At 58.6% G+C, this 105,376-nt stretch carries 94 protein-coding genes and 1 pseudogene (1 of these 95 only partly in view); 75 read left to right on the top strand and 20 right to left on the bottom strand.

Annotated features, from left to right (window positions below; all coding sequences use genetic code 11):
- Positions 1-385: 385 nt before the first annotated feature.
- The 14 genes from flhA to MA884_RS16405 all read left to right on the top strand — a co-directional run bounded on the left by flhA (position 386) and on the right by MA884_RS16405 (position 14,758).
- Positions 386-2,515, top strand: coding sequence for a flagellar biosynthesis protein FlhA (flhA, locus tag MA884_RS16470; RefSeq protein ID WP_256231499.1), 2,130 nt, complete (start codon positions 386-388; stop codon positions 2,513-2,515).
- Positions 2,516-2,526: 11 nt separating this feature from the next.
- A complete protein-coding gene (gene flhF / locus MA884_RS16465) occupies positions 2,527-3,876 on the top strand; it encodes a flagellar biosynthesis protein FlhF (RefSeq protein WP_256231498.1) in 1,350 nt (449 codons plus the stop codon).
- 117 nt (positions 3,877-3,993) lie between these two features.
- Complete coding sequence (gene fleN / locus MA884_RS16460) at positions 3,994-4,824, top strand: flagellar synthesis regulator FleN (RefSeq protein WP_003184001.1); 831 nt, start codon at positions 3,994-3,996, stop codon at positions 4,822-4,824.
- A complete protein-coding gene (fliA, locus tag MA884_RS16455) occupies positions 4,821-5,564 on the top strand; it encodes an RNA polymerase sigma factor FliA (RefSeq protein WP_003184000.1) in 744 nt (247 codons plus the stop codon). Before fleN ends, fliA begins: the two co-directional genes overlap by 4 nt.
- Positions 5,565-5,731: 167 nt before the next feature.
- Positions 5,732-6,103, top strand: a complete 372-nt coding sequence (locus tag MA884_RS16450) for a chemotaxis response regulator CheY (protein WP_008006721.1) — start codon at positions 5,732-5,734, stop codon at positions 6,101-6,103.
- Between the two features lie 20 nt (positions 6,104-6,123).
- Positions 6,124-6,909, top strand: coding sequence for a protein phosphatase CheZ (locus MA884_RS16445; protein ID WP_256231497.1), 786 nt, complete (start codon positions 6,124-6,126; stop codon positions 6,907-6,909).
- A gap of 27 nt (positions 6,910-6,936) precedes the next feature.
- Positions 6,937-9,195 (top strand): chemotaxis protein CheA, encoded by a 2,259-nt coding sequence (locus tag MA884_RS16440; RefSeq protein WP_256231496.1) that lies wholly within the window; start codon positions 6,937-6,939, stop codon positions 9,193-9,195.
- A 48-nt stretch (positions 9,196-9,243) separates the two neighbouring features.
- A complete protein-coding gene (locus tag MA884_RS16435) occupies positions 9,244-10,353 on the top strand; it encodes a chemotaxis response regulator protein-glutamate methylesterase (protein ID WP_256231495.1) in 1,110 nt (369 codons plus the stop codon).
- Positions 10,353-11,093: a flagellar motor protein gene (locus MA884_RS16430; RefSeq protein WP_256231494.1), complete on the top strand. Its 741-nt coding sequence runs from the start codon at positions 10,353-10,355 to the stop codon at positions 11,091-11,093. Before MA884_RS16435 ends, MA884_RS16430 begins: the two co-directional genes overlap by 1 nt.
- A gap of 15 nt (positions 11,094-11,108) precedes the next feature.
- Positions 11,109-11,993, top strand: coding sequence for a flagellar motor protein MotD (motD, locus tag MA884_RS16425; RefSeq protein WP_256231493.1), 885 nt, complete (start codon positions 11,109-11,111; stop codon positions 11,991-11,993).
- 49 nt (positions 11,994-12,042) lie between these two features.
- Positions 12,043-12,834: a ParA family protein gene (locus MA884_RS16420; protein ID WP_256231492.1), complete on the top strand. Its 792-nt coding sequence runs from the start codon at positions 12,043-12,045 to the stop codon at positions 12,832-12,834.
- 96 nt (positions 12,835-12,930) lie between these two features.
- Positions 12,931-13,803, top strand: a complete 873-nt coding sequence (locus MA884_RS16415; protein WP_256231491.1) for a CheW domain-containing protein — start codon at positions 12,931-12,933, stop codon at positions 13,801-13,803.
- A gap of 72 nt (positions 13,804-13,875) precedes the next feature.
- Positions 13,876-14,361, top strand: coding sequence for a chemotaxis protein CheW (locus MA884_RS16410; protein WP_024778681.1), 486 nt, complete (start codon positions 13,876-13,878; stop codon positions 14,359-14,361).
- 1 nt (position 14,362) lies between these two features.
- Positions 14,363-14,758, top strand: a complete 396-nt coding sequence (locus MA884_RS16405) for a DUF2802 domain-containing protein (RefSeq protein WP_256231490.1) — start codon at positions 14,363-14,365, stop codon at positions 14,756-14,758.
- Between the two features lie 281 nt (positions 14,759-15,039).
- Here MA884_RS16405 and MA884_RS16400 read toward each other — a convergent pair whose 3' ends face one another.
- Together MA884_RS16400 and MA884_RS16395 are read right to left on the bottom strand one after the other, a co-directional pair.
- Complete coding sequence (locus MA884_RS16400; RefSeq protein WP_256231489.1) at positions 15,040-15,369, bottom strand: EscU/YscU/HrcU family type III secretion system export apparatus switch protein; 330 nt, start codon at positions 15,367-15,369, stop codon at positions 15,040-15,042.
- Entirely contained in the window at positions 15,366-16,937 is a 1,572-nt protein-coding gene (locus MA884_RS16395) for a flagellar hook-length control protein FliK (RefSeq protein ID WP_256231488.1), read from the bottom strand. Before MA884_RS16395 ends, MA884_RS16400 begins: the two co-directional genes overlap by 4 nt.
- 199 nt (positions 16,938-17,136) lie before the next feature.
- Here MA884_RS16395 and ccmA point away from each other — a divergent pair, with 199 nt between their 5' ends.
- The 12 genes from ccmA to MA884_RS16335 all read left to right on the top strand — a co-directional run bounded on the left by ccmA (position 17,137) and on the right by MA884_RS16335 (position 28,038).
- Complete coding sequence (gene ccmA / locus MA884_RS16390; protein WP_256231487.1) at positions 17,137-17,772, top strand: cytochrome c biogenesis heme-transporting ATPase CcmA; 636 nt, start codon at positions 17,137-17,139, stop codon at positions 17,770-17,772.
- Positions 17,769-18,437, top strand: a complete 669-nt coding sequence (gene ccmB, locus MA884_RS16385) for a heme exporter protein CcmB (protein ID WP_256231486.1) — start codon at positions 17,769-17,771, stop codon at positions 18,435-18,437. Before ccmA ends, ccmB begins: the two co-directional genes overlap by 4 nt.
- Before the next feature lie 94 nt (positions 18,438-18,531).
- Positions 18,532-19,287 carry a heme ABC transporter permease gene (locus MA884_RS16380; RefSeq protein WP_256231485.1) on the top strand — a complete coding sequence of 252 codons (756 nt, stop codon included), beginning with the start codon at positions 18,532-18,534 and terminating at the stop codon, positions 19,285-19,287.
- Positions 19,284-19,460 (top strand): heme exporter protein CcmD, encoded by a 177-nt coding sequence (gene ccmD / locus MA884_RS16375; protein ID WP_007939192.1) that lies wholly within the window; start codon positions 19,284-19,286, stop codon positions 19,458-19,460. The genes MA884_RS16380 and ccmD overlap by 4 nt, the downstream gene beginning before the upstream one ends.
- Positions 19,457-19,912 carry a cytochrome c maturation protein CcmE gene (gene ccmE, locus MA884_RS16370; RefSeq protein WP_256231484.1) on the top strand — a complete coding sequence of 152 codons (456 nt, stop codon included), beginning with the start codon at positions 19,457-19,459 and terminating at the stop codon, positions 19,910-19,912. Before ccmD ends, ccmE begins: the two co-directional genes overlap by 4 nt.
- A 3-nt stretch (positions 19,913-19,915) precedes the next feature.
- Complete coding sequence (locus tag MA884_RS16365) at positions 19,916-21,901, top strand: heme lyase CcmF/NrfE family subunit (protein WP_256231483.1); 1,986 nt, start codon at positions 19,916-19,918, stop codon at positions 21,899-21,901.
- Positions 21,898-22,434, top strand: coding sequence for a DsbE family thiol:disulfide interchange protein (locus MA884_RS16360; protein WP_047226276.1), 537 nt, complete (start codon positions 21,898-21,900; stop codon positions 22,432-22,434). Before MA884_RS16365 ends, MA884_RS16360 begins: the two co-directional genes overlap by 4 nt.
- Positions 22,431-22,904, top strand: coding sequence for a cytochrome c-type biogenesis protein (locus tag MA884_RS16355; protein WP_256231482.1), 474 nt, complete (start codon positions 22,431-22,433; stop codon positions 22,902-22,904). Before MA884_RS16360 ends, MA884_RS16355 begins: the two co-directional genes overlap by 4 nt.
- On the top strand, positions 22,897-24,099 hold the full coding sequence (ccmI, locus tag MA884_RS16350; protein WP_256231480.1) for a c-type cytochrome biogenesis protein CcmI: 1,203 nt from the start codon (positions 22,897-22,899) through the stop codon (positions 24,097-24,099). Before MA884_RS16355 ends, ccmI begins: the two co-directional genes overlap by 8 nt.
- A gap of 14 nt (positions 24,100-24,113) precedes the next feature.
- Entirely contained in the window at positions 24,114-24,521 is a 408-nt protein-coding gene (locus tag MA884_RS16345) for a hypothetical protein (RefSeq protein ID WP_256231479.1), read from the top strand.
- Positions 24,522-24,775: 254 nt separating this feature from the next.
- Entirely contained in the window at positions 24,776-25,651 is an 876-nt protein-coding gene (gene speE / locus MA884_RS16340; protein WP_256231478.1) for a polyamine aminopropyltransferase, read from the top strand.
- A gap of 293 nt (positions 25,652-25,944) precedes the next feature.
- Positions 25,945-28,038, top strand: coding sequence for an LTA synthase family protein (locus MA884_RS16335; RefSeq protein ID WP_256231477.1), 2,094 nt, complete (start codon positions 25,945-25,947; stop codon positions 28,036-28,038).
- A 60-nt stretch (positions 28,039-28,098) separates the two neighbouring features.
- Here the strand turns inward: MA884_RS16335 and MA884_RS16330 are convergent, their stop codons facing one another.
- Positions 28,099-28,251, bottom strand: coding sequence for a DUF3309 family protein (locus MA884_RS16330; RefSeq protein WP_018606531.1), 153 nt, complete (start codon positions 28,249-28,251; stop codon positions 28,099-28,101).
- Between the two features lie 367 nt (positions 28,252-28,618).
- Between MA884_RS16330 and MA884_RS16325 the strand changes: the two genes are divergently transcribed.
- The 3 genes from MA884_RS16325 to csrA all read left to right on the top strand — a co-directional run bounded on the left by MA884_RS16325 (position 28,619) and on the right by csrA (position 30,176).
- Positions 28,619-29,434 carry an SDR family oxidoreductase gene (locus tag MA884_RS16325; RefSeq protein WP_256231476.1) on the top strand — a complete coding sequence of 272 codons (816 nt, stop codon included), beginning with the start codon at positions 28,619-28,621 and terminating at the stop codon, positions 29,432-29,434.
- 57 nt (positions 29,435-29,491) lie between these two features.
- Complete coding sequence (locus MA884_RS16320; RefSeq protein ID WP_256231475.1) at positions 29,492-29,824, top strand: YnfA family protein; 333 nt, start codon at positions 29,492-29,494, stop codon at positions 29,822-29,824.
- A 151-nt stretch (positions 29,825-29,975) separates the two neighbouring features.
- Positions 29,976-30,176 (top strand): carbon storage regulator CsrA, encoded by a 201-nt coding sequence (csrA, locus tag MA884_RS16315; protein ID WP_256231474.1) that lies wholly within the window; start codon positions 29,976-29,978, stop codon positions 30,174-30,176.
- On the opposite strand, the gene MA884_RS16310 is transcribed toward csrA, so the two are convergent.
- From MA884_RS16310 to mnmC, 5 genes are all read right to left on the bottom strand, one after another.
- Positions 30,165-30,392 (bottom strand): YheU family protein, encoded by a 228-nt coding sequence (locus tag MA884_RS16310; RefSeq protein ID WP_047226285.1) that lies wholly within the window; start codon positions 30,390-30,392, stop codon positions 30,165-30,167. The two genes, csrA and MA884_RS16310, sit on opposite strands and share 12 nt — an antisense overlap.
- Before the next feature lie 223 nt (positions 30,393-30,615).
- Complete coding sequence (locus tag MA884_RS16305; protein WP_047226286.1) at positions 30,616-31,806, bottom strand: osmoprotectant NAGGN system M42 family peptidase; 1,191 nt, start codon at positions 31,804-31,806, stop codon at positions 30,616-30,618.
- 177 nt (positions 31,807-31,983) lie between these two features.
- A complete protein-coding gene (ngg, locus tag MA884_RS16300; protein ID WP_256231473.1) occupies positions 31,984-33,717 on the bottom strand; it encodes an N-acetylglutaminylglutamine synthetase in 1,734 nt (577 codons plus the stop codon).
- 3 nt (positions 33,718-33,720) lie between these two features.
- On the bottom strand, positions 33,721-35,493 hold the full coding sequence (locus MA884_RS16295; RefSeq protein WP_256231472.1) for an N-acetylglutaminylglutamine amidotransferase: 1,773 nt from the start codon (positions 35,491-35,493) through the stop codon (positions 33,721-33,723).
- 313 nt (positions 35,494-35,806) lie between these two features.
- Positions 35,807-37,789 (bottom strand): bifunctional tRNA (5-methylaminomethyl-2-thiouridine)(34)-methyltransferase MnmD/FAD-dependent 5-carboxymethylaminomethyl-2-thiouridine(34) oxidoreductase MnmC, encoded by a 1,983-nt coding sequence (mnmC, locus tag MA884_RS16290; protein ID WP_256231471.1) that lies wholly within the window; start codon positions 37,787-37,789, stop codon positions 35,807-35,809.
- 245 nt (positions 37,790-38,034) lie between these two features.
- Here mnmC and pap point away from each other — a divergent pair, with 245 nt between their 5' ends.
- Both pap and MA884_RS16280 read left to right on the top strand, forming a co-directional pair.
- Positions 38,035-39,555: a polyphosphate:AMP phosphotransferase gene (pap, locus tag MA884_RS16285; protein ID WP_256231470.1), complete on the top strand. Its 1,521-nt coding sequence runs from the start codon at positions 38,035-38,037 to the stop codon at positions 39,553-39,555.
- A 106-nt stretch (positions 39,556-39,661) separates the two neighbouring features.
- Positions 39,662-40,846 carry a thiolase family protein gene (locus tag MA884_RS16280; RefSeq protein WP_256231469.1) on the top strand — a complete coding sequence of 395 codons (1,185 nt, stop codon included), beginning with the start codon at positions 39,662-39,664 and terminating at the stop codon, positions 40,844-40,846.
- A 193-nt stretch (positions 40,847-41,039) separates the two neighbouring features.
- On the opposite strand, the gene MA884_RS16275 is transcribed toward MA884_RS16280, so the two are convergent.
- Positions 41,040-41,279: a DUF6316 family protein gene (locus tag MA884_RS16275; RefSeq protein WP_256231468.1), complete on the bottom strand. Its 240-nt coding sequence runs from the start codon at positions 41,277-41,279 to the stop codon at positions 41,040-41,042.
- Positions 41,280-41,469: 190 nt separating this feature from the next.
- Between MA884_RS16275 and MA884_RS16270 the strand changes: the two genes are divergently transcribed.
- The gene (locus MA884_RS16270; RefSeq protein WP_256231467.1) at positions 41,470-42,432 is read left to right on the top strand and encodes a DMT family transporter; all 963 of its coding nucleotides are present in this window, start codon (positions 41,470-41,472) and stop codon (positions 42,430-42,432) included.
- A gap of 165 nt (positions 42,433-42,597) precedes the next feature.
- On the opposite strand, the gene MA884_RS16265 is transcribed toward MA884_RS16270, so the two are convergent.
- Entirely contained in the window at positions 42,598-43,992 is a 1,395-nt protein-coding gene (locus MA884_RS16265) for a class II fumarate hydratase (protein ID WP_256231466.1), read from the bottom strand.
- 190 nt (positions 43,993-44,182) lie between these two features.
- On the opposite strand from MA884_RS16265, the gene MA884_RS16260 reads away from it, so the two are divergent.
- The 7 genes from MA884_RS16260 to MA884_RS16230 all read left to right on the top strand — a co-directional run bounded on the left by MA884_RS16260 (position 44,183) and on the right by MA884_RS16230 (position 52,136).
- Positions 44,183-44,701 (top strand): DUF2059 domain-containing protein, encoded by a 519-nt coding sequence (locus MA884_RS16260; RefSeq protein ID WP_256231465.1) that lies wholly within the window; start codon positions 44,183-44,185, stop codon positions 44,699-44,701.
- Positions 44,702-44,713: 12 nt separating this feature from the next.
- Complete coding sequence (locus MA884_RS16255) at positions 44,714-45,013, top strand: BolA family transcriptional regulator (RefSeq protein WP_256231464.1); 300 nt, start codon at positions 44,714-44,716, stop codon at positions 45,011-45,013.
- A gap of 171 nt (positions 45,014-45,184) precedes the next feature.
- Positions 45,185-46,126, top strand: coding sequence for a rhodanese-related sulfurtransferase (locus MA884_RS16250; RefSeq protein WP_256231463.1), 942 nt, complete (start codon positions 45,185-45,187; stop codon positions 46,124-46,126).
- A gap of 3 nt (positions 46,127-46,129) precedes the next feature.
- Positions 46,130-46,765, top strand: a complete 636-nt coding sequence (locus MA884_RS16245) for a DsbA family protein (RefSeq protein ID WP_256231462.1) — start codon at positions 46,130-46,132, stop codon at positions 46,763-46,765.
- The gene (locus MA884_RS16240; protein WP_256231461.1) at positions 46,758-48,575 is read left to right on the top strand and encodes an ABC transporter ATP-binding protein; all 1,818 of its coding nucleotides are present in this window, start codon (positions 46,758-46,760) and stop codon (positions 48,573-48,575) included. Before MA884_RS16245 ends, MA884_RS16240 begins: the two co-directional genes overlap by 8 nt.
- A gap of 252 nt (positions 48,576-48,827) precedes the next feature.
- Positions 48,828-51,287, top strand: a complete 2,460-nt coding sequence (locus tag MA884_RS16235; RefSeq protein WP_256231505.1) for an EAL domain-containing protein — start codon at positions 48,828-48,830, stop codon at positions 51,285-51,287.
- Positions 51,288-51,365: 78 nt separating this feature from the next.
- Positions 51,366-52,136 (top strand): TenA family transcriptional regulator, encoded by a 771-nt coding sequence (locus MA884_RS16230; protein WP_305519063.1) that lies wholly within the window; start codon positions 51,366-51,368, stop codon positions 52,134-52,136.
- 205 nt (positions 52,137-52,341) lie between these two features.
- Here the strand turns inward: MA884_RS16230 and MA884_RS16225 are convergent, their stop codons facing one another.
- From MA884_RS16225 to MA884_RS16205, 5 genes are all read right to left on the bottom strand, one after another.
- Positions 52,342-53,268 (bottom strand): GGDEF domain-containing protein, encoded by a 927-nt coding sequence (locus MA884_RS16225; RefSeq protein ID WP_256231459.1) that lies wholly within the window; start codon positions 53,266-53,268, stop codon positions 52,342-52,344.
- Between the two features lie 361 nt (positions 53,269-53,629).
- Complete coding sequence (locus MA884_RS16220; RefSeq protein ID WP_256231458.1) at positions 53,630-54,370, bottom strand: YciK family oxidoreductase; 741 nt, start codon at positions 54,368-54,370, stop codon at positions 53,630-53,632.
- Positions 54,371-54,545: 175 nt separating this feature from the next.
- A complete protein-coding gene (gene mupP, locus MA884_RS16215) occupies positions 54,546-55,217 on the bottom strand; it encodes an N-acetylmuramic acid 6-phosphate phosphatase MupP (protein WP_256231457.1) in 672 nt (223 codons plus the stop codon).
- A 4-nt stretch (positions 55,218-55,221) separates the two neighbouring features.
- Positions 55,222-55,920 carry a bifunctional 2-polyprenyl-6-hydroxyphenol methylase/3-demethylubiquinol 3-O-methyltransferase UbiG gene (gene ubiG / locus MA884_RS16210; RefSeq protein ID WP_135844350.1) on the bottom strand — a complete coding sequence of 233 codons (699 nt, stop codon included), beginning with the start codon at positions 55,918-55,920 and terminating at the stop codon, positions 55,222-55,224.
- A 61-nt stretch (positions 55,921-55,981) separates the two neighbouring features.
- Positions 55,982-57,313, bottom strand: coding sequence for a TRZ/ATZ family hydrolase (locus MA884_RS16205; RefSeq protein ID WP_256231456.1), 1,332 nt, complete (start codon positions 57,311-57,313; stop codon positions 55,982-55,984).
- A 106-nt stretch (positions 57,314-57,419) separates the two neighbouring features.
- On the opposite strand from MA884_RS16205, the gene mtnA reads away from it, so the two are divergent.
- The 27 genes from mtnA to MA884_RS16070 all read left to right on the top strand — a co-directional run bounded on the left by mtnA (position 57,420) and on the right by MA884_RS16070 (position 89,998).
- On the top strand, positions 57,420-58,496 hold the full coding sequence (gene mtnA / locus MA884_RS16200; RefSeq protein ID WP_256231455.1) for an S-methyl-5-thioribose-1-phosphate isomerase: 1,077 nt from the start codon (positions 57,420-57,422) through the stop codon (positions 58,494-58,496).
- A gap of 447 nt (positions 58,497-58,943) precedes the next feature.
- Positions 58,944-61,607, top strand: coding sequence for a DNA gyrase subunit A (gene gyrA, locus MA884_RS16195; RefSeq protein WP_256231454.1), 2,664 nt, complete (start codon positions 58,944-58,946; stop codon positions 61,605-61,607).
- 289 nt (positions 61,608-61,896) lie between these two features.
- Complete coding sequence (gene serC, locus MA884_RS16190) at positions 61,897-62,982, top strand: 3-phosphoserine/phosphohydroxythreonine transaminase (protein ID WP_256231453.1); 1,086 nt, start codon at positions 61,897-61,899, stop codon at positions 62,980-62,982.
- Positions 62,982-64,076 (top strand): prephenate dehydratase, encoded by a 1,095-nt coding sequence (gene pheA, locus MA884_RS16185; RefSeq protein ID WP_003199233.1) that lies wholly within the window; start codon positions 62,982-62,984, stop codon positions 64,074-64,076. Before serC ends, pheA begins: the two co-directional genes overlap by 1 nt.
- Positions 64,077-64,089: 13 nt before the next feature.
- A complete protein-coding gene (gene hisC / locus MA884_RS16180; RefSeq protein ID WP_256231452.1) occupies positions 64,090-65,202 on the top strand; it encodes a histidinol-phosphate transaminase in 1,113 nt (370 codons plus the stop codon).
- A 28-nt stretch (positions 65,203-65,230) separates the two neighbouring features.
- Complete coding sequence (locus MA884_RS16175) at positions 65,231-67,438, top strand: bifunctional prephenate dehydrogenase/3-phosphoshikimate 1-carboxyvinyltransferase (protein ID WP_256231504.1); 2,208 nt, start codon at positions 65,231-65,233, stop codon at positions 67,436-67,438.
- The gene (gene cmk, locus MA884_RS16170) at positions 67,435-68,124 is read left to right on the top strand and encodes a (d)CMP kinase (protein WP_047226311.1); all 690 of its coding nucleotides are present in this window, start codon (positions 67,435-67,437) and stop codon (positions 68,122-68,124) included. Before MA884_RS16175 ends, cmk begins: the two co-directional genes overlap by 4 nt.
- A 120-nt stretch (positions 68,125-68,244) precedes the next feature.
- Positions 68,245-69,939 carry a 30S ribosomal protein S1 gene (gene rpsA, locus MA884_RS16165; RefSeq protein WP_014337228.1) on the top strand — a complete coding sequence of 565 codons (1,695 nt, stop codon included), beginning with the start codon at positions 68,245-68,247 and terminating at the stop codon, positions 69,937-69,939.
- Between the two features lie 277 nt (positions 69,940-70,216).
- A complete protein-coding gene (locus MA884_RS16160; RefSeq protein WP_256231451.1) occupies positions 70,217-70,495 on the top strand; it encodes a hypothetical protein in 279 nt (92 codons plus the stop codon).
- Between the two features lie 146 nt (positions 70,496-70,641).
- On the top strand, positions 70,642-70,938 hold the full coding sequence (ihfB, locus tag MA884_RS16155; RefSeq protein WP_003199243.1) for an integration host factor subunit beta: 297 nt from the start codon (positions 70,642-70,644) through the stop codon (positions 70,936-70,938).
- A 26-nt stretch (positions 70,939-70,964) separates the two neighbouring features.
- Positions 70,965-71,189: a LapA family protein gene (locus MA884_RS16150; RefSeq protein ID WP_256231450.1), complete on the top strand. Its 225-nt coding sequence runs from the start codon at positions 70,965-70,967 to the stop codon at positions 71,187-71,189.
- A gap of 194 nt (positions 71,190-71,383) precedes the next feature.
- Positions 71,384-72,439, top strand: a complete 1,056-nt coding sequence (locus MA884_RS16145; RefSeq protein ID WP_256231449.1) for an LPS O-antigen chain length determinant protein WzzB — start codon at positions 71,384-71,386, stop codon at positions 72,437-72,439.
- A gap of 521 nt (positions 72,440-72,960) precedes the next feature.
- Positions 72,961-74,238: a Vi polysaccharide biosynthesis UDP-N-acetylglucosamine C-6 dehydrogenase TviB gene (gene tviB, locus MA884_RS16140; protein ID WP_256231448.1), complete on the top strand. Its 1,278-nt coding sequence runs from the start codon at positions 72,961-72,963 to the stop codon at positions 74,236-74,238.
- A 56-nt stretch (positions 74,239-74,294) separates the two neighbouring features.
- On the top strand, positions 74,295-75,326 hold the full coding sequence (locus tag MA884_RS16135) for an NAD-dependent epimerase/dehydratase family protein (protein WP_256231447.1): 1,032 nt from the start codon (positions 74,295-74,297) through the stop codon (positions 75,324-75,326).
- Between the two features lie 88 nt (positions 75,327-75,414).
- Positions 75,415-76,611 (top strand): hypothetical protein, encoded by a 1,197-nt coding sequence (locus tag MA884_RS16130; protein WP_256231446.1) that lies wholly within the window; start codon positions 75,415-75,417, stop codon positions 76,609-76,611.
- A gap of 1 nt (position 76,612) precedes the next feature.
- Complete coding sequence (locus MA884_RS16125) at positions 76,613-77,149, top strand: acyltransferase (protein ID WP_256231445.1); 537 nt, start codon at positions 76,613-76,615, stop codon at positions 77,147-77,149.
- Between the two features lie 98 nt (positions 77,150-77,247).
- Positions 77,248-78,486: a hypothetical protein gene (locus tag MA884_RS16120; RefSeq protein ID WP_256231444.1), complete on the top strand. Its 1,239-nt coding sequence runs from the start codon at positions 77,248-77,250 to the stop codon at positions 78,484-78,486.
- A complete protein-coding gene (gene murJ / locus MA884_RS16115; protein ID WP_256231443.1) occupies positions 78,483-79,991 on the top strand; it encodes a murein biosynthesis integral membrane protein MurJ in 1,509 nt (502 codons plus the stop codon). The genes MA884_RS16120 and murJ overlap by 4 nt, the downstream gene beginning before the upstream one ends.
- Positions 79,992-80,072: 81 nt before the next feature.
- Positions 80,073-80,945: an SDR family oxidoreductase gene (locus MA884_RS16110; protein ID WP_256231442.1), complete on the top strand. Its 873-nt coding sequence runs from the start codon at positions 80,073-80,075 to the stop codon at positions 80,943-80,945.
- Positions 80,946-81,049: 104 nt separating this feature from the next.
- Entirely contained in the window at positions 81,050-82,060 is a 1,011-nt protein-coding gene (locus tag MA884_RS16105) for a nucleoside-diphosphate sugar epimerase/dehydratase (RefSeq protein ID WP_256231441.1), read from the top strand.
- Positions 82,053-83,180 (top strand): non-hydrolyzing UDP-N-acetylglucosamine 2-epimerase, encoded by a 1,128-nt coding sequence (gene wecB / locus MA884_RS16100; RefSeq protein ID WP_256231440.1) that lies wholly within the window; start codon positions 82,053-82,055, stop codon positions 83,178-83,180. The genes MA884_RS16105 and wecB overlap by 8 nt, the downstream gene beginning before the upstream one ends.
- 89 nt (positions 83,181-83,269) lie before the next feature.
- Positions 83,270-84,412 carry a glycosyltransferase family 4 protein gene (locus MA884_RS16095; RefSeq protein ID WP_256231439.1) on the top strand — a complete coding sequence of 381 codons (1,143 nt, stop codon included), beginning with the start codon at positions 83,270-83,272 and terminating at the stop codon, positions 84,410-84,412.
- Positions 84,405-85,364, top strand: coding sequence for an SDR family oxidoreductase (locus tag MA884_RS16090; protein ID WP_256231438.1), 960 nt, complete (start codon positions 84,405-84,407; stop codon positions 85,362-85,364). Before MA884_RS16095 ends, MA884_RS16090 begins: the two co-directional genes overlap by 8 nt.
- Positions 85,365-85,409: 45 nt before the next feature.
- Positions 85,410-86,429 carry a glycosyltransferase family 4 protein gene (locus tag MA884_RS16085; RefSeq protein ID WP_256231437.1) on the top strand — a complete coding sequence of 340 codons (1,020 nt, stop codon included), beginning with the start codon at positions 85,410-85,412 and terminating at the stop codon, positions 86,427-86,429.
- 112 nt (positions 86,430-86,541) lie between these two features.
- Complete coding sequence (locus MA884_RS16080; protein WP_256231503.1) at positions 86,542-88,536, top strand: nucleoside-diphosphate sugar epimerase/dehydratase; 1,995 nt, start codon at positions 86,542-86,544, stop codon at positions 88,534-88,536.
- A gap of 114 nt (positions 88,537-88,650) precedes the next feature.
- Positions 88,651-88,986, top strand: a complete 336-nt coding sequence (locus tag MA884_RS16075; RefSeq protein ID WP_256231436.1) for a helix-hairpin-helix domain-containing protein — start codon at positions 88,651-88,653, stop codon at positions 88,984-88,986.
- A 160-nt stretch (positions 88,987-89,146) separates the two neighbouring features.
- Positions 89,147-89,998 carry a DUF1989 domain-containing protein gene (locus MA884_RS16070; protein WP_256231435.1) on the top strand — a complete coding sequence of 284 codons (852 nt, stop codon included), beginning with the start codon at positions 89,147-89,149 and terminating at the stop codon, positions 89,996-89,998.
- A gap of 183 nt (positions 89,999-90,181) precedes the next feature.
- On the opposite strand, the gene MA884_RS16065 is transcribed toward MA884_RS16070, so the two are convergent.
- Together MA884_RS16065 and eat are read right to left on the bottom strand one after the other, a co-directional pair.
- Positions 90,182-90,349 (bottom strand): DUF2897 family protein, encoded by a 168-nt coding sequence (locus tag MA884_RS16065; protein WP_003183831.1) that lies wholly within the window; start codon positions 90,347-90,349, stop codon positions 90,182-90,184.
- 119 nt (positions 90,350-90,468) lie between these two features.
- Positions 90,469-91,833, bottom strand: coding sequence for an ethanolamine permease (gene eat, locus MA884_RS16060; RefSeq protein WP_256231434.1), 1,365 nt, complete (start codon positions 91,831-91,833; stop codon positions 90,469-90,471).
- Positions 91,834-92,238: 405 nt separating this feature from the next.
- Between eat and kdpF the strand changes: the two genes are divergently transcribed.
- The 6 genes from kdpF to MA884_RS16030 all read left to right on the top strand — a co-directional run bounded on the left by kdpF (position 92,239) and on the right by MA884_RS16030 (position 100,590).
- Positions 92,239-92,328: a K(+)-transporting ATPase subunit F gene (kdpF, locus tag MA884_RS16055; protein ID WP_047226333.1), complete on the top strand. Its 90-nt coding sequence runs from the start codon at positions 92,239-92,241 to the stop codon at positions 92,326-92,328.
- Between the two features lie 8 nt (positions 92,329-92,336).
- On the top strand, positions 92,337-94,031 hold the full coding sequence (gene kdpA / locus MA884_RS16050; RefSeq protein ID WP_256231433.1) for a potassium-transporting ATPase subunit KdpA: 1,695 nt from the start codon (positions 92,337-92,339) through the stop codon (positions 94,029-94,031).
- A 10-nt stretch (positions 94,032-94,041) separates the two neighbouring features.
- Positions 94,042-96,096, top strand: coding sequence for a potassium-transporting ATPase subunit KdpB (gene kdpB / locus MA884_RS16045; protein ID WP_256231432.1), 2,055 nt, complete (start codon positions 94,042-94,044; stop codon positions 96,094-96,096).
- A gap of 162 nt (positions 96,097-96,258) precedes the next feature.
- A complete protein-coding gene (kdpC, locus tag MA884_RS16040; protein ID WP_256231431.1) occupies positions 96,259-96,804 on the top strand; it encodes a potassium-transporting ATPase subunit KdpC in 546 nt (181 codons plus the stop codon).
- 387 nt (positions 96,805-97,191) lie between these two features.
- Positions 97,192-99,843 (top strand): sensor histidine kinase KdpD, encoded by a 2,652-nt coding sequence (locus tag MA884_RS16035; RefSeq protein ID WP_256231430.1) that lies wholly within the window; start codon positions 97,192-97,194, stop codon positions 99,841-99,843.
- Between the two features lie 48 nt (positions 99,844-99,891).
- Complete coding sequence (locus MA884_RS16030; RefSeq protein ID WP_256231429.1) at positions 99,892-100,590, top strand: response regulator; 699 nt, start codon at positions 99,892-99,894, stop codon at positions 100,588-100,590.
- A 132-nt stretch (positions 100,591-100,722) separates the two neighbouring features.
- Here the strand turns inward: MA884_RS16030 and MA884_RS16025 are convergent, their stop codons facing one another.
- A complete protein-coding gene (locus tag MA884_RS16025; RefSeq protein ID WP_256231428.1) occupies positions 100,723-101,760 on the bottom strand; it encodes a patatin-like phospholipase family protein in 1,038 nt (345 codons plus the stop codon).
- A gap of 208 nt (positions 101,761-101,968) precedes the next feature.
- Between MA884_RS16025 and MA884_RS16020 the strand changes: the two genes are divergently transcribed.
- From MA884_RS16020 to MA884_RS16010, 3 genes are all read left to right on the top strand, one after another.
- A complete protein-coding gene (locus MA884_RS16020; RefSeq protein ID WP_256231427.1) occupies positions 101,969-102,259 on the top strand; it encodes a hypothetical protein in 291 nt (96 codons plus the stop codon).
- A gap of 106 nt (positions 102,260-102,365) precedes the next feature.
- On the top strand, positions 102,366-103,127 hold the full coding sequence (locus MA884_RS16015) for a CHAD domain-containing protein (protein WP_256231426.1): 762 nt from the start codon (positions 102,366-102,368) through the stop codon (positions 103,125-103,127).
- 233 nt (positions 103,128-103,360) lie between these two features.
- The gene (locus MA884_RS16010; protein ID WP_256231425.1) at positions 103,361-104,158 is read left to right on the top strand and encodes an acyl-CoA thioesterase II; all 798 of its coding nucleotides are present in this window, start codon (positions 103,361-103,363) and stop codon (positions 104,156-104,158) included.
- Positions 104,159-104,166: 8 nt separating this feature from the next.
- Here the strand turns inward: MA884_RS16010 and MA884_RS16005 are convergent.
- Together MA884_RS16005 and MA884_RS16000 are read right to left on the bottom strand one after the other, a co-directional pair.
- Positions 104,167-104,385, bottom strand: a pseudogene (locus MA884_RS16005) (terminase); the annotation flags it as partial.
- A gap of 288 nt (positions 104,386-104,673) precedes the next feature.
- Positions 104,674-105,376, bottom strand: partial view of a methyl-accepting chemotaxis protein gene (locus tag MA884_RS16000; RefSeq protein WP_256231424.1) — the 3' end only. It continues 779 nt past the right edge of the window; the window shows 703 of its 1,482 coding nt (coding positions 780-1,482); its start codon lies off the right edge, out of view — the gene reads right to left on this strand; its stop codon occupies positions 104,674-104,676.

Genomic DNA, 105,376 nt, shown 5'->3' with positions numbered 1-105,376 from the left:
GCATCCCGGCAAGCTGACCCGCCGCTATCGCGAGCAAGCTTTGCTCCCACAGGGTTTTTGGGCAAATACAACGCCTGCGCACGACTCGGAAAAACTGTGGGAGCGAGCCCGCTCGCGATGACGGCGGCACATTCAACATCTCCTGCAAGCTGACCCGCCGCTATCGCGAGCAAGCTTTGCTCCCACAGGTCTTTTGGGACGAATACAACGCCTGCGCATGACTCGGAAAACGGTGGGGGCGAGCCTGCCCCCACTGGATTGCATTCCGCGCCTTGGTTAGTACCTCTATTTCAGCCTCTGACAAAAGTTGGAAGGCTTCTTGCAATACCCCGTCTGCGCCCGTTCCGGGCGTCAAAAGTTTGCTTCACAGGAACGGGGATTATTGGTGGATCGCTCTCAGTTACTCAGCACCGCGCGCAACAACGTAGCCGACCTCAGCCGGGGTAATCTGGGCGTGCCGTTGCTGCTGCTGGTCATGCTCGCCATGATGATGCTGCCGGTGCCCCCGTTTTTGCTGGACGTGTTCTTCACGTTCAACATTGCGTTGTCCATCGTAGTACTGCTGGTGTGTGTGTACGCATTGCGGCCACTGGATTTTGCAGTGTTCCCGACCATTCTGCTGGTGGCGACGCTGATGCGACTGGCGCTCAACGTGGCGTCCACCCGGGTGGTGATGATCCACGGGCATGAAGGCCACGCCGCTGCCGGTAAGGTGATCCAGGCCTTCGGTGAGGTGGTGATTGGCGGAAACTACGTGGTGGGTATCGTCGTCTTCGCCATTTTGATGATCATCAACTTTGTCGTGGTGACCAAGGGTGCCGGGCGGATCTCCGAAGTGAGCGCGCGTTTCACCCTCGATGCCATGCCCGGCAAGCAAATGGCAATCGACGCCGACCTCAACGCCGGCCTGATCGACCAGGGCCAGGCCAAGGCCCGTCGCCTGGAAGTCGCCCAGGAAGCCGAGTTCTATGGCTCTATGGACGGTGCCAGCAAATTCGTGCGCGGCGACGCCATCGCCGGTCTGCTGATCCTCTTTATCAACCTGATCGGCGGTATGGCTGTCGGTATCTTCCAGCATGGCATGACGTTTGGTGAGTCCGGCAAGGTTTACGCGCTGTTAACCATTGGTGACGGTTTGGTGGCGCAATTGCCATCACTGTTGTTATCCACAGCTGCCGCGATCATGGTGACTCGTGCTTCGGGTTCCGAAGACATGGGCAAGCAGATCGGCCGGCAAATGTTTGCTTCGCCCAAGGCGTTGGCCGTTGCAGCCGGACTGATGGCGGTGATGGGCCTGGTTCCCGGGATGCCCCATTTCTCGTTTCTGAGCATGGCCGCCCTGGCGGCGGGTGCTGCCTACCTGTTCTGGAAGAAGCAGAACGTGCAAAAGGTCCAGGCCCTGCAGGAGGTCAAGCGCCAGCAGGAACTGCTGCCATCGCCGGCTCGGGCCATGGAAACCAAGGAGCTGGGCTGGGACGACGTGACGCCCATTGACATGATCGGCCTGGAAGTCGGCTACCGCCTGATCCCCTTGGTGGACCGCAATCAGGGTGGTCAATTGCTCGCGCGGATCAAGGGTGTGCGCAAGAAGCTGTCCCAGGACCTGGGCTTCCTGATGCCCACCGTACATATTCGAGACAACCTCGACCTGGCGCCAAGTGCCTATCGCTTGACGCTGATGGGGGTGATCCTGGCCGAAGCCGAAATTTACCCGGACCGTGAACTGGCGATCAACCCGGGGCAGGTCTACGGTTCGCTCAACGGCATTACCGCCAAGGATCCGGCTTTTGGTCTGGAAGCGGTGTGGATCGAAATCAGCCAGCGGGCCCAGGCCCAGTCCCTCGGCTATACCGTGGTGGACGCCAGTACCGTGGTCGCGACTCACCTGAACCAGATTCTGTACAAGCACTCCAGCGAGCTGATCGGTCACGAAGAAGTCCAGCAATTGCTGCAAGTACTGGCCAAAGGCTCGCCCAAACTGGCCGAAGAACTGGTGCCCGGCGTGGTTTCGTTGTCGCAATTGCTCAAGGTGTTGCAGGCGCTGTTGGCCGAGCAGGTGCCGGTGCGCGACATTCGCAGCATTGCCGAGGCTATCGCCAACAACGCTTCCAAGAGTCAAGATACCGCCGCTCTGGTCGCTGCGGTACGGGTTGGCGTATCGCGCGCAATCGTCCAAAGCATTGTAGGTACTGAGTCCGAGCTGCCTGTGATCACGCTGGAGCCAAGGTTGGAACAGATATTGCTCAATAGTCTGCAGAAGGCAGGACAAGGCTCGGAAGAGGGTGTTCTGCTGGAGCCAAGCATGGCCGAGAAGCTGCAGCGTTCGCTGATCGATGCAGCCCAGCGGCAGGAGATGCAAGGCCAACCGGTGATCCTGCTGGTGGCCGGTCCGATTCGCGCGATGCTCTCGCGATTCGGGCGCCTCGCGGTCCCGGGGCTGCATGTGCTGGCGTACCAGGAAATACCGGACAACAAGCAAGTGACCATCGTTGCGACAGTAGGGCCCAACGGCTGAGGTAGTGGTTTATGCAAGTGAAGCGTTTTTTCGCCGCCGATATGCGTCAGGCCATGAAGCTGGTTCGTGACGAGCTGGGCGCTGAAGCAGCCATCATCGGCAACCGCCGGATCGCCGGCGGTGTCGAGCTGACGGCGGCTCTGGATTACAAGTTGTCGGCGCTGGCCCCACGCGTTCCCAACATGGAGCTCGAGGATGAGCTGCGCAAGACCCAGTCGCGCATCGCCAGTGCCCAGGCCGAATTGAGCTTGCGCAGCAGCGATGGTGAAGCCAGCGCGGGCACCAATCGTCAATTGTTCGCCGGCCAGCCACTGACCGCCGGACTGCCGTTGACTGCTGCCGAGCCGCTGGTCGAGCAGGCCAAGGCCGAGCCGCGTCGTCCGGCACCAGCCCAGGTAGCGTCAGGCGGTGGCGTCGATCCGCGTGCCCTGGACTCGATGCGCTTCGAACTCAACAGCCTGCGTGAACTGATGGAAGTTCAGCTCGGCTCCCTGGCCTGGAACCAGTTGCAAGGCAACCGTCCGGCCCAGGCTAACCTGTGGCGTCGCCTGCAACGCATCGGCCTGTCCGGCCCGTTGTCCCGCGACCTGCTGGCGCTGATCAACGATATCGAAGAACCTCGCCAGGCCTGGCGCATGCTGCTGGCGCACCTGGCGCGGATGATCGCCACGCCAGAAGTCGAGCCGCTGGAAGAGGGTGGAGTCATTGCCATGGTCGGCCCGGCCGGCATGGGCAAGACCACCACCCTGGCCAAGCTCGCGGCGCGTTATGTACTCAAGTACGGCGCCCAGAGCATCGCCCTGGTGAGCATGGACAGTTTCCGTATCGGTGCCCAGGAACAACTCAAGACCCTGGGTCGGATCCTCAATGTGTCGGTGACCCATGTGGATCCGGGCCAGTCCCTGGCCCAAGCGCTGGAACCGCTGCTGCGCAAGCGCGTCGTGCTGATCGATACCGCCGGCCTGCAAGCCAGTGATCCGGCCTTGCGCATGCAGCTTGAAAGCCTGGCCGGGCGCGGTATCCGGTCAAAAAATTATCTCGTGTTGGCAACCACCAGCCAGAAACAGGTTCTAACCGCCGCATACCACAGCTACAAGCGCTGCGGGCTGGCCGGCTGCATCCTGACTAAACTGGACGAAACGGCAAGCCTGGGCGAGGTGTTGAGCCTGGCGATCGGTCATGATTTACCGGTGGCCTACCTGACCGACGGGCCGCGGATCCCGGATGATTTACATCTGCCGCGCCGTCATCAACTGGTCAGTCGTGCCGTGAGTGTGCAAATGCAGGAAGAACCCAGCGAAGAAGCCATGGCTGATATGTTCGCTGATATCTACCACAGCCCGACCAAACAGGTCGGCTGAGGTAATCATGAATATTTTTTGTACCTACATCGATGGTCTGCCATGCATTGTTCCTTCATGCGAGCGCGCAGCCAGTAATGTGGCCTCCGTCTAAGTAAGACAAGGTAAAGAACGAACATGGGCAGCATGCATCCCGTACAGGTGATCGCGGTGACCGGCGGCAAAGGTGGCGTCGGCAAGACTAACGTGTCAGTGAACTTGTCCCTGGCTCTGGCAGAGCTTGGCCGACGGGTCATGCTGCTGGACGCCGACCTGGGCCTGGCGAACGTCGACGTGCTGCTGGGGCTCACCCCCAAGCGCACGCTGGCGGATGTGATCGAGGGCCGCTGCGAACTGCGCGACGTGCTGTTGCAGGGGCCCGGCGGAATCCGCATCGTGCCCGCGGCGTCCGGCACCCAGAGCATGGTTCACCTGACCCCGGCCCAACACGCCGGTCTGATCCAGGCTTTCAGCGACATCGGTGACAACCTCGATGTGCTGGTGATCGATACTGCTGCCGGTATTGGTGACTCGGTCGTCAGTTTCGTACGCGCTGCCCAGGAAGTGCTCCTGGTGGTCTGCGATGAACCGACGTCCATCACCGACGCCTATGCCCTGATCAAGTTATTGAACCGCGACTACGGCATGAACCGCTTCCGCGTCCTGGCCAACATGGCCCAGAGCCCCCAGGAAGGACGCAACCTGTTCGCCAAGTTGACAAAGGTCACGGATCGTTTCCTGGACGTCGCCCTACAATACGTCGGCGCTGTGCCCTACGACGAAAGCGTACGCAAGGCCGTCCAGAAGCAACGTGCGGTTTATGAAGCCTTTCCCCGTTCCAAATGCGCGCTGGCGTTCAAGGCTATTGCCCAGAAGGTTGATACCTGGCCACTGCCGGCCAACCCGCGCGGGCATCTGGAGTTTTTCGTCGAGCGTCTCGTGCAACAAACAGCAGGGCCCGTGTTATGACAGCCAGCGGTTACAACCATCTCTACAAGAAATCGGCACGGGACGCCCAATACGAACTGATCGAGCGTTACGCGCCTCTGGTCAAGCGTATCGCCTATCACTTGCTGGCGCGTTTGCCGGCCAGTGTCCAGGTCGAAGACCTGATCCAGGCGGGCATGATCGGCCTGCTCGAAGTGTCGAACAAATACGACGCGAGCAAGGGCGCCAGTTTCGAGACCTATGCCGGTATTCGCATTCGCGGGGCGATGCTCGATGAAGTCCGCAAGGGTGATTGGGCACCGCGTTCGGTGCATCGCAATACCCGTATGGTCAGTGACGCAATTCGCGCCATTGAAGCTAAAACCGGGCGTGACGCTAAAGATCACGAGGTTGCGGCCGAACTCCAATTGAGTCTCGATGATTATTACGGGATTTTGAACGATACCTTGGGCAGTCGCCTGTTCAGTTTCGACGACCTGTTGCAGGACGGCGAACACGAAGGGCTGCACGAGGATGGCGCAAGTGCTCACATGGAGCCATCGCGTGATCTGGAAGACGAGCGTTTCCAGAGCGCGCTGGCGGATGCGATTGCCAATTTGCCGGAGCGTGAGCGACTGGTCTTGGCGCTGTACTACGACGAAGAGCTGAACCTCAAGGAAATCGGTGAGGTCCTGGGGGTCAGCGAATCGCGGGTCAGCCAGTTACACAGCCAGTGCGCGGCCCGTTTGCGGGGGCGTTTGGGGGAGTGGCGAGCGCGCTGACAAGCAGTGTGGGGACACTGCGAACGGGATTGGCACGGCTTGCGCCGGGCCAGTCTCCATCCGTTGTGCTCCAGGCCGTTGTCGAGTGTTGTGCCGGATTGATTGAAATGGCGCGTTCAGGTGCTGGGCGCGTTTAAGACTGCTTGGAGGTCGAATTGGACAAGAACATGAAAATCCTCATCGTTGATGACTTCTCAACGATGCGGCGGATCATAAAAAACCTGTTGCGTGACCTTGGGTTCACCAACACGGTCGAGGCCGACGATGGCATCACTGCCATTCCGGTTCTCAACAGCGGAAGCATCGACTTTCTGGTGACTGACTGGAACATGCCCGGCATGACCGGTATCGACTTGCTGCGCCATGTGCGCGCCGACGAAAAACTCAAGCACCTTCCGGTGCTGATGGTCACTGCCGAAGCCAAGCGCGAGCAGATCATCGAAGCGGCCCAGGCCGGTGTGAACGGCTATGTGGTCAAACCCTTCACGGCCCAGGCGTTGAAAGAGAAGATTGAAAAAATCTTCGAACGCATCGGTTAACGGCGCCACGGGGGAGAGCTATGGATAACGAATCTTCAATGGGCGACTTTGAATCGACCCTGAAAAAACATGCCCGCGAACTGGTCGACAGCCTTGAAAAAGGTCGTTTTGGCGATGCGGTTCAAATGATCCATGAGCTCAACCAGACCCGTGACCGCGGTCTGTATCAGGAAGTGGGCAAGCTCACGCGTGAACTGCACAGCGCGATTGTCAATTTTCAGATTGATCCGAATATGCCGCAGGCCGAGGAGGTCTCGCAGATCACCGACGCGACCGAGCGTCTGGGGTATGTGGTCAAGCTGACCGAGGCCGCAGCCAACCGCACCATGGACCTGGTGGAGAGCGCAACGCCGCTGGTCAATGGCCTGAGCGATGAAGCCCAGGCCTTGAGCACCGATTGGGGACGCTTCATGCGGCGCGAAGTCGGAGCTGAGGAGTTTCGGGAACTGGCCCGCCGGGTCGACGGTTTCCTGACGCGCAGCAGTACCGAGAACCGCGCCGTTGCAGGCAACCTCAACGACATTCTGCTGGCTCAGGACTATCAAGACCTGACCGGTCAGGTGATCAAACGGGTGACCCAACTGGTCACCGAAGTGGAAAGCAACCTGCTCAAACTGGTGTTGATGGCCAGCCAGGTCGACCGCTTTGCGGGCATCGAACACGACCGTGAAGCGATGCTCGCTGAAAAAGATCCGCAAAAACATCTCTCTCAGGGTGAAGGTCCGCAAATTCATGCCGATAAAAGAGAAGACGTTGTGTCCGGTCAGGACGATGTGGACGATTTGCTGTCCAGCCTTGGATTTTAGGTTTTAGACCTCTAGGAGCACCCATTAATGAGCTTCGGCGCCGATGAAGAGATCCTTCAGGATTTCCTGGTTGAGGCCGGCGAGATTCTAGAGCAACTGTCCGAACAGCTGGTCGAGCTGGAAAGCCGACCAGATGATGCGGATCTGCTCAATGCAATTTTTCGCGGTTTCCACACTGTAAAAGGAGGCGCCGGCTTCCTCCAGCTCAATGAGCTGGTGGAGTGCTGTCACATTGCCGAGAACGTGTTCGACATCCTGCGCAAGGGTGAGCGTCGCGTTGACTCGGAATTGATGGACGTGGTGCTCGAAGCGCTGGACGCGGTCAACAGCATGTTCAGCGAAGTGCGTGAGCGCTCACCGATCACCGCTGCTACGCCTGAGCTGCTCGCCGCGCTGTCGCGCCTGGCCGAGCCGCAATCGGCTGACGAAGCGGCACCCGCCGCCGAACCGGTCGTTGCCGAGCCGGTCGCCGAGGAGTCGGGTGACATCACCGATAACGAATTCGAACAGCTGCTGGACTCGCTGAATGCCGTCAAGGCCCAAGCCCAGGCCCCGGCAGCGCCTGTTGCTCCGGTTGCCTCGGCGGGTGATGCAGGCAGCGATGAAATCACCGACGCCGAGTTCGAGTCGTTGCTTGATCAGCTTCACGGTAAGGGCCAGTTTGCCGCCGATGCGGTCGTTCCAGCGGCGACCCCGGCCGCCCCGAAAAAAGCGGCGGGCGACAACTCCGATATCACTGACGACGAATTCGAAGCCCTGCTCGATCAGTTGCATGGCAAGGGCACCTTTGCCGTTGATGCACTGGATTCAGCCATCGCTTCGGCGCCGACCCCGGCCAAGCCCGCCGCCGCAGCGGCTGGCAGCGACCTGATCAGCGATCACGAATTCGAATCACTGCTCGACGAGCTGCACGGCAAAGGCAAGTTCAGCGAAGTCGGCACGGCCTCAACTGCCGCGCCTGCCGCAACTGCCGCTGCGCCGGCGCAGACTGCAGCACCCAAACCCGCTGCCAAGGCGCCGGAACCGAAAGCCGAGACACCCAAACCCGCCGCTGCCGCCGCACCGGCGCCAGCCCGTGCGCCGGCGGCTGCACCGGCGGAAAAGCCGGCCAGCGAAGCCGAGACCACCGTTCGGGTCGACACCGCCCGCCTGGACGAGATCATGAACATGGTCGGCGAACTGGTGTTGGTGCGTAACCGCCTGGTGCGCCTGGGCCTTAACAGCCAGGACGAAGCCATGTCCAAGGCCGTGTCGAACCTGGACGTGGTCACGGCCGATTTGCAGACCGCGGTCATGAAGACCCGGATGCAGCCGATCAAGAAAGTTTTCGGGCGCTTCCCACGCCTGGTTCGTGACCTGGCTCGCCAGCTCAAGAAAGAAATCAACCTCGAACTGATGGGCGAAGAGACCGACCTGGACAAGAACCTTGTCGAGGCCTTGGCCGATCCGCTGGTCCACTTGGTGCGCAACGCTGTCGACCACGGCATCGAGTCGCCGCAAGAACGCGAAGAATCAGGCAAGCCCCGTAGCGGCAAGGTCGTGCTGGCCGCCGAGCAGGAGGGCGACCACATCCTGCTGTCGATCTCCGACGATGGCAAAGGCATGGACCCGAATGTGCTGCGCGCCATCGCCGTGAAGCGTGGCGTCATGGACAAGGATGCCGCCGACCGCCTGAGCGACTCCGAGTGCTACAACCTGATCTTTGCTCCGGGCTTCTCGACCAAGACCGAGATTTCCGATGTGTCGGGCCGTGGCGTGGGCATGGACGTGGTGAAAACCAAGATTTCCCAGCTCAACGGTTCGATCAACATCTACTCGACCAAGGGCCAGGGCTCGAAAATCGTCATCAAGGTCCCGCTGACCCTGGCGATCATGCCAACCCTGATGGTGATGCTGGGCAACCAGGCGTTCGCCTTCCCGCTGGTCAATGTCAACGAGATCTTCCACCTCGACCTGTCGCGCACCAACGTGGTGGACGGCCAGGAAGTGGTGATCGTGCGGGACAAGGCACTGCCGCTGTTCTACCTCAAGCGCTGGCTGGTCAGTTCCGCTGCTCATGTCGAGCAGGGCGAAGGCCATGTGGTGATCCTTTCGGTGGGCACTCAGCGGATCGGCTTCGTCGTCGACCAGTTGGTGGGCCAGGAAGAAGTGGTCATCAAGCCGTTGGGCAAGATGCTCCAGGGCACCCCGGGCATGTCCGGCGCCACCATCACCGGTGACGGTCGCATCGCGCTGATCCTCGATGTGCCAAGCATGCTCAAGCGTTACGCCGCACGGCGTATTTGATTCTGGAGGGGCGCGGCCCGCAGCCGCGTCTCGTCTAACGGAGTGTTTATGGTAGTTAAAGTCCTGGTGGTGGACGATTCGGGGTTTTTCCGCCGCCGCGTCTCGGAAATTCTCTCGGCGGACCCGAGTATTCAGGTCGTCGGTACGGCGACCAACGGTAAAGAGGCGATCGATCAGGCACTGGCACTCAAGCCGGACGTGATCACCATGGACTACGAGATGCCAATGATGGATGGCATCACGGCGGTGCGGCATATCATGCAGCGCTGCCCGACCCCTGTATTGATGTTCTCCTCCCTGACCCATGAAGGCGCCCGAGTGACCCTCGATGCGCTGGACGCCGGGGCGGTGGATTTCCTGCCGAAAAATTTCGAAGACATCTCGCGCAACCCCGACAAAGTTCGGCAATTGCTGTGCGAGAAGGTCCACAGCATTTCCCGCAGCAACCGGCGTGTCGGTACCTATAGCGCACCTGCACCTGCACCAGCCCCGGCTTCGTCAGGCAGCTTCAACCCGCCTCCTGCGCGCAGTGCTGCGGCCCCTGTGCCAGCTCGCCCCGCGCCAGCCAGTGCGTCGTCGCCAGCTCCCAAGCGCAAAGCCTACAAACTGGTCGCCATTGGTACGTCCACCGGCGGCCCGGTTGCCTTGCAGCGGGTCTTGACCCAGTTGCCGGCCAACTTTCCGGCTCCGATCGTACTGATCCAGCATATGCCCGCAGCCTTCACCAAGGCGTTCGCTGAACGCCTCGACAAGCTGTGTCGCATCAGCGTCAAGGAGGCCGAGGATGGCGACATCCTGCGTCCGGGCCTGGCGCTGCTGGCGCCGGGCGGCAAGCAGATGATGATCGATGGTCGCGGCGCGGTGAAAATCCTGCCCGGCGATGAGCGCCTCAATTACAAACCGTGCGTGGACATCACTTTCGGTTCCGCGGCTAAATCCTACGGCGACAAAGTTCTGGCGGTGGTGCTTACCGGTATGGGCGCCGACGGTCGCGAAGGCGCGCGCCTGCTCAAGCAGGGCGGCAGCGCCATTTGGGCCCAGGATGAAGCCAGTTGCGTGATCTATGGCATGCCGATGGCGATTGTCAAAGCCGATCTGGCCGACGCGGTGTACGGGCTGGACGACATAGGTAGACACCTGATCGAGGCGTGCCTGTAATGGATGTGCTCAGCCTGATCGGCATCATCATGGCGTTCGTCGCCATTATTGGTGGCAATTACCTGGAAGGCGGTCACCTGGGAGCCTTGGCCAACGGCCCGGCGGCGTTGATCGTGATCGGTGGCACCATCGGCGCTGCGCTGCTGCAGTCGCCCATGAGTGCCTTCAAGCGCGCCATGCAAGTGCTCATCTGGATTCTGTTCCCGCCGCGAGTCGACCTGGCCGGTGGCATCGATCGCGTGGTGAACTGGAGTCTGACCGCTCGCAAGGAAGGCTTGCTGGGGCTGGAAGGGGTGGCCGATGCCGAACCCGACAACTACTCGCGCAAAGGCCTGCAACTGCTGGTGGACGGCGCTGAGCCGGAAGCCATCCGCAGCATCCTGGAAGTGGATTTCTACACTCAGGAAAGCCGTGACATCGAAGCGGCCAAAGTCTTCGAAAGCATGGGTGGCTATGCGCCGACCATCGGCATCATCGGTGCGGTGATGGGCCTGATCCACGTGATGGGCAACCTGGCCGATCCGTCGCAACTGGGCAGCGGCATCGCCGTGGCCTTCGTCGCGACCATTTATGGTGTGGCCAGTGCCAACCTGGTGCTATTGCCGATCGCCGCCAAGCTCAAGTCCATTGCGCTGCGCCAGTCGCGTTATCGCGAGATGTTGCTGGAAGGGATCCTGTCGATCGCCGAAGGTGAAAATCCGCGCTCCATTGAGTTGAAGCTTCAGGGCTTCATGGACTGATGGGAGACATGGAAAATGGCACGTCGCAGGCATCGTGAAGAACACGTCAACCATGAACGCTGGCTCGTTTCTTACGCCGACTTCATCACGCTGCTGTTCGCTTTTTTCGTGGTCATGTATTCGATCTCGTCGGTCAACGAAGGCAAGTACAAGGTTATTTCCGAGGCGCTGATCGGGGTCTTTACCGACTCGGACCGCGCCCTCAAACCCATCCCCATTGGCGATGAGCGACCCAAGACCACCACGCCGGCCAAACCGTTGGTCAGGGACTCCGAGCAGATCGATGCCGGTATCGCCGGCGGCAGTGATCCGTTGAAAAGCATTGCCGATGACATCAGCGCGGCGTTTGGCGACCTGATCAGCTCCAATCAGATGACCGTGCGCGGCAACGAGTTGTGGGTTGAGATCGAACTCAATTCCAGCCTGTTGTTTGGCAGCGGTGATGCCATGCCCAGCGACATGGCGTTCAACATCATCGATAAAGTGGCCGCGATCCTCAGGCCCTTCGACAACCCGATCCACGTCGAAGGCTTCACTGACGACCAGCCGATCCGCACCGCGCAGTACCCGACCAACTGGGAACTGTCATCGGCCCGTTCGGCGAGCATCGTGCGCATGCTCGCCATGCAAGGCGTAAACCCCGGCCGACTGGCGTCGGTGGGCTATGGTGAATTCCAGCCGGTGGCCAACAATGCCACCGCCGAAGGGCGGGCGCGCAACCGGCGGGTGGTGCTGGTGGTGTCGCGCAACCTTGAGGTGCGCCGTAGCCTGACCGGTACCGGCACCGCCCATGCAACACCGGATGCGGCATTGAAGCGCGCTGGCACACAAACTGCACCGACCCAGCCCAAGTCGCCGGGAAGACAGAGCGCCGTCAATTCTCCGTCACCCGCTTTATAACCGAGCTATTTCTCGGCCGAGCCTGTATCGGCCGGGAGGAACAATCCGAATGAGAGTCTGGGCAGTCGCCAATCAAAAAGGTGGTGTGGGTAAAACCACATCTTCCATCGCTTTAGCCGGATTGCTGGCCGAGGCGGGCAAGCGCGTGGTCATGGTCGATCTGGACCCCCACGGCTCGATGACCAGCTACTTTGGTTATGATCCCGATAGCCTGGAGCACAGCAACTACGACCTGTTCCTGCACAAGGGCGGTGTGCCCGAAGGCCTGCCGGGGCAGTTGTTGCAGTCCACCAGTGATGAGCGGATATCCCTGCTGCCATCCAGCACCGCCCTGGCGACCCTGGAACGGCAGTCGCCGGGACAAAGCGGCCTGGGCCTGGTGATCGCCAAGAGTCTGGCGCAACTGTGGCAAGATTTCGATTACGCGATCATCGACAGCCCGCCGCTACTTGGCGTGCTGATGGTCAACGCCCTGGCGGCCAGCCAGCAACTGGTTATCCCGGTGCAGACCGAGCACCTGGCAGTCAAGGGCCTGGAGCGCATGGTCAATACCCTGGCGATGATCAACCGCTCGCGCAAGCAAACGTTGGCTTTCAACATCGTGCCGACCCTGTTTGACCGTCGCACCCAGGCGTCCCTGAGCACCCTGCGCGTCCTGCGGGACATGTACCCGGATGACATCTGGCAAGGCTACATTCCAGTCGACACGCGTTTGCGTGACGCCAGTCGTGCCGGCGTGACCCCTTCGCAATTCGATGGCAAGAGCCGCGGCGTGCTGGCCTACCGGGCGCTGCTCAAGCACCTGCTGGCCCAGCAGCTCGTTTCGCAGCAGGTGGCTTAAGGTGACGAGGCTTACCAAAGGCATTGCGCTCGCTTGTGAGCGCTCAAGTCCTGGCGCATGCATGCCGATAACCTTTTCAAGTGGCGCACTGTTCCTATGAGCCGCCCGATAAAGACAACCTCGCGTCCGCAGTTGGCCCTGCAGTCCTATCTGGATGGGTTGCTGCAGGAAGCAACCGAAGAATTGCCACCGCAAGCGAGCGTGATCGAGGCGTTGCCCGAGCCCGTAGAAGCCGAGGGTGTGCTGGATGAATTTCAAGCGGCCGTGCTCGAAGAGCAGGCTCGTGATGCACAGAAAACAGTGATTGCCGCGGCAGTCGAGGCGCCATTTATCAAGCCTCAGGTGGCAGTGATGGAGGCGCCTGCGCCGATCCTGGCGCCGGTCTCGACCGTTGCACCGTTGCTGCAGGGCCTGGTGACGCCGGTGGTGGAAGTCCATCTGCCACCGAGCAGCCCACCGCCGCCGGTGCCGGCCGACGACCGTCCGGCCTGGGCAGCTGAGCCGTTCGAGTGTTTGTTGTTCGATGTGGCCGGGTTGACCCTGGCGGTGCCGTTGGTATGCCTGGGATCGATTTATTCCCTGGCCGGGCAGGAGCTGACGCCGTTGTTCGGCCAGCCGGAATGGTTTCTGGGGATCCTGCCGAGCCAGGCCGGCAACTTGAAAGTGCTGGATACCGCGCGCTGGGTAATGCCGGACCGTTATCGTGATGACTTTCGCCAAGGCCTGCAGTACGTGATTTCAGTGCAAGGTTATGAATGGGGTTTGGCGGTACATCAGGTCAGTCGCTCGCTGCGCCTGGACCCGAACGAGATCAAGTGGCGCAGCCATCGAGGGCAACGGCCATGGTTGGCCGGTACGGTGATCGAGCATATGTGCGCCTTGCTGGACGTTTCCGAGCTGGCTGAGTTGATCGCCAGCGGCGGGGCAAAACACCTGGGCGGCGCCAAGCCGGTCCAGAAACCGAAATAAGACAACCGGTGACGCACAGCGTCACGGGGCAGAACACACACCGCCACAGGCGGTTTTTCGAGGGGTCAGGGTATGAATGATAAGGCGTCGTCTCTCAAGGGTTCCGAAGATCCGATTTTGCAATGGGTAACCTTCAAGCTCGATAACGAAACCTACGGCATCAACGTGATGCGCGTTCAGGAAGTGCTGCGCTATACCGAGATCGCCCCGGTACCGGGTGCGCCAAGCTACGTGCTGGGCATCATCAACCTGCGCGGTAACGTGGTCACGGTGATCGACACTCGCCAGCGGTTTGGCCTTAATTCCACCGAGGTCAACGACAACACCCGGATCGTGATCATCGAGGCCGACAAGCAAGTGGTCGGCATTCTCGTCGACAGCGTCGCTGAAGTGGTTTACTTGCGTCAGTCGGAGATCGAAACCGCGCCTAACGTCGGTAACGAAGAGTCAGCCAAGTTCATCCAGGGTGTGTGCAACAAGAACAACGAGTTGCTGATCCTGGTCGAGCTGGAGAAGATGATGAGCGAAGAGGAATGGTCGGAACTGGAGAGTATCTGATTTGATTCTTGAGGTAGCAGTCATTGTCCTGTTCCTTTTCTGGGCAGGCACGCTGGCGATGTTTGTCGCGTACATACGCGGCCAGCGGCAGATCGCCGCTCAGCAGGCCCAGGGCGATGCGTTGCGCGATCAACGCATCAGGGACCTGGCCAAACGCGTCGACGATTACCAGAACGGCACCGTGCGCATGGGCGAAGCCCTGCACGAGCTACGCGCCGTGGTTGCCCCGTTGCCGGACAAACTGGCCCAACTGGAACAGCGCGACCCCTCCAGCCTGTCCTTCGCCCAGGCCGCTCGCTTGGTGGGCATGGGCGCCAGCGTCGACGAACTGACCCAAGCCTGCGGCCTGACGCAGGCCGAGGCGGAGTTGATGAGTAAGTTGCATAAGGGCAGTTGATAGCGTTAAGCGGCAAGCTGCAAGAAAGATCAAGAGACCGCAGCCTTTGGCAGTTCCCACAGAGGTTCACATCCCCTGTAGGCGCTGGCGAAGGCTGCGATTTTTTTTGACAAAGGCCCACCCATCTTCAGTGAATACATCACCGTGGCGAGGGAGCTTGCTCCCGCTGGGCTGCGCAGTGGCCCCCACGCTTTTTGCAGTCGCTGCGCCTGGGGCGGCTGCGCCACCCAGCGGGAGCAAGCTCCCTCGCCACAAGAGCGGTCCTTGCAGGATTTTTGAGATCAATAATCGTCGCCGCGCTCTGTCACATCCTTCTCGACACTTGGCGCGTTCGGGTCGTAGCCCTGGGGGAATTTCCCTTTCAAATTCCAGGCAAAGGCGATGATCTCGGCAATCGTGCGGTACAACTCTTCCGGGATGCTGTCGCCCAACTCCATCCGCGCCAACAGCTTCACCAGCTCGGCATTTTCATAGATTGGCACTTCGCTTTCCCGGGCGATCCGCAGGATTTCCTCGGCCAGGGCTTCATCGCCCTTGGCGGTGAGGGTCGGGGCGTGGAGGCCGTCGTACTTGAGGGCGATGGCCTGGCGTGGTGCGGTGTCGGTTGTCATGCGGTTTCGTCCACCCAGCGTTGTTCCAGCCGAGTCTTGGGGCCTTGGGGTGGGGTGCCGAGGTGGCAGTCCAGGTCGCCAACGTTCAAGCCGCAGGTCACCAGGCGCTCACGCAGCGCTATCAGATTGCTTTCGATCAGGCTCGCGGTGTATGGCCGCTCGGCCCACAGCTGGCTCGACAGGCTGCCGCTGAGCAATTGGGCCTGAATCTGCAGCGGCCCAAGCGGCTCCATGTCGAACGCCAGCTCGACCCGCCAGAGCTGTTGTCTCGGCTCGCGTTCTTCACGGCGTTCCTGTGACTCTTCCCGGGGCGGGGTTTCCTCGCGCTGGAATTTGACCTGCAGCGGCACGATGTCCTGCAGGTTGCGCATGGGGATTTCCAACTGCCAGGTACTCATCAGCCGACCGTCGTCGGTCAGGCCGGTTTGTTCCAGGCTCGACAACTGATGGCTTTGCAGGCGCGACACGGCGGCGGCGGCCAGGCGCAGCAGTTGTTCCAGATCGCCTTCGTCGTCCTGGCCTTTCAGCAGGCGCGAGGGCAGGGGGAAACTGGTGGGTTGCGGCTTGACGCTGACCTGGCCGAGGGTTCCCAGAGCATTACGCACGAAGCTGGGCAGCGCCTGGGCCAACGTGTTGGCGGCAATGATGGCGGTGAGGTTGGTTGAGGCGGGCAGGGCCGGTGTCAGTTGGGCGATCAGTTTCAGCAGATCGCCCTTCATGTCTGGTGCCAGGCTCGGTCCTTGCCCGGCCAGCAGTTTGCTTTCCAGGAACGTGCCGCTGGCGGCCATGGCCAGGGCCAGCCCTTTGGGCGTACTCAGTTGCTGGACATCCGGCAGGCCCGCCAACAGACGTGTCACTGCGGCGCGCAGCTCGGCGCCAGTGTCGTCGCCGGTCGGAAGCTTTTGCAGCGCGCTGATCAAACTGTCCAGCGAGCCCTGGCGGTTCATCTGCGTGACCAGTTGCTGGCTCACCGCCAGTTGTTCCTGGCGGTTGCTCAGGGGGACGAATTTCAAGGTCTGGGCATCCTGCACCTGAGCGCTCAACAGCGTGCCGATGCGCAGCGGCTGCGGGCTGTCGATGTCCAGGGTACTGCCGGCCTGGACGGTGTTGAGCAGGCCCACCAGCGAGCGGTAAACCGCCGGTTGCCCCGGCAATTGCGGCAATGCCTGGCTGGTGAGTACCTTGCCTTGCAACAGAGTGCCGACTGGCATCTGTGCCGTGTCGATTCGGGTCAGGGTGGCGACGCTGGAGGCGATGGCCTGCTGCACGGTAATTGCCAGGTTGCTGGCGGACGGCTGAGTCACGGCCAGGCTGGTGCCTTGGGGCAATGGCTGGGTACTGGTGGCTTGCACGGTGGTTTGGCGGCCGCTCTCCAAGGTGACCTTGAGCAACAGCTGGAAGGCCTGTTCCGCTTGCTTGAGCGACAACACCTCGGCCTTGGCGATCTGGCCTGCACCGATCAGGCCTTCGACCGGCGTCAGCAATTTGAGCAGTTCGCCCGTGACCGCCGGCATACGTGTCGTTGCCGGGGCCTGAGGCAGCGGCGGGATGTTCATGTCGCCTGTCATCTGCGGTCTTACCTTGGGAAACTAATTGAGCACGCCCCCTGGGGCATGACATGTATAATGCCGCCGGTCTTTCAGGGAGTGGCGAAAACCTTGCAATTGTTTGACGCAGCTCTGTGGAACCGGCCACCAAAGCATCTATGCTGCACCTCTTTAACGGCCGCTGCATTGCCGACTTGAACCGTATAAGGCCCGCGATCCCTTGACCAGTCCTCTCCTGCAAACCGTCGGCCTCGCCTGTGAGCGAGATTTGCGTCTGCTTTTCGAAAGTCTCGAATTGAGACTCTCGCGTGGCGATATGGTGCAGATCAGCGGTCCCAACGGCAGTGGCAAGACCAGCCTGTTGCGCCTGTTGGCCGGGTTGATGCAGCCGACCGCAGGCCAAGTGCTGCTCAATGGCCAGCCGTTGCACAGCCAGCGCAGCGAACTGGCCCGTAATCTGCTCTGGATTGGCCATGCCGCCGGCATCAAGGATTTGCTGACGCCTGAAGAGAACCTCAGTTGGCTCTGCGCGCTGCATCGACCGGCCGGGCGCGAGGCGATCTGGCAGGCGCTGGCGACGGTGGGCCTGCGCGGCTTCGAAGACGTGCCGTGCCACACCCTCTCCGCCGGCCAACAGCGCCGCGTGGCCCTGGCCCGGTTATATCTGGACAGCCCACCGCTATGGATTCTCGACGAGCCGTTCACCGCCCTGGACAAGCAAGGCGTGGCGCAGCTCGAGGAGCACCTGGCCGGGCACTGCGAGGGTGGCGGCATGGTGCTGTTGACCACCCACCATACATTGGCGCGGATGCCGTCCGGTTATCGCAACATTGATCTGGGGAACTGGGCCGTATGAGTGTGTTTGGCTTGTTGCTTGCCCGCGAGGCGCGCCTGTTGTTCCGCCGTCCGGCCGAACTGGCCAATCCGCTGGTGTTTTTTGCGATCGTCATTGCTTTGTTCCCTTTGGCGGTGGGTCCTGAGACTCAATTGTTGCAAACCTTGTCGCCGGGGTTGGTCTGGGTGGCAGCGCTTTTATCGGTCCTGCTCTCGCTGGACGGGCTTTTCCGCAGTGATTTCGAGGACGGTTCCCTGGAGCAGTGGGTCCTTTCGTCGCACCCCCTGGCCCTTCTGGTTTTGGCCAAGGTACTGGCACACTGGGTTTTTTCCGGCCTGGCGCTGGTGCTGCTCTCGCCGCTGCTGGCGATGATGCTGGGCTTGCCCGCCGCCTGCATACCGGTATTGTTGGCGTCTCTGTTGCTGGGCACGCCGGTGTTGAGCCTGCTCGGTGCAGTCGGTGCAGCATTGACGGTGGGGTTGAAGCGCGGTGGCCTGTTGTTGGCGCTGCTGATCCTGCCGTTGTATATCCCGGTGTTGATCCTGGGCAGTGGCGCTTTGCAAGCCGCACTGCAAGGCATGCCGGCAACCGGTTATCTGCTGTGGCTTGGGAGCCTGACCGCCCTGGCGATAACCCTGACACCCTTTGCAATAGCCGCTGGCCTGAAGATCAGCGTCGGCGAATAATAATGAGGCCTGGTCAAGAACTGACCACTTCTTTTGAAGTAAAGGCTGACCTGGCGGCTCGTGATGGCGAGCCGCCACCGTGATGGAAACAGCAATGAACTGGACCTGGTTTCATAAGCTCGGCTCACCCAAGTGGTTCTACGGCATCAGCGGCAAACTGCTGCCCTGGTTGAGCCTCTTCGCGCTGCTGCTGATCGGCGTCGGCGTGGTCTGGGGCCTGGCATTCGCACCGCCGGACTACCAGCAAGGCAACAGCTTTCGCATCATCTACATTCACGTTCCCACGGCGCTGCTGGCCCAGTCCATCTACGTGATGCTGGCGGTGTGCGGCGTGGTCGGGCTGGTGTGGAAGATGAAGCTGGCGGACGTGGCCCTGCAATGCGCCGCGCCCATCGGTGCCTGGATGACCGCCGTGGCACTGGTCACCGGCGCGATCTGGGGCAAGCCGACCTGGGGCTCGTGGTGGGTCTGGGATGCCCGACTGACGTCGATGCTGATCCTGCTGTTTTTGTACTTCGGTCTTATTGCGCTGGGCAACGCCATCAGCAATCGTGACAGCGCCGCCAAGGCCTGCGCGGTGCTGGCGATTGTCGGCGTGATCAACATCCCGATCATCAAGTACTCGGTGGAGTGGTGGAACACCCTGCACCAGGGCGCGACCTTCACCCTCACGGAAAAACCGGCGATGCCCGTGCAGATGTGGCTGCCGCTGTTGTTGACCGTGCTGGGTTTCTACTGCTTCTTCGGCGCGGTGCTGTTATTGCGCATGCGCCTGGAAGTGCTCAAGCGCGAGTCCCGGGCCAGTTGGGTGAAGGCAGAAGTACAGAACAGCCTGGAGGCCGCTCGATGAGTTTTGCATCATTCGGCGATTTTCTCGCCATGGGCCATCACGGCCTGTATGTCTGGTCCGCCTATGGCATCTGCCTGGCGGTGCTGGCCCTCAACGTGGCGGCGCCGATCCTGGCCCGCAAGCGGTATCTGCAACAAGAGGCGCGTCGTCTGCGCCGGGAGAACGGTCAGTGAATCCGCTGCGCAAAAAACGTCTTGTCATCATTCTTGCCATCCTGGTGGGGGTCGGCGCCGCGGTCGGCCTGGCCCTGAGCGCCCTGCAACAGAACATCAACCTGTTCTACACCCCGACCCAGATTGCCAACGGCGAAGCGCCCAAGGACACGCGCATTCGTGCAGGCGGCATGGTGGAGGAGGGATCCCTGGTGCGTACCGGGGATTCGCTGGACGTGAAATTCAACGTCACCGATTTCAACAAGACGGTGACCATCACCTATCGTGGCATCCTGCCGGACCTGTTTCGCGAAGGGCAGGGCATCGTCGCCCTGGGCAAACTCAACGCCGATGGCGTGGTGGTGGCCGATGAAGTCCTGGCCAAGCACGACGAAAAATACATGCCGCCGGAAGTGACCAAGGCTTTGAAAGACAGCGGCCAGTCGGCGCCCGCTCCCGTGAAGGAGGGTTGATCGATGACCGGTCTTTATATTCCTGAGTTGGGCCACCTGGCGATGATCCTGGCCTTGTGTTTCTCCATCGTTCAGGCGGTGGTGCCTTTGCTCGGTGCCTGGCGTGGTGATCGTTTGTGGATGAGCCTGGCCCAGCCGGCGGCGTGGGGGCAGTTCGCTTTCATGTTGTTCGCCTTCGGGTGCCTGACCTACGCGTTCATGGCCGATGATTTTTCCGTAGCCTACGTTGCCGGCAACTCCAACAGCGCCTTGCCTTGGTATTACAAGTTCAGCGCGGTGTGGGGTGCCCATGAAGGGTCTCTGTTGCTCTGGGCATTGATCCTCGCCGGCTGGACCTTCGCGGTCTCGGTGTTCTCCCGGCAGTTGCCCCAGGTGATGCTGGCCCGGGTGCTGGCGGTGATGGGGATGATCAGCATCGGTTTCCTGTTGTTCCTGATCGTGACCTCCAACCCGTTCGAGCGCATCCTGCCCCAGGTGCCGATGGATGGCCGTGACCTCAACCCGTTGCTGCAGGACATCGGTCTGATCGTTCACCCGCCGATGCTCTACATGGGTTACGTCGGATTTTCCGTGGCCTTCGCCTTCGCCATCGCCGCGCTGCTGGGCGGTCGTCTCGATGCCGCATGGGCGCGCTGGTCGCGCCCCTGGACCATCGTCGCCTGGGCCTTCCTGGGCGTTGGCATCACCCTTGGTTCGTGGTGGGCCTACTACGAACTGGGCTGGGGCGGCTGGTGGTTCTGGGATCCGGTGGAAAACGCCTCCTTCATGCCCTGGCTGGTGGGCACCGCGCTGATTCACTCCCTGGCCGTCACGGAAAAACGTGGCGTGTTCAAGAGCTGGACCGTGCTGTTGGCCATCGCGGCATTCTCCCTGAGCCTGCTGGGAACCTTCCTGGTGCGTTCCGGGGTACTGACTTCGGTGCATGCCTTTGCCTCCGACCCTGAGCGTGGGGTGTTCATCCTGATGTTCCTGCTGTTCGTGGTCGGCGGCTCGTTGACGCTGTTCGCCTTGCGGGCGCCGGTGGTGAAAAGCCAGGTCGGTTTCAACCTCTGGTCCCGGGAAACCCTGTTGCTGGGCAACAACCTGGTGCTGGTGGTCGCGGCGTCGATGATCCTGCTGGGCACGCTGTACCCGCTGGTGCTCGACGCGCTGACCGGCGCCAAGCTGTCGGTCGGACCGCCGTACTTCAATGCCTTGTTCATTCCGCTGATGGCGATCTTGATGGTGGTCATGGCTGTCGGCATGCTGGTGCGCTGGAAAGACACGCCGGTCAAATGGCTGATGAACATGCTGACGCCCGTGCTGTTGGGCACTGCTGCCCTGGCCGTCATCGCCGGGATCGCGTATGGCGATTTCAACTGGGCGGTGCTGGCGACCTTCATGCTGGCGGCCTGGGTGTTGCTGGCCGGCGTCAGGGACATCTTCGACAAGACCCGCCACAAGGGCCTGATCAAGGGCCTGCCAACCCTGACCCGCAGCTACTGGGGCATGCAGCTCGCTCACCTGGGTATCGCGGTCTGCGCCTTGGGCGTGGTGCTGTCCAGCCAGAACAGCGCCGAGCGCGACCTGCGCCTGGCACCCGGGGAGTCCATGGATCTGGGTGGCTACCAGTTCGTGTTCGAGGGTGCCAAGCATTACGAAGGCCCGAACTTTACGTCCGACAAGGGCACCGTGCGGGTGCTGCGCGACGGTCAGCAAGTGACGGTGCTGCATCCTGAAAAACGCCTCTACACCGTGCAGAATTCGGTGATGACCGAAGCCGGGATCGATGCCGGCTTCACCCGCGACCTCTATGTAGCGCTGGGTGAGTCTTTGGGCGATGGCGCGTGGGCGGTGCGGGTCCACGTCAAGCCGTTCGTGCGCTGGATCTGGTTCGGTGGCCTGCTTACCGGCCTGGGTGGCGTGCTGGCGGCACTGGATCGTCGCTATCGGGTCAAGGTAAAAAACCGGGTGCGTGAAACCCTGGGCATGACGGGAGCCCCTGCATGAAACGTTGGTTGATGCTGTTGCCGCTGGCGCTGTTTCTGTTGATGGCGGTGTTTTTGTACCGGGGGCTCTACCTGAACCCGGCCGAATTGCCGTCGGCGATGATCGGCAAGCCGTTCCCTGAATTTTCCCTGCCGTCGGTGCAGGGCGACAAGACACTGACGCGGGCGGACCTGCTGGGCAAACCGGCGCTGGTCAATGTCTGGGGCACCTGGTGCATTTCCTGCCGGGTCGAACATCCGGTATTGAACAAACTGGCCCAGAACGGCGTGGTGATCTACGGCGTCAACTACAAGGACGTCAATGCCGATGCCTTGAAATGGCTGGCCGAGTTCCATAACCCGTATCAACTGGACATTCGCGATGAAGAAGGCTCCCTGGGCCTGAACCTGGGCGTCTACGGGGCGCCGGAAACGTTCTTCATCGACGCCAAGGGGGTCATCCGCGACAAGTTCGTCGGCGTGATCGACGAACAGGTCTGGCGCGAGAAACTGGCCGCCAAGTATCAGGCGCTGGTCGATGAGGCCAAGCCATGAAGCGCTGGTTAGCAGCCGTCATCCTCGGGGTGAGCCTGGCTGGCGTGGCCCACGCCGCCATCGACACCTACGAATTCGCCAACGAGGGCGAGCGCGAGCGGTTTCGTGAACTGACCAAGGAACTGCGCTGCCCCAAGTGCCAGAACCAGGACATCGCCGATTCCAACGCCCCGATTGCCGCCGACCTGCGCAAGGAAATTTTCCGCATGCTCGGCGAGGGCAAGGACAACCAGCAGATCATCGACTTCATGGTGGACCGCTACGGTGAGTTCGTACGCTACAACCCGGCCTTGACCTCCAAGACCGCGCTGCTCTGGTTTGGCCCCGCCGGACTGTTGTTCGGTGGTGTCGTGGTCATCGCGGTGATTGTGCGCCGTCGTCGGGTCCAGCGCACGGCTGCCCCGGACACGCTTTCTGTCGAAGAGCGCCAGCGCCTCGACCAACTGTTGGATAAAACCAAGCATGATTGATTTCTGGCTCGCCGCAGGTCTGCTTCTCCTGGTTGCCCTGAGTTTTCTGTTGATCCCCGTATTGCGCGTTCGCCGCGCCCAGCGTGAAGAGGACCGTACCGCACTCAACGTGGCGCTGTACCAGGAGCGCGTCGCCGAGTTGCAGTCCGAACAGGAAGAGGGCGTGCTGAACGCCGCGCAACTGGACACCGGCCGCGCCGAAGCCGCTCGTGAGCTGCTCGCCGACACCGAAGGCGCCGATGCGCCGCGCGAGTCTCGCTTGGGTAAGCCGTTGCCGTTGCTCGCTGCCGTGCTGGTGCCGGTGCTGGGCCTGGGGCTGTATCTGCATTTCGGCGCCAGCGACAAGGTCGAACTGACCCGTGAATTCGCCCAGGCGCCGCAGTCGATGGAAGAAATGACCCTGCGCCTGGAACGCGCAGTGGCTGCGCAACCGGATAACGCCGAAGGCTTGTATTTCCTCGGCCGCACTTACATGGCGCAGGACCGACCGGCGGATGCGGCGAAGGTCTTCGAGCGCACCGTGGCGGTGGCCGGTCGCCAACCCGAGCTGTTGGGCCAGTGGGCTCAGGCGCAGTATTTCGCCGATGGCAAGAAATGGTCGGACAAGGTCCAGGCCCTGACCGACGAGGCGCTCAAGCTCGATCCCAAGGAAGTCACCAGCCTGGGCCTGTTGGGAATCGCCGCGTTCGAAGGCGAGCGCTATCAGGAGGCCATTGATTACTGGGGCCGTCTGCTCGCGCAATTGCCGGAAGGCGACAAGTCTCGTGAGGCGCTGCAGGGCGGCATCACTCGCGCCACCGAGAAGCTTGAAGCCAGCGGCGGCAAGGTCGCCCAGGCGCCAGTGACCAAGGCTGCGGCATTGCTCAAAGTGCGCGTCGAGCTGGCGCCAGCGCTCAAGGCCAAGGTGCAACCGGGCGACAGCGTGTTCATCTTTGCCCGCGCCGCTTCCGGCCCGCCGGCGCCGCTGGCGGCCAAGCGCCTGACGGTCGCTGACCTGCCTGTTACCGTGGAGCTGGGCGATGCGGACGCCATGATGCCGCAACTGAAACTGTCGAACTTCCCCGAAGTCCAACTGGTGGCGCGCATTTCCCGGGCCGGTCAGCCGACCGCTGGCGAATGGATCGGCCGCAGCAAGCCTCTGGCGAGCAGCACCACGGCGCAGCAACAACTGACTATCGACAGCCCGGACCAATAACAGGAATTCGCACCATGACCGCCATCGCTCGTATCACCCTGCTCACGCTCGTCCTGGGCCTGAGTGCTTGTGCGGTCCAGCGTCCGCCGCAGCCGTCGGCGCCGCTGCCTCCCATCCCGTCTTCCGGCCCGGCCACCAAACCGGGGCCTTCGACCGCCCCAAGCAAGCCTGTCACGCCGAACACACCGGCCAAGCCGTTGCCTCGTACTTCCGCCAGCTTCGCCCCACCACCCGGGGGCAATAGCCACTGGGACGCGAAACTTGGGGTCTATGTGCTGGACAACCACACCAACACCTTCTATCGCCAGCGCACCTATTACCGCTGGAGCAACGGCTGGAGCCGCTCCATCAGCCCGAACGGGCCGTGGGAAGAAACCAACATCGAAGGCGTTCCGGCGGGGTTGGGGCGTCAATTCCACTAAGAGAGACCACCCTGTGGCGAGCCGGCTCGCTCCTGCCTGGGCTCTGTAGGAGCTGTCGAGTGAAGCGAGGCTGCGATCTTTCACCAAGACCCAAGCGTTTGTGAAAAGATCGCAGCCTCGCTTCACTCGACAGCCCCTACGCAGTTTCGCCGGTGATGAGTCTTCAAGGTTCGACCTGTCATGCCCGGCGTCGTAGAATGCGCGCCTTTGCGAGCCTTCACCGGCCAACCGCGTATTTATCGGAGCACCTGACCATGACGACTACCCCGACCGGCGACTACCTGGAAACCCTCTACGAAGGCTACGGCCAGCGTTTTCGGATGGACAAGCTGCTGCACGAGGTGCGCACCGAGCACCAGCACCTGGTGATTTTCGAGAACCCGCGCATGGGCCGGGTGATGGCGCTGGATGGCGTGATCCAGACCACCGAAGCCGACGAATTCATCTACCACGAAATGCTGACCCACGTACCGATCCTTGCCCACGGCGCGGCCAAGCGCGTGTTGATCATCGGCGGTGGCGACGGTGGCATGTTGCGTGAGGTGACCAAGCACCTGGGCGTCGAGCACATCACCATGGTGGAAATCGACGGCACCGTGGTGGACATGTGCAAGGAGTTCCTGCCCAACCACTCCAAAGGCGCCTACGACGACCCGCGGCTGAACCTGGTGATCGACGACGGCATGCGTTTCGTCTCTACCACCCAGGAGAAGTTCGACGTCATCATTTCCGACTCCACCGACCCGATCGGTCCGGGTGAAGTGTTGTTTTCGGAAAACTTCTACCAGGCCTGTCACCGCTGCCTGAACGAAGGCGGCATTCTGGTGACCCAGAATGGCACGCCGTTCATGCAACTGGGCGAAGTACAAACCACCGCCGGGCGTCTGCGTGGACTGTTTGCCGACTGGCATTTCTACCAGGCCGCCGTGCCGACCTACATTGGTGGCGCCATGACTTTCGCCTGGGGCTCGACGAATAGCGCCTTTCGCAAGCTGTCCCGCGAAACCTTGCGCGAGCGTTTCATTGGCAGCGGCATCGTTACCCGCTACTACAACCCCGAAATTCACATCGGCGCGTTCGCCATGCCGCAGTACGTCTTGCAAGCGATCAACAAGCCAAGTAACGACTGATCAGGATTCACACCGACCTGTGGCGGGGGAATGTATCCCCTGACCACAGTGAGGTTCGGCACAGACCCATCGGGCAATCCGCGGCTTTTGTATTTCCGAACATTCATTGAACAAAATTTTCACAGGACCTTGCGGACAATCCCGGCGCTTGTTGCCGTCGGTGAATGAATGGCGATGCCCAGCCATTCATACAACGCACGCGCACTCGCGAGACCCAGGGACCCGGGTGATGGTCGGCATAGGACACGCCGTTGTTCTATTCGCCCTCCCATCCCATTAGGTCCTTACACGACATGGCAATCCCGGACGCCCTGAGTCAGCAACGCACCACGCATCGCTTGCTGCAACCGACCGTCAAATCGCACCTGTCCTACACGTTGCTCTGTGCCCTGGTCTTGATGATCATGTTCAGCCTGTTGCGCGTGGCGTTGCTGGCCTACAACCGCGAAATGATCCTCGACACCCCGGCCTCGACCTTCGTTGAAGCGTTCGTCAATGGTCTGCGTTTTGACCTGCGTCTGGTGATCTACCTGTGTGTCCCACTGCTGCTGGCATTGTTCAGCGCACGGGCGATGGCGGCCCGCGGGTTTTTTCGTTTCTGGCTGACCGTGACCGCCAGCATCGCGCTGTTCCTCGGCCTGATGGAGATGGACTTTTATCGCGAGTTTCACCAGCGTCTCAACGGCCTGGTCTTCCAGTATGTGCAGGAAGACCCGAAAACCGTAATGAGCATGCTCTGGTATGGTTTCCCGGTGGTGCGCTACCTGTTGGCGTGGGCCGTGGGCACGGTGATTCTCAGTATGGCGTTCAAAGGCGCCGACCGCGCCACCCGACCGCGCGGACCGTTCAGTGGCGGCACCATCGGCATACGTCAGGTTGCTCCGTGGTACGGGCGTGTCGCGGTGTTCATGGTCTGTTTGGTCGTGGCCGTGGGAGCCGCCCGGGGCACAATGCGCCAGGGGCCGCCCCTGCGCTGGGGGGACGTCTACACCACCGATTCGAACTTTGCCAATCAGTTGGGCCTTAATGGCACGTTGTCGCTGGTGGCAGCGGCCAAGAGCCGGATGTCCGAACACCGTGACAATATCTGGAAAGCCACCCTCGAGCAGCCCGTGGCACAGCAGACGGTACGTGACATGTTGGTGATGCCCGACGACAAACTGGTCGATGCAGACACCGCTGCCGTACGTCGCGACTACACGCCACCCGCCGACAAGACTTTGCCGATCAAGAACGTGGTCGTGATTCTCATGGAAAGCATGGCGGGTCACTCGGTCGGTGCCCTGGGCGCGCCGGGCAATATCACGCCTTACTTGGACAAGCTGTCCAAGGAAGGTCTGTTGTTTGACCGCTTCTTCTCCAATGGCACCCACACCCACCAGGGCATGTTCGCCACCATGGCGTGCTTCCCGAACCTGCCGGGCTTCGAGTATTTGATGCAGACACCTGAAGGCAGCCACAAGTTTTCGGGGCTGCCACAACTGCTCAGCGCCCGTGACTACGACGACGTGTATGTCTACAACGGCGACTTCGCCTGGGACAACCAGTCGGGTTTCTTCAGCGGCCAGGGCATGACCACTTTCATCGGGCGTAATGATTATGTGAACCCGGTGTTCTCCGACCCGACCTGGGGCGTGTCCGACCAGGATATGTTCGACCGTAGTCTGATCGAACTCAAGGCACGGGAAAACGGCAAGCCGTTCTATGCGTTGCTGCAAACCCTGTCCAACCATACGCCGTATGCGCTGCCGACACCGTTGCCGGTGGAGCCGGTCACCGACCGTGGCAGCCTGAATACGCATCTGACTGCCATGCGTTATTCCGATTGGGCGCTGGGCCAGTTCTTCGAAAAAGCACGCAAGGAGGCTTATTTCAAGGAAACGCTGTTTGTCATCGTCGGTGACCACGGCTTTGGTAACGAGCACCAGATTACCGAAATGGACTTGGGCCGTTTCAACGTACCGATGCTGTTGATCGGGCCGGGTATCCAGGAAAAGTTCGGCCAGCGCAACCACACCGTGGGCACTCAGGTCGATATCGTCCCGACCATCATGGGCCGTATTGGCGGGCCAGTGCGTAACCAGTGTTGGGGCCGCGATCTGTTGAACCTGCCGTCAGGCGACAGTGGATTTGGCGTGATCAAACCGTCGGGCAGCGACCAGACCACCGCGATCATCCGCGACGACAAAATCCTGGTGCTGCCAAAGGAAAAGGAAATGGCGCCGAAGATGTACCGCTACCAACTCGGTGCCAACCCGCGGGCGGATCTCATCCCGAACGCAGCGGACGCGGCCGAAATGAAGTTGAAACTTGAAGCGTTTCTGCAGACCGCCACCAAGAGCCTGCTGGATAACACCGCCGGCGTGGTGGATGGCGTACCGGACTGAGCAGTGCAGCGCATAAAAAAAGAGGCCTTAACGGGCCTCTTTTTTTTGTCACTTAGTGGTTCATATCTTGCCCAGTAATAGCAGAATCAACAGCACTACCAGTACGACACCGATGATTCCGGACGGACCGTAACCCCAACTTCTGGAGTGCGGGAAGACCGGCAGGCCACCGATCAGCAGGAGGATCAGGATAATGATGAGTATTGTGCCCATTGTTGATTTCCTTATTGGTCAGTTCTGGAGTGATGCAACTTTCAACTACCAGCACGCATGCGTTAAATCCGGGCGGCTTAATAAGTACGACCGTAGCGCCCTGTAGAAAATTCAAAGTCTTTTTGGGGCGTGAAAGAACCCGTTTTTTGGGAGTAACGCGTGCTCGCGCTGCAAGCGACACCATCTTCCAGAACTGCCTCGCGCCGATCGCGAGCAAGCTTTGCTCCCACAGGCGGTTCCACTGGGTTGTTCCCTCAAAACCTATCAAGGTTTGCCCCCGCCATTCAGCAATCTGATGGAGCGTGGGTGCGGCGGGGTCCTTCGCTACACTCGGCTCATCTCTCCCGGAACAACAAGGCTGTTTGCTATGCAAAATCGCATGATGATTACCGGTGCCGGTTCTGGCCTGGGTCGCGAAATCGCGCTGCGCTGGGCCCGCGAAGGCTGGCGACTGGCCTTGTCGGATGTCAGTGAACCGGGCGTTCAGGAAACCCTCAGGCTGGTGCGTGATGCCGGCGGCGATGGTTTCGTTCAGCGCTGTGATGTGCGCGACTACAGCCAACTGACGGCGTTTGCCCAGGCCTGCGAAGAGAAATTCGGCGGCATTGACATCATCGTCAACAATGCCGGCGTAGCCTCCGGCGGATTCTTCAGTGAGCTGTCCCTGGAGGATTGGGACTGGCAGATCGCGATCAACCTGATGGGCGTGGTCAAGGGTTGCAAGGCGTTCTTGCCGTTGCTGGAAAAAAGCCACGGCAAGATCATCAACATCGCCTCCATGGCCGCCCTGATGCAGGGCCCGGCCATGAGCAACTACAACGTGGCCAAGGCCGGCGTGGTGGCGCTGTCGGAAAGTTTGTTGATCGAACTGGCGCAGCAGGAAGTCGGTGTGCATGTGGTGTGCCCGTCGTTTTTCCAGACCAATCTGCTGGATTCCTTCCGCGGCCCGACCCCGGCGATGAAAGCCCAGGTTGGCAAGTTGCTGGAAAGCTCGCCGATCAGCGCGGCCGATATTGCCGACTACATCTATGAACAGGTCGCCCAAGGCCAGTTCATGATCCTGCCCCACGAGCAAGGCCGCATGGCCTGGGCCCTCAAGCAGAAGAATCCGCAGTTGCTCTACGACGAAATGACCGTCATGGCCGACAAGATGCGCGCCAAGGCTCGACAGAACCCGAGTTGACCTGGGTGCCCGGCGTCCTCAGGATGGCGGCATTCGGCCCTCCTGATGGACGCTCCCATGCTCAACTACTTTTGGTTTCTTCTCGCTGCGCTGTTTGAAATCGCCGGCTGCTACGCGTTCTGGATGTGGCTGCGCCAGGGCAAGAGCGCCTGGTGGATCGCGCCGGCGCTGCTGAGTCTTACGCTGTTCGCCCTGTTGCTGACCCGCATCGAAGCGACTTACGCCGGGCGTGCCTTCGCCGCCTATGGCGGTATCTATATCATCGCCTCGATCGGCTGGCTGGCCGTGGTGGAGCGAGCGCGGCCGCTGAGCTCCGACTGGGTGGGTGTGGCGCTCTGCGTGCTGGGTGCGAGTGTGATTCTGTTCGGTCCGCGGATTTCGGCCGCTTGAATAAACCCGCTATCTGACAGGGTTTTGCAGGAAGTTTCCTTCAGTTGCCAGAGTGTTGTTTGTAGGGCATTACTGAATTCTTGAGGGTGTCTTGAGAACCTCAAGCGGGCCGGGCATGGTCAAGGTCCAGATATTCTTAAGGACAAGAACCATGCTCGTACTTAGCCGCGCTGTGGGTGAACTGATTTCCATCGGTGATGATATTTCCGTCCGAGTGCTCTCGGTCAACGGCAGCACTGTTCGTTTCGGCGTGGAAGCGCCACGGCATATCGACGTGCATCGCTCCGAGATATACGAAAAGATTCAGAAAAAAAGGGCCCAGGCCAGTCGCAAGGTCTGTTCAGTCGAATAGATGCTTGGGCACGTCGTGCTTGAGCATCAACTGGCACTGTTCGCTTTCCGGGTCGAAGACGATCATCGCCTGGCCTTTGGTCAAGGCCTGCCGGACCCGCAACACGCGGGTCTCCAGCGGCGTGTCATCGCCATTGTCGGTGCCGTCGCGGGTCACGAAATCTTCGATCAGGCGAGTGAGCGTGTCGACTTCGAGTTGGTCGTAAGGGATCAGCATGGGGTACCTCGGCTAGACAATGTCGCGATGCTACGACCAAAGGGCTTTTGCGGCTAGCCTGGCTTGGGGCTTGCGATGTCTGTTGCGGCGCCATCGCGAGCAGGCTCGCTCCCACAGTTGGCCGGCGTCGAGCACCCACTTTATGCTCAACGAAGGTCTCCTTGTGGGAGCGAGCCTGCTCGCGATGGCGTCATGACTGGCACTGAGATTCTGGAATCTTTGCTCAGTTATCCGACCGCTGCCCAATCAAGCTGTCCACCGATGGCACCCGGGTATCGCTTTCCATCTGCGCATCGTGTTCGAGTTGATGGCTGAAGCGGTCCAGTGAACCCTGGGCCGGTTGGGCGTCGCTGGCGAATACCGGTGGGCTGAGGATGTAGGCGCCCAGCAGGCGGCTCAGGGCGGCGAGGCTGTCGATGTGAGTGCGTTCGTAGCCATGGGTGGCGTCGCAGCCGAAGGCGAGCAGGGCGGTGCGGATATCGTGGCCGGCGGTGACGGCGGAATGGGCGTCGCTGAAGTAATAACGGAACAGATCGCGGCGCGCCGGCAGTTCGTTTTCCCTGGCCAGCTTCAGCAAGTGCCGGGACAGGTGATAGTCATAGGGCCCGCCGGAATCCTGCATCGCCACGCTCACCGCGTGTTCGCTCGAGTGCTGGCCCGGTGCGACCGGCGCGATATCGATGCCGACGAACTCGCTGACATCCCAAGGCAGAGCCGCCGCCGCGCCGCTGCCGGTTTCTTCGGTAATGGTGAAGAGCGGGTGGCAGTCGATCAACAGCTCTTCGCCGCTGTCGACAATTGCCTTGAGCGCCGCCAGCAGCGCCGCGACCCCGGCTTTGTCGTCCAGGTGCCGGGCGCTGATATGGCCACTCTCGGTGAATTCCGGCAAAGGGTCGAAAGCCACATAATCGCCAATGCCCACCCCCAGCGTTTCGCAATCGGCGCGGGTGGTGCAGTAGGCGTCCAGGCGCAGTTCGATGTGGTCCCAGCTGATGGGCATTTCATCCACGGCGGTATTGAATGCATGCCCGGACGCCATCAACGGCAGTACGCTGCCGCGGATCACGCCCGTGTCGGTAAACAGGCTGACTCGACTGCCCTCGGCAAACCGGCTGGACCAGCAGCCCACGGGAGCCAGGGTCAGGCGCCCGTTGTCCTTGATGGCGCGCACCGAGGCGCCGATGGTGTCCAGGTGAGCCGACACGGCCCGGTCGGGGCTGCTCTTGCGGCCCTTGAGGGTGGCGCGGATCGTGCCGCGCCGGGTCATTTCAAACTCGATACCCAATTCTTCGAGCCGCTCGGCGACATAGCGCACGATGGTGTCGGTGAAGCCGGTGGGGCTGGGAATGGCGAGCATTTCCAGCAGGACCTTTTGCAGGTATTCGAGATCCGGTTCGGGAATTTTGCTGATCATGGAAACTCCTCCAGGAAGGTTTAAGTAAGGGAAACCTGTGGCGAGGGAGCTTGCTCCCGCTCGACCGCGAAGCGGTCGCCGTTCAGATATCCGGCCTGTCCCACAAACCCGGTAATAGATGGAGGGGGCTGCTTCGCAGCCCAGCGGGAGCAAGCTCCCTCGCCACAGAGAAAAGGCCTAGGCCACCGCCTGACTATGGGGAAACAATAAATCCACAAAGCGTTCGGCAGTGGGTTGCGGTTCGTGGTTGGCCAGGCCAGCGCGTTCGTTGGCTTCGATGAACACGTATTCGGGCTGATCGGCCGCCGGCACTAACAGGTCGAGGCCAACCATGGGGATATCCAGCGCCCGCGCGGCGCGTACTGCGGCTTCGCTCAGGGTCGGATGGAGGATGCCCGTGACATCTTCCAGCACGCCGCCGGTATGAAGGTTCGCCGTACGCCGTACGAACAAATGTTTGCCGGCGGGCAGCACACTGTCGTAGTCATAGCCTGCCGCGCTCAATGTGCGTTGGGTCTCGGCGTCCATCGGAATCTTGCTTTCACCCCCCGTGGCCGCTTGTCGCCGGCGGCTCTGGGCTTCGATCAGCGCACCGATGGTGTGCCGACCGTCGCCGATCACCTCCGCCGGCCGCCGAATCGCCGCTGCCACCACTTCAAAGCCGATCACCAGCACGCGCAGGTCCAGGCCTTCGTGGAAGCTTTCCAGCAGCACCCGAGTGTCGAACTGGCGGGCTGTTTCAATCGCGCCCTGCACCTCTTCAATCGTGCGCAGATCCACCGCTACCCCTTGGCCCTGTTCACCGTCCAGAGGCTTGACCACCACCCGTTCGTGCTCATCGAGAAATGCCAGGTTGTCATCGGCATTGCCTGCCAACTGTTGGGCCGGCAAGTTCAAGCCTGCGTTCTTCAGCACCTTGTGGGTCAGGCTTTTGTTCTGGCACAGGGTCATGCTGATAGCGCTGGTCAGGTCGCTGAGGGATTCACGGCACCGGACCCGGCGACTGCCATGGACCAGGGTAAACAATCCACCTTCGGCGTCGTCCACCTGGACTTCGATGCCCCGGCGGTGAGCTTCTTCGACAATGATGCGCGCATAAGGATTGAACTGCGCCTCGGGGCCTGGCCCGAGGAACAGCGGCTGGTTGATGCAATTCTTGCGTTTGATGGCGAACGTCGAAAGATTTCGAAACCCGAGTTTGGCGTAGAGACTTTTCGCCAGGCGATTGTCGTGCAGCACCGACAGATCCAGGTAACTCAGGCCACGGCTCATGAAGTGCTCGATGAGGTGGCGCACCAGCACTTCACCGACGCCGGGCCGCGAACACTGCGGATCCACGGCCAGGCACCAGAGGCTGCTGCCGTTTTCAGGGTCGTTGAAGGCTTTCTGATGATTCAGGCCCATGACGCTGCCGATCACCGCGCCGGTGTCATCATCTTCGGCCAGCCAGTAGACCGGCCCGCCCTCATGACGCGGCGTGAGCCGTTGCGGATCGATGGGTAGCATGCCCCGGGCCTGATACAGCAGGTTGATCGCTTGCCAGTCGGCATCGCTCTGGGCCCGGCGAATCCGGAACCCGCGAAATACCCGGGTGGCCTGGCGATAGTCGCTGAACCACAGGCGCAAGGTGTCGGATGGATCGAGAAACAGCTGCGCCGGCTCCAGCCCGAGTATTTGCTGGGGCGCGGCGACGTACAAGGCAATGTCGCGCTCGCCGGATTGTTCATTGAGCAGCTCTTGGGCCAGGCTCGCCGGGTCCGGGAAGGTGTGGCCGATCAGCAATCGGCCCCAGCCGCAGTGCACCGCGATCGGGTCGGCGCCCAGTTCGCTGCCGTCTTCGGCCAGGCGTGCCTGCAGACGTTCATAGGAGGGCGCCTGGCCCCGCAGCAGGCGTTGATTGTGGGGTTTCATCGATCAGATTCCTTGCTCGCTGAGCCACAGGTTCAGCGCAGCCAGTTGCCACAGCCTTGAGCCGCGCAACGGGGTGAGCTGGCCGTTGGGGTCGGTCAGCAGTCGATCAAGCATCGCCGGGTTGAACAGGCCGCGATCCTGGCTCGGATCCAGCAGCAGTTCCCGGACCCAGGCCAAGGTGTTGCCTTCCAGATGCTTGAGACCCGGTACAGGGAAATAGCCTTTTTTGCGGTCGATGACCTCGCCGGGGATCACCCGTCGGGCGGCTTCCTTGAGGACTTGTTTGCCACCGTCGGGCAGCTTGAATTTCGCCGGGACCCGCGCCGAGAGCTCCACCAGTCGGTAATCCAGGAATGGCGTGCGCGCTTCCAGGCCCCAGGCCATGGTCATGTTGTCGACGCGCTTGACCGGGTCGTCCACCAGCATCACGGTGCTGTCCAGGCGCAGGGCCTTGTCCACCGCGGCGTCGGCGCCCGGCTGGGCGAAGTGTTCCTTGACGAAGTCGCCGGCCGCGTCGTTGGCCGTCAGCCATTTGGGCTGCACGGTGGCGGCATATTCCTCGTAGCTGCGATCGAAGAATGCGGCGCGATAGGCCGCGTACGGGTCACTGGCGCCGTCCACCTGTGGATACCAGTGGTAACCGGCGAACAGTTCATCGGCGCCCTGACCGCTTTGCACCACTTTGCAATGCTTGGACACTTCCCGCGACAGCAGGTAGAAGGCGATGCAGTCGTGACTGACCATCGGCTCGCTCATGGCACGAAACGCCGCCGGCAGTTGTTCGATGATTTCTTTTTCGTCGATGCGCAACTGGTGGTGGTGAGTGCCGTAGTGCTTGGCGATCAAGTCCGAATACTGGAACTCGTCACCGCGCTCGCCACCGGCATCCTGGAAGCCGATGGAGAATGTGGAAAGGTTTTCTACACCAACCTCGCGCAGCAGGCCCACCAGCATGCTCGAGTCCACACCGCCGGAAAGCAGCACGCCCACATCCACAGCGGCACGCTGACGAATGGCAACCGCTTCGCGGGTGCTGTCGAGTACGCGGTCGATCCAGTCTTGCAGGTTCAGGTTTTGCTCATCGGCCCGTGGGCCGTAGGGCAGGGTCCACCAGGTTTTCTGTTCGGTGGTGCCGTCGGCTTCGACCCGCATCCAGGTGGCGGGTGGGAGCTTTTCAACGCCGGCCAGCAAGGTGCGGGGTGCCGGGACCACGGCATGGAAGTTCAGGTAATGGTTCAGCGCCACCGGGTCGAGCATCGGGCTGATGTCACCGCCCTTGAGCAGCGCCGGCAACGCCGAGGCAAAGCGCAGGCGCTGGCCGGTGCGCGACAGGTACAGCGGCTTGACGCCGAGACGGTCGCGGGCGATGAACAGCCGCTTGGCGTCACGCTCCCAGATGGCGAAGGCAAACATGCCATTGAGCTTGGGTAATAGTGCTTCGCCCCAGGCGTGATAGCCCTTGAGCAGCACTTCGGTGTCGCCACCGGAATAGAAGGCGTAGCCCAGGCCTTCCAGCTCGGCGCGCAATTCAGGGTAGTTGTAGATCGCGCCGTTGAAGGCCAGGGACAGGCCCAGTTGATTGTCGATCATTGGCTGGGCCGAGCCGTCGGACAGGTCCATGATTTTCAGGCGCCGATGGCCCAGGGCAATGGGGCCCTGACTGTGGAAACCCCACGCGTCGGGGCCGCGAGGGGCCAGGTGATGGGTGATTCGCTCTACGGCCGCAAGGTCCGCAGGTTGTTGATCGAAACGTAACTCTCCAGCTAATCCGCACATAGGTCCTTACCGGTTTTTCCGTTGGGGAGGGTCAAACAGCATACGCCAAAATGGCGGGTACTTTGAAACTGACCGATGGGATTGGCGTGAGTTTTAGATCAATGCGTTATAAGCCGATGGGTGGGGCTGCAGGGATTGCCGCGCGATTCAAGCATAAGAGGACCCTGACCCTGTGGGAGCTGAGCTTGCTCGCGATAGCGGCGTATCAGTCTACTAAGATGCTGGCTGATCTACCGCAATCGCGAGCAAGCTCAGCTCCTACAGGGTTTGTGGTGTGTCCCCCACAGGGTTTGTGGTGTGTCTGCGATCTGCGCTAGGCCTTGCCCCGAACCAGCGCCCGCAACGCAAACCGGTTCGGATGGCAGGCCTCGGCCACGCTTCGGGGCAGGGGCAAAGGTTCGTTGTCCAGCCAGGCGGCAATCAACTCGCCCGACAACGGCGCGGTGATCAGGCCCCGGGAACCGTGGCCGCTGTTGATGTACAAGCCATCGAGCCAGGGACATGGACAGTCCGGCACCTGGCGGGCGTCCTTGCTCAGCGCCGAATACGCCTGGGTGAAGGCCTGACTCTCAGCCAAGGGGCCGACAATCGGCAAATAATCCGGGCTGGTGCAACGGAACGCCGCGCGGCCCTGAAGGTGTTCCGGGTCCAGGGTGCTGGCGTCCAGGCGCTCTACCAGATCAGTGGAGATTTGCTCCAGCATCTGCAGGTTACCGGCGTGCTCGGCGGCGGTGGGGGTCAGGTCGTCGTTCTTGAAATCGAAACTGGCACCCAGGGTGTGCTCGCCTAACCGTGCCGGGGCCACGTAGCCTTCGGCGCAGACCACCGTGCGCAATGCCTGGCTGCGTACGGTTTGCGACAGGCGGGTGATTTGTCCGCGAATGCGCTTGAGGGGCAACTCGGCGGCCGCGTCGAAGCGTTTGATCTCGGCGGCGCTGGCAAGGATCACTACCGGTGCGCTGGCCAGGCAACGCCCGCCATCCCAGGCCTGCCACTGACCATCAACGCGCCGCAGCTCCAGGACTTCATGGTGGGCGTGTACCTCAATCTCGGCGGCGGATGCCTGCCAGCGGCACAGTGCGGGCGGATGTACCCAGCCGCCTTGCGGGTAAAACAGACCGCCACAGGCCAGGCCGATACCGGACTGCGCCTCGGCCTGGGGCTGATCCAGGACATGCAGCAAATCCTCGGCAAAGGCCTCGGCCAATTGCGCCTGGCGCTCGGCTTCCTTGTCGCTGAAGGCCAGTTGCAAGACACCGCAGCCGTCCCAGTCAACACCACGCTGCAGATGTTCGAGCAGGCGCCGGGTGTAACCGAAACCGCTGAGGATCATTTGCGACAAGGCGGTGCCATGGGCCGAAAGCTTGAGATACAGCACGCCCTGCGGGTTGCCGGACGCTTCTTCGGCCAACCCGGCATGCCGTTCCAGCAGCGCCACCTGCCAGCCACGGGCCGCGAGGCTGGACGCGCTGGCGCAACCGGCCAGGCCGCCACCGATCACCAGGGCCCGACGCTCGCCGCTGTGCGCAGCGGGGCGGGCGTACCAGGGTTTTACCGGGGGCGGTGTGGGCGTCAGTTGCGGCCAACCGAGAAACATCCCGCGCAGGATTTCCCATTTGTGGCCGATGCCTGGCGTGCGTTTCATCTTGAAGCCTGCCGCATTCAATAACCGTCGCACCCAGCCGGTGCTGGTGAAGGTGCTGAGGGTCGCGCCGGGGGCGGCCAACCGCGCCAGTTCGGCAAACAGCTCGGCGGTCCACATCTCGGGATTTTTCGCCGGCGCGAAACCGTCCAGGAACCACGCATCGATTTGCGCATCCAGTTGCGGCAATTGCTCCAGGGCATCGCCGATCAACAACGTCAGGGTGACCCGGCCACCTGCCAGCGTCAGGCGCTGGAAGCCTTGATGGATTGCGACGTACTGCGCAAGCAATTGATCCGCCTGAAGCTTGAGTGGCGGCCACAAGTCCAGTGCCCGGCGCAGGTCGGGCGGGCTCAAGGGGAATTTTTCGACACTGACAAAATGCAGCCGCGCCCCGGCCGGTGCGCACTGCTCGAACAACTGCCAGGCGCAGAGAAAATTCAGCCCGGTGCCAAACCCGGTCTCGCCGATCACCAGCCGCCCGTCGTCCGGCAGCGCGGCAAAACGCTCGGCCAGGTTGTTTTGTTCAAGGAACACGTAGCGGGTTTCTTCCAGGCCCGACTGGTCGGAAAAATACACATCGTCGAACACCCGGGAGCGCGGGCGACCCTGATCGTCCCAGTCGAGTTGGGCGTGGTGCTGTACGGGTGTCATGGCAGGCTCGGTGAAAACTGGGAGGGTATTCTAGCCGATCGATTACCGATTGCTCCCATGCGTATGCATCTGTAGGAGCTGTCGAGTGCAACGAGGCTGCGATCTTGTCCCAAACAATTGAGTGGAAAGCGAACGATCAAGATCAAAAGATCGCAGCCTCGCTTCGCTCGACAGCTCCTACACACAAACATACGGGGGGGCGTCCAATCCGCTAGTCTTGCCCCATTCCCTGGAAGGAGCTGTCCATGTTCGAATCCGCTGAAATCGGTCACGTCGTTGATAAAGACACGTATGACGCCCAAGTGCCGGCACTGCGTGAGGCGTTGCTCGAAGCCCAGTACGAGCTGCACCAGCAGAGTCGTTTTCCGGTCATTGTGCTGATCAACGGCATCGAAGGGGCGGGCAAGGGCGAGACGGTGAAATTGCTCAACGAATGGATGGATCCGCGGTTGATCGAAGTGCGCACGTTCGATCAACAGACCGACGAGGAACTGGCGCGGCCACCGGCCTGGCGCTATTGGCGGATGCTGCCGGCCAAGGGGCGCATGGGGATTTTCTTTGGCAATTGGTACAGCCAGATGTTGCAGGGGCGCGTTCATGGCCAGATCAAGGACCCACGGCTCGATCAGGCCATCAATGGGGCTGAGCGCTTGGAGAAAATGCTCTGCGACGAAGGCGCGCTGATCTTCAAGTTCTGGTTCCACCTGTCCAAGAAACAGATGAAAGCCCGGCTCAAGGGGCTCAAGGACGACCCGCTGCACAGCTGGCGCATCAGCCCGCTGGACTGGCAGCAATCCCAGACCTACGACAAGTTCGTCAAATACGGTGAGCGTGTACTGCGCCGAACCAGTCGTGACTACGCCCCATGGCATGTGATCGAAGGCATGGACAGCTGTTATCGAAGCCTTACGGTCGGACGGATCTTGCTCGAAGGGATGCGCCAGGCCCTGGACCGATCAAAGATCAAGGCGGAGAAGGTCAACGTGGCGCCACTGCCGCCGCTGGACGACCAAATCACGCTGTTGGACAGCCTGGACATGACCCTGCGCCTGGATAAGGCCGATTACGAAGAACAACTGATCACCGAGCAGGCGCGGTTTTCCGGGCTGCTGCGCGACAAGCGCATGCGCCGCCATGCCCTGGTGGCGGTGTTTGAAGGTAACGATGCGGCGGGCAAGGGGGGAGCCATCCGGCGGGTCGCGGCGGCCCTCGACCCGCGCCAGTACAGCATCGTGCCGATTGCCGCGCCCACCGAGGAAGAGCGCGCCCATCCCTACATGTGGCGGTTCTGGCGGCATATCCCGGCGCGGGGCAAGTTCACCGTGTTCGACCGCTCCTGGTATGGCCGGGTGCTGGTGGAGCGGGTCGAAGGTTTTTGCAGCAAGGCCGACTGGCTGCGGGCCTACGGCGAAATCAACGATTTCGAGGAGCAGATTGCCGATGCCGAAGTCGTGGTCGTCAAATTTTGGCTGGCCATCGACAAGGAGACTCAACTGGAGCGCTTCCAGGAGCGCGAGGAGATCCCCTTCAAACGCTTCAAGATTACCGAAGACGACTGGCGCAACCGTGACAAATGGGATGACTACCGGGCGGCGGTGTGCGACATGGTCGACCGCACCAGTACTGAGATTTCTCCCTGGACGCTGATAGAAGCCAACGACAAACGCTGGGCGCGGGTCAAGGTGTTGCGCACGCTCAATGAAGCGCTGGAGGAGGCGTTCGAGCGCTCTGGGAAGCAGGCCCGCAAGGCGAGGAAGGGCAGGTAGCGGACGATGGGAGCGCATACGCGGGGTGAATGATTGTCGCGCTCGGTTATGCAGTGGATTTATGCTCGATTCACTCCTAACCGACAACAACAATTGAGGTACAGCCATGCGTGAAGTGGTGATCGTCGACAGCGTGCGGACCGGCCTGGCCAAATCCTTTCGCGGCAAGTTCAACATGACCCGTCCGGACGACATGGCGGCCCATTGTGTCGATGCATTGTTGGCGCGCAACGGGATTGATCCAGCCAGCGTCGAGGACTGTATCGTCGGCGCCGGTTCCAACGAGGGCGCCCAGGGCTATAACATCGGTCGTAACGTGGCGGTACTTTCGCAATTGGGCATCGGCACCGCCGGCATGACCCTCAACCGCTTCTGTTCCTCGGGCTTGCAGGCCATCGCCATCGCCGCCAACCAGATTGCCTCCGGTTGCAGCGACATCATCGTTGCCGGTGGCGTGGAATCCATCAGCCTGACGATGAAAAGCGTCAATACCGATCACCTGATCAACCCGCTGCTCAAGGAGCAAGTGCCGGGGATTTATTTCCCCATGGGCCAGACCGCCGAGATCGTCGCCCGCCGTTATCAGGTCAGCCGTGAAGAACAGGACCGCTACGCCTTGCAGAGCCAGCAACGCACTGCCCAGGCCCAGGCGACCGGGCTGTTCAACGACGAGATCGTACCGATGGCGGTCAAGTACAAGGTCGAGGACAAGAACAGCGGTGCGGTGCAGATTCTCGACGGCGTGGTCGATCGCGACGATTGCAACCGCCCCGACACTACCTATGAAAGCCTGGCGGGCTTGAAACCGGTGTTCGCTGAAGACGGTTCGGTGACGGCGGGCAACTCGTCGCAGTTGTCCGACGGGGCCTCGATGACCCTGGTAATGAGCCTGGAAAAAGCCCTGGCCCTGGGGCTCAAGCCCAAGGCTTTTTTCCGTGGCTTTACCGTGGCCGGTTGCGAACCGGACGAAATGGGTATCGGTCCGGTGTTTTCGGTACCAAAATTGCTCAAGGCCAAGGGTTTGCAGATCGCCGATATCGACCTGTGGGAACTCAATGAGGCCTTCGCATCCCAATGCCTCTACAGCCGCAACCGGCTGGAAATCGATAACGAGAAGTACAACGTCAACGGCGGTTCGATTTCCATCGGCCACCCGTTCGGCATGACCGGTTCGCGCCAAGTGGGGCACCTGGTGCGTGAGCTGCAACGGCGCAGCCTGCGCTACGGTATCGTGACCATGTGCGTGGGAGGCGGGATGGGAGCCACGGGGTTGTTTGAGGCGGTTCGTTAATCGCCACGGCGCTGGTTGAATTCAGCTTATGGCGTCACGGGCTTTTGTGGCGAGGGAGCTTGCTCCCGCTCGGCTGCGAAGCAGTCGTCAGCCTTTAGGTACACGGTGTATTGGGGGCATTGGGGCCGCTTTGCGGCCCAGCGGGAGCAAGCTCCCTCGCCACACATAAATCCTCGCGCACAGATGTTGTGATTCAAGCTCCAGGGGGCGGGTTGAGCTCAACTAGGGAAGTGGCGTTCAACTGGCTTGGAACACTGACCTGCATCCGCGCGATATACGCTTTTATCTCCCGTTCTGCCGCCTCGCGGCTGGCGAACGGGCCTTCCTGGGTGCCTTCCCGGGTATTGAAATAAAACTCGCCGTTTACCCGGCAGATCCGGTCACTGCGAAAAATCGTCGTAGGGGCAGGATCCTGGGCGCGTTTGCCAAACATGGCGGGTCTCCAAAAGGGCAGCGAAGTCGGTTTATCTGAGCTTATGTGCAGTCCTTGATTCGCGCCTGGCCAGGCGATCGACGGCAACGACCCGTACAGTCTCATGGACGTCCACGACCTAACTGTCCCTGTGTCCCCGCGCAATCCGCGCCTAGAATGGAGGCTCTTTGTCTTGAGCTTCGAGGATTGCATGCACATATCGTCCGGTCGCTGGGTCTACGGCCTGCTCCTCGCCCTGCTGACCGCCCTGCTGTGGGGCATTCTGCCGATCAAGCTCAAGCAAGTGCTGCAAGTGATGGACCCGGTCACCGTGACCTGGTTTCGCTTGCTGGTGTCTGGCGGCTTGCTGTTCATCTATCTGACGGCCACCGGGCGTTTGCCCAGTCGCAAGGTGCTGGGCCCTCGCGGCGGCTGGCTGGTGGCGATGGCGGTGCTGGGGCTGGTCGGCAACTACGTGTTGTACCTGATGGGCCTCAATCGCTTGAGCCCCGGCACCGCGCAACTGGTGGTGCAGATGGGGCCGATCATGTTGCTGGTCGCCAGCCTGTTTGTGTTCAAGGAGCGTTTCAGCGTGGGGCAGGGCATCGGCCTGCTGGTGTTGTTGATCGGTTTCGCGCTGTTTTTCAACCAGCGCCTCGGCGAACTGCTGACTTCCTTGAGCGATTACACCGCCGGGGTGCTGATGGTGTTGCTGGCGTCGACGGTCTGGACCTTCTATGCCCTGGGCCAGAAGCAACTGTTGACGGTGTGGAACTCGTTGCAGGTCATGATGGTGATCTACCTGTTCTGCGCGCTATTGCTCACGCCCTGGGTGCATCCGCTGGAGGCGCTGCAACTGAGCCCGTTGCAAGGCTGGCTACTGCTTGCTTGTTGCCTCAATACGCTGATCGCCTACGGCGCGTTTGCCGAGGCCCTGGCTCACTGGGAAGCGTCACGGGTCAGCGCGACCCTGGCTATCACCCCGCTGGTGACCTTCGCCGCAGTGGCGTTGGCAGCCTGGTGGTGGCCCGATTACGTGCATGCCGAGCAGATCAATCTGTTGGGGTATGGCGGGGCGGTACTGGTGGTGTTGGGTTCGGCGCTGGTTGCCCTGGGGCCTTCGCTGATTGCCGGGCTCAGGGCCCGGCGCGGGCGACTGGCTGTCGGGCGATAGACCGCGACTGCAAGAAGAACAGCTCTTTTGTGGGAGCGAGCCTGCTCGCGATAGCGGCCTGGTAGTCGACAATGATGTCGAGCCGACCGGCCTCATCGCGAGCAGGCTCGCTCCCACAGGGGGGCTGTGTTGAGCGCACTCTTTGCGCCCAACGAAGCACACATCTCAGCCCTGGCTACCCGCCTCCAGCATATTTTCCGGCCGCACCCAGGCATCGAACTCTTCATCGGTCAGATACCCCAGCTGCAAGGCCGCTTCGCGCAGGGTCAGCCCTTCGCCGTAGGCTTTCTTGGCGATTTCGGCGGATTTGTCGTAGCCGATGTGTGGGTTCAGGGCGGTGACCAACATCAAGCCACGTTCCAGATGCGCCGCCATCTGCTCGGCATCCGGTTCGAGCCCGGCGATGCAGTGCTGCTGGAAATTGCTGCAGCCATCGGCCAGCAGCCGGATCGACTGCAGCAGGTTGTGAATGATCACCGGCTTGAACACGTTCAGTTGCAAATGGCCCTGGCTGGCGGCGAAACCGATGGTCACGTCATTGCCCATGACCTGGCAGGCGAGCATCGACAAGGCTTCGCACTGGGTCGGATTGACCTTGCCGGGCATGATGGAACTGCCGGGCTCATTGGCCGGCAGTTTCACTTCGGCGAACCCGGCGCGTGGCCCGGAACCCAACAGGCGCAGATCATTGGCAATCTTCATCAGGGTCACGGCCAGGGTCTTCAGCGCGCCGGACAACGTGGTCAGGGGCTCATGGCCGGCCAACGCCGCGAACTTGTTGGGCGCGGTGACAAATGGCAGGCCGGACAGCGCCGCCAGTTCAGCGGCAATTGCTTCGCCGAAACCGTGGGGCGAATTGAGCCCGGTGCCCACTGCCGTGCCGCCCTGGGCAAGCTCGCAAACCGCTGGCAGCGCTGCGCGGATCGCCCGTTCGGCGTAATCGAGCTGGGCGATGAAGGCCGACAGTTCCTGGCCGAAGGTGATCGGCGTGGCATCCATCATGTGGGTGCGACCAGTCTTGACCAGTTTCATATGGCGCGCCGCCAGCTCTGCCAACGCGCCGGACAACTCGGCGATCGCCGGCAGTAATTGCTGATGGACAGCCTGGGCGGCGGCGATGTGCATGGCGGTGGGGAAACAGTCGTTGGAACTCTGGGAGCGATTGACGTGATCGTTCGGGTGGACCGGGCTCTTGCCGCCGCGCGGATTGCCCGCCAGCTCGTTGGCGCGCCCGGCGATCACTTCGTTGGCGTTCATGTTGCTTTGGGTTCCGCTGCCGGTCTGCCAGACCACCAGCGGGAATTGGTCGTCATGCTGGCCGGCCAGGACTTCGTCGGCGGCCTGTTCGATCAGGCGCGCGATGTCGGCGGGCAAGTCGCCATTGCGGTCATTGACCCGCGCGGCGGCTTTCTTGATCAGCGCCAGGGCGTGCAGCACCGACAGCGGCATGCGTTCGTTGCCAATGGCAAAGTTGATCATGGAGCGCTGCGTCTGGGCGCCCCAGTAGGCTTCATCCGGGACTTCAACCTGGCCAAGGCTGTCGGTTTCGATACGGCTCATCGGGTCAAACTCCTGTAGGTCTGAATGCGCAGTTTAGGCCCTGAAGGGCGGCACGGGTTCCCTCAATCGTTTTTCTATCGGTCCGGCCCGTCAATCGGACGCGCAGAGCAATGGGGTTGAGGCCCGGCGTTTATTAGGCGCAGAATGATCGCCCTTGGGGTTTTACCTCGCCTGTAGAAAAGGAAACTCGATGACCCGTCTTCGTGCCATCTGTACCGCAGTTGCTCTGGTGTGTGCCAGCGGTCCTGTTTTTGCCGATACCGCCAGCCACAACGCCAGTGCCGAAGAGTTCCTGACCCTGGCGCACGCTGACAAACTGGGTACCCCGGTGTACATGCAAGTGCAGCAGATGTTCGCCCAGCGCTTTGAACAGACCAAGGCCCCCGAGTCGAAAAAAGCCACCCTCGAAACCTACCAGGCCAAGGCCAACGCCGCGCTGGACCAGGCCATCGGCTGGAAGAAGCTCAAGCCGGACATGGTCAAGCTCTATACCTCCAACTTCAGCGAGCCGGAACTCAAGGAGCTGGTGTCCTTCTACCGCTCGCCCCTGGGCAAGAAAGTCCTGGAAAAAATGCCTCAGCTGACCCAGCAATCGGCCCAGTTGACCCAGGCCAAGCTGGAAAGCGCGGTGCCGGTGGTCAACAAGCTGCTGGCGGACATGACTGCTGAACTTGAGCCAAAAGCCGCCCCTGCCAAGAAAAAGCCGTAAGCGGAGCCCGGTATGAGCATGCAACAACGTATCGAATCAACGCTCGGGCTGTTACAGCCCGAGCACCTGCAAGTGCTGGACGAAAGCCACATGCACAGTCGTGGGCTACAGACCCATTTCAAGGCCGTGGTGGTCAGTCGCCAGTTTGAGGGGCTCAATCGCGTCAAGCGTCATCAGAAGGTCTACGGCACGCTGGGCGAGCTGATGGGCGAGTTCCATGCGTTGGCGCTGCACACCTACACCCCCGAGGAATGGGCGCAGATCGATACAGCCCCGGCTTCGCCGACTTGTGCCGGTGGTAGCAAGGGGTAGAGAGCTACAAGTTTCAAGCTATCAGCTACAAGCTATAGCGCAGTGGCTTGCAGCTCGAAGCTTGGAGCTTGAAGCTGCTTTTTTGCTAGAATCCGCAACGCGCCTCACAGGGCGCGTTTTTTTTCGCATCCGGTTCACCCTTTGCGAGGGTAGCCACCTGGAGAAATACCCATGACACCATCCATTGTCGTGGCGGCACTGTATAAGTTCGTCACCCTGGAAGATTACGTCGAGCTGCGTGAGCCATTGCTCAAGGCCATGCTCGACAACGGCATCAAAGGCACGCTGCTGATCGCCGAAGAAGGCATCAACGGCACCGTTTCCGGCACCCGCGAAGGCGTCGACGGATTGCTGGCCTGGCTCAAGAACGACCCGCGCATGATCGACATCGACCACAAGGAGTCGTACTGCGATGAGCAGCCGTTCTACCGCACCAAGGTCAAGCTCAAGAAGGAAATCGTCACCCTCGGCGTCGACGGCGTGGACCCCAACAAGCAGGTTGGCACTTATGTCGAACCGCAGGACTGGAACGCGCTGATCAGCGACCCGGAGGTCTTGCTGATCGACACTCGCAACGACTACGAAGTGTCCATCGGCACCTTCGAAGGCGCGGTCGATCCCAAGACCACCAGTTTTCGCGAGTTCCCCGAGTACATCAAAGCCAACTTCGACCCGGCCAGGCACAAGAAAGTCGCGATGTTCTGCACCGGCGGCATTCGATGCGAGAAAGCCTCCAGCTACATGCTCGGCCAGGGCTTCGACGAGGTCTATCACCTCAAGGGCGGTATCCTGAAATACCTTGAAGAGGTGCCTCAGGAGCAAACCAAATGGCGCGGCGACTGCTTCGTGTTCGATAACCGCGTGACCGTCCGCCATGACCTTAGCGAAGGTGACTACGATCAATGTCATGCCTGTCGTACACCGGTGAGCGTAGAAGACCGCGCTTCGGAGCACTACGTGCCAGGCATCAGTTGCCCGCATTGCTGGGATAAGCTGAGCGAGAAGACCCGTCGTAGTGCCATCGACCGGCAAAAACAGATCGAACTGGCCAAGGCCCGCAACATGCCGCATCCGATCGGCTACAACTATAAGCAATCACCTTCCGAGGCTTGAACCATGGCGCCACGCTTGCTCTATGTGATGGACCCGATGTGTTCCTGGTGCTGGGGTTTTGCGCCGGTCGCCCAGGCACTGGTCGAGCAGGCGCAGGCCGCCGGGGTAGAACTGCACCTGGTGGTGGGCGGTTTGCGCACCGGCAGCGGTTCGGCCCTGGAGCCGACCACTCGACGCTACATCCTTGAACATTGGCAGGCCGTCACCCAGGCCACCGGCCAGACGTTCAAGCTTGAAGGTGCGTTGCCGGACGGTTTTGTCTATGACACCGAACCTGCCTGCCGGGCGGTGGTGACGGCCCGCGGCCTGGCGCCGGAGTTGGCCTGGAAGCTGTTGAAGCTGATCCAGCAGGCGTTTTATGTCGAAGGTCGTGATGTGACCCACGCCAGCGTCCTGGTGGAGCTGGCTGAACAGGCCGGGCTGCCACGTATCGAGTTCGCCGCGGCATTTGACCGCGCCGAGCAACATGCGGCCACTGCCGCGGATTTCACCTGGGTGCAGGACCTTGGCATCGCTGGTTTCCCTACGCTGTTGGCCGAGCGTGACGGTCAGTTGGCCTTGCTCACCAACGGCTACCAACCCTTGAGCCAGTTGTCTCCACTGCTGGGCCGCTGGCTGGAGCGCGCAGCCTGTGCCTGAGCGGGCCTATGACGCTTCGACTGCACAGCGCGTCGACCGGTTGAGCTGGGCAGAAATTCGCCGCCTGGCCCTTAAACACAAAAAAGCCCTGTGGATCGCCAACGGCGTGGCCGTGCTGGCGACGCTGTGCAGCGTACCGATCCCGCTGCTGTTGCCGCTTTTGGTGGACGAAGTGCTGCTGGGCCAGGGCGACGCAGCATTGAAGGTCATGAACCATGCATTGCCGACCGGTTGGCAAAGCGCGGCCGGCTATATCGGCCTGATGCTGGTGGTGACCCTGGCCCTGCGCTGCGGCGCTCTGCTGTTCAACGTGCTGCAGGCGCGATTGTTCGCCAGGCTGGCCAAGGACATCGTCTATCGCATTCGCATCCGGTTGATCGAACGGCTCAAGCGTATTTCCCTGGGCGAATACGAAAGCCTGGGCAGCGGTACCGTGACCACGCACCTGGTCACCGACCTGGACACCCTCGATAAATTCGTCGGCGAAACCCTCAGTCGTTTCCTGGTGGCGATGCTGACACTGGTGGGCACTGCCGGCATTCTGATGTGGATGCACTGGCAACTGGCGCTGCTGATCCTGTTGTTCAACCCGTTGGTGATCTACGCCACGGTGCAGTTGGGCAAACGGGTCAAGCACCTCAAGAAGCTGGAGAACGACAGCACCTCGCGCTTCACCCAGGCCCTGACCGAAACCCTGGATGCCATCCAGGAGGTGCGCGCCGGAAACCGCCAGGGCTTTTTCCTTGGTCGATTGGGAACACGCGCCAGGGAGGTCCGTGATTACGCAGTGAGTTCACAGTGGAAAACCGATGCCTCGAACCGTGCCAGCGGTTTGCTGTTTCAGTTTGGTATCGATATTTTTCGCGCCGCGGCGATGCTCACTGTGTTGTTTTCCGATCTCTCCATCGGCCAGATGCTGGCGGTGTTCAGCTACCTGTGGTTCATGATCGGACCGGTGGAACAACTGCTCAATCTGCAGTACGCCTTTTATGCCGCAGGTGGCGCGTTGTCGCGGATCAATGAGTTGCTGGCCCGTGCCGACGAACCGCAATACACCGGCAGTGTTAACCCGTTCCAGGGGCGCGATACCTTGGGTATGGAAGTTCAGGGGCTGAGTTTCGGTTACGGCGACGAGTTGGTGTTGAACCAGATGAACCTGTCGATTGCCCCCGGTGAAAAAGTCGCGATTGTCGGTGCCAGCGGGGGTGGCAAAAGTACCTTGGTGCAGTTGCTGCTGGGTCTGTACACGCCGCTGGCCGGGACCATCCGTTTCGGCGGTTCGACTCAGCAAGAGATCGGCCTGGAAACCGTGCGCGACAATGTCGCCGTGGTCCTGCAGCATCCCGCGCTGTTCAACGACACGGTTCGGGCCAACCTGACCATGGGCCGTGAACGCACGGACGAGGCCTGTTGGCAGGCACTGGAAATCGCGCAACTGCACCATACGATCCTGAACCTGCCCAACGGTCTGGACAGCATCGTCGGGCGTTCCGGCGTGCGTCTGTCCGGCGGGCAACGTCAGCGTCTGGCAATTGCCCGAATGGTGCTGGCCGAGCCCAAGATCGTGATCCTCGACGAGGCCACGTCCGCGCTGGACGCCGCCACCGAGTACAACCTGCATCAGGCGTTGGCGCGGTTCTTGAGCAACCGTACCACCTTGATCATCGCGCACCGCTTGTCGGCTGTGAAGCAGGCCGACCGGGTGCTGGTGTTCGACGGCGGACAAATCGCCGAGGATGGCGACCATCAGCAACTGATTGCTGACGGCGGTTTATACGCCAAGCTTTACGGGCATTTGCAGCAGCATTGATCGCCTGGGGTCAATCGGATTCGGTTGAAGCGTTCATTTCAGCTGCCGGACGCTTACGGCGCTGTCCCCATATGACGTTCAACGCATCGGCTCCGCGCTCATGACCGAGCTCCTTCAGGACAATCGCGCAGGATTCGCAGGGAGGCAGGGGGCAAATAGTGTTCGGCCTCTTGCGGGGAACTGCTACGCCTCCTAGTCTTGCGGGAATGAGCGGTCTGAATGCTGATCGCCTACGCCTATGCAAGGGATCTCATGACTCAAGCGCGGACTCTCGGAACCCCCCGGTTGTTGGGCATCGTCTGGCCTTTTATCGCCGTCGTCCTGTTTCAGGCACTGTTGGGAGGCGTCAGTCTTTACGTGTTGTCCGCAGTTCGTGGCTATGTGGCGGGAGAGAGTCTCTGGTCCAAGGGCCAGAAAGACGCCATTTACTACCTCAACCTTTATGCCGACAGCCGCGACGAAGCGATCTTTCAAAAATACCAGCGCGCTATTGCCGTACCAGAAGGGGGGCATGAGTTACGGGTGGCCCTGGACCGTCAGCCGCCGGATCTGGAAGCCGCACGCACGGGGATCCTCAAGGGCGGCAACCACCCGGACGACGTGTCCAGTGTGATCTGGCTCTACCTGAATTTTCGGCACTTCAGTTATCTGGAAGAGGCTATCGATCTCTGGACCGTGGGCGACGGATACCTGATTGAACTGGATAATGTCGCCCGCCAGATGCACAGCCGCATCGCCGCGGGTGAGGTTTCGGAGGCCGATATCCGCGGCTGGAAAGCAAAAATCTTTGCCATCAACGATTCTGTCACCCCGGCGGCCAAGGCGTTCAGCGATGCGCTGGGGGAGGGGTCGCGCGTCATCCTGCGCCTGTTGCTGGTGACCAACTTCGCCACCGCCCTGGGGTTGATCGTGCTGGCGCTGTTGCGCACTCATAAACTGTTGGCCCAGCGACAGGTTTTCGCCAACGCCCTGCAACTGGAAAAAGAGCGGGCGCAGATCACATTGCAATCCATTGGTGACGGAGTGATCACCACCGATGTGGAAGGGGCTATCGCCTACATGAATCCCGCTGCCGAAGCGATGACTCACTGGAAGGCTGAACACGCCACGGGTCTGCCCTTGGCCGCACTGTTCAATTTGCTCGATGACAACGCCCAGAGTGAAGGCTTGACCCTGATCGAACACATTCTCAGCGGTCGGCTCGGTGGCGGCAGCGAGCATTCCAAGCTGATCCAGCGCCTGGATGGCAGCACCGTGTCAGTCACCCTGGTGGGCGCGCCGATCCGCCATGCCGGCAAGGTCAGCGGAGCGGTCCTGGTGTTGCATGACATGACCCAGGAGCGCCAATACATCGCCAACCTGTCGTGGCAGGCAACCCATGATGCCCTGACCGGCCTGGCCAACCGCCGGGAATTTGAATATCGCCTTGAGCAAGCCTTGCATAATCTTACGCGCCAGATCGGGCGTCATGCGTTGATGTTCCTCGATCTGGACCAGTTCAAGCTGGTCAACGACACCTGCGGCCATGCAGCGGGTGACGAGTTGTTGCGCCATATCTGCGCGTTGCTGCAATCGGGGTTGCGAGAAAACGACACCCTGGCCCGGTTGGGGGGCGATGAGTTCGGTATCTTGCTGGAGAACTGCTCCCCGGACGCCGCGGAAAAGATCGCCGAAGGGCTGCGCCAGACCGTACAGAACCTGCACTTTGTCTGGAAGGGTCGCCCGTTCGTGACCACCGTGAGCATCGGCCTGGTGCATATCGCCCAGAGCCCGACGACGCTGGAGTCGTCCCTTCGCGCCGCCGATATGGCCTGTTACATGGCCAAGGAAAAGGGTCGCAACCGCGTCCAGGTCTATCACGCCGATGATTCTGAACTGTCCCTGCGTTTCGGTGAAATGGCTTGGGTCCAGCGCCTGCATATGGCCCTGGAGGAAAATCGCTTCTGTCTCTATGCCCAGGAAATCGCCGCGCTGGGCCCGGGCGACCATGGCGGCGGGCATATCGAGATCCTGCTGCGCCTGCATGACGAAGCCGGAAGGATGATCCTGCCGGACAGCTTCATTCCCGCGGCAGAACGTTATGGTTTGATGACTTCCCTGGATCGCTGGGTGGTGGAGAACGTCTTCAAGATCATCCGCCAGTGCCTGAACGATTCGCGACAGGGACCCATGGCCATGTGTGCGATTAATCTGTCAGGCACAACTATCGGAGATCAGGCATTCCTTGATTTCCTGCGTAAACAGTTTGCGGCCTACTCGATTCCACCAGAAATGATTTGTTTTGAAATAACCGAGACCAGTGCTATTTCGAATTTGGGCAGCGCCATCCGCTTTATCAACGAACTCAAGAGCTTGGGTTGTTATTTTTCGCTGGATGACTTTTGTGCCGGAATGTCTTCATTCGCGTACTTGAAACATTTACCTGTAGACTTCCTGAAGATCGACGGGAGTTTCGTAAAGGATATGCTGGACGACCCGATTAACCGTGCAATGGTCGAGGTGATCAATCACATCGGCCACGTCATGGGTAAGCGCACCATTGCCGAGTTTGTTGAAACTACCCAGATCGAGCAGGCACTGCTGGAGATCGGGGTGGATTACGCTCAAGGGTATGTGATCGAACGCCCGCAATTGTTTACCTGTGATACGTTGCAATGCAGGCCGGCCCGACCCCAGCCGCTGTTATTCAAGGCCCCCGGCACGTTCCGCTGAATCTCTTGTTGATCTGGAAAAATCACAATCAAAAGGAGCCCGACAGTGATCGACACATTCAACCGAACAGGCCCGCTCATGGACGCCACAAGCTATCCGAAATGGGCACAACAGCTCATTACCGATTGCAGCGAGAGCAAACGCCGGGTTGTCGAACACGAGCTGTATCAGCGCATGCGCGATAACAAGCTCAGTGCCAAGACCATGCGCCACTACCTTATTGGTGGTTGGCCGGTCGTTGAACAGTTCGCCTTGTACATGGCACAGAACCTCACCAAGACTCGCTTTGCCCGCCACCCCGGCGAGGACATGGCGCGCCGCTGGCTGATGCGCAACATTCGTGTCGAACTCAACCATGCCGACTACTGGGTCAACTGGAGCGCCGCCCATGGCGTGACTCTGGAAGATTTACAAGCCCAACGGGTGCCGCCCGAACTCCATGCCCTGAGCCACTGGTGCTGGCATACGAGCTCTTCGGACTCGCTGATCGTGGCCATCGCCGCGACCAACTATGCCATCGAAGGGGCAACCGGGGAGTGGTCGGCATTGGTGTGTTCCAATGGCATCTATGCGGCGGCTTTTGCCGAGGAAGACCGCAAGCGAGCCATGAAATGGCTGAAGATGCACGCTCAGTATGATGATGCCCACCCTTGGGAAGCCCTGGAAATCATCTGCACCCTGGCGGGCATGAACCCGAGCAAGGCCCTGCAAATCGAGCTACGACAGGCCGTCTGCAAGAGCTATGACTACATGTACCTCTTCCTGGAGCGCTGCATGCAACTGGAGCAATCGGAATCCGTGGGGAAAACCTCATCGACCCGTGAGCGCCTGGCGCTGGCCGGGAGCTGATACCCGATAGCCAACCCATGTGGGAGCGAGCGTGCTCGCGAAGGGGTCTGGACAGTCAACGGGGAGGTTGACTGTCTGATCGCCATCGCGAGCAGGCTCGCTCCCACAAGGGTATTTGCGGTGGATACCGAATCGGTTAACCCTGAAAAACCAATGTGGGAGCAAGGCTTGCCCGCGATGACGGCGGCACATTCAACACTGGTTTTCACCCCGCCATCGCCAGCCGGTTACGACCCTCGCGTTTGGCCACGTACAACGCGTTGTCGGCCCTGCGCAGCAGGCTCTCGACTGACTCGCCCGGCAGCAGCGTCGCGCAACCCAGGCTGACGGTCAGTTCGATCCTCGTGCCTGCGGCAAAATAATCCTGCGCCTGGGCGGCATGACGCAACCGTTCTCCGACCAAGGCCGCGGCGTCCCGGCTGGTGTTCGAGAGCAGAATCAGGAATTCTTCGCCGCCGAACCTGAACACCATGTCCACATTGCGCAGCTGATTCTTGATGGCCTCGGCAACACCCTTCAACACCTCATCGCCGATACCGTGCCCATGACTGTCATTGACACGCTTGAAGTGATCGATGTCCAGCATCAACAGTGACAGCGGTTGCAAATGACGCTTGGCCATATCAACTTCTCGGATCAGCGTCTGGTCCATGGCGATGCGGTTGCCCGTGCCGGTCAGCGGGTCACGCAGGGCGCTTTGGGTCGCGGCACGGTAGAGCAGAGCATTGCGCAACGGAAACAGCAGCGTCGACAACACTGACTCAAGGTCGGCTTGTTCGGTCTCGGTGAAACGCTGGTTACGGCGAAATACCAGTTCACCCAAGTACTCGCCTTCATGGCTGAGGTTATAGGTGAGGGTGTGATGCCCACGTTGCCCCAGTTCCAGGCGCAGATCGCTGGGGCTGTGCCGGTAGATCAGCGCGTCCAGAGGCACCAGCCGCTGAACCTCGCGGAAAAACAGACCCAGGATCCGTTGCGGCTCCAGGCTGGTCTGCAATTGCTGACCCAGTTGCTGGCGCAATTGCGAAAGATTGACGGAGCGTGCCACCAGTGGTGATGGCTGGCCAAATCCCAGGCGCTGCAGTTTGGCGCTGTCGAAATCAATCGCGTTGATCTGGGTTGGCGTTTTCATATGGCGTGAGCCCCTAAGCAATCTGTCCTGACAGGTTGGGTGAGGCAGCTTTGGGCGGCGCGTCGTACTGCTCCTTCAGTCCCGTAAGACATCTGATTTGAGTTTAGTCCGCTTTACCCCGGCAGGCCTAAGTCTCATCTCAACGTCCATTACCCGCCGAACATGGCGTGTTTGAGGATCTTTAGAGCGAAAGTCGTGCCATTCGGTTCATTAGAATAAAAACCGATTGCAAATCAATGAATTGACCTCAAGCGGCGAGGCCCCACCGGCATTGGGTGACATGGGCTTGGCGGTTCGCCTGGCTACGCATCGGGGTCAGTGGCGTCGCGACGGTAAACCGGCGCGACGCCAAGGTGGGCAATTACTGGGCGTTGAAAGCCTGACCGTTGATGCCTGTGCTATCCGGCCCCATGAGGTACAGGTAGATCGGCATGATTTCTTCAGGCGTAGGGTTGTTGAGCGGGTTTTCTCCCGGGTAGGCCTGGGCGCGCATGCTGGTGCGGGTGGCCCCGGGGTTGATGCTGTTGGCGCGCATCGGTGCGACGGTCTCGACTTCGTCGGCCAGGGTTTGCATCAGCCCCTCGGTGGCAAACTTGGAGACGCCATAAGCGCCCCAATAAGCCCGTCCCTTACGCCCGACGCTGCTGGAGGTGAATACCACGGAGGCGTCCTTGGACAGCTTGAGCAGCGGCAGCAAGGTGCTGGTGAGCATGAACATGGCGTTAACGTTCACCTGCATCACCCGCATGAAGTTCTCGCCGGACAATTGCTCCAGCGGCGTACGCGGGCCGATGATCGAGGCGTTGTGCAGCAGGCCGTCCAGATGGCCGAACTCGGTTTCGATCATGGCCGCCAGTTCATCGTACTGATGGGGCAGGGCAGTTTCGAGGTTGAACGGAATCACCGCCGGCTGTGGATGCCCGGCCGCTTCGATTTCATCGTAGACCTGGGTCAGGTTGGCTTCGGTCTTGCCCAGCAGCAATACGGTAGCGCCGTGGGCGGCATAGGCCTTGGCAACTGCGGCGCCGATGCCGCGACCGGCACCGGTGATCAGGATGACCCGGCCATTGAGCAGGTCGGGGCGGGCGGAATACTCAAACATAAAAAACCTCAACAATTAAAGCAGCACGGTTCCTATGGCACAGAACTGTCATGGCAAGTGAGCTTTTGTGGCGAGGGAGCTTGCTCCCGCTGGACCGCGAAGCGGTCACTGAGTCAACTGGCGACGGCTTCGCCGCCGAGCGGGAGCAAGCTCCCTCGCCACAAGAGCGATCAGCTCAGCAACTGCACAACGCGTTATCCAGCACTTCACGCAGCGCCGAGGGGTGGTCGATCACGACATCCGCGCCCCAATGTTTCGGGTTGTCGTCCGGATGAATGTAGCCGTAGGTCACCGCGCAAGTCCGGGTGCCGGCGCTGCGACCGGACTCGATGTCCCGCAGGTCGTCGCCCACGAACAATACGCTGGCCGGGTCCAGGTCGAGCATCTTGCACGCCAGGGTCAGCGGCTCCGGGTCCGGCTTGCTGTTTTTTACATGGTCAGGGCAGATCAGCACTTTCGAGCGCTCGGCCAGGCCCAGTTGCTGCATTATTGGCTCCGCGAAGCGCACCGGTTTGTTGGTGACCACCCCCCAGATCAGGTTGGCCGCTTCAATGTCGGCCAGCACCTGGGCCATGCCGTCAAACAGATGGCTGTGGACCGCGCACCCCTTGAGGTAGCGGTCGAGGAATTCCTGGCGCAGCTCCTCGAAGCCCGGCGATTCAGGGTCCATGGAAAAGGTCACCGCGACCATCGCCCGGGCGCCACCGGAAATCTCGTCGCGAATATGTTGCGTGTTGATCGGTGGCAAGCCACGGTCGGCACGCATGGCCTGGCAGATGGCGATGAAGTCCGGCGCGGTGTCGAGCAGCGTGCCGTCCATGTCGAAGAGAACCGCTTTGAGACGCATCGACTTACTCCTCGCGCAAGGTCTGGATCATGTAGTTGACGTCAACGTCGGCGGCCAGCTTGTAGTGCTTGGTCAGCGGGTTGTACGTCAAGCCAATGATGTCTTTGACGGTCAGCCCGGCCATGCGGCTCCAGGCGCCCAACTCCGAAGGCCGGATGAATTTCTTGAAATCGTGAGTGCCACGTGGCAACAGCTTCATGATGTATTCGGCGCCGATGATGGCGAACAGGTAAGCCTTCGGATTGCGGTTGATGGTGGAGAAGAACACCTGGCCACCGGGCTTGACCATGCGAAAGCACGCGCGAATGACCGATGACGGATCCGGCACGTGTTCGAGCATTTCCAGGCAGGTGACTACATCGAACTGTTCGGGCATTTCCTCGGCCAGGGCTTCGGCGGTGGTCTGCCGGTATTCCACACTGACGCCGGATTCCAGTTGATGCAGTTGCGCAACCGCCAGCGGCGCTTCGCCCATGTCGATGCCCATCACCGTCGCCCCGCGCTGGGCCATGGCTTCGCTGAGGATGCCGCCGCCGCAGCCGACATCGAGCACTTTCTTGCCGGCAAGGTTGACCCGTTCGTCAATCCAGTTGACCCGCAGCGGGTTGATGTCGTGCAGCGGTTTGAATTCGCTTTCACGGTCCCACCAGCGATGGGCCAGGGCTTCGAATTTGGCGATTTCGGCGTGGTCGACGTTGCTCATGTACAGATCCTCGAAAAACTTGAAAAATCGTAGGCCCCGAGCCGTGGCTCAAGGGACCGGGTTATTCGTTGTGGCCGCTGATGCGACGACCCCATGCCTGTGCCGTGGCACTGAGCTGCGATTCGTCCAGGCGGGTCAGGCGGCCGTCCTCAAGCAAGGGCTTGCCGGCCACCCACAGATGTTTCACGCAGTCGCGACCGGTGGCGTAGATCAGTTGCGACACCGGGTCATAGACCGGCTGCTGGGCCAGCCCCGACAAGTCAAAGGCCACCAGGTCAGCGGCCTTGCCGACTTCCAGCGAGCCGACCGTCGCTTCGATGCCCAGTGCCCGGGCGCCATTGAGCGTGGCCATGCGCAACGCCCGGTGGGCGTCCAAGGCCGTGGCTGAACCGGCGACGGCCTTGGCCAGCAACGCGGCGGTGCGAGTTTCACCCAGCAGGTCCAGATCGTTGTTGCTCGCTGCCCCGTCAGTACCGACCGCGACATTGACCCCGGCCTGCCACAGGCGCTCCACCGGGCAGAAACCGCTGGCCAGCTTCATGTTCGATTCCGGGCAATGGATCACGCTGCAGTTGCTTTCTACCAGCAAAGCCTGGTCTTCATCGCTGACCTGAGTCATGTGCACCGCCTGAAAGCGTGGCCCCAGCAGGCCCAGGCGCCCCAGTCGGGCCATGGGCCGCTCGCCGGTGTTATCCACAGCCTGCTGCACTTCGAAGGCGGTTTCGTGAACGTGCATATGGATGGCCGCGTCCAGCTCCTCGGCGATCACCCGGATTTTCTCCAGATTTTCATCACCGACGGTGTAGGGCGCATGGGGGCCGAATGCTACTTTGATCCGTGGATGATGCTTGAGGTCGCCAAACAATTCGATGCCCTGACGAATGGCATCGTCGGCGCTGGCGGCACCGGGAATCGGAAAATCGAGGATCGGAATGGCGATTTGCGCGCGGATACCGCTGTTATGCACACGCTCGCTGGCAACCTTGGGGTAAAAATACATGTCCGAGAAGCATGTGATGCCGCCCTTGAGCTGCTCGGCGATCGCCAGGTCGGTGCCGTCGCGGACAAACTCTTCATCGACCCATTTGCCCTCGGCCGGCCAGATGTGTTGTTCGAGCCAGGTCATTAAGGGCAGGTCGTCGGCCAAGCCGCGGAACAGAGTCATCGCCGCATGCCCGTGGGCGTTGATCAATCCGGGGCTGAGGAGCATGCCCGGCAGTTCGCGGACCTGGGCTGCGTCACACTTCAGGGCTTCTGCCCGCGGGCCGATGAACACGATGCAGCCGTCGCGGATGCCCAGGCCATGATCCTTGAGCACGACACCGGCGGGTTCGACAGGCACCAACCAGGTCGGCAGCAATAATAAGTCGAGCGCAACGGCTGGCTTGGGCATCGTGGAACGGTTCCATGGCGTATAAAGGATGGCGAAGTATACCCGAGCGTCTTCGCGGAGGGATCGCTATAATCGGCGGCTTTTGTTCATGAGTGCGGGGTGTGGGATGCGCGATCGACTGTTGGCTGCGGAGAAGGTGAAGGCCATCGATTGGCGTGATGGCGCCCTCTATCTGTTGGATCAGCGTATTTTGCCGTTCGAGGAAACCTGGATCGCCTATACCTCGGCGGCCGGCGTGGCCGAGGCTATTCGCTCGATGGTGGTGCGTGGCGCGCCCGCCATTGGCATCAGCGCGGCCTATGGCGTGGTGCTGGCAGCGCGGGCTCGGGTGGCCGAGGGTGGGGACTGGCAGGCGGCGCTGGAAGCCGATTTTGCCCTGCTGGCCGACTCCCGGCCGACGGCGGTGAACCTGTTCTGGGCACTGGACCGGATGCGTGACCGGCTGGGGCGCTTGAAAGAGCATGCTGAACCGCTGGCGGCCCTTGAGGCCGAAGCCGTCGCAATCCATGAAAGCGACCGCGAAGCCAACCTGACCATGGCTCAGTTGGGTGTCGACCTGATCCGCAAGCATCAGGGCAACGCCCAGGCCATCCTGACCCATTGCAACACGGGTGCCCTGGCCACCGGCGGCTTTGGCACGGCGCTTGGGGTGATCCGGGGGGCGTTCCTCGAGGGTATGGTCGAGCGGGTCTACGCCGACGAAACCCGTCCGTGGCTGCAAGGCTCGCGCCTCACCGCGTGGGAGCTGGCCAATGAAGGCATCCCGGTGACCCTCAATGCCGATTCCGCCGCCGCCCACATCATGAAGACCAAGGGCGTGACCTGGGTGATCGTCGGCGCCGACCGCATCACGGCCAATGGCGACGTGGCGAACAAGATCGGTACCTATCAACTGGCGGTCTGCGCCATGCACCACGGTGTGCGCTTCATGGTGGTGGCGCCGAGTTCGACCATCGACATGAACCTGGCCAGCGGCGAAGACATTCCGATCGAAGAGCGTGACGGGCGCGAACTGCTGGAGGTTGGCGGCAAGCGGGTCGGGGCGGATGTGGATGCCTTCAACCCGGTGTTCGACGTCACCCCGGCGGACCTGATCGACGCCATTGTCACCGAAAAAGGCATCGTCGAGCGCCCGGACATGGCGAAGATGGCGCAGTTGATGTGTCGCAAGCGGTTGCATTGAGAGGGGTCGTTGTCAGGTATATCGCTATCGCGAGCAGGCTCGCTCCCACATTGGATCGGTGTTGTGACCGGAGTTTCAGGCATACACAGATCCCCTGTGGGAGCGAGCCTGCTCGCGATGAGGCCCTGAAAGCCAGCAAATGAGCCTGAATTGAACCTCGAATCTGCTTTCAGCAAGCCTCTAAGCCCCTCTCGTCCCATATCAGCCTGTCACCGGTCAACTAACTATGCTCCATGCGCATCAGGGGGATAGGTGCGTGGCGGCTCTTGTGATAACATCCGGCGGTTTCCAGGGCTGCCTCGCGAGGTAGCCTTTACTGCGCAGATCCATGGCATAACTCGTTGATTTGTCGTAAGTCGCTGCATGGCACTTGTTCTGCAGCGGCGAGCTTCGTTCGTCCCATCTGGATGTGACGAGGTTTCACCAGAAAAAGGAATCAGGCTTCTCATGGGCGAACTGGCCAAAGAAATCCTCCCGGTCAATATCGAAGACGAGCTGAAACAGTCCTACCTCGACTACGCAATGAGCGTAATCGTCGGGCGAGCGCTGCCGGATGCGCGCGATGGCTTGAAGCCCGTGCACCGGCGCGTGCTGTTCGCGATGAGCGAGCTGGGCAACGACTTCAACAAGCCGTACAAGAAATCAGCCCGTGTCGTCGGTGACGTGATCGGTAAGTATCACCCCCACGGTGACACTGCGGTGTACGACACCATCGTCCGGATGGCCCAGCCATTCTCCCTGCGCTACTTGCTGGTAGACGGCCAGGGCAACTTCGGTTCCGTGGACGGCGATAACGCCGCAGCCATGCGATACACCGAAGTGCGCATGACCAAGCTGGCCCACGAACTGCTGGCCGACCTGCATAAAGAAACCGTGGACTGGGTGCCGAACTACGACGGCACCGAAATGATCCCGGCGGTCATGCCGACCCGTATCCCGAACCTGCTGGTCAACGGCTCCAGCGGTATCGCCGTGGGCATGGCGACCAACATCCCGCCGCACAACCTCGGTGAAGTCATCGACGGTTGCCTGGCCCTCATCGACAATCCCGAGCTGACGATCGATGAGCTGATGCAGTACATCCCCGGTCCCGACTTCCCGACCGCCGCGATCATCAATGGTCGCGCCGGTATCATCGAAGCCTACCGCACCGGTCGCGGGCGCATTTACATGCGCGCCCGCTCGACCATCGAAGACATCGACAAGGTCGGTGGCCGCCAGCAGATCGTCATCACCGAACTCCCGTACCAGCTGAACAAGGCCCGTCTGATTGAGAAGATCGCCGAGCTGGTGAAAGAGAAGAAGCTTGAAGGCATCACCGAGCTGCGGGACGAGTCCGACAAGGACGGCATGCGCGTCGTGATCGAACTGCGTCGCGGCGAAGTGCCCGAGGTGATTCTCAACAACCTCTACGCCCAGACCCAGCTGCAAGCGGTGTTCGGCATCAACATCGTGGCGCTGATCGATGGCCGTCCGCGGATCCTGAACCTCAAGGACCTGCTGGAAGCCTTCGTGCGTCACCGTCGCGAAGTGGTCACCCGCCGCACCGTGTTCGAACTGCGCAAGGCTCGCGAGCGTGGTCATATCCTCGAAGGCCAGGCCGTTGCCCTGTCGAACATCGACCCGGTCATCGCCCTGATCAAGGCCTCGCCAACGCCGTCGGAAGCCAAGGAAGCGCTGATCAGCACGCCTTGGGAATCCACCGCGGTCGTGGCGATGGTCGAGCGTGCCGGCGCCGACTCGTGCCGTCCGGAAAACCTCGACCCGCAATACGGCCTGCGCGACGGCAAGTACTTCCTGTCCCCGGAACAGGCGCAAGCCATCCTGGAACTGCGTCTGCACCGCCTGACCGGCCTGGAACACGAGAAGCTGCTGGCTGAATACCAGGAAATCCTCAACCAGATCGGCGAGCTGATCCGCATCCTCAACAGCGCCACGCGCCTGATGGAAGTGATCCGCGAAGAGCTGGAAGTGATCCGCGCCGAATATGGCGACGTGCGCCGTACCGAGATTCTCGATGCGCGCCTGGACCTGACCCTGGGTGACATGATCCCGGAAGAAGAGCGCGTGGTGACCATTTCCCACGGCGGCTACGCCAAGACCCAGCCGTTGGCCGCCTATCAGGCCCAGCGTCGCGGTGGCAAAGGCAAGTCGGCCACAGGCGTCAAGGACGAGGACTACATCGCTCACTTGCTGGTTGCCAACAGCCACACCACGCTGTTGCTGTTCTCCAGCAAGGGCAAGGTGTACTGGCTCAAGACCTACGAAATCCCCGAAGCGTCTCGTGCCGCCCGTGGTCGTCCGCTGGTCAACCTGCTGCCCCTCGATAGTGATGAATACATCACCACCATGCTGCCGGTGGAGGAATACACCGAAGGTCACTTCATCTTCATGGCCACCGCCAAGGGCACCGTGAAGAAGACGCCGCTGGAATCCTTCAGCCGTCAGCGCAGTGTCGGCCTGATCGCGCTGGAGCTGGACGAAGGTGACGTGCTGATTTCCGCCGCCATCACCGACGGTGAACGTGAGGTCATGCTGTTCTCCGACGGCGGCAAGGTTACCCGTTTCAAGGAGTCCGACGTTCGCGCCATGGGCCGTACCGCCCGCGGTGTGCGCGGCATGCGCCTGCCGGAAGGCCAGAAGCTGATTTCCATGCTGATCCCCGAAGAAGGCAGCCAGATCCTCACCGCTTCGGCGCGTGGTTATGGCAAGCGCACGGCTATCGGCGAGTTCCCTGAGTACAAGCGTGGCGGCCAGGGCGTGATCGCCATGGTCAGCAACGACCGTAACGGTCGTCTGGTCGGCGCTGTCCAGGTCCTTGATGGCGAGGAGATCATGTTGATCTCCGACCAGGGCACCCTGGTGCGCACGCGGGTTGCCGAAGTGTCGAGCCTGGGTCGTAACACCCAGGGCGTGACGCTGATCAAGCTGGCCAGCGACGAGACGCTGGTAGGGCTTGAGCGAGTGCAGGAGCCATCGGAAGTCGAAGACGAGGAGCTGGAAAGCGAGGAGGGCGTGGAGTTCGACGGTACTCTTGCTACCGACGTTGACGACATGACCGGCGACCAACCGCTCGACGCTGCCGCAGACGAAGAAGAACCGCAGGACTAAGCGGACATGCAGGGGGCGGATGAAGATTCGCCCCCTTGTTGTTTGTCCCGTTTGAAATTTCGTATCAAATTGCAGCTTTGTGAGAGCAAGGCTTGTGTGGGAGCAAGGCTTGTGGGAGCAAGGCTTGCCCGCGATGGCGCTAGACCAGTCAACATCAATGGTGAATGACAGTCTGCTATCGCGGGCAAGCCTTGCTCCCACACCTTTGCTTCTCCACCCTAGGCCCACAGTGCGCACCACCTGATACCGTATTCATTGCGTGAACCCCCAGATCAGAGCGAGATTGGATGTGAGCAAGAGAGCCTATAACTTCTGTGCCGGCCCGGCGGCGCTTCCTGAAGCGGTCCTGAAGCGTGCCCAAGGTGAACTTCTCGACTGGCATGGCAAGGGCCTGTCCGTCATGGAAATGAGCCATCGCAGCGATGAGTTCGTGTCCATTGCCACCAAGGCCGAGCAGGACTTGCGTGATCTGCTGAACATCCCCTCCAACTACAAAGTGCTGTTCCTGCAGGGCGGCGCCAGCCAGCAGTTCGCGCAGATTCCGCTGAACCTGCTGCCCGAAAGCGGCAAGGCCGACTACATCGACACCGGGATCTGGTCGCAGAAAGCCATCGAAGAAGCCTCGCGCTACGGCCACGTCAATGTCGCGGCCAGCGCCAAGCCCTACGACTATTTCGCCATTCCCGGCCAGAACGAGTGGAACCTGTCCAAGGATGCGGCCTACGTTCATTACGCGCCGAACGAAACCATCGGCGGCCTGGAATTCAACTGGATTCCGGAAACTGGCGACGTGCCATTGGTGGCTGACATGTCTTCGGACATCCTGTCGCGCCCTGTGGATGTTTCCCGTTTCGGCATGATCTACGCCGGCGCCCAGAAGAACATCGGTCCCAGCGGCATCCTGGTCAACATCATTCGCGAAGACCTGCTGGGACGCGCCCGTTCCTTGTGCCCGACCATGCTCAACTACAAGGTCGCCGCCGACAACGGCTCGATGTACAACACCCCGCCGACCCTGGCCTGGTACCTGTCTGGCCTGGTATTCGAGTGGCTGAAAGAGCAGGGCGGTGTCGAGGCCATCGGCAAGCTCAACGAAGTGAAGCAGCGCACGCTCTATGACTTCATTGATGCCAGCGGCCTCTACAGCAACCCGATCAACAAGACTGATCGTTCGTGGATGAACGTACCGTTCCGCCTGGCCGACGATCGTCTCGACAAGCCATTCCTGGCCGGTGCCGACGAGCGCGGGCTGCTGAATCTCAAGGGCCACCGTTCGGTCGGCGGCATGCGCGCTTCCATCTACAACGCCGTCGATATCAACGCGGTCAATGCGCTGATTTCCTACATGGCAGAGTTCGAGAAGGAACATGGTTGATGTCTGAGCAAGAACTCAAGGCGCTGCGCCTGCGCATCGATGCCCTGGACGAAAAGGTCCTGGAACTGATCAGCGAGCGCGCGCGCTGCGCCCAGGAAGTGGCACGGGTGAAAATGGCCTCCCTGGCCGAAGGCGAAGTACCGGTGTTCTATCGCCCGGAACGTGAGGCGCAGGTACTCAAGCGCGTCATGGAGCGCAACAAGGGGCCTCTGGGCAATGAAGAAATGGCGCGGTTGTTCCGCGAAATCATGTCTTCGTGCCTGGCCCTCGAGCAGCCGTTGAAAGTCGCTTACCTGGGCCCTGAAGGCACCTTCACCCAAGCTGCCGCCATGAAGCATTTCGGCCACGCCGTGATCAGCAAGCCGATGGCGGCCATCGACGAAGTCTTCCGCGAAGTGGCGGCGGGCGCGGTGAATTTCGGCGTGGTGCCGGTGGAAAACTCCACCGAAGGTGCGGTCAACCACACGCTGGACAGTTTCCTTGAGCACGACATGGTGATCTGCGGCGAAGTCGAGCTGCGCATCCACCATCACCTGCTGGTGGGAGAGAACACCAAGACCGACAGCATCAGCCGGATCTACTCCCACGCCCAGTCCCTGGCCCAGTGCCGCAAGTGGCTGGATGCCCATTATCCGAATGTCGAGCGCGTGGCGGTGTCCAGCAACGCCGAGGCGGCCAAGCGGGTCAAGGGTGAATGGAACTCAGCGGCGATTGCTGGCGACATGGCGGCCGGCCTCTACGGCCTGACCCGCCTGGCGGAAAAAATCGAGGATCGCCCGGACAACTCCACGCGATTCCTGATGATTGGCAGCCAGGAAGTGCCGCCGACCGGCGACGACAAGACGTCGATCATCGTCTCCATGAGCAACAAACCCGGCGCGCTCCATGAGCTGCTGGTGCCGTTCCATGACAATGGCATCGATCTGACACGGATCGAGACCCGTCCGTCGCGCAGCGGTAAATGGACCTACGTGTTTTTCATCGATTTTGTCGGCCACCACCGCGATCCACTGGTAAAAGGTGTGCTGGAAAAAATCAGTCAGGAAGCAGTGGCACTCAAGGTGCTGGGTTCCTACCCCAAAGCAGTTCTTTAAGGGCGGATAGCTAATGAGTGGCAACTTCCTCGCTCTGGCTCAGCCAGGCGTGCAACAACTCTCGCCTTACGTTCCAGGCAAGCCGGTGGACGAATTGGCCCGTGAGCTGGATCTGGATCCGGCCAGCATCGTCAAGCTGGCAAGCAACGAAAACCCTTTGGGGGCGAGCCCCAAGGCGATGGAGGCGATCCGGAACGAGCTGGCCGAGCTGACCCGTTATCCCGACGGCAACGGTTTCGCCCTCAAAAGCCTGCTGGCCGAGCGCTGTGGCGTCGAACTGAACCAGGTCACCCTGGGTAACGGGTCCAATGACATTCTCGAACTGGTGGCGCGTGCCTACCTGGCGCCGGGCCTCAATGCCGTGTTCAGCGAACATGCGTTTGCGGTCTACCCGATCGCCACCCAGGCCGTCGGCGCCGACGCCCGTGTGGTCCCGGCCAAGGATTGGGGGCACGACCTGCCCGCCATGCTGGCGGCCATCGACGCCAACACGCGCGTAGTCTTCATTGCCAACCCAAACAATCCGACCGGCACCTGGTTCGACGCCCAGGCGTTGGACGACTTCCTGCAAGACGTGCCCGAGCATGTGCTGGTGGTGCTGGATGAGGCCTACATCGAATACGCTGAAGGCAGCGATTTGCCCGATGGCCTTGATTTTCTCGCGGCCTACCCGAACCTGCTGGTCTCGCGCACGTTCTCCAAGGCCTATGGCCTGGCGTCGCTGCGGGTTGGCTACGGCCTGTCCACCGCGGTGGTGGCCGATGTGCTCAACCGCGTGCGTCAGCCGTTCAACGTCAACAGCTTCGCCCTGGCCGCTGCCTGCGCTGCGCTTGGGGACGATGCCTACCTGGCCGAAAGTCGCCGCCTGAACGAGGCGGGCATGCAACAGTTGGAAGCCGGGTTCCGCGAGCTGGGCCTGAGCTGGATTCCATCGAAAGGCAACTTCATCTGCGTCGACCTCGGCCGTGTCGCAGCCCCGGTGTTCCAGGGCCTGTTGCGTGAGGGTGTGATCGTGCGTCCGGTGGCCAACTACAGCATGCCGAACCATTTGCGCGTCACCATTGGCCTGCCTGCGGAAAACAGCCGCTTCCTTGAGGCGTTGAGCAAGGTTCTGGCTCGTGGTTGATGTCACTTCACTGCAACCTGCTGCACCTATGATCGGTCGCCTGGTGGTGGTCGGTCTGGGGTTGATCGGCGGCTCGTTCGCCAAAGGCCTGCGCGAAAGCGGTCTGTGCCGTGAAGTGGTGGGTGTCGACCTGGATCCGCAGTCGCGCAAGCTGGCGGTGGAGCTGGGGGTGGTCGATCGCTGCGAGGACGACCTGGCGATCGCTTGCCAGGGCGCGGACGTGATCCAGTTGGCCGTGCCGATCCTGGCCATGGAGAAACTGCTGGTGCGCCTGGCGACCATGGACCTGGGGCAAGCGATTCTCACGGATGTCGGCAGTGCCAAGGGCAATGTCGTGCGGGCGGCCACCGAAGCTTTCGGCGGGATGCCGGCGCGCTTTGTGCCCGGTCATCCGATTGCCGGTTCCGAGCAGAGCGGGGTGGAAGCCTCCAACGCAGAGCTGTTTCGTCGCCACAAAGTGATACTGACGCCATTGGACCAGACCGATCCGGCTGCGCTGGCCGTGGTGGATCGCCTGTGGCGCGAGCTGGGCGCGGACGTCGAGCACATGCAGGTCGAGCGCCACGATGAAGTATTGGCCGCCACCAGTCATTTGCCGCACCTGCTGGCGTTCGGTCTGGTGGATTCATTGGCCAAACGCAATGAAAATCTCGAGATCTTCCGTTACGCTGCCGGCGGTTTCCGCGATTTCACGAGAATCGCCGGTAGCGACCCGGTCATGTGGCACGACATCTTCCTCGCCAACCGCGAAGCTGTCCTGCGCACACTCGATACATTTCGCAGCGACCTCGACGCCTTGCGCGACGCGGTCGATGCAGGGGACGGGCACCAATTGCTGGGCGTTTTCACACGCGCCAGGGTGGCCCGCGAGCATTTCAGTAAAATCCTGGCCCGTCGGGCCTATGTGGACGCTATGAACTCCAACGATCTGATTTTCCTGGCACAACCTGGTGGCTCCCTGAGTGGGCGTATTCGTGTACCGGGCGATAAATCGATTTCCCACCGTTCGATCATGCTCGGCTCCCTGGCCGAAGGCGTGACCGAAGTGGAAGGCTTTCTCGAAGGTGAAGACGCCCTGGCGACGCTGCAAGCGTTCCGCGACATGGGCGTGGTCATCGAAGGCCCGCACCACGGTCGCGTGACCATCCATGGTGTTGGCCTGCACGGCCTCAAGCCGGCCCCGGGCCCGATCTATCTGGGCAACTCCGGTACATCGATGCGCCTGCTGTCCGGCCTGCTGGCCGCTCAGGACTTCGACAGCACCCTGACCGGTGACGCTTCGCTGTCCAAGCGGCCGATGAATCGCGTGGCCAACCCCCTGCGGGAAATGGGCGCGGTGATCGAGACGGCGGCCGAAGGTCGTCCGCCAATGATCATTCGCGGTGGCAACAAGCTCAAGGGCCTGACCTACACCATGCCGATGGCCAGCGCCCAGGTGAAATCCTGCCTGCTGTTGGCCGGTCTCTATGCCGAAGGCAAGACCACTGTCACCGAGCCGGCCCCGACCCGCGACCACACCGAGCGCATGCTGCGCGGCTTCGGCTACCCGGTCACGGTCAACGGTGCCACGGCCTCCGTCGAGTCCGGCAGCAAACTGACCGCGACCCACATTGAAGTGCCGGGCGATATCTCGTCCTCGGCGTTCTTCCTGGTGGCCGCGTCGATTGCCGAAGGCTCTGATCTGGTGCTCGAGCATGTGGGCATCAACCCGACCCGTACCGGCGTGATCGACATCCTGCGGCTGATGGGCGCTGACATCACCCTGGAAAACCAGCGTGAAGTGGGCGGCGAGCCAGTTGCAGACCTGCGCGTACGAGCAGCTAAACTCAAGGGTATTGAGATTCCCGAAGCGCTGGTGCCGCTGGCCATCGACGAATTCCCGGTGCTGTTCGTGGCGGCGGCCTGTGCCGAAGGGCGCACCGTGCTGACCGGCGCCGAAGAGCTTCGGGTCAAGGAATCGGATCGTATCCAGGTGATGGCCGACGGCCTGATCGCGTTGGGCGTGAAATGCCAGCCGACGCCGGACGGCATCATCATCGATGGCGGCCAGATCGGCGGCGGCGAAGTCCATGGTCACGGTGATCATCGTATCGCCATGGCCTTCAGCGTTGCGTCTTTGCGCGCCAGTGCGCCGATCCGCATCCATGATTGCGCCAACGTCGCGACGTCGTTCCCGAACTTCCTGGCGCTGTGTGCCCAGGTCGGTATTCGAGTAGCACAAGAGGCACAGTCGTGAACATCAAGGCACCGGTCATCACCATCGATGGCCCAAGCGGTTCAGGCAAGGGCACCATCGCCGGAATACTGGCCAAGCAATTGGGCTGGAACCTGCTCGACTCGGGTGCCTTGTATCGCCTGCTGGCGTTCGCCGCCGCCAATCATGGCGTCGATCTGACCAACGAAGAGTTGCTCAAGGCCCTGGCTGCGCATCTGGACGTGCAGTTCATCGCGGCGACCGACGGTCAGTTGCAGCGCATCATTCTGGAGGGTGACGAAGTCAGCAACGTCATTCGTACCGAAAGCGTGGGTGCCGGGGCTTCCCAGGTCGCCGCGCTGCCGGCGGTGCGCGAGGCATTGCTGCAACGTCAGCGCGCGTTCCAGGAACCGCCAGGATTGGTGGCCGATGGGCGCGACATGGGTACCGTGGTGTTTCCCGATGCGCCGCTGAAGATTTTTCTCACCGCCAGCGCCGAGGAGAGGGCTCGTCGGCGATATTTGCAGTTGAAGGGCAAAGGTGAGGATGTTAGTCTGTCGAGTCTGCTAGATGAGATCCGTGCACGCGACGAGCGTGATACCCAGCGCGCAGTAGCCCCGCTCAAGCCGGCGGCTGACGCGATACAGCTGGATTCCACGGAGTTGTCCATCGATCAGGTGTTGCAACGCATCATGAGCGAGATCGCCATTCGCGATATCGCCGGGTGACCAGGAAGCTCCGCAGGGGACCAGTCATAGTCCTGCGGTGCTTCTTTTATATGAAACTAACCCACACCGTCTGGGGTGTGGAGGCGGGCGTATTCTTCGCCCTAATCAACAGGAATTAAAATGAGCGAAAGCTTTGCGGAACTCTTTGAAGAAAGCCTGAAAACCCTGAACCTTCAGGCAGGCTCCATCATCACCGGTGTTATCGTTGATATCGATTACCAAGCTCGCTGGGTAACCGTTCACGCTGGTCTGAAGTCTGAAGCACTCATCCCGCTTGAGCAGTTCTACAACGACGCTGGCGAACTGAACATCAACGTCGGTGACGAAGTTCACGTTGCGCTGGACTCGGTTGAAGATGGCTTCGGTGAAACCAAGCTGTCCCGTGAAAAAGCCAAGCGCGCTGAATGCTGGATCGTTCTGGAAGCGGCTTTCGCAGCTGAGGAAGTGGTCAAGGGCGTTATCAACGGTAAGGTTAAAGGCGGCTTCACTGTCGACGTTAACGGCATCCGTGCGTTCCTGCCAGGTTCCCTGGTTGACGTCCGTCCAGTGCGCGACACCACGCACCTGGAAGGCAAAGAGCTGGAATTCAAGGTCATCAAGCTGGACCAGAAGCGCAACAACGTTGTCGTTTCCCGTCGCAGTGTCCTGGAAGCCGAGAACTCCGCCGAGCGTGAAGCTCTGCTGGAATCGCTGCAGGAAGGCCAGCAGGTCAAGGGTATCGTCAAGAACCTCACCGATTACGGCGCATTCGTCGATCTGGGTGGCGTCGATGGCCTGCTGCACATCACCGACATGGCCTGGAAGCGTATCAAGCATCCTTCGGAAATCGTCAACGTTGGCGACGAGATCGATGTCAAGGTTCTGAAGTACGATCGCGAGCGCAATCGTGTTTCCCTGGGCCTCAAGCAACTGGGTGAAGATCCATGGGTTGCTATCAAAGCCCGTTACCCAGAAAGCACCCGCGTCACCGCTCGTGTTACCAACCTCACTGACTACGGCTGCTTCGCTGAGCTGGAAGAAGGCGTTGAAGGTCTGGTACACGTTTCCGAAATGGACTGGACCAACAAGAACATCCACCCTTCGAAAGTCGTACAAGTCGGCGACGAAGTGGAAGTCATGGTTCTGGACATCGACGAAGAGCGTCGTCGTATCTCCCTGGGCATCAAGCAGTGCAAATCTAACCCATGGGAAGATTTCTCTGGCCAGTTCAACAAGGGCGATAAAATCTCCGGCACCATCAAGTCGATCACCGATTTCGGTATCTTCATTGGTCTGGACGGCGGCATCGACGGTCTGGTTCACCTGTCCGACATCTCCTGGAACGAAGTGGGCGAAGAAGCCGTACGCCGCTTCAAGAAGGGCGACGAGCTGGACACCGTTATCCTGTCGGTTGACCCAGAGCGCGAGCGCATCTCCCTGGGCATCAAGCAACTGGAAAGCGATCCGTTCTCCGAGTACGTTCAAGAGAACGATAAAGGCGCAATCGTTAAGGGCATCGTGAAAGAAGTTGACGCTAAAGGCGCCATCATCACCCTGGCCGACGATATCGAAGCGACTCTGAAAGCCTCCGAAATCAGCCGTGACCGCGTTGAAGACGCGCGCAACGTTCTGAAAGAAGGCGAAGAAGTAGAAGCCAAGATCATCAGCGTTGACCGCAAGAGCCGCGTAATCCAGCTCTCCATCAAGTCGAAAGACGATGCTGAAGAGAAAGAAGCAATCCAGAGCCTGCGCGACAAGCCAGCCACCTCTGACATTGCTGCTGGTCCTACCACTCTGGGCGACCTGCTGCGTGCACAGATGGAAAAGCAGAACTGAGTTCTGTCAGACCATAGAAAAAGGGCGACTTCGGTCGCCCTTTTTTGTGGGCGCGATTCGGGAAAACCTGGCCTGTTCGTAAGTCAGCTCCCTGTCTTGCTCAGGAGTGAAACCAATCCTGCAACCAAACTGTCTCTTTCTTTAAGCAGATCAATCACCTATTCAGGGCTAGACTGCGGATGCCCTAGTCTCCCCGGGCCAGTGTGGGAGCGAGCCTGCTCGCGATAGCGCCAGGTCAGACACCACCCAGTCGGGTGCTGAACATTCAAGGAGATTAATGAACAGGCTCATCCTGGTATTCGCGGTATTGGCCTTGGCAGGTTGCACCACAAGCGCCAAGACCCATGCTATGCGTGGCGTCAGTGGCATCGAGGTCGACTGTTCCGGTCTGGGGTCAGGCTGGGAAAAATGCCATAAGCGCGCGGCGAAGGAGTGCAAGGGCGCAGGGTACAAAGTCATTACTCGCTCCGATGATGCCAAGGATGAAGATCAATACCCTTTCGGCTTCAATCCAGCGGGTTATCTGACCCGCACGATGTTGGTCATTTGTCGCTGAATGCCCTCAAGTGCAACGCCTGTGCAGAAACGGGGCAAATACGACAGGGTGAAGATATGTCAAGACTTGGGCTGTTCAAATTCCTCCGGTCATGCTAAAACCTTTTCAAGCGATTTTCCTAGCTGCTTGAAAAAGAAGGGAAAAATATGACGAAGTCGGAGTTGATCGAACGAATTGTCACCCATCAAGGGCTGCTCTCATCCAAAGATGTGGAGCTGGCCATCAAGACCATGCTTGAGCAAATGTCCCAGTGCCTTGCCACGGGTGATCGAATTGAGATCCGTGGGTTTGGCAGTTTCTCCCTGCACTACCGCGCCCCGCGGGTAGGCCGCAATCCTAAAACCGGTCAGTCCGTGAGCCTTGACGGCAAGTTCGTGCCTCATTTCAAGCCGGGTAAGGAACTCAGGGATCGTGTCAATGAGGAGGAGGGGGATGAGCTGTAAGGAGGCGTCTATGCAAGGGGGAATTCATGCGCAGCTTTAAACGTCTTGCTCTTGTCGTGCTCGTGTTGCTTGTGGCCGCAGTCATTGTCCTGTTTGTGCTTGAGAATACCCAGCCTGTCGCATTGTTGTTCCTGGGCTGGCCGACGCCGCAGGTTCCTGTTTCGGTTTTCGTGCTGTTGGCGTTTCTCGCTGGTATGATGTTGGGCCCGTTACTCGCGTGGTTCATGGGCCTGCGCCGACGGTTTAAATAATGGATGTGTGAGCCCGGAAATCTTTGTGTAAAGGATCACTGTCTACAACTTTTTTCTGGCTTTTGGGTGCGTTTTGATCGTATTTAATCTAACTCAGTTTACTGCGGTATCTGCCGAAGGCCTGATCGTTTTGCCTTTTAGCGCGTCCAGTTTGTGTGCGGGCGCCATGTCAAAAAAAGGACACGAGGCCTCAGATGCAAAATAATCAAGTCGAAACCCATCGCTCTGATGAGATTGACCTTATCGCCCTCGCGCAGGGGCTTTGGTCCCAAAAATGGCTGATCCTCGGTGTGACTCTTTTAGTCACGGTAGGTGCGGCTGCGTATGCGTTTCTCAGCAAGCCGGTCTATGAGTCCAAGCTTTTCATCATGCCGCCGACGCAGAACGATATAGCCGAGCTCAATTATGGTCGTGGGAAAAGCACTGAGCTAGAACCTTATTCGATCAAGTATGTTTATGACGTTTTTGCCAGAAACCTTCAAGGCGAGTCCCTGCGTCAGAAGTTCTTCAATGAGATTTATCTTCCCTCCCTCGATGAGTCTCAGCGACAGGGTGCGCTCGACCGTTTGTACGCGCGTTTTTCCCGGGAACTGGTGATCAAAGGGCCGGGAAAAGATACGCCAGATCGCTTTTCGGTGGCCGTTCAAGGTGGGGACCCTGCTCAGGCCACCGAATGGGCAAAGATCTACGTCCAACAGGCCAGTGAGGTTGCCGAGTCGGAACTGGTCAAGAACGTGACCACAGAAGCATCGGTAAATGCGCGTAACCTTGAGCAGCAAATTGTGAGCTTGCGCGAGACTGCGCAGCGAGTTCGCGAGGACCGGATTCAGCAGTTGCGGGAGGCGTTGCAGATTGCTGAAGCGATCGGTTTGACTTCGCCGATAATCAACTCTTCTGCAGCGGTGGATATCACGGTAGATACCGGCGATAAAATGGATTACCAGCGGGGTAGCAAAGCACTGGCGGCGGAAATCAATGCGCTGGAGTCCAGGTCTTCTGATGATGCATTTATCACTGATTTACGGCCGCTTCAGATGCAGTACGGTTTTTATCGTAAGTTGAATGTTGATCCTGAAAGGATTTCGGTTTATCGGCAGGATGGTAGTGTTGAGGTGCCGGAGAGTCCGATAAAGCCTAGAAAAACAGTAATCTTGATATTGGCTGTTTTCGCTGGCTTGGTGATGGGTACTTTTATCGCTCTAATTAAGCTTGGCTTCGATCGGAAGAAACGTGAAGACGAGTTAGCCTGAGTGTATATGCCGTCGATCATGCTGCCGACGGCCTAAAATTATTTTTAATATTGAGAAGCGTTATCTTCTACGGCTGCCCAAATCACGCCCGATCCGGGAGGCTCGATCGTCCCCCGGTACGGTTTGGTTGGACGCGTAAACTCGTCATATCATTCAGTTCCATCAAGCTATGCCTGAAAAATCCTAAATGATGTGCAAGGACGAAAGCACAAAGCTCTGTTCCGGCGGGTCTAAGGATCGAATGCGGATAGGAAGTCCGCTATGAGGGCCTGGGAGTAGGTGTCCGGTCAAGCCTCGACATGATTTTTTTCATCCAGTATCTGCGTTTCTTTAGGTGTCAGCGTAGGATCGGCTTGTCCGCTTCAAAAATTCGAATAGATCACACCAATTTATGATAAAAAAGCGTATTGCAAAAAATACCAGACGTGAAGGGCATGCGGTTAGCCTAAGGACGTCAGCGTTTTTCAGTACCAGCTACTGATTTTCAACGTTTTAAACTATTTATCATGTGGGCTTCGATTATGCGTCAGCTGGAAGAAATCAAATTAGCCATTATTGGTCTGGGTTATGTTGGCTTGCCTTTAGCTGTTGAGTTTGGAAAGCGTCGTACTGTTATTGGATTTGATATTAACCAGCGACGGATTCATGCTTTAGCGGCTGGCCATGATTCTACACTTGAGGTGTCGGATGATGAGCTAAAACAAGCTATTTCCTTGAGCTATACTTCGAGGTTGGATGAAGTTGAGCAATGTAATGTTTTTATCGTTACGGTTCCAACTCCCATTGATCAATACAAACAACCCGATCTGACACCCTTAATAAAAGCTTCGGAAAGTATTGGTAAGGTTCTGAAGAGGGGCGATATAGTAATTTATGAGTCGACTGTTTATCCGGGTGCGACTGAAGAAGATTGTGTCCCTGTGCTTGAAAAAGTATCGGGTCTAAAATTCAACGTCGATTTCTTCGCTGGATATAGTCCTGAAAGAATTAATCCCGGTGACAAAGAACATCGCGTAACTACCATTAAGAAAGTTACATCAGGCTCCACGCCCGAAGTCGCCGTGCTTGTTGATGCATTATATAATCAGATAATTACTGCTGGTACCTACCAGGCAAGTAGCATCAAGGTAGCGGAGGCGGCAAAGGTCATTGAGAATACGCAGCGTGATCTCAATATAGCATTGATCAATGAGTTGGCTATCATTTTCAATAGGATGGGAATCGACACAGAGGAGGTTCTAAAGGCAGCAGGTACGAAATGGAACTTTCTACCATTTCGACCAGGCTTGGTCGGTGGGCACTGTATAGGGGTTGATCCGTATTATCTTACTCATAAGGCCCAAGCTATAGGTTACCATCCTGAAATTATCCTGGCTGGTCGTCGTTTGAACGATAGCATGAGCGCTTATGTGGCTTCGCAACTGATAAAAGCCATGCTCAAACGACGTATTCATGTGGATGGTGCTCGTGTACTTGTTATGGGACTGACATTTAAGGAGAACTGTCCGGATCTGCGTAACACTAAAGTGGTGGATATCGTGCGCGAATTGACTGACTACAATGTAAACGTAGACGTCTATGATCCCTGGGTTGTCGCCGAGGAAGCGCAACACGAGTATGGACTTACCCCTATATCTGAACCAAGTATTGGAGCCTACGATGGTATTATTTTGGCCGTAGCACACGATCAATTCAGGGCCATGGGCCCCGCGAATATACGTCTTTTAGGGAAGAAGACGCATATTCTTTACGATCTTAAATATCTTCTGAATGCCGCGGAAACGGATCTGAGACTTTAAGTCAAGGCGTAATGGAACAGCCTTGTACCCAAACTCAACCTTGAAGGAAGATACCTATGACGCGCTATGAGACTTTGCTGAAAACGTTGCCTAATGACGCTAAAACCTGGCTTATTACCGGTATTGCAGGCTTCATCGGCTCAAATCTACTGGAAACCTTACTCAAGCTTGATCAACGAGTAGTGGGTTTGGATAATTTTTCCACCGGTCACCAACGAAATCTGGATGAAGTCCGGCAATCAGTAAGCAAAGAGCAGTGGTCGCGCTTGGTTTTCATTGAGGCGGATATCCGTAATCTGGAGGATTGTCACCGGGCATGCGTAGGTGTTGATTATGTATTGCATCAAGCTGCTCTTGGATCGGTGCCGCGCTCTATCAATGATCCAATTACGTCGAATGAAACCAACATTGGTGGTTTTCTCAATATGTTAGTCGCTGCTCGTGATGCGAAGGTGAGCAGCTTTACCTACGCCGCGAGCAGTTCCACATACGGAGATCATCCAGGCTTGCCAAAGGTCGAAGATTTAATTGGCAAACCATTATCCCCATATGCCGTTACCAAGTACGTCAATGAGTTGTATGCGGATGTATTTTTTCGTTGTTATGAATTTGGCACAATTGGTCTGCGCTATTTTAATGTATTTGGTAAGCGCCAAGATCCGAATGGTGCCTATGCAGCGGTGATCCCTAAATGGACCGGTGCGATGATAAACGACGAAGATGTGTTCATGAATGGTGATGGGGAAACAAGTCGCGATTTTTGTTTTATTGATAATGCAGTTCAAGCAAATCTCTTGGCGGCAACTGCAAAGGTAGATGCAAAAAATGAAATATATAATGTTGCCCTGGGAGATAGGACAAGTCTTAATGAGTTGTTTTCTTATCTTACCGAGACGCTGAGAGATAATGGTGTTCACTATTTGAAAGAACCGATATATCGGGACTTCCGTGAGGGCGATGTGCGCCATTCACAGGCAGATATTAGTAAGGCACGCAAATATCTTGATTACCAGCCGCTTTATAATATTAGGTCAGGAATTTCCCAGGCGATGCCTTGGTATATCAAACTGTATAAATCAAAGCCTTGAACGGTTAAACACCGAATATGCGGAGGTGTATTTAATGAGCTCTAATAGCTCCTGTGTTTGGTGGCTGGCTAATTAGAGAGATTCGATGATGGATAAAGGTACGATAATTTATATAGGTGGCTTCGAGCTTCCGGATAAAAATGCTGCTGCACATCGAGTTCTAGCGAACGGAAAAATCTTTCGGGAACTGGGATACAATGTGATTTTCATCGGCGTGAACAGCTCCAGCAGATCGGGTACAGGGTTAAAGAGAGCAGATTTTTCTGGCTTCGAATGTTGGAGTGTTCCGTACCCTAAGGGAAGCCTCGCTTGGTTAAAGTATATATCAGGGGCTTCAGATATACTGGGACTTTTGAGGCAGCAGCGACAACTCACAAGAGTTGTAGGCGTTGTTTGCTATAATTATCCAGCGATTGCCCAGTTGCGTATAAAAAAAATATGCAGGGAAGCAAATATAAAAATAATGGCTGATGCTACGGAATGGTACGACGCAAGTGCTGGAAGTCTATTTTATCGGATTGTAAAGTGTATTGATACCTCGTTGCGTATGCATTGGGTTCATAAGGCTACAGATGGCGTTATTACCACAAGCCGGTATCTGACTGATTATTATAGTGAGCAAGGAAAGATAACTGTAGAGCTTCCTACTCTGTTTGATGTGAGAAAATTTAATTCACCATTGATAAGGGATAACAGCACGAAGATAAAATTCATTTATGTGGGCTCTCCTTTCGATGCAGGCCGCGTGAACAAAGAGCGGACTAATTTAAAAGAGCGGTTAGATGTTTGCATCGAAGTGTTTTTTGAGCTTCATAGGTCGGGTGAAGATTTTAGTTTCGATATTTACGGGCTCACTGCGAACGAATATCTTCAGGTGTTTCCGGAGCATGCGGGAATGTTGCAGGAAATGGTCGGATGCACTTCGTTCAAGGGTAGGCAGCCTAATGAAATTATACTGAGGCACATCGCATGCAGCGATTTCAGTATTTTCTTTCGAGATAAGACTCGTGTTACCTTGGCTGGTTTTCCATCAAAGTTGGCTGAGTCAATCAGCTGTGGCACGCCGGTGATATCCAATACCATGGTCAGTCTGCTGAGTTACGAGGGAACTGCTGGTCTCTTCCTGGCCAAGCGGGGGGAGGAACTAGAGTTGGTCAGGAAGTTAATAAAAAGTACTCCAAGTGACATTAATTTTATAAAACAGCATGCTTATTCTTCTCGTGTATTTGATTATAGAAATTATACTCTGAAAGTTGCCCAGTTCTTGGATAAGGTGGGGGTCTGATGTGAATGCTTTTAGATTGTTAAAGATTTTCACGGCGCCTATTAATATGCTGCATGCCGCTTTATATCCTGTGTCATATGCTAAAAAAATAGGGGTCCAAGTAAAGGGTCGGTTGATGATATATGGCTCTAGTTATGAAATGTTTAGTACCGAACCATATTTAGTTACTCTCGGTGATAACGTGTTCATCAGTATAAAGGCAAAGTTCGTTTGTCATGACGGGTCCACTCTCCCATTTAGAAAAGACATACCAGATCTGGAGTTGGCGGGCGAGATTAACGTTGGTAATAACGTTTTTATTGGTATGGGGGCACTGATTCTCCCCAATGTTCGTGTCGGAAATGATTGCATTGTCGGCGCAAATGCTGTGGTAACAAAAGATGTCGCTGATGGAACTATTGTCGCAGGCAATCCTGCTCGCGTAGTCAGTTCAACTAAGGATTTTTTGGAGCGGGCACAAACGAAATCCTTAAAAATCGGGGATTTAGTAGGGAAGGAAAAAGTGCAAGCGTATAAAAAGATTTTTAAAAAAATATGAAGATTCTAAGCTATAGATACTTGCCATTAAATTTGTATGTTGCTTACTCCTTATTTGTGCTGTTTTGTCTCCTCGTTGGGCCTGTTGAGTACAGGGGGATGGATTACCTTGTCTTAGTTCCGTTTGTGCTGGGGATGTTGTTTTTATTTTTTATTGGGTATGTTTTGGGCTCTCGCGGGGATTATCGAATTGGTCGGGATTTATTGGATGGGCGTGCGCTTTCCTACCGGCGACTAAGTTACTTGGTAAATGCTCTATTGGTTCTCGGTGTGCTCAGTTCGTTCATTCAACTTTATGTGTTTCTCTCTTCTGGTGGGGAGTTGAGTTTAAATAGTATTGGTGATAATTATGTTGCTGGCTATAAGGGCTATGAGCGAGGGCAAGCCAATGTTGATCTGATATATATTCTAAATATTCTTGAGCAAGCGCTCACTTTGTTTTTGATCTTGATTTGTTTCTACTATTTTTCCGTCATGAGGAAAGTACCACGTTGTGCATTTCTATTTGTTGTTGTGACGTATTTGCTCGTTAATGTCATAGGGAGTGGGAAGCAGAAGTATTTGGGCGATATAATAATCTTTACTTTTTTTTGTATGATGATAAATTTCGCCGCCAAGCAAGTTAAACTCAAAGCGTGGATATTTTTACTGGGTGGCGGGGCAGCTACTATTGTATTTTTAATGTTTATCGAGATCCTTCGACAGCGCTATCAAGCTGCGGGTATCACGTTGGATAACATCTACGAGAAAACGCATCCTTTAATATCGTGGGATGAAAGTTCTTGGATATTCAGCTGGGTAAGCTTTGATTATGGACTTGCCTTGGGAATATTCTTGGGCTATTTCACCAATGGCTTGTACGGGCTATATCTAAGTTTAACGTTGCCCTTTGAATGGACGTACTTTGTCGGAAATTCATATTCATTGGGAAGGATTGTGGAGATTGTTGTCTCCGAAAATGGCTCCGTTCTTGAACACACCTACCCATATCGTGTGGGGCAGGAGTATGGTTGGGGGTTCGATAAATGGCATTCATTGTTTGCTTGGATGGCGTCAGATATTAGTTTTGCTGGTGTGCTTCTAATAACACCTATTTTTGCATTTTGTTATGCAAGACTTTGGATGCAAGCCGTTCAAGCCAGTAATCCATTTGCAGGTCCATTGTTTATTTATCTTTCCATGGGGCTAATATTTAGTTATGCCAATAATCAAATAATGCACGGCTTGGCGGGCGTGATTGTACTCTTTTCGCTCCTTGTGGGGTGGTTGTTTTTTTATAATAAAAAAGTATCGATCGCATCAAGTGATCAGGCGTCTGGCCACGGTGATCCCTCATGAGTCGATACCGAAGCGTTGTCGTGATACTGGGGCTAGTAGTTTTAGGTAAAGCCACCGGTTTTCTAAAGGATTTAATATTTACGTTCTATTATGGTGTATCGAGTATTACAGATGCTTATTTTTTGGCTAATTCGATTTCATCTGTTATTTATATGGCTATTTACTCTGCCATACCAGTTTTGATCGTCCCATTGTATTCGCGTCTTATGGCTTCTGGTTGCCAAAAGAGTGTCAATGCTGGACTCTCTTCTGGGATCGCTTTCTTTTTTATTATTTCTTTCTGTATCACCTTTTTTGTATTTGGCTGCGCACATTTGTTGGTCACTGCTTTTTCGGGTGATGTGAATGAGCAAGTCAGGGACCTTGCGTCCGTCTTCCTTGCTATAATGGCGTTGACTTTCGTCTTGTCGACGCTCGTTTCTCTGTTTAATTCTATGCAATCAGTCAACGGTCTCGTCATCCCTAGCTATATTGTTCCCGTGGTAAATAATGTTGTTTTTTGTGGAGGGTTATACTTCTATAATTCTGCTGAGGATTTCCATCTGGTTCTTGTTCTTGGGGTGATTGCCTGGTTTTTTTTAGTTCTCACTAATTTTTATATTGCGCGAAAGTACTTCATATTCGAAATGCAGTCAGCGTTTGCTTTCTTTAAGGATAAAAACTTTATATTTATTTTTCTACCGGCTGTTTTGTCATTTTATATAGAGCAAGTTAACGGATTTGTCGGTGTGTATTTTGCTACGGAGCTAGGGCTGGGGGCAATATCGGTATTTGCTTATGCAAACAAATTGAATCTGATTTTTCTGTCAGTGTTTTTGGTTTTTCTAACCGCTTCATTGTTCCCTCGTATCGCCGCGGTGGCAGCACGAAACGATCAGGTCGAACTGTTGCACTATCTTACCTCTTGCCTCCGCATTGTCATTATCTGTTCATTTCCTATAGTGCTTTACATGAGTTTTTACTCTCATGAAATTGTAGATATTCTTTTTCAGCGTGGAAAATTTATGGATGACGATGTAACAAAGGTTGCGTCAATATTTTCTATTGTTCTACTTGCTCTGCCTTTATGTTTAATCAGAGATATCATGAATCGGGTGTTTTTTTCTCACGGTAATACGCTCACGCCGGTATTTCTATCGCTATTTGCGCTGACCATTAATTTTTCAATTTGCTTAGTGTTTTATAAAAAATATGGCTTGGTGGCGCTGGCAGTGGCTGTTGTAGTGTCGACAGTTTTTAATTGTATTGTCGCTATTTACCTAGTGCAAAAAAGCGCGCCTTCTGTTCTTTTTGTTTCAGGTCTGAAGGTGCTGATGATTTGCGGCATTGGTGGTGCCATCGCCTATAGTGTTCTCAGTTGGCTTAATGGCATGTTTGCTACGTATTGGTTGGTTATTTTTATTCCGTTTATTTTTGTTTATTTTGTCTGCCTTCAGATCATGCGCGTCCACGAGATTGGAGTTGTCACGACTCATTTGAGAAATTTATTCTCTAGGGGAGCGTGACAATGGTATATAGTTTGAGTTAAGCACTTTGGCGGATGGTGATATCGTCCGGGCTTCGAAGTCTAAGATTGGAGGTTAATTATGCGTATACTAGTCCTTGGTGCTTCTGGAATGTTGGGTAGTTCTGTGCTCAATGTATTCTGCGAGGATAGCTCTTATGAAGCATGGGGAACGCTTCGTAGTGAGTCTTCGAAGCGTTTCTTTAAAAAGGAACGTCATTCAAGGCTTATTTCGGGTATTGATGTGTTGGATCAGGACGCGTTGGTTCGCGTGCTAGAAGAAGTAAAGCCAGATGCGGTAATCAATTGTGTCGGGCTTATCAAACAGCTTGCTCATGCACACGACCCGCTTTCTACACTGCCAGTAAATGCGATGTTCCCCCATCGGCTTGCTCAGCTGTGCTCGCTTATGCAGGCTCGTTTAGTTCATATTAGCACCGACTGCGTTTTTTCCGGTCGGAAGGGTATGTATAGAGAGTCTGATCTATCGGATGCTGAGGATTTGTATGGCAAATCTAAATTTATAGGTGAGCTTCATAATCGACTCAACGCAATCACATTGCGAACCTCAATTATTGGTCACGAGTTGAATAGTCATCTTGCACTCGTGGAATGGTTTCTAGCTCAAAAAGGCCCTGTCAAAGGATACTCGAAAGCGATATTTAGCGGATTACCAACAGTGGAGTTAGCCTTGATTATAAAGGACTATGTAATAAAGAACCCGCAGCTCCATGGTTTGTACCATGTAGCGGCTTCTCCGGTTAGTAAACTGGACCTGTTACGGCTGGTTTCTGCTCGCTATGGTAAGAACATCCAGATCCTTCCCGACGAAAATGTCGTGATTGACCGCTCTCTCAATGAAGAGCGTTTTCGTGTCGCCACTGGTTATATTGCACCCGCATGGCCAGAGCTGATTAAAAAAATGTATGATGACAATAAACGTGGTGCTCTGTAAGGTTCATATAGAGTGGTTTTGCTGGTTGTAGCTATGTGTTGTAATCACAGGTGAATGTCTGGCACTAGTCGATTTGAGAAATTTTCTATACTATTGGTGATTATATGTTCGACGATAAGATTCTCATGATAACCGGGGGGACCGGTTCTTTTGGTAATACTGTACTTAAGCGTTTTCTTAATACAGGTGTTCGTGAAATACGTATTTTTAGTCGTGATGAGAAGAAGCAAGAGGATATGCGTATTGCTTTGTCAAATGATAAAGTAAAGTTTTATATTGGCGACGTCCGAGATTATCAAAGTTTGGTCCAAGCGATGACAGGCGTTGATTATATTTTTCATGCGGCAGCGTTAAAGCAAGTTCCCTCCTGCGAGTTTTATCCGATGGAAGCGGTTAAGACCAATATTAATGGGACTGAGAATGTTTTGAATGCAGCTATTAGCTGCGGCGTGAAACGTGTCGTTGTGCTCAGCACAGACAAGGCTGTATATCCCATCAACGCAATGGGTATTTCCAAGGCAATGGCTGAAAAGTTGGTGGTTGCCAAATCTCGAATGATTCCAGATCAAGGTACGGTGATTTGTGCTACACGTTATGGAAACGTGATGGCCTCACGCGGATCGGTTATTCCATTGTTTGTAGGTCAACTCAAAGAGGGGGAGCCCCTAACGGTTACCGATCCAGAGATGACTCGATTTCTTATGTCGCTAGAGGATTCCGTGGACCTTGTTTTGCATGCTTTCGAGCATGGACAGCAGGGAGATATATTTATTCAAAAAGCCCCTGCGTCCACTGTTGGAGATCTAGCTGTTGCTCTAAAGGAGCTGCTTGGCAGTAATTCTCCAATAAAGGTTATCGGAACTCGGCATGGAGAGAAACTTTATGAGTCTCTTGTGTCGAGAGAGGAGATGGCCAAATCGGAGGATATGGGGCGTTACTATCGAATTCCTGCGGATAATCGGGACCTTAATTACAAAAAATACTTTGTTGAGGGCGAGCAGAAAATTTCCGAGCAAGACGATTATACGTCTCATAATACTCAGCGGCTTGACGTCAGTGGCGTAAAAGAAGTGTTGCTGAAGCTTGACTATATCCGGGAGGTACTAAATGCTTAAAGTTATGACGCTCGTTGGTACTCGTCCCGAGCTAATAAAAATGAGTCGGGTCATTGCTGAGCTGGATAAGCAGGTGACTCACGTACTTGTTCATTCAGGGCAAAATTATGACTATGAGTTGAATCAAGTTTTTTTTGATGAGCTCGGAATCCGCAAGCCGGATCATTTTTTGGGTGCAGTAGGGAATACGGTTGCCCAGACGATTGCGGAGATTATTAGTAAGGCTGATGAGATTTTCGAGTTAGAGAAACCGGACGCTGTTCTCCTCTATGGAGATACCAATACCTGTTTGGCAGTTATAGCAGCTAAGCGACGAAAAATTCCAGTCTTTCATATGGAAGCCGGCAATCGTTGTTTCGATCAGCGGGTGCCTGAAGAGCTAAATCGCAAGGTTTTGGACCACCTTAGTGATATCAATATGGTGCTCACCGAGCATGCGCGACGGTATCTTATTGCTGAGGGTATACGGCCGGAGACCATTATAAAGACTGGATCTCATATGGCTGAGGTTTTAGATTTTTATCTGCCTAAAATTCGCCAGTCTGATGTGCTGAGCCGTATGTCTTTGGACGAAGATAAGTTTTTTATCGTTAGCGCACATCGAGAGGAGAATGTTGATAGCCCGGAAAATCTTAGGGATCTGATCGACACTCTTAATGCCTTAGCTGATCATTATAAGTATCCGATAATAGTCTCTACGCACCCTCGTACCCGAAAGCGTCTTGAAGCTTGTGGTATTGCAATGGATCATCCACTGATACAGTTCATGAAGCCATTCGGTTTGCTGGATTACATAAAACTGCAGATGTCTGCATTTTGCGTGCTTTCAGACAGCGGGACTATTACAGAAGAGGCCTCTCTGTTGAACTTGCCCGCTATCACCATTCGAAATGCTCATGAGCGGCCTGAAGGGATGGATGAAGGAACATTGATAATGAGCGGTTTGAAAGTTGAACGCGTGCTGGAAGCGGTAAGGATTGTTACCAATCAACATAACCGTAACCACCAGATGATTCCGGTTGTAAAGGATTATCAGGGAGGGCCTGTGTCTATCCAGGTTGTGCGTATAGTATTGAGTTATGTTGATTATATTAACCGAACTGTATGGGGCAAGGCCTAGATGGGGTGCGGGGTCTTTGGGCATTATTTTTTTGACATCGACATATATGGAGCGTATTGAATGTTTCCAATCTGGCTCGGTGCTCGCTGATGACACCTACTTTTCTCATGATTGTCAACGATCCTGCTTTTTTCATTTCGCACCGCTTGGCCGTTGCCGAGGGAGCTAGAAAAGCTGGTTATAGGGTCCATGTTGCGACCATGGATGGCGGTGCGGTGAGGGCAATTGAGGACAACGGGTTTGTTCACCACATTTTACCTCTAACCCGTAGTGGGCGTAATCCATTTCGTGAACTGGCAGCACTATTCTCTGTTTGGCGTTTACTGTGGCGCATCAGGCCAAACTTGTTGCATTTAGTCACCATAAAGCCTGTTGTTTATGGGGGAATCGCTGCTCGATTGGCGCCAGTCGGAGGTGTCGTCGCAGCTGTATCAGGACTAGGTTTTGTATTTCTTGTACGCGGTTTCAAGGCATCTTTATTACGTAAAATGATCGGTTTTTTTTATTGGCTGGCATTGGGTAAAAAAAATCTTCGTGTCATTTTTCAGAACTCGGATGACCGTGAGCTATTGATAAGTTTGGGGGTGTTGGATCCTGCGAAAGCTGAACTGATTCGAGGTTCCGGTGTGGATATGAGCCTCTATTCTTTTCGTCCTGAGCCCCATACGTCATCCCCTGTAGTCTGTCTTGCTGCTCGCCTTCTGCGAGACAAGGGGGTGCTGGAGTTTGTTGAGGCTGCGCGAATCCTTCAAGAGAGAGGAGTCAAGGCTCGATTTCAATTAATTGGAGCCATTGACCCTGGGAACCCTGCCACTATCACTGAAGCTGAAATCGCTGCTTGGCGAGACGAAGGGTTAATCGAGATATTGGGTTACCGCAACGACATATCTGCACTGTTTGCCGAAGCCCACGTTGTGACCTTACCTTCCTATCGGGAGGGGCTTCCGAAGGTCCTGGTTGAAGCGGCGGCTTCTGGTCGCGCGGTTGTCACGACGGATGTACCCGGTTGTCGTGATGCGATTGATCCGAATGTTACGGGCTTGCTGGTTCCCGTATGCAACGCCGTTGCGTTAGCCGATGGACTACAGCTGTTGATCGATGATGCAAGCTTGCGGCAACGTATGGGGGCCGCAGGACGCGCATTGGCCGAAAGTGAATTCAACTTGGAAAAAATAGTGCAACAGCACCTGAAAATTTATTCAAAGCTTGAGCGAACTTTTGATCATGAGTGAAAAAATTCTTGTTACTGGCGCTACCGGTTTTGTCGGCTCCGCTTTGGTGGAACGGCTTTTATCCTGTCAGGAAAAACAGGTCGTCGCGCTCGTTCGGCAAAAGGAGGTGAGTTTTCCTACTGAGGTTTTAGTTTCGGTAGTTTCGGAGAAAGGCGAGTTTGCGGAACTATCCTTTGATGACGTGAAATCAATTGTTCATTGCGCGGCGCGTGTTCATATAATGAATGATCGCTCAGTAAATCCCTTGGCTGATTTTCGCGAAGTAAATGTGAAGTTTACCTTGGACTTGGCGCGTAGGGCTGCTGAAGCTGGGGTGAAGCGTTTTGTTTTTCTCAGTTCGATCAAAGTCAATGGTGAGGAAACGTCCCCGGGTTTTCCTTTCCAAGCGGATGATATTCCTGCCCCCGTGGACCCTTACGGTTGTTCAAAAATGGAGGCTGAACAAGGGTTAAGGCGTATTTCAGAGGAGCTAGGGATTGAGGTAGTAATTATTCGTCCTGTACTGGTTTACGGTCCCGGTGTAAAGGCAAATTTTCGTAGCATGATGAATTGGTTAGATAAGGGCTTTCCTTTACCGTTTGGCGCCATCCAGAATAAGCGTAGCTTGGTGTCTTTGGATAATCTGGTCGACTTGATTATTACCTGCTTGGATCATCCCGGCGCGGCTAATCAGATATTTATGGTCAGTGATGGTGAAGATGTATCCACTACCGATTTGTTAATCAAGATGGGTAACGCGTTGGGGAAGCCGGCTAGGCTAATACCGATACCCTCTATGTTTATTAATGTAGGCGCTGTTTTGTCGGGGCGCAGAGATCTAGCGCGACGGCTCAATGGCTCTCTTCAGGTTGATATTCAGAAGACTCGTAAATTGCTTGATTGGAGCCCTATTGAAAGCCTTGATGAGGGGTTAGTAAAGGTGGCGAAAGATTTTAGATCAGGTTCCAATTAGGCTGGGTGCTATAGTCTGGCGAATGGCTGACGAATGGGGTTTTTGATGACATTGCTGCTTTGGTTGATGTTTGCTGTTGTTTTTATGGCATTCTTTTTAACTTGGATATTACGACGCTATGCATTGAGCCGCAGCTTGATTGATGTCCCCAATGCTAGAAGCTCGCACTCGTTACCGACTCCCCGCGGGGGAGGGTTGGCGATTGTGTTAAGTTTTCTGGTAACCGTGACTTTCTTAGCTGTGGGAGGTGAGCTGACATGGAATTTTGCGTGCGCCTTGCTGGGAGCGGGAGCAATGGTCGCGATATTAGGTTTTCTTGATGATCATGGTCATATCGCAGCTCGCTGGCGTCTTTTGGGGCACTTTTTTGCCGCTGCCTGGGCATTATTTTGGATAGGAGGGCTGCCAACGATTAGCTTGGCCAACATCACAGTGAGTTTTGGGTGGGTAGGTCACGTCTTGGCCGCGTTTTATCTGGTCTGGATGCTCAATCTCTATAATTTCATGGATGGTATCGACGGTATCGCGAGCGTGGAGGCCATTTGTGCCTGCTTCGGAGCCTCCCTGTTGTACTGGCTGGCCGGTTTTGACACCTTATTGGTCGCTCCCTTGGTACTAGCAATGGCCGTAGCCGGCTTTCTTTATTGGAACTTCCCTCCCGCAAGAATTTTCATGGGGGATGCAGGCAGCGGCTTCCTTGGCATCATCCTTGGGTTACTCTCATTACAAGCTGCTTGGTTCTCTTCAAAGCTGCTTTGGGTATGGTTGATCCTGCTTGGAGTCTTTATTGTTGATGCTTCAGTCACGTTGATACGACGTCTGTTGCGAGGGGATAAAGTTTATGAGGCTCACCGTAGCCACGCCTATCAGTTTGCGTCGCGTCAGTATGGCCAGCATCTACCCGTGACGCTGGCGGTGGCTGCGATTAACCTGTTCTGGTTGCTACCGCTTGCGGCGTGTGTCGTGTTGTGGAATGTGGATGGCGCATTGGTTTTGGTAGTGGCCTATGTGCCGTTGGTTCTGCTGGCTATCAGGTTTCATGCGGGTGAGTTTGAGGCGGTCTGATTCCAAGGCTGTGTTCGTACGTTTTGTATCAGATGTCCAATGGTCGTTAAGATAACCGCAGGCATCAGGAATGGATTGGTTTTAGGAGCTGGTCAAGGTGCGTAAAGGGTTTATGGATAAATTAAGAATAGCCTTGCTTGGCTTGCCAAGACGTCACAAACGGGCAATCCAGGTGGCCACAGATGTGGTTCTGGTTTGGGTCGCCCTATGGTTGGCATTCGTCGTTCGACTCGGTGTCGACGCCTTGGCGAGCCCGATCGAAACGCATCTTTGGCTTTTCGCATCTGCTCCGCTGATCGCTATCCCGATTTTCATCCGCTTTGGCATGTACCGCGCCGTCATGCGTTATTTCGGCAATGACGCGCTGATCACTATCTGCAAGGCAGTCAGTCTCTCTGCCTTGCTGTTGGCTCTCTTGGTATATTGGTACAGCAACCATAAAAACGTGGTCCCACGCTCCATCATCTTCAACTATTGGTGGCTCAGCCTGATCATGATCGGCGGTTTGCGCCTCATGATGCGTCAATACTTTCTGGGAGACTGGTTCACCGCAGCCCAGCATGTCCCCTTCACCAACCGTGACGATGGTTTGCCCAAAGTCGCTATTTATGGTGCTGGTGCCGCGGGTAACCAACTCGTCGCGGCATTGCGTATGGGGCGGGTAATGCGTCCGGTCGCGTTCATCGATGATGATCGCAGCATTGCAGACCGGGTGATCGCCGGGCTTCAGGTCTACCAACCGAAACACATTCAAAAAATGATCGATGCGACCGGCGCGCAAGAGATTTTGTTGGCGATCCCGTCTTCGTCACGAGGTCGTCGTCGTGAAATATTGACGTTGCTGGAAGGCTTCCCGCTGCATGTGCGCAGTGTGCCCGGCTTCATGGATCTGGCGAGTGGCCGGGTCAAGGTCGATGACATCCAGGAAGTGGACATTGCGGATCTTCTTGGGCGCGATCCTGTGCCTGCACAAGCTGACTTGCTTGAGCATTGCATCGCCGGACAGTCGGTTTTGGTAACAGGGGCGGGAGGTTCAATCGGTTCTGAGCTTTGTCGGCAAATCGTAGCGCTCAAACCCACTACGCTGCTGCTATTCGAGCATAGTGAGTTCAATCTCTACAGTATTCTGTCTGAACTTGAGCCGAGAATCGCTCGGGAATCGTTGTCTGTTCGCTTGCTGCCTATCCTGGGTTCGGTGCGCGATCAGCACAAGTTGCTGGACGTGATGAAGACCTGGAATGTCGATACGGTCTATCACGCCGCCGCTTATAAGCATGTGCCCATGGTTGAGCACAATATTGCCGAAGGTGTCTTGAACAACGTGATCGGGACGTTGAACACTGCGCAAGCCGCGTTGCAGGCGGGCGTCTCGAATTTTGTATTGATTTCCACCGACAAAGCCGTGCGCCCCACCAACGTGATGGGCAGCACCAAGCGCCTTGCAGAACTGACCTTGCAGGCCCTGAGCCGCGAACTGGCGCCAGTGCTGTTCGGCGATAAGGCCAATGTCTCGCGAGTTAATAAAACCCGCTTCACCATGGTCCGGTTCGGAAATGTACTGGGCTCGTCAGGGTCGGTTATTCCGCTGTTCCATAAGCAGATCAAGTCCGGCGGCCCGTTAACCGTTACACATCCCAAGATCACGCGTTATTTCATGACCATTCCCGAGGCCGCGCAGTTGGTGATTCAGGCCGGTTCCATGGGCTTGGGTGGGGATGTGTTTGTACTGGACATGGGCGAACCGGTGAAGATTGTCGAGCTGGCGGAGAAGATGATTCACCTGTCTGGTTTGAGTGTTCGTTCGGAAAAGAACCCTCATGGCGACATTTCAGTCGAGTTCACGGGGCTGCGTCCTGGCGAGAAGCTTTACGAGGAGTTACTGATTGGCGATAACGTCGTCGCCACCTCGCACCCTATGATCATGAGTGCCAACGAAGATCACCTGCCCTGGGATGTGCTCAAGGCCCGGCTGGCGGAGCTGCTGGCTGCCATCGAACACGATGACTACGCCAGAGTCCGTCAGTTGCTGCGCGATACCGTCAGTGGCTACGCCCCGGACGGCGAGATCGTCGACTGGATCTACCAGCAACGTCGCCTGGAACCTTGATTGTTACACACCCTGTAACGTACACACTTTTGACAGCCCCCCATCATCGCCTAAGTTTGAGGAGCAGCTTCGGAAAAGCTGCTTCTCTCTTAACGATGTCATGGAGCGTCACTTATGCGTACAGGCTATTTCTACTCTCTGGTTTTTGCCCTTCTGACCAGTGCCTCGATAGCTGTTATCGCTGCGCCCGCAGTCAAGCCCGAGACGACGGCTGCGCCGCAGGCACTGGAACTTTCAGCTAAACCGCAAGGCGCCAAGGTGGATCTGAACGTGGCGGACGCCGCGATGCTGCAACGCGAGCTGGCGGGGATAGGCAAGGCCAAGGCAGATGCGATTGTTGCGTATCGTGAGAGTAATGGAGCCTTCTCTTCGGTGGATGAGTTGCTGGAGGTCAAGGGGATTGGCAAGGCGATTCTCGACAGGAATCGTGACAAGCTGGAAGTGAACTGAGGTGTGATGGTGAAAGAGGCCGGTCGAATATGACTGGCCTTTTTGCGTTTTGGCCCAATGCCACCTAAAACGATGATTCGGATGCGTCTTGGTGTAGGTTCGACCATCCCCTTTTGGAGCTTCGTTCCCGCCAATCACCTCAGATCAAGGACCCACCCCCATGCACAAAAACTACCCAGCCGCCTACCAAGTCAGCAAAGGCTCGGCCCTGCAAGTGGACAAACCCTTCTACGACCGCATCCGCACCCAGCAGGACAAGCGCACCCTGATCGAACAGTTCGAGGTGCCCATCCGCACCGGCCGCGCTTGGCACGTACCCGCCGGTCATGTGTTCCGCGTCACGACCCCCGTGGGCCCGCAGGTGGGGGACTTCAACGTCTGGAATGCCCACGATCCACGGGAGCGTCTGTGGGCGGCCCGTACCCGTCAGCTTCAGGGCGCCCACGTCAGCACTCATGACCGGCTGTGGTCGAACTTGCCGTTTTTGCGGCCATTGGTGACCATTACCGATGACAGTCTGGCCGATTATGGGATCGACGAGCATGGTGGACGGTTGCACGATCTGCTCGGTACGCGCTGTGATCCGTACGTGAACAGGATGCTCACCGGCGAGGATTTTCACCATCATTGCCACTCGAACCTGACCCGCGCGGTATTACCCCATGGTCTGACCGAGTTCGATGTGCACGATGTGCTGAATATTTTCCAATGTACCGGGCTCAATCATGACGACATGTACTTCATGAAGGCTTGTCCGGCGCAGAAGGGCGATTATTTGGAGTTTTTTGCCGAGATCGATTTGCTGTGTGCCTTGTCCACTTGCCCCGGCGGCGATTTGTCGCTGGCGATGTGGGGGCCGGATGCGCAGGATCCCCTCAGTGTCTGTCGTCCGTTGGGGGTGGAGATCTATCGGTTGGAGGATTCATTGCTGGCGGGCTGGAGCCAGCCTGAGCGGGCGGCGTACAAGGGGTTGCATGGCTTGCAGATTGCCAAGGCGGATTGGGAGCAGTGATGTAGCAAGCGCTGGCTTTTGTGGCGAGGGAGCTTGCTCCCGCTGGGTTTTGTAGGAGCTGGCGAAGCCTGCGATCTCTTGATCTTCGCTCCAGACTCAATGGAGAGGGGAAAGATCGCAGCCTCGTTGCACTCGACAGCTCCTACAGGCAGGCCCAGCCGCCACAAAAGCGGTGTGCAGCAATCAACGATCCTTGGCCTCCTTCGCATCCATCTCGGCATTGCGCTCGGCAACACGCTTGCGCTGTTCATCCGTCAGTTCGACCTTGTTGGCGGTGTCGCGCAGCATCATCAAGCCACCAACGATCGAGCCGATTGCAACAATCAGAATTAACCAGGCGTACCAGGGCATAGGGCTCTCCTTGAGGGGGCGATGGATGACGAAGATTTCGCCTGTCCATCGCACCTACCACTTATGAGCGAAGGTTGTTCGCAGTGGTTCCATACTACGCCCGTTCTGCCGGGTTCACCTCAAAGCCCGGTGAGCATCGCATCGGCCGGGGCATCGGCGCGCAGTTGCGCCGTTAGCATGAAGTACAGGAAGCCTACTGCCATGAAACCGAGGAAGATCAGCCCGATCAGCGCGTTGAACCAGGCCATCGCCACCAGGCACACCACTGCCAGTACCAGGGCGATACCCGGGATGATCGGATAGCCCGGCGCGCGGAAGGTGCGTTCCAGGTTGGGTTCGGTTTTACGCAGTTTGAACAGGCTGAGCATGCTCATGATGTACATGACGATGGCACCGAATACGGCCATGGTGATCATCGCTGCGGTCAGGGTCATGCCGCCGAGGTTGATCAGACCGTCGCTGTAGATCGCTGCGATGCCGATCAGGCCGCCGGCGATGATGGCCCGGTGCGGGGTCTGGAAACGTGACAGTTTGGCGAGTGAGGCGGGCAGGTAGCCGGCGCGGGCGAGGGCGAAGAACTGGCGCGAGTAGCCGAGGATGATGCCGTGGAAGCTTGCCACCAGGCCGAACAGGCCGATCCACACCAGCATGTGCAACCAGCCGGAGCTTTCGCCAACTACGGTTTTCATGGCTTGGGGCAGCGGGTCGTTGATGTTGGACAGGGTGCGCCAGTCGCCCACGCCTCCGGCGAAAAACATCACGCCCATGGCCAGGAACACCAGGGTCAGGATGCCGCTGATGTAGGCCTTGGGAATTGTGCGTTTCGGGTCCTTGGCTTCTTCGGCGGCCATGGCCGCGCCCTCAATGGCCAGGAAAAACCAGATGGCGAAGGGGATTGCGGCGAACATCCCGGCAATGGCCGGCGCGCCGAACACATCGGAACCGGCCCAGCCGTTCAAGGCGAAGCTGCTGAAGCTGAACGCCGGGGCGACCACGCCCATGAACACCAGCAATTCGGCCACCGCCAGCACGCAGACGATCAGCTCGAAGGTCGCCGCCAGTTTCACCCCGAGGATGTTCAGGCCCATGAACACGATATAGGCACCGACCGCCGCGTGTTTTGGGTCCAGGGCCGGGAATTGCACGTTCAGGTAGGCGCCGATGGCTAGGGCGATGGCCGGTGGCGCGAAGACGAATTCGATCAGCGTTGCCAGACCGGCGACCAACCCGCCTTTTTCGCCGAATGCCCGACGGCTGTAGGCGAACGGTCCGCCGGCGTGGGGAATGGCGGTGGTCAGTTCGGTGAAGCTGAAGATGAAGCAGGTGTACATGGCCGCGACCATGAATGATGTCACTAGAAAGCCCAGCGTTCCGGCAACGCCCCAGCCGTAGCTCCAGCCGAAGTACTCGCCGGAGATCACCAGCCCGACGGCAATACCCCATAGATGCAGGGTGCCCAGGGTGGGTTTGAGTTGTGTGTTCATCGGTGGCTCCCCCTCGATCCATAGCAAAAGCGCTGGGGTGGGGCAGTGCAGTGGGCGTGCCAGTGTGGTCGCGCTGGTCGTAATGGGTGAAATTGTGTCGTATCGGGGATGTTCGCTGCCTGATGGCTCGATTTTGTGCTCCAGTTCGGAGCGTCAGTGCCGGGGCGGGCCTCATCGCGAGCAGGCTCGCTCCCACATTTGATCTGTTGTGAATAGAGAATTTTCCTCCACTGACAATCCCCTGTGGGAGCGAGCCTGCTCGCGATGAGGCCCGCCCAGCCAACCACAAACCCATTTTTTACACATTCTTTATCCCCCAACCCCTCTCTCGATCTCGTTCCTTTACGCCCTCCCTGCCGACAATCACTCCAGACACGGCATGACGCCGTACGACGGAGAAATCCCATGAGCCTTCTGGACGGGGTGTCGCTGCTGCTGGCCGCGGCGCTGTTCATTTATCTACTGATTGCGCTGTTGCGCGCGGATCGGAACTAGGAGTGGCTATGCACGGTTATGACTACGGGCTGATCTTCGCCTTCTTCGCGCTGGTGCTGATCCCTGCACCGTTTCTGGGGCGTTTTTACTACCGGGTGATGGAAGGCCAGCGCACTTGGCTTTCACCTGTTCTTGGCCCGGTGGAGCGTGGTTGCTATCGCTTGGCCGGTGTCGATCCGGCCGTTGAGCAAAGCTGGCAGAAATACGCCTTGGCCTTGCTCGCTTTCAACCTGGCCGGTTTTTCGCTGTTGTTCGCCATTCTGCTGTTACAGGGGCATTTGCCACTCAACCCCGAAAAAGTGCCGGGTATGGAGTGGACCCAGGCATTCAACACGGCGGTGAGTTTCACCACCAATACCAATTGGCAGTCCTACAGCGGTGAAGCGTCGTTGAGCTACCTGAGCCAGATGCTTGGCCTGGCCGTGCAGAACTTTGTCAGCGCCGCCACGGGCCTGGCCGTGCTGGTGGCGCTGTGTCGCGGAATTGGGCGCAAATCCGCTGCAACGCTGGGTAACTTCTGGGTCGACATGACCCGCGCCACCCTCTACGGGCTGTTACCGCTGTGCCTGTTGCTGGCGCTGTTCCTGGTGTGGCAGGGCGTGCCGCAAACCTTCGCCCACTATGTGCACGGGTTGACGATGCAGGGCGCGGATCAAGTGATTCCATTGGGCCCGGCCGCCAGCCAGATCGCGATCAAGCAACTGGGCACCAACGGGGGTGGTTTCTTCGGCGTCAATTCGGCGCACCCGTTCGAGAACCCGACGGCCTGGAGCAACCTGTTCGAAGTCGCGTCGATCATCCTGATTTCCGCCGCGCTGGTGTTCACCTTCGGCCATTACGTCAAGGACCTGCGCCAGAGCCGGGCGATCATCGCCTGCATGCTCGCACTGTTTCTGATCGGCGGCGCCACCTCGTTGTGGGCCGAATCCCAACCCAACCCGGCGCTGTACAACGCTTCGGTGGAGCAGACCGCTCCACTGGAAGGCAAGGAGGCGCGCTTTGGCACCACGGCCACGGTGCTGTGGTCCGTCACCACCACGGCGGCATCCAATGGCTCGGTCAATGGCATGCATGACAGCCTCAATCCTCTGAGCGGCATGGTCTCGCTGGTGAACATGATGGTCGGCGAAGTCATTTTCGGCGGCGTCGGCGCGGGGCTCTACGGGATGCTGCTGAACGTGCTGATCGCAGTGTTCCTGGCTGGATTGATGATTGGCCGTACCCCGGAATACCTGGGCAAGAAGCTCGCTGCCAGGGAAGTGCAACTGCTGGTGGTGACCCTGTTGGTCATGCCGGTGAGTGTGCTGGGGCTGGGGGCGATTGCTGCGAGCCTGCCCGGGCCTGCTGCTGCGGTGAGCAACCCTGGCGCCCACGGCTTCAGCCAGTTGTTGTATGCCTACACCTCGGCGGGGGCGAACAACGGTTCGGCCTTCGCCGGCTTTGGTGCCAACACACCCTTCCACAATTTGATGCTGGGGCTGGGCATGTTGATCGGCCGTTTCGGCTACATCCTGCCGGTGCTGGCCTTGGCCGGTAGCCTGGCGCTGAAGAAAACCGCGCCGATCGGCCCGAACAGCTTTCCGACCCACGGCCCGCTGTTCGTCACCTTGCTCACCGTGACCATTCTGTTGGTGGGCGGCCTGACCTTCCTGCCGACCCTGGCCCTGGGGCCGATTGCCGAACACCTGAGCCTGGGCTTCTGAGGATCTGATGATGAATATGCCAATGAGCAAAACCGTCGTCGCCAAGGCGCCGGAGCAACCGAAAACCGCGATCTCGGCCTTGTGGCGGCCAGCGCTGCTGCAAGCGTTCGTCAAGCTCGACCCGCGCCAGTTGCACCGCGCCCCGGTGATGCTGGTGGTGGAACTGACCGCGATTCTCACCACGATGTTGTGTTTCGTTCCGGACAGCAGTGTGCCGACCTTTGTTGCCGCGCAAATTGCCCTGTGGTTGTGGTTCACGGTGTTGTTCGCCAACTTTGCCGAAGCCCTGGCCGAGGGTCGCGGCAAGGCCCGGGCAGACAGTCTCAAGGCCGGTAGCGAAGGCCTGAGCGCACGCCGCCAGACGGCCAACGGCTTTGAGGTGATAGCCGCCGCCCGCCTGCGAAAGGGTGACGTGGTACGCGTCGAGGCGGGGGAGATGATTCCTGGCGATGGCGAAGTGATCGAAGGCATCGCGGCCGTCAACGAGGCGGCGATTACCGGCGAATCGGCCCCGGTGATCCGCGAGTCCGGCGGCGATCGTTCAGCCGTCACCGGCAACACGCGCCTGGTCTCCGACTGGCTGCTGGTGCGCGTCACCAGTAACCCCGGTGAATCCACCCTGGACCGCATGATCGCTCTCGTCGAAGGCGCCAAGCGGCAGAAGACGCCCAACGAAGTGGCGCTGGATATTTTGCTGATCGGCCTGACGCTGATCTTCCTGCTGGTGGTGGTGACGCTGCAGCCGTTCGCGCATTTCGCCAACGGTAATTTGCCGCTGGTGTTTCTGGTGGCGCTGTTGGTGACGTTGATTCCCACTACCATCGGCGGGCTGTTGTCGGCCATCGGTATCGCCGGGATGGATCGGCTGGTGCGCCTGAACGTGATCGCCAAGTCCGGTCGCGCGGTGGAAGCGGCGGGGGACGTGCATGTGCTGATGCTGGACAAGACCGGCACCATCACCTTCGGCAATCGTCGCTGTACCGCGGTTCACGCCGCGCCCGGTGTAAGCGTCAAGGAGCTGACCGAAGGGGCGTTATTCGCTTCGTTGGCCGACGACACGGCGGAGGGCAAGTCCATCGTCGAGTACCTGCGGGGTTTGCATTCGCAACCCGAGCCGGGCGCCGAACTGCTGACCGCTGTGCCGTTCAGTGCCGAAACCCGATTGTCCGGTGTCGATTATCAGGGCCGGGTGTACCGCAAGGGTGCCGTGGATTCGCTGCTGAGTTTTATCGGCCTGTCGAAAAGCGAACTGCTACCTGCACTGGCGCGGGAGGTGGACAAGATCGCCCAGAGCGGCGGTACCCCTTTGCTGGTGTGCGTTGACGGCAGGCTGCTGGGGGCGATTCATCTGAAGGACGTGGTCAAGCCCGGTATCCGCGAGCGCTTTGCCGAGCTGCGCAAGTTAGGGATTCGCACGGTGATGGTTACCGGCGACAACCCGCTGACCGCCGCCGCCATTGCTGCCGAGGCCGGCGTCGATGACGTGCTGGCCGAGGCCACGCCGGAGAAAAAACTGGCGCGCATCCGTCATGAGCAGAATGACGGTCGTCTGGTGGCGATGTGTGGTGACGGCGCCAACGATGCGCCGGCCCTGGCCCAGGCTGACGTCGGCATGGCGATGAACGACGGCACACAGGCGGCGCGAGAGGCGGCCAACATGGTCGACCTCGACAGCGACCCGACCAAGTTGCTGGACGTGGTGCAAATCGGCAAGGAACTGCTGGTGACCCGTGGGGCCTTGACGACGTTTTCCATCGCCAACGACATCGCCAAGTACTTCGCCATCCTGCCGGCGCTATTTGCTTCGATCTATCCACAACTGGGGGGGCTGAACGTGATGCACCTGAGCAGCCCGCAAAGCGCGATTCTGTCGGCGATTGTGTTCAACGCCTTGATCATCGTGGTGCTGATCCCGTTGGCGTTGCGTGGTGTGCGGGTGCAGGCCGCCAGCGCGGCGGCGCTGCTGCGGCGCAATCTGCTGATCTATGGCCTGGGTGGGATCGTGGTGCCGTTTGTGGGGATCAAGGCGATCGACATGTTGCTGACGGCGCTGGGGCTGGTTTGAGCGGACAACCAACGCTCATCTTCACCCTGTGGGAGCAAGGCTTGCCCGCGATGGACGATGACACGGTGTTGGTTCAGACCGAGGTGACTGCATCGCGAGCAAGCTTTGCTCCCACAAGGTGGTTTCCACAGGTAATTTTTTATTCAATTCGAGGATTTCTGGATGTTCACTCTGATACGCCCGGCCTTGAGCCTATTGCTTCTGATGACCCTGATCACCGGCGTTGCGTACCCCTTACTGGTTACGGGCGTGGCCCAGGTCGCGTTTCCCGCCCAGGCCAACGGCAGCCTGATCGTTGATGCCGGCGGCAAGGTCCGTGGCTCCCTGTTGATCGCCCAGGATTTCCAGGGTGATGCCTGGTTCCATCCGCGTCCATCGGCCGGCGCTTTCGCCACGGTAGCCAGCGGCGCCAGCAACTTTTCCCCGAGCAATCCGGCCCTGGCCGCGCGGGTGATCGATGACGCCCAGGCATTGCAAGTGCCCGGTCAAGGCCCTGTGCCGCTGGCGCTGCTGACCACCTCGGGCAGCGGACTGGATCCCCACTTGCCACCGGCGGCGATTGCCTATCAACTGGCGCGTGTCGCCGCCGCACGCAATCTGCCGGTGGCGTCCGTGCAGCAACTGCTCGACGCTCACATCGAGCAACCGCTGGTGGGGCCGCCAGTGGTGAATGTGCTGGCGCTGAACCTGGCGCTGGAAAAACTGTAGACCTCTGTGGGAGTGGAGTGGGGCCTGTGGGAGCAAAGTGAAATCTGTGGGAGCAAAGGCTGTGGAAGCAAGCCTTGTGGGAGCAAGCCCTGTAGGAGCAGGCCCTGTGGGAGCAAAGCTTGCTCGCGATCAGGACGACACGGTTCAACTGCCGAACCGCGTTATTGTTCATCGCGAGCAAGCTTTGCTCCCACAGGGGCTGCTCTCACAGATTCCATTTTGCTCCCACAGGGCTTGCTCTCACAGATTCCACTTTGCTCCCACAGGGGCTTGCTCTCACAGGTTCCATTTTGCTCCCGCAGGGGCAGCTCTCACAGGTTCCACTTTGCTTCCACCGGCCTGCTCCCACCGGCCGTTTGATCAACCTCTGAAAGAGAACCCCAACACATGAGCGACTCCGGCCGCGCCGACGCACTGTTAGCCAAGCTGCCCCGCACCGACCGTGGCCGGCTCAAGGTTTTCCTGGGTGCGTCGCCGGGTGTCGGCAAGACCTACGCCATGCTGCAGGCGGCCCACACGCAACTGCGCCAAGGTGTCAGGGTGGTCGCCGGCGTGGTGGAGACTCACGGCCGCAGTGAAACGGAAGCGCTGCTCGGCGGTCTGGTGCAGCAGCCGCTGGTGCGTTCGGAGTATCGCGGGGTGGTGCTCGAGGAAATGGACCTTGATGGTCTGCTCGCGACTCGGCCGGCCTTGGTGCTGGTGGACGAACTGGCCCACAGCAACGCGCCCGGCAGCCGTCACGCCAAACGCTGGCAAGACATTCAGGAGTTGCTGGCCGCCGGCATCGATGTCTACACCACCGTCAACGTCCAGCACCTGGAAAGTCTCAACGATCAGGTGCGCGGTATCACCGGCGTGCAAGTTCGCGAGACGCTGCCCGACTGGGTCCTGCAGGAGGCCGATGAACTGCTGCTGATCGACCTGCCACCGCGCGAGCTGCTGGAGCGCCTGCGCGATGGCAAGGTGTATGTGCCTGAACAGGCGCGCGCAGCGATCGATGCTTTTTTCAGCCAGACCAACCTCACCGCATTGCGTGAGCTGGCCATGCAAACCGCCGCCGCACAGGTGGACAACGATCTTGCCCAGGGCTACCGGCAACTGGGCCAGGCGGCTCCGGCGGTGCGGGGACGATTGTTGGTGGGGGTCGACGGTGATGACCAGGCCGAACGTCTGGTGCGCCATGCCAGCCGCGTCGCCCAGCGTCGGCATCTTCCCTGGAGCCTGGTACACGTGGACAACGGCAGCACGCGGGACGAGCCATCGCGCCAGCGCCTGCAAAATGCCCAGCAACTGGCCGAGCGCCTTGGCGGGGAAGTGGTGCTGCTACGGGCCGGTGAAGTCGCCAGGACCCTGATCCAGCACGCCACCGAACGTCGCGCCACGCTGGTGCTGGTGGGACAGTCCAGGCCGCGACTGCGTCGGCGGCTGTTGGGTGGTGGCTTGGCTTCACGCTTGCTGCGCGATACCAGGGGGCTGGAACTCAACGTGCTGGACCGCGATGAACAGCGCCCTGTGGCCCGCGTGCGTTCAAACGCCGTCCTGAGCGGGTTCGACTACGTGCTGGCGCTGGTGGCGACGGCGGCGGCCAGTGCGCTGGCCTGGGGGATCTCCGGGCTTCTGCCCTTGCCCAATATCTCCTTGGTGTTTCTGATGGCGGTGTTGCTGGTGGCGGTTCGTAGCAGCCTCGGCCCGGCGCTGGCCTGCGCGGCGCTGTCATTCCTGGCCTATGACTTTCTGTTCATCCCACCGAATTTTTCCTTCACCATCCAGCGTGAAGAAGACGTACTCACCCTGGTGTTTTTCTTGCTCATGGCGGCCCTGACCGGCAACCTTGCGGCCCGCCAGCGACGACAGTTGCAGGCGCTGCGCGAGACCCAGCAGGAAACCGGCGAGCTGCTTGACCTGTCCCGCAAGCTGACCGCCGCGACTGACCGCCAAGCGGTGATCAGCGCCGCCGCGCAGCACCTCAACGGCTGGCACGACCTGCAACTGTGCCTGCTCAACCGTGACGGTCAGGGTGACTGGAAGGTCGAAACGGCCGAACCGTTGACCTTCACCGAAGCTGAGCGCGCGGCCGCCGATTGGGCTTGGCAACACGACCAACCGGCCGGCGCCGGCACCGGAACACTGCCGTCCGGGCGCTGGTGGTGGTGGCCGTTGTCGACAGAGGAGGGGCCGCTGGCGTTGCTGGGCGTGTGCTCGAAAGAAGGCAAGCCGTTGAGCGGCCAGCGGCGTCGTCTGTTGGCTGCCCTCAGTCAGCCATTGGCGCAGGCCCTGGCTCGGGCGCAACTGGCCCAGGATCTGGAAGCGGCGCGCCTGCACGGTGAAACCGAGCAACTGCGCAGTGCGTTGTTGGCCTCGGTGTCCCACGATTTGCGCACGCCGCTGACCTCCATGCGCGGCAGTATCGACAGTCTGTTGGCGTTGGGCGAGGCGATCCCGCTGGCCGATCGCCGCGAACTGCTGGAAGGCACCCGCGATGAAGCCGAGCGCCTGGATCGCTACATTCAGAACCTGCTGGACATGACCCGGCTCGGCCACGGCGCCCTGAAGCTGGCGCGGGACTGGGTATCGCCGGCCGACATCGTCGGCAGCGCGTTGAACCGGCTGCGGGCGGTGCTGGCGCCGTTGGCGGTGGGCATCGAGGTGCCGACCGAGTTGCCGTTGTTGTATGTTCACGCGGCGCTGATCGAACAGGCGCTGGTGAATGTGCTGGAGAATGCCGCACGATTTTCTCCGACTCACGGGCGTCTGCTGCTGAGCGCAGGGGCGACGGACAGCGAAGTTTTTTTCGCCGTGGCCGACGAGGGGCCCGGGATCCCTGAAGAAGAGCGCGAGAAAATCTTCGACATGTTCTACACCGCTGCGCGCGGTGATCGCGGCGGGCAGGGTACCGGGCTGGGACTGGCGATCTGTCAGGGCATGGTCGGTGCCCATGGCGGGCGAATCAGCGTGGACACCGGCCTGGACGGGCGCGGTACCTGCATCATCTTGCATCTGCCATTGCAGGCGCAACCGGGCCTGGACGATGAAGCCTGAGCGGCGCTGGGTTACTCTCTTTCCCCTTGATTGCATTGAACGGACCTCATGAGCCAGACCGCGACCCTTTTGGTCATCGATGACGAACCGCAGATCCGCAAATTCCTGCGCATCAGCCTGGCCTCCCAAGGCTACAAGGTGCTCGAAGCCGGCACTGGCACCGAAGGCCTGGCCCAGGCGGCGCTGAACAAACCCGATTTGCTGGTGCTCGATTTGGGCCTGCCGGACATGGACGGCCAGCAGGTGCTGCGCGAGTTTCGGCAATGGTCCACGGTGCCGGTGCTGGTGCTCTCGGTGCGGGCCAGCGAAGCTCAGAAGGTCGAGGCGCTGGACAACGGCGCCAATGATTACGTGACCAAGCCGTTCGGCATCCAGGAGTTCCTGGCGCGCATTCGTGCCCTGCTGCGTCAGGCCCCGGCGGGCGAGGCGCGGGAAGCGGCGCTGACGTTCGGTCCGCTGACGGTGGACCTGGCTTATCGCCGAGTCCTGCTCGATGGCACCGAAGTGGCCCTGACCCGCAAGGAATACGCCGTGCTGGCGCAATTGGCGCGCCATCCTGGGCGGGTCATCACCCAGCAGCAATTGCTCAAGGATATCTGGGGCCCGACGCACACCGAAGACACCCACTACTTGCGGATCGTGGTCGGTCATCTGCGTCAAAAACTGGCCGACGACCCGACCCGGCCCCGGTTCATTGCGACCGAGGCGGGGGTTGGGTATCGGTTGTTGGGGGAGGGTGGACTTTGAGTTTGATGCTGGCTGAGCTGCCGTCATCGCGAGCAGGCTCGCTCCCACAGGCGTTGTGATGTTCTTGAATCCGCAGATCCATGTGGGAGCGAGCCTGCTCGCGATGAGACCCTCACTGCCACGAGCGCTCCATCAGTTCTGCTCATTCTCATAACGATCCAGCGTGTCACTGGCAATCTCCCGCCCCAGGGCGATCAGCTCCGGCGCCTTGTAGAACTCGAAAAACCGGCACACCCGTTTTGGCACGTTGATCAGCACATCCGGTGGATATCCGGCGATCTTGTACTGGGCCAGGGAGGTCTGCATCACCTCGAAACTCTGGTTGATCAAATCCAGCAGCGAGGCCGGGCCGACGTTGTCGATGATGAACGAACCGGTCGCCGATTTCGGCGCACCTTCGGACTCCGGCGCGGCGGCGGGTTGCTGGCCTTCGGGCTCGGCGGATCCGAGCCAGGGGTTGATCTCGGCGGCCTCGGCTTTTAGCGCCTCCTGTTCCAGCAGCAGTAACTGCTCGGCTTGCTTGCGACGAAACGGCAGTCGCGAACCCAGGGAACTGACGAGGGTGTCGAAGCGACGCTTGAACGCTGCCGGGCGCTGGATTACGGGCAGTCTGTATTGTTTCTGGTTGGTGGCGTTGAGGTTGACCGCGATGATCAGGTCGCAATGGCTCGACACCACCGGCACGATAGGCAACGGATTGAGCAGGCCGCCATCGACCAGCATGCGGTTGCCTTGCATTACGGGGGTGAACAGGCTGGGAATCGCCGCCGAGGCGCGCATCGCCTGATGCAGGCAACCTTCCTGGAACCAGATTTCCTGCTGATTGGTCAGGTCGGTGGCCACGGCAGTATAGGGAATGCGCAGGTCTTCGATATTGAGTTCGCCGACGATCTTTCGGATCTGCCCGAAGACTTTCTCGCCGCGAATAGCCCCCAGGCGAAAGCTGACGTCCACCAGCCGCAGCACATCCAGGTAATCCAGGCTTTCGATCCAGTTACGGTAATCATCGAGCTTGCCCGCGGCATAGATCCCGCCCACGACGGCGCCCATGGAGCAACCGGCGATGCAGGCAATGTCGTAGCCACGTCGTTCGATTTCTTCGATCACCCCGATATGGGCGTAGCCCCGGGCGCCACCCGATCCCAGTACCAATGCGACACGTTTTGTCATGACCCGGCCTCTTGTAAAACAGACTTTAACAATGCACTTATCGACGGCTGGGCTCAATCGTTGTGGCGCAGGTGTCGTTTTTTGATACGCCGCGCCGGCATTTGCGTATGCTCGCCCACACTTGAATTTACACGATCAGGCCTTGGCACTTTTTGCCGGCTGGACCGTCTTACCTGCACGACTGTTGACCTGACTTGAGGTGTAATTGATGAAAGCCCGGATTTGTCTACCCCTGGTGGCATCCTTGATGGTGTTGGCCCTGACCGGTTGTGCCGGCAAGACCGCTTACCGCGACAGCTGCGGCAGCCAGCTCGACAGCGCCTGGCGTGAACTGGACCTGGCCAAGGCCGAAGGTTTTGCCGGCACTGTGAGTTATTCCAAGGCCCTGTCGCTGCTGACCGGCGCCAAGACCCAGCAGCAGTTCGAGGCATTTGAAGGGTGCACCAATAAGGCCGAGAAAGCCCGTTTCTACATCCGCGAATCTCGCGCTGGGCGTTAAAAACAGCGACAAGCCGTCAGCCGCAAGCTACAAGTTAAGGGGGCACGCTGCTCCTCACTTGAAGCTTGCAGCTTGACCCTCGAAGCTACGTACGGAGTACGTCCCCATGATTGATCGGCTGGTGGCCCGGATATTGGGCCTGGAAGTCCGGCTGCTGGCCTGTCAGGCCCGCCTCAATGCCCATACCGACAGTGAAGCCCTGCATGACTTGCGGACCACGGTTCGCCGTTTGCGCAGCCTGCTTCGTCCGTTGCGCGGTTTGCCCGGCGTCGAACAGCTGGAAACAGCCGCTTCGGCGGTGGGTACGTTGACCACGCCCTTGCGGGACCGGGAAGTGCTGGCCGCTTACCTTGAACAACACGGCAAGACCGAAGCCGCGCGGCGGCGCCAGGTACAAATGGCCGATGCCTATCCCGCCGTTGCCGGCAGCCCGGAGCTGGCCCAATTGCTGATGGTGCTCGACGCCTTCCCGCGCTTCATTCGCGCGGCGCAACGTCAGGACCTGCTTAAAGGTCTGCGCAAACGCATCGAAAAGCGCTTGGACAAACAATGGAAAAAACTCGGCGAAGCCCTGCGCGATCCGGCTCATGACCGCCATCGTTTGCGGCTGTTGATCAAGCGCGTGCGCTACGCCATCGAAGCCTACCCTGAACTTGACCGCCTGCCCGAAGCGGCCATGCCACGGCTCAAGTCCGCCCAGGGCGCACTGGGTGACTGGCACGATTGCTGGCAATGGCTGGCCAGGGCCAAGCAGGAAAGCGACTTGCAATCCTGTGTGCCGATCTGGCTCAGCACCATGGAAAAGGCCGAGGCCAAGTCCGATAAAGTGCTCGATAAACTGATTGCCAGTTGCTTCAAAAAATCCTGAGCCTTGCAGATATTCCCGTGTGGGAGCGAGCCTGCTCGCGATAGCGCCGCGTCAGTCAACAGTTATTCAAGCTGACTCACCGCTATCGCGAGCAGGCTCGCTCCCACAGTGGATTGTTGGGGATTGGGACGCCGCGACCTATCTGTCAGTCTCTTTGGCCGGAATGAGTGCTGTGCCAACCGTCTGGGCTGGTTAAGATTCCTGCATCTTTTTCCCATGTTCTCGAGGTTGTCATGCGCTTTTCCGATTTGATCGATGCCGTGCGTCGTCAGCCAGACGCCGTGACCATCGCGCCTGAGTGGGGTCAGGGGCGCGCCAGTTTTGGCGGGCTGGTGGCGGCGCTGCAATATGAAGCGATGCGTGCGCGGGTCCCGGCGGATCGCCCGGTGCGTTCGCTGGCGATCACCTTTGTCGGGCCGGTAGAGGCCGACGTGCCCGTCAGTTTCGAAGTCGATGTATTGCGTGAAGGCAAGGCGGTCAGCCAGGTATTGGGGCGAGCGGTACAGAACGGTCAGGTAGTGACCGTGGTACAAGGCAGCTTCGGCGCATCGCGCTCCTCGGTGGTGGCGGTGCAGGCCGACCCCGCGCCTGAGTTCAAAAGCGTGGAGCAATGCCAGGAACTGCCCTACATCAAGGGCGGTACGCCGGAATTCATGCGTCACCTGGCGCTGTGCTGGAGCGTCGGTGGCCTGCCGTTTACCGGCAACAAATCCCGCAGCATGGGCGGCTGGGTGCGTTTGCGCGGTGATGTCAAAGAGGAGCCGCTGAACGAGGCGCACATCCTGGCATTGGTCGATGCCTGGCCTCCGGCGCTGTTACCCCATCTCACTCAAATGGCACCGGGCAGTACGCTCACCTGGACCATTGAATTCGTCCAGCCACTGCTGGCACTCACGACACTGGACTGGTGTAAATACCTGGCCGAGATCGAGCATGCCCAGGATGGCTACGGCCATGTCGCCGCCAGGTTCTGGAGCGCTGATGGTCGTTTGATCGCCATGAGCCGGCAGACGGTGACAATTTTCGGCTAAGGCTCTTCATGACTGCGGCACTGCAACACGAGTGCGGCAATCATGCCGAGGGAGCCGATGGCAACATTGGCCAGGCTCAGGCTGAATACCCCCGATACCATCAGCAAAAACGCGACGATGAACAGCGGTACGGCAATCTGGTGCAACACCGGATTGCTCGGGTGACCAGGATGGTCAAGGCAGTTGCGCCATTGCCAGACCGGGAAGTGGGGGGGACGTTTGCCCATGATGCTGATCCTTAAGTTCGCTAAACCGAATAACCCAAGCGTAAGCCCGACCGGGCAGCGCGACGAATCGCCGTTGGCTATCGACGTGATAGGTGGCCATAGCCTTTCACCGACGAACTGCTTGTTTGTGGCAAGGGGATTCATCTGTGGGAGCAAGGCTTGCCCGCGATGAAGACGATGTGGTCTCCCTGGGGAGCGAGGCGCCTGCATCGCGGGCAAGCCTTGCTCCCACAGATAAACCCCCAGGCAGCAAGAGTTCTGCCAGGCAGGTCAACGGGCTGCGGTGTCCTAAAGCCTGAGCTGCCCGATCGCCTTGTTCAGTTCCCCCGCCAACGTTGCCAGCTCATGGCTGGTGGTGGCCGAGTCCACCGTCTGGCGCACGGTGTTTTCAGTCACGTCACGAATACTCACGACCGCCCGGTTCATTTCCTCGGCAACCTGGCTTTGCTGTTCGGCCGCCACAGCGATCTGCGTGTTGCTCTCGCGCATCTGCGCCACCGCCCCGGTGATCTGCGCCAGCGCCTCACCGGCTTCCCGAGCCTGTTGCACGCATTCGTCGGCCTTGTAGGAGCTTTCCTGCATGAAATCCACCGCGTCCCGGGTTCCGGCCTGCAAGGCAGAGACCATGGTGGTGATTTCATCCGTGGAGGTTTGCACTCGTTTTGCCAGGTTACGCACTTCGTCGGCGACCACCGCAAACCCTCGACCCATTTCCCCGGCCCGCGCTGCCTCAATGGCCGCGTTGAGGGCCAGTAGATTGGTTTGTTCGGCGATGCTGTGGATCACGCTGACCACGCTGTTGATCTTCTGGCTGTCCTCGGCCAGGCGCTGGATCATTTCGGCGGTCTGCTGCACGCCGCAGGAGAGCCCGGTGATGGACTGTTGCACCCGGCTGACCACTTCGCGGCCATTGCCGGCCAGGGTATCGGCGGTTTTCGACAGGTCGCGGGTGGCGCCGGCATGCTGGGCGATGTGATAAACCGTGGCGGAC

Source organism: Pseudomonas sp. Q11 (assembly GCF_024494355.1).
Classification (GTDB): domain Bacteria; phylum Pseudomonadota; class Gammaproteobacteria; order Pseudomonadales; family Pseudomonadaceae; genus Aquipseudomonas; species Aquipseudomonas hefeiensis.
This window is presented reverse-complemented; position numbering and strand designations above follow the sequence as displayed.

What these genes read in the sequence shown, in the direction of transcription:
- MA884_RS16275 (WP_256231468.1), bottom strand. Translation starts at nt 41,279, where the DNA reads ATGTTTGGCAAACGCGCCCAGGATCCTGCCCCTACGACGATTTTTCGC.
- hisC (WP_256231452.1), top strand. Translation starts at nt 64,090, where the DNA reads ATGAGTGGCAACTTCCTCGCTCTGGCTCAGCCAGGCGTGCAACAACTC.
- MA884_RS16010 (WP_256231425.1), top strand. Translation starts at nt 103,361, where the DNA reads ATGCGCTTTTCCGATTTGATCGATGCCGTGCGTCGTCAGCCAGACGCC.
- mtnA (WP_256231455.1), top strand. Translation starts at nt 57,420, where the DNA reads ATGCGCGATCGACTGTTGGCTGCGGAGAAGGTGAAGGCCATCGATTGG.
- MA884_RS16150 (WP_256231450.1), top strand. Translation starts at nt 70,965, where the DNA reads ATGCGCAGCTTTAAACGTCTTGCTCTTGTCGTGCTCGTGTTGCTTGTG.
- MA884_RS16445 (WP_256231497.1), top strand. Translation starts at nt 6,124, where the DNA reads ATGGATAACGAATCTTCAATGGGCGACTTTGAATCGACCCTGAAAAAA.
- ccmB (WP_256231486.1), top strand. Translation starts at nt 17,769, where the DNA reads ATGAGTGTGTTTGGCTTGTTGCTTGCCCGCGAGGCGCGCCTGTTGTTC.
- fliA (WP_003184000.1), top strand. Translation starts at nt 4,821, where the DNA reads ATGACAGCCAGCGGTTACAACCATCTCTACAAGAAATCGGCACGGGAC.
- MA884_RS16230 (WP_305519063.1), top strand. Translation starts at nt 51,366, where the DNA reads ATGGACGCCACAAGCTATCCGAAATGGGCACAACAGCTCATTACCGAT.
- MA884_RS16175 (WP_256231504.1), top strand. Translation starts at nt 65,231, where the DNA reads ATGATCGGTCGCCTGGTGGTGGTCGGTCTGGGGTTGATCGGCGGCTCG.
- MA884_RS16015 (WP_256231426.1), top strand. Translation starts at nt 102,366, where the DNA reads ATGATTGATCGGCTGGTGGCCCGGATATTGGGCCTGGAAGTCCGGCTG.
- kdpA (WP_256231433.1), top strand. Translation starts at nt 92,337, where the DNA reads ATGCACGGTTATGACTACGGGCTGATCTTCGCCTTCTTCGCGCTGGTG.
- MA884_RS16310 (WP_047226285.1), bottom strand. Translation starts at nt 30,392, where the DNA reads ATGCTGATCCCTTACGACCAACTCGAAGTCGACACGCTCACTCGCCTG.
- MA884_RS16330 (WP_018606531.1), bottom strand. Translation starts at nt 28,251, where the DNA reads ATGGGCACAATACTCATCATTATCCTGATCCTCCTGCTGATCGGTGGC.
- MA884_RS16395 (WP_256231488.1), bottom strand. Translation starts at nt 16,937, where the DNA reads ATGACAGGCGACATGAACATCCCGCCGCTGCCTCAGGCCCCGGCAACG.
- pap (WP_256231470.1), top strand. Translation starts at nt 38,035, where the DNA reads ATGTTCGAATCCGCTGAAATCGGTCACGTCGTTGATAAAGACACGTAT.
- MA884_RS16265 (WP_256231466.1), bottom strand. Translation starts at nt 43,992, where the DNA reads ATGAGCCGTATCGAAACCGACAGCCTTGGCCAGGTTGAAGTCCCGGAT.
- MA884_RS16095 (WP_256231439.1), top strand. Translation starts at nt 83,270, where the DNA reads ATGACACCTACTTTTCTCATGATTGTCAACGATCCTGCTTTTTTCATT.
- mupP (WP_256231457.1), bottom strand. Translation starts at nt 55,217, where the DNA reads ATGCGTCTCAAAGCGGTTCTCTTCGACATGGACGGCACGCTGCTCGAC.
- MA884_RS16440 (WP_256231496.1), top strand. Translation starts at nt 6,937, where the DNA reads ATGAGCTTCGGCGCCGATGAAGAGATCCTTCAGGATTTCCTGGTTGAG.
- MA884_RS16105 (WP_256231441.1), top strand. Translation starts at nt 81,050, where the DNA reads ATGTTCGACGATAAGATTCTCATGATAACCGGGGGGACCGGTTCTTTT.
- MA884_RS16085 (WP_256231437.1), top strand. Translation starts at nt 85,410, where the DNA reads ATGACATTGCTGCTTTGGTTGATGTTTGCTGTTGTTTTTATGGCATTC.
- MA884_RS16420 (WP_256231492.1), top strand. Translation starts at nt 12,043, where the DNA reads ATGAGAGTCTGGGCAGTCGCCAATCAAAAAGGTGGTGTGGGTAAAACC.
- MA884_RS16320 (WP_256231475.1), top strand. Translation starts at nt 29,492, where the DNA reads ATGCTCAACTACTTTTGGTTTCTTCTCGCTGCGCTGTTTGAAATCGCC.
- gyrA (WP_256231454.1), top strand. Translation starts at nt 58,944, where the DNA reads ATGGGCGAACTGGCCAAAGAAATCCTCCCGGTCAATATCGAAGACGAG.
- motD (WP_256231493.1), top strand. Translation starts at nt 11,109, where the DNA reads ATGGCACGTCGCAGGCATCGTGAAGAACACGTCAACCATGAACGCTGG.
- MA884_RS16345 (WP_256231479.1), top strand. Translation starts at nt 24,114, where the DNA reads ATGACCGCCATCGCTCGTATCACCCTGCTCACGCTCGTCCTGGGCCTG.
- csrA (WP_256231474.1), top strand. Translation starts at nt 29,976, where the DNA reads ATGCTCGTACTTAGCCGCGCTGTGGGTGAACTGATTTCCATCGGTGAT.
- ubiG (WP_135844350.1), bottom strand. Translation starts at nt 55,920, where the DNA reads ATGAGCAACGTCGACCACGCCGAAATCGCCAAATTCGAAGCCCTGGCC.
- MA884_RS16435 (WP_256231495.1), top strand. Translation starts at nt 9,244, where the DNA reads ATGGTAGTTAAAGTCCTGGTGGTGGACGATTCGGGGTTTTTCCGCCGC.
- MA884_RS16280 (WP_256231469.1), top strand. Translation starts at nt 39,662, where the DNA reads ATGCGTGAAGTGGTGATCGTCGACAGCGTGCGGACCGGCCTGGCCAAA.
- MA884_RS16135 (WP_256231447.1), top strand. Translation starts at nt 74,295, where the DNA reads ATGACGCGCTATGAGACTTTGCTGAAAACGTTGCCTAATGACGCTAAA.
- ccmI (WP_256231480.1), top strand. Translation starts at nt 22,897, where the DNA reads ATGATTGATTTCTGGCTCGCCGCAGGTCTGCTTCTCCTGGTTGCCCTG.
- MA884_RS16145 (WP_256231449.1), top strand. Translation starts at nt 71,384, where the DNA reads ATGCAAAATAATCAAGTCGAAACCCATCGCTCTGATGAGATTGACCTT.
- MA884_RS16080 (WP_256231503.1), top strand. Translation starts at nt 86,542, where the DNA reads ATGGATAAATTAAGAATAGCCTTGCTTGGCTTGCCAAGACGTCACAAA.
- flhF (WP_256231498.1), top strand. Translation starts at nt 2,527, where the DNA reads ATGCAAGTGAAGCGTTTTTTCGCCGCCGATATGCGTCAGGCCATGAAG.
- kdpC (WP_256231431.1), top strand. Translation starts at nt 96,259, where the DNA reads ATGTTCACTCTGATACGCCCGGCCTTGAGCCTATTGCTTCTGATGACC.
- MA884_RS16065 (WP_003183831.1), bottom strand. Translation starts at nt 90,349, where the DNA reads ATGCCCTGGTACGCCTGGTTAATTCTGATTGTTGCAATCGGCTCGATC.
- MA884_RS16305 (WP_047226286.1), bottom strand. Translation starts at nt 31,806, where the DNA reads ATGATCAGCAAAATTCCCGAACCGGATCTCGAATACCTGCAAAAGGTC.
- MA884_RS16070 (WP_256231435.1), top strand. Translation starts at nt 89,147, where the DNA reads ATGCACAAAAACTACCCAGCCGCCTACCAAGTCAGCAAAGGCTCGGCC.
- pheA (WP_003199233.1), top strand. Translation starts at nt 62,982, where the DNA reads ATGTCTGAGCAAGAACTCAAGGCGCTGCGCCTGCGCATCGATGCCCTG.
- MA884_RS16025 (WP_256231428.1), bottom strand. Translation starts at nt 101,760, where the DNA reads ATGACAAAACGTGTCGCATTGGTACTGGGATCGGGTGGCGCCCGGGGC.
- rpsA (WP_014337228.1), top strand. Translation starts at nt 68,245, where the DNA reads ATGAGCGAAAGCTTTGCGGAACTCTTTGAAGAAAGCCTGAAAACCCTG.
- MA884_RS16030 (WP_256231429.1), top strand. Translation starts at nt 99,892, where the DNA reads ATGAGCCAGACCGCGACCCTTTTGGTCATCGATGACGAACCGCAGATC.
- kdpB (WP_256231432.1), top strand. Translation starts at nt 94,042, where the DNA reads ATGAATATGCCAATGAGCAAAACCGTCGTCGCCAAGGCGCCGGAGCAA.
- MA884_RS16250 (WP_256231463.1), top strand. Translation starts at nt 45,185, where the DNA reads ATGACACCATCCATTGTCGTGGCGGCACTGTATAAGTTCGTCACCCTG.
- MA884_RS16075 (WP_256231436.1), top strand. Translation starts at nt 88,651, where the DNA reads ATGCGTACAGGCTATTTCTACTCTCTGGTTTTTGCCCTTCTGACCAGT.
- MA884_RS16260 (WP_256231465.1), top strand. Translation starts at nt 44,183, where the DNA reads ATGACCCGTCTTCGTGCCATCTGTACCGCAGTTGCTCTGGTGTGTGCC.
- MA884_RS16400 (WP_256231489.1), bottom strand. Translation starts at nt 15,369, where the DNA reads ATGACAACCGACACCGCACCACGCCAGGCCATCGCCCTCAAGTACGAC.
- MA884_RS16090 (WP_256231438.1), top strand. Translation starts at nt 84,405, where the DNA reads ATGAGTGAAAAAATTCTTGTTACTGGCGCTACCGGTTTTGTCGGCTCC.
- speE (WP_256231478.1), top strand. Translation starts at nt 24,776, where the DNA reads ATGACGACTACCCCGACCGGCGACTACCTGGAAACCCTCTACGAAGGC.
- MA884_RS16225 (WP_256231459.1), bottom strand. Translation starts at nt 53,268, where the DNA reads ATGAAAACGCCAACCCAGATCAACGCGATTGATTTCGACAGCGCCAAA.
- MA884_RS16325 (WP_256231476.1), top strand. Translation starts at nt 28,619, where the DNA reads ATGCAAAATCGCATGATGATTACCGGTGCCGGTTCTGGCCTGGGTCGC.
- ccmD (WP_007939192.1), top strand. Translation starts at nt 19,284, where the DNA reads ATGAGTTTTGCATCATTCGGCGATTTTCTCGCCATGGGCCATCACGGC.
- MA884_RS16270 (WP_256231467.1), top strand. Translation starts at nt 41,470, where the DNA reads ATGCACATATCGTCCGGTCGCTGGGTCTACGGCCTGCTCCTCGCCCTG.
- MA884_RS16415 (WP_256231491.1), top strand. Translation starts at nt 12,931, where the DNA reads ATGAGCCGCCCGATAAAGACAACCTCGCGTCCGCAGTTGGCCCTGCAG.
- MA884_RS16130 (WP_256231446.1), top strand. Translation starts at nt 75,415, where the DNA reads ATGGATAAAGGTACGATAATTTATATAGGTGGCTTCGAGCTTCCGGAT.
- MA884_RS16380 (WP_256231485.1), top strand. Translation starts at nt 18,532, where the DNA reads ATGAACTGGACCTGGTTTCATAAGCTCGGCTCACCCAAGTGGTTCTAC.
- MA884_RS16450 (WP_008006721.1), top strand. Translation starts at nt 5,732, where the DNA reads ATGAAAATCCTCATCGTTGATGACTTCTCAACGATGCGGCGGATCATA.
- eat (WP_256231434.1), bottom strand. Translation starts at nt 91,833, where the DNA reads ATGAACACACAACTCAAACCCACCCTGGGCACCCTGCATCTATGGGGT.
- MA884_RS16110 (WP_256231442.1), top strand. Translation starts at nt 80,073, where the DNA reads ATGCGTATACTAGTCCTTGGTGCTTCTGGAATGTTGGGTAGTTCTGTG.
- MA884_RS16120 (WP_256231444.1), top strand. Translation starts at nt 77,248, where the DNA reads ATGGATTACCTTGTCTTAGTTCCGTTTGTGCTGGGGATGTTGTTTTTA.
- MA884_RS16430 (WP_256231494.1), top strand. Translation starts at nt 10,353, where the DNA reads ATGGATGTGCTCAGCCTGATCGGCATCATCATGGCGTTCGTCGCCATT.
- MA884_RS16035 (WP_256231430.1), top strand. Translation starts at nt 97,192, where the DNA reads ATGAGCGACTCCGGCCGCGCCGACGCACTGTTAGCCAAGCTGCCCCGC.
- kdpF (WP_047226333.1), top strand. Translation starts at nt 92,239, where the DNA reads ATGAGCCTTCTGGACGGGGTGTCGCTGCTGCTGGCCGCGGCGCTGTTC.
- MA884_RS16410 (WP_024778681.1), top strand. Translation starts at nt 13,876, where the DNA reads ATGAATGATAAGGCGTCGTCTCTCAAGGGTTCCGAAGATCCGATTTTG.
- MA884_RS16160 (WP_256231451.1), top strand. Translation starts at nt 70,217, where the DNA reads ATGAACAGGCTCATCCTGGTATTCGCGGTATTGGCCTTGGCAGGTTGC.
- MA884_RS16355 (WP_256231482.1), top strand. Translation starts at nt 22,431, where the DNA reads ATGAAGCGCTGGTTAGCAGCCGTCATCCTCGGGGTGAGCCTGGCTGGC.
- MA884_RS16255 (WP_256231464.1), top strand. Translation starts at nt 44,714, where the DNA reads ATGAGCATGCAACAACGTATCGAATCAACGCTCGGGCTGTTACAGCCC.
- ngg (WP_256231473.1), bottom strand. Translation starts at nt 33,717, where the DNA reads ATGAAACCCCACAATCAACGCCTGCTGCGGGGCCAGGCGCCCTCCTAT.
- MA884_RS16360 (WP_047226276.1), top strand. Translation starts at nt 21,898, where the DNA reads ATGAAACGTTGGTTGATGCTGTTGCCGCTGGCGCTGTTTCTGTTGATG.
- MA884_RS16295 (WP_256231472.1), bottom strand. Translation starts at nt 35,493, where the DNA reads ATGTGCGGATTAGCTGGAGAGTTACGTTTCGATCAACAACCTGCGGAC.
- MA884_RS16020 (WP_256231427.1), top strand. Translation starts at nt 101,969, where the DNA reads ATGAAAGCCCGGATTTGTCTACCCCTGGTGGCATCCTTGATGGTGTTG.
- wecB (WP_256231440.1), top strand. Translation starts at nt 82,053, where the DNA reads ATGCTTAAAGTTATGACGCTCGTTGGTACTCGTCCCGAGCTAATAAAA.
- mnmC (WP_256231471.1), bottom strand. Translation starts at nt 37,789, where the DNA reads ATGACACCCGTACAGCACCACGCCCAACTCGACTGGGACGATCAGGGT.
- MA884_RS16220 (WP_256231458.1), bottom strand. Translation starts at nt 54,370, where the DNA reads ATGTTTGAGTATTCCGCCCGCCCCGACCTGCTCAATGGCCGGGTCATC.
- tviB (WP_256231448.1), top strand. Translation starts at nt 72,961, where the DNA reads ATGCGTCAGCTGGAAGAAATCAAATTAGCCATTATTGGTCTGGGTTAT.
- MA884_RS16205 (WP_256231456.1), bottom strand. Translation starts at nt 57,313, where the DNA reads ATGCCCAAGCCAGCCGTTGCGCTCGACTTATTATTGCTGCCGACCTGG.
- ihfB (WP_003199243.1), top strand. Translation starts at nt 70,642, where the DNA reads ATGACGAAGTCGGAGTTGATCGAACGAATTGTCACCCATCAAGGGCTG.
- MA884_RS16245 (WP_256231462.1), top strand. Translation starts at nt 46,130, where the DNA reads ATGGCGCCACGCTTGCTCTATGTGATGGACCCGATGTGTTCCTGGTGC.
- fleN (WP_003184001.1), top strand. Translation starts at nt 3,994, where the DNA reads ATGGGCAGCATGCATCCCGTACAGGTGATCGCGGTGACCGGCGGCAAA.
- MA884_RS16335 (WP_256231477.1), top strand. Translation starts at nt 25,945, where the DNA reads ATGGCAATCCCGGACGCCCTGAGTCAGCAACGCACCACGCATCGCTTG.
- MA884_RS16365 (WP_256231483.1), top strand. Translation starts at nt 19,916, where the DNA reads ATGACCGGTCTTTATATTCCTGAGTTGGGCCACCTGGCGATGATCCTG.
- MA884_RS16235 (WP_256231505.1), top strand. Translation starts at nt 48,828, where the DNA reads ATGACTCAAGCGCGGACTCTCGGAACCCCCCGGTTGTTGGGCATCGTC.
- murJ (WP_256231443.1), top strand. Translation starts at nt 78,483, where the DNA reads ATGAGTCGATACCGAAGCGTTGTCGTGATACTGGGGCTAGTAGTTTTA.